A 114545-nucleotide genomic window follows, 5' to 3' on the forward strand; every position below is an offset into this window, starting at 1 on the left:
AGGCCCAGCGGCTCGGCCCGGGCACGCTGTCCCGCTGCGCCGACCTTGTGCACAACGGGCTGGTGGAGATGCGCGGCACCACCGCGCCCCGGCTGCTGCTCGAGCTGATCTGCGCCCGGATGCTGCTGCCCGGCGTCGACGACTCGACCGGCGGCCTGCTCCAGCGCCTGGAGCGGATGGAGCGCCGGTTCACCCTGGGCGGCGCCGACCTGCCGCCGGTCGCCGCCGGCCCCGCGCCGGTCGCCGACGCCCCGGCCGTACGCCCGGCGGCGCCCGCCCCGGCGGCGGCTGTCGCCGCGCCACAGCCGGAGACCGCCGGCCCGCCGGCGGCTGCCGCACCCGCCCCGACGAGCGCCCTCCGCGCGGTGGAGGCGGGTGCCCGGGCGGAGCAGGGGCCGGCGCCCGACGCCGCCCCGGCGCCCCGGCGGGCGGTACGCCCGGAGGCGGTGATGCCCGATCCGGCCACCCCCGCCCCGCCCCGCCCCGGCGCGTCGGCGCCCGGCGCGCTCGACGCGGTCGCGGTACGCCGGGTCTGGCCCGAGGTGGTCGGCAAGGTCAACCGGACCAACAAGCGGATCGCGGCTTTGATGCGTGACGCGGTGGTCCGCGACCTCGACGGCGACACCCTGGTGCTGACCGTGAAGTCGACGGTGCTGGCCAAGATGATGTCCGACCACGCGGCGGTGCTCACCGACGGGCTCTACGAGGAGTTGGGCGGGCGCTGGCAGATCCGCTGCGAGGTGGCCGGCGAGCGGGGCGGCGTGTCGCTCGGCGGCCCGCGTGCCGCCGCGGCCGCGCCCGCGCCGACCCGGTCGGCCGCCCAGTCGAGCGGCCCGCCGCCCGCTGCCGCCCCCCGGGGCGGCGCCGGCCGGTCCGGCGGTGCGGGCGGCGCCGCCGCCGACGCGGGCGACGACGAGGACTGGCCCGAGCCGGCCCGCCTCGGCGGCTCGGCGTCGGCCCCGGCCGGCGGTGGAACGGAGCCGGAGGGGGACTGGCCCGCGGCGGCCCGCCCGGGTGGGGACGCCCCGTCCGGCGGTGCGCCCACCTCGGCGCCCGCGTCCGGTCCGGCTACCGCGACCCCGGCGGCCGCTGCCCCGAAGCAGCCCGCCCCGGCGCAGCAGCCCGCCCCGGCTGCCGGTGGCGCCCCGGTGAGCAGCGCGATCGCCGCGGCCCGGGCGGCGGCGGCCGGGCGTGGCCCGCGTACCGCCCAGGCGGCGCGGCAGACCGCGGACGCCGACTGGGCCGGCGAGCCGCCGTACGACCCGGACTTCGACGGGCCGGTCCGGCCCGGCGCGGCCCGGCCGGCGGCCCCGACCAGCCCGGTCTACGAGGGTTTCGACCCGGGTGACGAGCCGCTGGACGAGGTCATCGACGAGAAGACCGCCCGGGAGTCGAGCGAGGAGCAGGCGGTACGGCTGCTCCGCGAGGCGTTCGGCGCCGAGAAGATCAACGAGGTCGACGCCCGGTAGCGCGACCGCGTACACCTCGATGACCTGCCCGCACGGCCCGCCGGCGCGGACCCTCGCGGTGACCGTCATTCCACTCCGTCATATTCATGCCAGAGCGGAATGACGGTCGTCGACGAAATGCCCTGCCGCTGGCCTTCGTTGACGAGCCGCGATCGGACCAGCACGCGGCCGGGACGAGGGCCAGGTCGCGCGGGTAGCCCTGCCGGGCGGCGGCGTAGCGCCCGGCGGACATCGGGCCTCCCTTGATCGACCCCGTGATCGTGCGCCGGCAGCCACCGGCCGGGGAAGCGCCGCGCCGGGCGAGGCCGGTCACACCGGGCGACTAGGCTGGGCGGCGGCCGAGCAGACGAATGCGAGAAGGAGCCATCCCGTGCGCCCAGGTGGACAGCCGAACATGCAGCAGATGCTGAAGCAGGCGCAGAAGATGCAGCAGCAGATCGCCAAGGCGCAGGCCGAGCTCGCCGAGGCCGAGCTGACCGGCACCGCCGGCGGTGGGCTGGTGACCGCGACCGTCGCCGGCACCGGCGAGGTCAAGAGCATCAAGATCGATCCGAAGGCGGTCGACCCGGAGGACGTGGAGACCCTGGAGGATCTGGTCGTCGCGGCCCTGCACAACGCCGCCGAGGCGGCCCGCGAGCTGACGGAGCAGAAGATGGGGCCGGTCACCGGCGGCATGGGCGGCCTCGGCCTGCCCGGGTTCTGAGCCGGCACATGTACGAAGGTGCCATCCAGGACCTGATCGACGAGCTGGGCCGGCTGCCGGGCGTGGGCCCGAAGAGCGCCCAGCGGATCGCCTTCCACGTCCTGTCCGCCGATCCGGCCGACGTGAACCGGCTGGCCGGTGCGCTGCGCAAGGTCAAGGAGCTGGTGCGGTTCTGCACCACCTGTTACAACGTCGCCGAGAGCGAGCAGTGCCGGATCTGCCGCGACCCGCGCCGCAGCGACGAGGTGCTCTGCGTGGTCGAGGAGCCCAAGGACGTGGTGGCGATCGAGCGGACCGGTGAGTTCCGCGGCCGCTACCACGTGCTCGGCGGGGCGATCAACCCGCTGGAGGGGATCGGGCCCGACAACCTGCGCATCCGGGAGCTGATGACCCGGCTCGGCGGCGGCGCGGTGCGGGAGCTGATCCTCGCCACCGACCCGAACACCGAGGGCGAGGCGACCGCGACCTACCTCGCCCTGATGGTCAAGCCGATGGGCATCGCGGTGACCCGGCTCGCCAGCGGCCTGCCGGTCGGCGGCGACCTGGAGTACGCCGACGAGATCACCCTCGGCCGCGCGTTCGAGGGCCGCCGGGCGGTCTGAGGCCACCCGGGGCCGAGCGACGGCCGGTGCCGTTCTCCGGCGCCGGCCGTCGTCGTTCGGGGCTTCGGGAACTGGGCCCGATGTCCACTTTGAGTTCTGACATGTGGTCAACCGCGGCGACGGTCGATGTAACAAATCTGCATCGTTGAACAGGGACAAACTGCCCCTTTGGCGGCGCCCCGACGGGCCCTTCGGCGCAGGGAGCATCGGTTAAGACACGATCCGGTACCAACCGCTTCGTCAAGAGTTTCCCGCTGGTCGCAACGGCAGCTAAGGTCACCGCCATCGGTGACCCCTGTCACCACGTTGTCCGTACCCCCAAGGACGAGGTGAAGCACCATGCGTGCATCCAGGCCGAAGGCCGCGATCGCGGCCGTCGCGGTCGCGGCCCTCGCGGTAGCAGGCTGCGCCGAGAGCAACCGCGATGACAGTTCCGGCGGTAGCAAGAAGGACACCCTCGTCTTCGGCGTAGCCGGAGACCCGAAGGTGCTCGACCCGAGCATGGCCAGCGACGGCGAGTCGCTGCGCGTGGCGCGTCAGGTCTTCGAGACGCTGGTCCGTCCCGAGGAGGGGGGCACCAAGGTCTCTCCCGGGCTCGCCGAGTCCTGGACCCCGGACGCCGCCGGCACGACGTGGACCTTCAAGCTCCGTTCCGGGGTGAAGTTCCACGACGGCACCGACTTCAACGCCGAGGCGGTCTGCAAGAACTTCGACCGCTGGTACAACGCCAAGGGCCTCATGCAGAGCCCGGACGTGACGGCGTACTGGCAGGACGTCATGGGCGGCTTCGCCAAGAACGAGGACCCGGAGCTGCCGCCGAGCCTCTTCAAGTCCTGCACCGCCAAGGACGCCACCACGGTCGACCTGGCCTTCACCCGGGTCTCCAGCAAGATCCCGGCCGCGCTGATGCTGCCGTCGTTCTCCATCCACAGCCCGGCGGCGCTGGAGAAGTACGACGCGAGCAACGTCACCGGCACCGCCGAGGACATCAAGTACCCGTCGTACGCGATGGAGCACCCGACCGGCACCGGTCCGTTCAAGTTCAAGTCCTGGGACGTCGCCAACAAGACGCTGACCCTGGAGCGGAACGACGACTACGCCGGCTCCAAGGCCAAGCTGAAGACCCTGATCTTCAAGACCATCTCCGACGAGAACGCGCGCAAGCAGGCGCTGCGCTCCGGCGACATCCAGGGGTACGACCTGGTCGGCCCGGCCGACGTCGAGCCGCTGAAGGGTGAGGGCTTCAACGTCCTGACCCGCCCGGCGTTCAACATCCTCTACCTGGCGATCAACCAGAAGGGGAACCCGAAGCTCGCCGAACCCAAGGTCCGGCAGGCCATCGCCCACGCGCTGAACCGCCAGGCGCTGGTCGACTCTAAGCTGCCCCCGGGCGCCAAGGTCGCCGAGAACTTCATGCCGGACACCGTCGAGGGCTGGAACGGCGACGTCACTAAGTACGACTACAACCCGGAGAAGGCCAAGCAGCTGCTGGCCGAGGCCGGCGCGACGAACCTGACGCTGCGGTTCCACTACCCGACCGAGGTCACCCGGCCGTACATGCCGAACCCGAAGGACATCTTCGAGCTGCTCTCGGCGGACCTCAAGGCGGTCGGCATCAACGTCCAGGCCATCCCGCTGAAGTGGAGCCCGGACTACCTGAACGCCACCACCTCCGGCAACAAGCACGACCTGCACTTCCTCGGCTGGACCGGTGACTACGGCGACGGCTACAACTTCATCGGCACCTTCTTCGACCGGCCGAAGGACGAGTGGGGCTTCAACAACAAGGCCCTGTTCGACCAGTTCAAGGACGCCGACACCACGGCCGACATCGCGGCCCGGACCGAGAAGTACAAGGCCCTGAACAAGGCCATCATGGACTTCCTGCCGGGTGTCCCGGTGTCGCACTCGCCGCCGGCGATCGTGTTCGGCAAGGACGTGACCGGGGTCAAGGCGAGCCCGCTCACCGACGAGCGGTACGCCAACGCCGAGTTCAAGTCCTGACCTGACGCAAGGAACGCGGGCGGGCGCTGGAACCTTCAGCGCCCGCCCGCGACCCTCCGCACACCCCTTTCGAGGCCACCGTGTTCCGGTTCATCGTCAGACGCCTGCTCCAGCTGATACCGACGCTGTTCGGGCTCTCCCTCCTGCTCTTCATCTGGCTGCGCCGACTGCCCGGCGGTCCCGAGACCGCCATCCTCGGTGAGCGCGGAACGCCCGAGATGCGCGCCGCGATCCGCCGCAACATGGGCCTCGACGAGCCGATCCTGGTGCAGTACGGCCGGTTCGTCCGGCGGCTGATCCGCCTGGACCTGGGCACCTCGACCTCCACCAAGCGCGCGGTGGTCACCGAGTTCGTTGAGCGCTTCCCCGGCACCGTCGAGCTGACCATCACCGCCATGGTGATCGCGATCGGGCTTGGCATCCCGCTGGGCTACCTGGCCGCCCGCCGTCGCGGCCGGTTCCTCGACCACGCCTCGGTCGGCGGGTCGCTGATCGGCATCTGCATCCCGGTCTTCTTCCTGGCGTACGTGCTGAAGGCGATCTTCGCGGAGAACCTCGGCTGGTTCCCGTCCAGCGGCCGGCAGGACCCGACCCTCGGGGCCACCCGGGTCACCAACTTCTTCGTCCTCGACGGGCTGATGACCCGGGAGTGGGACGCCGCCGCCGACGCGCTCTGGCACCTGGTGCTCCCGGCCGTCGCGCTGGCCAGCATCCCGTTGGCGATCATCGTCCGGATCACCCGGGCCAGCGTGCTCGAGGTGCTCAACGAGGACTTCGTCCGCACCGCCGAGGCGAAGGGCCTCACCGAGCGGGTCGTCCGGCGCCGGCACGTGCTGCGCAACTCGATGCTGCCGGTGGTCACCTCGATCGGCCTGCTCACCGGCGGCCTGCTCTCCGGCGCGGTGCTGACCGAGACGGTCTTCGCCTTCAGCGGCATCGGAGCCTTCATCTACGACGCGATCAGCCAACGGGACTACCCGGTGCTGATGGGCTTCATCCTGATCATCGCGGTGGTGTACGTGCTGGTGAACCTCCTGGTCGATCTCTCCTACAGCCTGATCGACCCGAGGGTGAGGGTCCGATGACGATCACCAGCGGCAAGAAGCGCGAGAAGATCGACCGGCTCGCCGAGCTGGCCGCCCGGGACGACGAGCGGGGCGTCAGCCTCTGGCGCGAGGCGTTCCGCCGGCTGCGGCGCAACCCGGCGGCGATCGTCGGCGCGGTGATCCTGAGCCTGTTCCTGCTGGTCGCCATCTTCGGGCCGTTCTTCGTCCCGTACGCCCCGGACGCCCAGCTCTGGAAGGGCGAGATCCGCCTCGGCGAATTCCCCGGCTTCCGAGGGGAGAACTGGTTCGGCGTCGACCACATCGGTCGCGACGAGTTCAGCCGCATGATCGTCGGCGCCCGGCAGACCCTGCTGGTCGGCGTGATCTCCACCCTGATCGGCCTCGCCGTCGGCTCGCTGATCGGCGGGGTCGCCGGAGCCGCTGCCGGCCTCGGCGGCCGGTGGGGCCGGGCGGTCGACAACGTGCTGATGCGTTTCGTCGACATGCTGCTGGCCATGCCGAGCCTGCTGCTGGCGATCAGCATCGCCGCCCTGCTCGGCGCCGGCCTGACCACGGTCATGATCGCCGTCGGCGTGGTGTCGGTGCCGGTCTTCGCCCGGCTGCTGCGCGGCTCGATGATCTCCCAGGCGAACAGCGACTACGTGCTGGCCGCCGTCTCGCTGGGCGTCAAGAAGCCGAAGATCGCCCTGACCCACGTGGTGCCGAACTCGCTCGCCCCGGTCATCGTGCAGGCCACCCTCACCCTGGCCACCGCGATCATCGAGGCCGCGGCGCTCTCCTTCCTCGGTCTCGGCAACAACGACGCCTCCATCCCCGAGTGGGGGGTGATGCTCGCCGACGCGCAGCAGTACCTCGACTCCGCGCCCCGGCTGGCGATCCTGCCCGCCCTCGGCATCATCGTCACCGCGCTGGGCTTCACGCTGCTCGGTGAGGCGATGCGCGAGGCCCTCGACCCGAAGCTGCGGAAGTAGGTCAGCATGTCTCTGCTCGAAGTGGACGACCTCTCCGTCACCTTCGCCCGGCGCGGCCAGCGGGCCGTGCACGCCGTCGACGGGGTCTCCTTCTCGGTCGACGCCGGCGAGGTGGTCGGCCTGGTCGGCGAGTCCGGCTGCGGCAAGAGCGTCACCTCGTTGGCCATCATGGGCCTGCTGCCCAAGCAGCCCGGCCTGCGCGTCGGCGGCAAGGCGGTCTTCGACGGCACCGACCTGCTCCAGCTCGACGACCGGTCCCGGCGGGACATCCGCGGCCGGGACATCGCGATGATCTTCCAGGACCCGCTCAGCTCGCTGAACCCGGTCGTCCCGATCGGGTTGCAGGTGACCGAGGTGCTCACCCGGCACCGGGGGATGAAGGGCGAGGCGGCGGCCAAGGAGGCGGCGGCGCTGCTGGACCGGGTCGGCATCCCCGACCCGAAGCGGCGGCTCAAGGAATACCCGCACCAGCTCTCCGGCGGCATGCGGCAGCGCGCCCTGATCGCCATGGCGGTGGCCTGCAAGCCCCGGCTGCTGATCGCCGACGAGCCGACCACCGCGCTGGACGTGACCATCCAGGCGCAGATCCTGGAGCTGCTCAAGGAACTGGTCCGGGAATCCGGCACCGCGCTGATGATGATCACGCACGACCTGGGCGTGGTCGCCGGCATGTGCGACACCGTCAACGTCCTCTACGCCGGCCGGGTGGTGGAGACGGCCCGCCGCCGTCCGCTGTTCCGCGAGCCGCGGCACCCGTACACCGTGGGGCTGCTCGGCTCGGTGCCCCGGCTGGACGCCGGGCGCGGCGAGCGGCTGAACCCGATCCCCGGCTCGGTCCGCGACGTGCTGCCCTGGCCGGACGGCTGCGCCTTCGCCCCGCGCTGCACCCGGCGGGTCGACGCCTGCGTCGGCGAGCCGCCGGAGCTGGTGCTCGCCCACGACGGCCGCAGCTACCGGTGCGTCAACCCGGCGCCGGTGCCGGGAACGACGCCGGCCGAGGGGGTCCGGGGCGCGGTTCCGACCGACGCCGAGCCCGGCTCGGTGCCGGCGCAGGCCGTCCCGAACGACCCGCCGACGGTGCCGGGCATCGGTCCCGCCCCGCGCGAGGAGGAGACAGCGTGACCGACAACGACATCCTCGTCGAGGTACGCGACCTGAAGGTGCACTTCCCGATCAAGCGGGGCGTGCTCTTCGACCGGACGATCGGCCACGTGAAGGCGGTCGACGGCGTCGACCTGCGGATCCCCCGGGGCAAGACGTACGGGCTGGTCGGCGAGTCCGGCTGCGGCAAGTCCACGCTCGGCCGGGCGCTGCTCCAGCTCACCCCGCCCACCAGCGGCGAGGTCCTCTTCGACGGGGTCGAGCTGACCACGCTCCCGGCAGGCAAGCTGCGGTCGACGCGCCGCCGGATGCAGATGATCTTCCAGGACCCGATGTCGAGCCTGGACCCGCGGCAGAACGTCGAGTCGATCCTGACCGAGGGCCTGCAGACGCACGGGATCGGTGCCAACCGGGACGAACGCCGGCAGATCATCGGCGAGACGCTGGACAAGGTCGGGCTACCCCGCTGGGCGCTCTCCCGCTACCCGCACGAGTTCTCCGGCGGGCAGCGGCAGCGGATCGGCATCGCCCGGGCCCTGGTGCTCGGTCCCGAGCTGATCGTCGCCGACGAGCCGGTCTCCGCGCTCGACGTCTCGATCCAGGCCCAGGTGGTGAACCTGCTCGACGAACTGCAGGAGAGCCTCGGCCTGACCTACCTGGTGATCGCGCACGACCTGGCGGTGGTGCGGCACATCTCCGACACCGTCGGCGTGATGTACCTGGGCGCGCTGGTCGAGGAGGCGCCGAGCGAGCGGCTCTACACCGAGCCGCTGCACCCGTACACCCGGGCGCTGATGTCGGCGGTGCCGGTGCCGGACCCGGACGTGGAGGACCGGCGGGAGCGGATCCTGCTCGCCGGCGACCTGCCCTCGCCGGCCAACCCGCCGTCCGGCTGCCGGTTCCACACCCGGTGCCCGTGGGCGCAGCCGACCCGCTGCGCCGACGAGCGACCGGCGCTGCGCGAGATCGGCGGCAGCCGGGTGGCCTGCCACTGGGCCGAGCAGATCGCCAGCGGGCAGCTGCGCCCGCACAAGGTGGAGGTCCAGATCGTCCGTCCCGAGGACGAGGGCGAGGCGCCGGGCGTGGTCTCCGCCCCCAGCGAGCCCGGCTCGTACGTCTGACCCCGCCCGCCCCGCTCAACCCCGACGAGCGTGCCACTGCGGTGGCACGCTCGTCGTGTTCCGGTGACCGGGTGGCGCGCCCGGAGCGGTCAGCCCTCGGGGCGGTTGAGCAGGGCGACCGCGATCGCGTGCACGGCGTCCAGCCCGGCCGGGTCGGCAAGCGGCGTCCGGCCGCCGGTCACCACGTACCACTCGTCGGCGTCCTTGTACTGCACCCGCAGCGTCACCTGACCGTCGGCGTACTCGGTGCGCAGCGTCAGCTCGCCGGTGACCACGCCGACCTCGTCGGTCATCACCCCGCCCGGGCCGGGCACGACGTCGGCCGTGCGCTGCTGCGGGCCGGTGCTCGCCCCGCCCGCGTCGGCGGACATGCCCGCCCCCGGCGCGGCGGCGGACGGCGCGTCCGGGCTGTCCGCGCTCATCCCGGCCCCCGGCACCGCCGCGGCGGTGGTGCCGTCGGCGGTCATACCGGCCGTGGTCGCCCGGTCTCCGGTCACGGGTTGCTCGCCCATGTGCAGCCCTCCAACATGTCCGTCAGGGCGGTCTTCTCGGCGCTGGTCACCGTGAGCCGCCAGTGGTGCTTGACCGTCACCCAGTTCGCGGCGTACTGGCACCAGTACGACCGGTTCGCCGGCTTCCACTGCGACGGGTCCTGGTCACCCTTTGCCCGGTTGGAGGTCGCGGAAACCGCGATCAGCTGCGGCCGGTCCAGGTCGTTGGCGAAGTCGCCGCGTTTCGCGTCGTCCCACTCGTCGGCCCCGGACCGCCACGCGTTGGCCAACGGCACCATGTGGTCGATGTCCACGTCGGACGGATCGGTCAGGGCCCGGCCGTCGTAGACGCTCTCCCACCGGCCGCCGACCACGTTGCAACCGGAGAGCTTGATGTTCTCGCCGTCCCGCTTGAGCACGTTGTCCCGCACGTCGCAGTTCGTGCCGGTGTCCCGCCAGTGCGGGAAGCGGTTGCGGCTGTAGCCCTTCATCGAGCCGGCGCCGGCCACCGTCAGCTGCCCCAGCAGCTGCACCGGGTCGCCCCCGGCGGTCGGCGACGGAGCCTGCGTCGGCTCGTCGAGCGGAACGCAGCCGGTCGCGCCGAGCGCCAGCGCCGCGGCGAGCGCGGCCGTCACCGCGGCGCGCGGTCCTGATCTGGTACGCACAGACGACACCTCTCCAGCTTGCGGGCTTTCGGCGATCCCGCACAGTACCCGGACCAGGTTTCGGCGTTTCGTGGCGTCTGGAGAATGGTGCGAGGCAGATTGGTCGGATGACCACAACCGGCCCCGCGCTCCGCCTCGGCACCGCCGCCGGCCGAGGCACCCTGCTCGCGGCGGTGCTCGCCTCCGGCATGGTCTTCCTCGACAGCACGGTGGTCAACGTTGCGCTGCCCCGGCTCGGCATGGACCTCGACGCCACCGTGGCGGGTCTCCAGTGGACGGTCAACGGCTACCTGCTGACGCTCGCCGCGTTCGTGCTGCTCGGCGGGGCGCTCGGCGACCGGTTCGGGCGGCGGCGGGTCTTCCTGCTCGGGGTGGTCTGGTTCACCCTGGCCTCGGTGCTGTGCGGCCTGGCGCAGGAGACGGCCTGGCTGGTGGCGGCCCGGTTCCTCCAGGGCACGGGCGGCGCCCTGCTCACCCCGGGCTCGCTCTCGGTGCTCCAGGCCAGCTTCCACCCGGACGAGCGGGGCCGCGCGATCGGCGCCTGGTCCGGGCTCGCCGGCGTCTCGACGGCATTCGGTCCGTTCGTCGGTGGCTGGCTGATCGACACGCTCTCCTGGCGGTGGATCTTCTTCCTCAACGCGCCGCTGGCCGTGCTGGTGGTGCTGGCCGCGCTGCGCTGGGTGCCGGAGAGCCGGGACGAGGACGTCTCCCGCACCCGGGGACCGGGCCGACGGCACCGGCACTTCGACGTGCTGGGCGCGTTGCTCGGCGCGCTCGCCCTGGCCGGCGTCACGTACGCCCTGATCGACGCCCCGGCGCGCGGCCCGGACTCGCCGCCGGTGCTAGTCGCGACGTTGCTCGGGGTGGCCGGCACGGTGGTCTTCGTGCTGGTCGAGCGGCGGCGCGGGGACACCGCCATGCTGCCCACCGGGCTGTTCGGCAGCCGGCTCTTCTCGGCCCTGAACATCTTCACCGTGGTGGTCTACGCCGCGCTCGGCGGCTTCATGTTCTTCTTCTCCGTCTTCCTGCAGAACGTGGTCGGCTGGTCGGCGTTCCGCACCGGGATCGCACTGCTGCCGATGACCCTGCTGCTGCTGGTGGGCAGCGCCCGGGCGGGAGCGCTGTCGGCGCGGATCGGCCCGCGGCTGCCGCTGCTCGTCGGGCCGGTGGTCGCCGCCGCCGGTCTGCTGCTGCTGCGCGGGGTAGGTCCGGGCGCGTCGTACTGGCGGGACGTGCTGCCCGGGGTGGTGCTGTTCGGGGTGGGGCTGACCCTGGTGGTGGCGCCGTTGACGGCGTCGGTGCTGGCCGCCGTGGCGGACCGGTTCGCCGGGGTGGCCAGCGGCTTCAACAACGCCGCCGCCCGCGCTGGTGGGCTGCTCGCGGTCGCCGCGCTGCCGCTGCTGGTCGGGCTCTCCGGCAGCGGCTACGAGCAGCGCGCCGAGTTGACCGGCGCGTACCGCGACGCGCTGCTCTGGTGCGCCGGGCTGCTGCTGGCCGGAGGGCTCCTGGCCGGCCTGCTGGTCCACCGGCCGCCCCGGAAGGCGCCGCCGGCCCAGCCCTGCCACACCCTGCCGGTCTCCACCCCGCCGGAGCGGCGGGCCGGGGAAGGCGCCCCGGACGCCCGACCCGGCTGAGCCGGGCGGGCCCCCGGTAAACCGGAGACCCGCCGCGGGCTCAGCCGCGGGCGCGGTTGACGGCGCTGGTGACGGCCTTGATCGAGGCGGTGACGATGTTGGCGTCGGTGCCGACGCCCCACACCGTCCGCCCGTCCACCTCGCACTCGACGTACGCGGCGGCCTGCGCGTCCCCGCCGGAGGAGAGCGCGTGCTCGTGGTAGTCGAGCACCCGTACCGCCACGTCCACCGACTGGAGCGCGTTGACGTACGCGTCGATGGGGCCGTTGCCGACCGCGGTCAGCGACCGCTGCTGCCCGCCGAGCCCCACCTGGGCCTCGATCTCGACCTTGCCCTCGGCGGTGCCGATGGCGTAGCCGGTCAGGGTGACCGCCGGGTCGCGCTGGTGGTCGAGAAGGTATTGCCCGGCGAAGATCTCCCACATGGTGCCCGGGTCGACCTCGCCACCGGAGTGGTCGGTGACCTGCTGGACCACGCCGGAGAACTCGATCTGGAGCCGGCGCGGCAGGTCGAGCTGGTGCTCGGTCTTCATGACGTACGCGACGCCGCCCTTGCCGGACTGCGAGTTGACCCGGATGACCGCCTCGTAGGTGCGGCCCAGGTCCTTCGGGTCGATCGGCAGGTAGGGCACCGCCCACTGGTGCTCGTCGACCGGCACCCCGGCCGCTGCGGCGTCCGTGGCCAGCGCGTCGAAGCCCTTCTTGATCGCGTCCTGGTGCGAGCCGGAGAAGGCGGTGTAGACCAGGTCGCCCGCGTACGGGTGCCGCTCGTGCACCGGCAGCTGGTTGCAGTACTCGACGGCCCGCTTGACCTCGTCGATGTCGGAGAAGTCAATCATCGGGTCGATGCCCTGGGAGAACAGGTTCAGCCCCAGGGTGACCAGGTCGACGTTGCCGGTGCGCTCGCCGTTGCCGAACAGGCAGCCCTCGATCCGGTCGGCGCCGGCCAGCAGCCCCAGCTCGGCGGCGGCCACCCCGGTGCCCCGGTCGTTGTGCGGGTGCAGGCTCAGCACCAGGCTGTTCCGCCGGGGCAGGTGCCGGTTCATCCACTCGATCGAGTCGGCGTAGATGTTCGGCATCGCCATCTCGACGGTGGCCGGCAGGTTGACGATCAGCTTGCGGTCCGGGGTGGGGTCGACCACCTCGATGACCTTCGCGCAGACCTCCAGCGCGTACTCCAGCTCGGTGCCCGTGTACGACTCCGGCGAGTACTCGTAGTGGATGTCGGTGTCCGGGGTGTGGATCTCGGCGTACTTCTGGCACAGCCGGGCGCCGGAGGTGGCGATGTCGGTGATGCCGTCCCGGTCCAGCCCGAAGACCACCCGGCGCTGCAGCGTCGAGGTCGAGTTGTAGAAGTGCACGATCGCCCGGCGCGCGCCGCGCAGGGACTCGAAGGTCCGCTCGATCAGGTGCTCCCGGCACTGGGTGAGCACCTGGATGGTGACGTCCTCGGGGATCAGGTCCTGCTCGATCAGCTGCCGGACGAAGTCGTAGTCGGTCTGGCTGGCCGAGGGGAAGCCGACCTCGATCTCCTTGTAGCCCATCTGCACCAGGAGCTGGAACATCCGGCGCTTGCGCTCGGGCGACATCGGGTCGATCAGGGCCTGGTTGCCGTCCCGCAGGTCGACGGCGCACCAGCGCGGCGCGGCCTCGACGTGCCGGGTCGGCCAGCGCCGGTCCGGCAGGTCGATCCGGAACTGCTGCTGGTACGGCTGGTAACGGTGGTACGGCATCCGGCTGGGGCGCTGCCGGGCGATCGGATCGGTCTCAGCGTCGGTGACGGGTTGAGCCATCAGGAATGCTCCCTGGCGAACATGTGGCGTCAGCAATCGGAAGGTGTCGGCGAGGTGCCGGGCGACGATGCCCGTGCGGTGCCGATAGGAAGTTCGGATCTGCTGGACGGCGCGGTTCGACTCCGCGACGAGGTGCCGGCCTTCAGGCCTCGTCGCGGCGACCAAGGAGGAGGTACGCCCGCCACATGACAGGGTGACCCTACGTGATGAGTGGTGGGGTGGGAAGGAAGGTCCGGACTATGAGATCGACGTCGCACCCGCCAACGCCGGCTCAGCTCAGCAGCAGGTCGGCGAGCGGGCGGCGGCGGCGCAGCGCGGTCTCCTCCGGCAGCAGGTCGGCGGGGAGGCTCAGCGGGTCACCCAGCTGACCGACGGCCGCCGCCGCGTACGGGCGGACGTCGGGCGGCAGGTCGAGGTCGGCGGCCAGGCCGGCCCGGTCCAGGTCGAGCACCTGGCGGACGTGCAGGCCGAGCGCGGTGGCCTGGACGGTGAGGTGCGCGACGGCCTGCCCCAGGTCGTACGCGGCGTGCCCGGTGGCCTCGTACGCGGCGTGCCCGGTCGGCTCGGCCAGGTGTGCGGCGAGCAGCAGCGCCGACGCCCGCCCCGCCCAGCGCTGGTCCCGCGCGGGGAGGTTGACCAGGATCCGCTTGAAGGTCTCGTCGTCGCGGTGCCCCAGGACGAACCGCCAGGGTTCACGGTTGCCCACCGACGGCGCCCACCGGGCGGCCTCCAGCAGCGAGGACGCCTCGGCCGGGGTCAACTCCGCGGCCGGATCGAACGAGCGGGGACTCCAACGGATCGCGAGCAGCGGGGTCAGGTCGGCCATGGGTAGAGCGTCCCCTATGGGCGTTTCACCCTCCGAGAGAGGGGGGCCGAATGTGGGCAATCGCACCCGTAACGGAACGACGGTCAGAACGTTCCCGCGCTCGGACTCTCGGACGGGTCGGGCGGTGGCGGGGCGGCGGTGCCGAGCGGCTCCTCGCCCTCCACCACCGGCCCGGCGAGCTGCACGGTGGCCGGGGCCGGGGCGGGCGTCCCGGCCAGGGTCAGCGTCCCGGACGCCGTCCGCACCGCGGTGGGCGTGCCGTCGGCGTCGTAGCAGTAGATGCCGACGTCGAGCGGTGGGTTGATCGAGGCCGAGGTGGTCTCCACCGCGTAGCAGGTGCCGGTGGCGCCGGCCGGCGGGGTCGCCGGGGAGACGGCCAGCGGGGCGCGCCGGTCCGTGAGCACGTCCAGCCAGTCGGTGAACGGGTGCTGCACCCGCGGGTCCAGCCGGCGGGGCAGCCCGTCGTCCGGGTCGCCGAGGCGTACGCAGCCCGGCGGCTCGGGCCGGATGGCCGACGGCAGCGCGCACTGGAAGAGCCCGTCGGCGGTGGCGGCGAGCGAGACGTCGGCGGTGCCACCGAGCGCCCCGCCCGGCACGTCCACCCGCCAGGTGCCGTCGTTCGCGCTGGTCACCACGATCGTTCGGTCCGGGGCGTCCGGCGCGCGCAGGGTGTAGCTGGCGACCAGGTGCCGGTCCTGGGCCGCCGCGGCCAGCGCGGCCAACTCGTCCCGGGCCGCGTCCAGCCCGGCGGGGGCGGGCGCGGTGGACGGGGTGGGCGGCGGCGTCGCGGGCGGGTCGGCGGTGCAGGCGGCGAGGGCGGCCGGCAGGGCCAGCGCGAGCGGGCCGGCCAGGCGTCGGGCGGGACGGAGATGGGCGTGCACCCGGTCATTCTCGGCTGCCCGGCCAACGCGCGGTGACCCGTACGTCGGTCCCCCGCCCGGCGTGTCGCGCGCCACGCCGTCGGGCCCGGGTCGGCCGGATCGTGGGATCACCCGACCCGACGGCGCGAGCCGCCCGATAGGCTGAGGGCGTTTGACACGCGCCGCCGGCCCCGGTGCCGGCGGCGTCGGCACGCTCAGGGTCACTGGGAGGGAGCGCACCGTCGTGGCACTCGTGGTGCAGAAGTACGGCGGGTCCTCCGTCGCCAACGCCGAGCGGATCAAGCGGGTGGCCGAGCGCATCGTCGCCGCCCGCAAGGCCGGCGACGACGTGGTGGTGGTGGTCTCCGCCATGGGGGACACCACCGACGAGCTGCTCGACCTGGCCAACCAGGTCAGCCCGCTGCCGCCGGGCCGCGAGCTGGACATGCTGCTCACCGCAGGGGAGCGCATCTCGATGGCGCTGCTCGCCATGGCGATCCACAACCTGGGCTACGAGGCCCGCTCGTTCACCGGTTCGCAGGCCGGGGTGATCACCACCTCGGTGCACGGCAGGGCCCGCATCATCGACGTCACCCCCGGCCGGCTCAAGGGCGCGCTCGACGAGGGTGCGGTGGTCATCGTCGCCGGCTTCCAGGGCGTCTCGCAGGACACCAAGGACGTCACCACCCTCGGCCGGGGCGGCTCGGACACCACCGCCGTGGCGCTCGCCGCCGCGCTGAACGCGGACGTCTGCGAGATCTACACCGACGTCGACGGCGTGTTCAGCGCCGACCCGCGGATCGTCCCGAACGCCCGGCACATCAGGCAGATCACCTATGAGGAGATGCTCGAGCTGGCCGCCTGCGGCGCCAAGGTGCTGCACCTGCGTAGCGTGGAGTACGCCCGCCGGGCGGGCTTGCCGATCCATGTCCGTTCGTCATACTCGACCAACACCGGCACCATGGTCACCGGATCGATGGAGGACCTTCCTGTGGAGCAAGCACTGATCACCGGGGTCGCCCACGACCGCAGCGAGGCCAAGATCACGATCGTCGGGGTGCCGGACGAGCCGGGCGCCGCCGCGCGGATCTTCGACACGGTGGCCGGCGCCGAGATCAACATCGACATGATCGTGCAGAACGTCTCCACCGAGGGCACCGGGCGCACCGACATCTCCTTCACGCTGCCCAAGACCGACGGCCCGACCGCGATGGCCGCGCTCAGCAAGATCCAGGAGTCGGTCAAGTTCAAGGGCCTGCTCTACGACGACCACGTGGGCAAGGTGTCGCTGATCGGCGCCGGGATGCGCTCGCACCCGGGTGTGGCGGCCGGTTTCTTCGCCGCCCTCGGCCAGGCCGGCGTGAACATCGAGATGATCTCCACCTCGGAGATCCGGGTCTCCGTGGTCTGCCGGGACACCGACCTCGACGCCGCGGTGCGTGCCATCCACGACGCCTTCGAGCTCGGCGGCGACACCGAGGCCGTCGTCTACGCGGGGACGGGGCGGTAGCGCCCGTGGCGCGGCTGCCCACTCTCGCCGTGGTCGGCGCGACCGGGGCCGTCGGCACGGTGATGTGCGAACTGCTCACCGGGCGCAAGAACGTCTGGGGCGAGATCCGGCTGCTCGCCTCCGAACGTTCCGCCGGCAAGGTCGTCCGCTGCCGCGGCGAGGACCTCACCGTCCAGGCGGTCACCCCGGAGGCGTTCGACGGGGTCGACGTGGCGATGTTCGACGTGCCGGACGACGTCTCGGCGCACTGGGCCCCGATCGCGGTGAGCCGCGGCGCGGTCGCCGTGGACAACTCCGGTGCCTTCCGGATGGACCGCGACGTCCCGCTGGTGGTGCCCGAGATCAACCCGGAGCAGGTGCGCAACCGGCCCAAGGGGATCATCGCCAACGCCAACTGCACCACCCTCACGATGATCGTCGCGGTCGCTCCGCTGCACCGCGAGTACGGCCTGCGCGAGCTGGTGCTCGCCTCGTACCAGGCGGTCTCCGGCGCCGGTCAGGCCGGCGTGGACACGCTGCACGCCCAGCTCGGCAAGATCGCCGGCGACCGGGGGCTCGGCTCCCGCCCCGGCGACGTACGCCAGGCGGTCGGCGACGAGCTCGGCCCGTTCCCGGCGCCGCTGGCGCTCAACGTGGTGCCCTGGGCCGGCTCGCCAGCCGACGCCGGCTGGTCGTCCGAGGAGCTGAAGCTGCGCAACGAGTCGCGCAAGATCCTCGGGCTGCCCGACCTGAAGGTCTCCGCCACCTGCGTCCGGGTGCCGGTGGTCACCGGCCACTCGGTGGCGGTGCACGCGGTCTTCGCCACCGAGGTCGACGCCGAGGGCGCCCGCGAGGTGCTGCGCAACGCGCCCGGGGTGATCCTGGTCGACGACCCGGCCGCGGGGGAGTTCCCGATGCCGATCGACGCGGTGGGCACCGACCCGTCCTGGGTCGGCCGGATCCGCCGCGCCGTCGACGACCCCCGCGCCCTGGACTTCTTCGTCACCGGCGACAACCTCCGCAAGGGCGCCGCCCTGAACACCGCCCAGATCGCCGAACTCCTCGCCGCCGAACTCACCCGCTGACCCGTGCGCATCACGCGCACTCCCGCACGGTCACGGAACGGCGCTCGTTCAGAGAACGAGTGCCTATCCGACGCCGCTTGGGCACTCGTTCTCTGTACGTGCGCGGGCCACGGGGTCAGGCGGCGGCGAGGTGGACGCCGTCGCGGCCGTGCCGTTTGACGGCGTAGAGGGCCTGGTCGGCGCGGCGGAGGGTGAGCTCCGGCGACTCGCCGGGGCGGGGCAGGGCGACGCCGACGCTGATCGTCCGGCCGGTGCGCCGGGCCGCCTCGGTCAGCCGCTCGGCGATCCGGACCGCCTCCTCGGGCCGGTTCACCTCGATCACCGCAACGAACTCGTCGCCGCCGATCCGGTAGAGCTCGTCGCCCTGGCGCAACGCCCCCTCCAGCGCCCGGGCCAGACTGACCAGCACCCGGTCGCCCGCCTGGTGCCCGTACGTGTCGTTGACCGTCTTGAAGCCGTCCACGTCGATGGCGAGCAGGGCGGTACGCCCCGGGGTGGCCGACGCGATCCGCTGGCCGAACGGCCCGGTGTGCCGCAGCCCGGTCAGTGGGTCCGAGCTGGCCTGCTCGCGCAGCCGGGCCAGGGTGCCCAGCCGGTCCAGGCAGCTCCACGCCTGCCCGGCGAGGAGCTCCACCAGGTTCACCGTGGTCGGGTCGGGACGGAGCAGCCGCTCGTCGGCGACCAGCAGCGCGCCACCCTCGCCGGGTGGGCCGACCGGCACCACGATCAGGGTGCGCACGCCCGCCCGGACCAATGGTTCGTGGTCGGCGACCGGCGGGTGCCCCGGCTCGCCGAGGGTGTATCCGGCCCCGTAACGGTGGGCGCGGCTGATCACCCGGCCCAGCGCCGCCGGCCCGGCCTCGGCGAGTTCGGCCCGGATCCGCGTCTCCAGCTCGCCCGGGGCGCCGGTCGGCGGGTCGAGCCGGGGCCCGGTGGGGCCGGCCAGCAGCAGCACGGCGGCGGGGAGCGTCGACACGTCGCGGGCCGCGGTGACCGCGGCGGCCAGCACGTCCCACTCGGTCGGCGCCGAGGTCAGCGCGGCGGCGTGCCGGAGCAGCTTCTCGCTGCGGCTCTCCGCCGGCGGCCCGCCGAGCGCCACGATCCGGGCACCGAGCCGGGCGGCCAGCCGCTCGGCGGTCTCCTGCCACGGGGTGAGGTCCACCGGGCCGGTCCACTGCAGGTCCAGCACGCCGATTGGCCGGCCCGCCGGGTCCAGCACCGGTACGCACACCTCGGCGGTGACGTCCGGGCGTACCGGAAGGTAGTCGGGGTCCGCGGTGACGTCCGGGACGACGGCGGTCACGCCGGAGTCGTAGACCCGGCCGACGATCCCGGTCCGCGGCGGAACGGTCGAGAAGACCTGCCAGGAGCCGGTCGCCGCGACGCAGCGGAGCCGGTCGTGCACCTGGAGCAGCACCGAGATGGTGGCCGGCGCGTAGCGGGCGAGCGCGGTGACGGTCCACTGGCACGCCTCGACGGCGGTCGACGCCATGGGGAGGCGGACCGTGACGTCACGGATGACTCGCTGGTGATCCATTCGCACGTCGTTCCAGGTAGGGGTGCTTGGCCCGGGGCCGGGAGGCGCGATCAAGGGTACTCAGCGCGGGACCGGTCCGCCCTTGCCCGAGCGTGGCCGGCAGCTTCGTACACATGTGCTATCCACAGGCTGTGGACGCGGGCTGTGGGTCCGGGGGGCCCGCGCGGCGCCGGCCGCGACGATAGCGTGGGGGTTACCGGTCGAGTGGAGGCACGATGCTCATCGCCCAGCTCAGTGATCCGCACCTGACCGCCGGCGTGCTCGGCGCCGAGCCGGCGGCCGGGCTGCACCGCGCCCTGGGCCGGGTGCTGGCGCTGCGCCCCCGGCCGGACTGCGTGGTCATCACCGGCGACCTCGTCGACCACGGTCGCACCGACGAGTACGTCACGCTGCGCGAGGTGATCGGCCGGTTCCCGCTGCCGGTGCACCTGGTGGCCGGCAACCACGACGACCGGGAGTCGCTGCTCGACACCTTCGGCGGTACGCCCTGGCTGGGCGGCGGCTTCTCCGCCTACTACCACGTCGACCACCCGGACGTCACGATCGTGGTGCTGGACTCGCTGGTGCCCGGGTCGGGCGGTGGGCGGCTGGGCGAGGAGCAGCTCGGCTGGCTGGACGGGGTGCTCGCCGGCCGGCCCGAGGCGCCCGCCCTGGTCTGCCTGCACCACCCGCCGATCGACGTCGGCCTCCCCGCCGCCGACGCCGTCCGGCTCGCCGACGGTGACGCGCTCGCCGAGGTGATCGGCCGGCACCCGCACGTGGTCCGGGTCCTCACCGGCCACCTGCACCGGCCGGTCACGTCGGCCTTCGCCGGCACCGTGCTCACCACCGCGCCCAGCACCTGGCGGCAGGCGTCACTCACCATGAGCCCGGACGAGCCGATCGGCTGGGTCGCCGAGCCGACCAGCTTCCTGCTGCACATGGTGACCGGCGGCGGCTGCGTGACGCACACCGTCGAGGTCAGCCACGCCGCCGGCCTGACCTGCACCTTCTGACGTTCGGGCGGGCAGCGGCAGCCCGGCACGTCGCCCCATCGGCCGGGCGCGGCGGCGGTGGGCGCCGGATGCTCAGGCCCAGCCGCCAACGCCGCCGCTGCCGCTGCCCGCGCTGCCGTCGGTCGGGTTGCGATGATCGTCCAGCCGCTTCCGGGCCGCCGCCGACTCCCGCAGGTCGCGGACCTGCCCGTCATCCAGCCGGGCCGGGCGACCTCGGCGCCGGCCCGGCTCACCGGGGCGAGCGCGGCGGCCGGGGGCGCCCGTCGCCCGGCGTGGTCGGTAACCGCCCTCCGGAACTGGTCGGGTACGTCGCGTGCGGGCCCACCATGCCCGCCGCTACGGTCAGCCGAGCAGGAAGCGGCGCATCTCGGCGGCCAGCGTGTCGGCCGGCACCTCGTGGAAGCCACCCGGCAGGCTGACGTGCCGGGCGCCGGGGATCGCCTCCGCCGCGGCCCGGGCACCGTCGCGCAGCCACTGTGGACTGGCCGCGCTGTCCACCAGCAGCGTCGGGACACCGATGCCGGCCAGCCGGTCGACCGGGAGGGCGCCGTCGCCGCTGATCAGCCCGTCGTACGGGAGGGTGTGCGCCATCGACTCCAGGAACGGCCACATCGGCTCGCCGCGCATCCCGGCCACCGCCTCGGTGGGCACGCCCACGGCGGTGACCAGGAAGTGCTCGACCGCCCCGGCGCGGTCACCGGCCGCGATCAGCTCGGCCGTGCGGGCCGAGATGTCCGGCCGGGAGCCGGCGTGCGGCCCGACCTGGAACGGCGGCTCGAACATGACCAGCCCGGTCACCGGCAGCCCGTGCGACGTGGCGTACGCGGCGAGGATGGCGCCCGAGGAGAGCCCGTAGAGGTGTGCCTTGCCGCCGGCCGCCTCGATCAGTGCCGCGACGTCCTCGACCTCCCGGCGCACCTCGTAGGGCGGGGTATCGCCACTCGCGCCGCGGCCACGCCGGTCGTAGCTGACGGCGGTGAAACCGGACGACGCCAGCGCCTCGGCCAGCGCGCGGGTGGTCGACCGGTCGTTGAAGGCGCCGCCGGTCAGGATGATCGGTGGACCGTCGCCCGACCGTTCGTACGCAATCGGGGTGCCGTCGGCCGACCGCACCGTTTCCACCGCCGGGCTGGTCCCGCTCATCCGATCATCCTCTGCTCGCACGCCGTCTGGTTTCTCCTTTCTAGACCAACCCACCGACAACGGGGGACGGTCGGCCGTCACCTGCCGGCCATGTCGGAATCGTCCCTTCGTCCGGTCCCGGTCACCGGCGATGTTCCCAGCTCTGCTGTGCTGTCCAGGTCGACCGTTCGGGGCGCGGATGAGAGGCTGTCCCCCGGCGGGGCGGCGGCCCCCACCGCTGCCACCCGCGATCGAACCCTGCCGACGGCGGGGCCGGAGCCCGGCGCGAACCACCGACCGGGCGCCCGCCGCGCCGGAAATCCCATGAGGAGTTCCATGTCCATCCCCGGGATGCGTCGGGCCGCCATCGGCCTGACCGCGCTCGCCGTGACCGCGTTCGGCGCGGTCGCCACGACCCCCGACCAGGCGGACGCCGAACCGAAGCCGGTCGACGTCACCCTGCTCGCCCTCAACGACTTCCACGGCAACCTCGAACCGCCGACCGGCTCCAGCGGCTCCATCGCTGGCCAGCCGGCGGGCGGCGTCGAGTACCTCGCCACCCACCTGGCCGAGCTGCGCGAGACGGTCGAGAAGAAGAACACCATCACGGTCGCCGCCGGTGACCTGATCGGCGCGTCCCCGCTGCTCTCCGCCGCGTTCCACGACGAGCCGACCATCGAGGCGCTGTCGATGGCCGGGCTCGACTACGCCAGCGTCGGCAACCACGAGTTCGACGAGGGCGCCGACGAACTGCTGCGCATCCAGAACGGCGGCTGCCACCCGGTCGACGGCTGCGCCGACGGCACCCCGTACGAGGGCGCCGGCTTCCAGTACCTGTCGGCGAACGCCTTCAAGACCGCCACCGGCGAGCCGCTGCTCGCCCCGTACGCCATCCACAAGGTGGACGGCGTACGGATCGGCTTCATCGGCATGACGCTGGAGGGCACCCCGCAGATCGTCAGCCAGCAGGGCGTCGCCGGTCTGACCTTCTCCGACGAGGCGGACACCGCCAACCGGTACGCCGCCGAGCTGCGCGCCCAGGGCGTCGAGACCATCGTCGTGCTGCTGCACGAGGGCGGCAGTCAGGCCGCCACCGGCGGCATCAACGACTGCGTCGGGATGACCGGGCCGATCGTCGACATCACCAACCGGATGGACCCGTCGATCGACGTGGTGGTCAGCGGGCACACCCACCAGGCGTACAACTGCAACATCAACAACAAGCTGGTCACCAGCGCCAGCTCGTTCGGCCGCCTGGTCACCGACATCGACCTGAAGATCAACCGGCAGACCGGTGACGTGCTCACCGCCACCGCCGAGAACGTCGTGGTCACCCGGGACGTCGCCAAGGACCCGGACCAGACCGAGCTGATCAACCGCTACAAGACGGTCCTCGGCCCGGTCGCCGGCCGCGTGGTCGGCCAGACCAGCACGGCAATCACCAAGACCCAGGAGAACCTGCTCGCCACCTGCAGCCGGGACGTTCGCGGCAGCTGCGGTGAGTCTGCGCTGGGCAACCTGATCGCGGACGCGCAGCTCGCGGCCACCGACGACGAGCAGGGCGCGGTCGCCGCGTTCATGAACCCGGGCGGCGTCCGCGCCGACCTGGACGCAGGCCCGGTCACCTACGAGGAGGCGTTCACGGTGCAGCCGTTCGCCAACAACCTGGTGACCCTCGACCTCACCGGCGCGCAGCTGTACTGCCTGCTGGAGCAGCAGTTCGTCGCCGGCCCGGTGCTCTACCCGTCGTCGACCGTGCGCTACGTCGTCGACCCGAACGGCACGTCCGGCACCACGGCGGACCCGTGCGCCGGCACCCGGGTGGTCCGGGGCAGCCTGAGCTTCGGCGGGGTGGCGGTCGACACCGCCGCCACCTACCGGGTCACGGTGAACAACTTCCTGGCCGGCGGCGGTGACGGGTTCAGCGTCCTCACCGGCGGCAAGAACCTGGTCACCGGCATGATCGACCTGGACGCCTTCGTGGCCTACCTGACCGCGGAGTCCCCGGTCTCGGCCCCGACGCTGGACCGCATCCGCACCACCGCCGAGGTCGCCGCCGCCTGACGGCAGCGCCCCACGCAGGTCGGGCCCCGGAGCATCCCGCTCCGGGGCCCGACGCATTGCCGCAAGCCGCGCCGGGGGCCCGGCGCGCCGCCCGGGTGGCCGGGTGGGGTTAGGCGGGGGCGGGCGCCGGCTCGGGCGCGGACGGGACGGCCGGCAGGCGGCCGTCCTGGGCCGGGGTGAGCAGCCGGCGCAGGGAGAGCGCGACCAGCGAGGCGACCAGGCAGCCGCCGACCACGGTGGCGACCCAGATCCGGCCGTCGGCCGCGCCGATCAACGGTCCGGCGGTCACCGGGCCGATCACCCCGCTGATGCCGAAGATCATCGAGCTCATCGCGTTGTACCGGCCGCGCAGCTCGTCGGTGGCCAGCGCGTTGGTCAACGCGGGCATCACCGGCGAGAGCATGGTCTCGCCGAAGCCGAAGATCGCCGAACAGGCCACCACGCCGAGCGCCGCGAGCAGCGCGTTGCCCGTACCGACGACCCCGGCGGCGCCGAGGACCAGCCAGGCGGCCGCGAAGACCGCGCCGACCACGGCCAGCGCGCCGGTGCGGCTGCGCCCCTCCAGCCGGCGGAGCATCACGAGCTGGGCGAGCACGATCATCACCGTGTTGCCGGCCAGCGCCCACGCCACCACCCGGGGGCTCACCTCGACCACCCGGACGGCGTACGCGGCGAAGCCGACCTCGATCTGGGCGTACCCGCAGGTGGTGAGGACCAGCCCGAAGATCACCAGGCGGCGGAACGGGCGGTCGCGGAGCACGGTCAGGTAGCCACCGGTCGACGGCTTGTCCCCGGCCGTCCGGCCGGCGAGCCGGTGCCCGACGCCCGGCAGGGTCAGCAGGATCAGCGCGGGCATCAGGTAGGTCACCGCGTCCAGCAGGTAGATCAGCTGGAAGGTGACCGGGCGACCGGTGTCGACGATCGCGCCGGAGGTCAGGCCGCCCATGCCGATACCGAGGTTGAGCAGGGCGAAGTTGAGCCCGAAGACCCGCTGACGCTCGCCGTCGTCGGTGAGCGAGGCGAGGATGGTGTTCTGCCCGGACCAGATGGCGGAGCTGCCGATGGCGATCACCGTCATCACCAGGAAGGCCGAGGCGGTCGAGTCGACCAGCGCCAGCGAGCCGGTGCCCAGCGCCTCGACCACCAGGCAGGGCAGCACCACCCGGCGGGCGCCGAACCGGTCGATCAACGTGCCGCCGATCGGCGACAGCGCCAGGGTCACCGCGCCGTACCAGCCGATGACCAGGCCGGCTCGGGCGTCGGTGAGCCCTCGCACGTCGGTCAGGTAGATGAACAGGAACGGCAGGGTGAGGCCGCGCCCGATCGCCGAGAGCAGGGTGCCGACGAGGATCCGGCGGGCTTCCGGGCGGCGGGGTAGGGCGCGACGCAGCATGGCCGCGATTCTGTTAGCCGGGTGTGACAGGTGGCGAACCGTTTACCGCGGCCCGCGCGGGCGTCCGTCCGGCCAGGTGACCAACGCCACAGCGGCAAGGTTGCCGTCGACCGCTCGCCAGACGGTCCCGCCCTGGACCGTCGGCCGTGTCGGTGCGCTCTGCCATGCTGGTCCGGTGACCGTGACCTGGCGACACCTGCCCGCGTCCGCCCGTGAGATCGCCGTCGCGGCCGCCGAGGCCGTCGCCGCCGCGCAGGCCCGCGACCCGGAGGCGTACGAGACGTCCGCCGCGCGGCTGGCGGGGACCGAGCGGTCCGGCCTCGTGCTCGGTGCGGTGGTCCGGCTGCTGCTGGAGGAGACCCACCCGGACGGGCTGGCCGGCGACGACGTCCGGCAGGTGCTGGAGCGCTGCGTCCGATCGGCCGCCGGCTGGCGGCCGGAGGTCGATCCGCACGTGATGCTGGTGCTGCTCGCCGGTGCGCTCGGCGTGTACGACCCGGGCGACGACGACAACCCGCCCGACCCGGCGGCGGTCGCCCGCCACGCGCCGCTGCTCGTCGCGGACCTGCTGACGATCACCGGCCGCCCGCTCGACGGCTACCTGGCCGCCGCGTTCGCCGAGATCGAGCGCACCGAGCGGCACGACTGATCGCCGTCGCGCGGGAGGGCCGGGCGTGGCCAGGTGGCGGGTTCCCGGGCGGCGTCGGGCGGATCGCTGGCCGGCTACGAGCGGGCCGGCCGACCGTGACCGTGGCGGGTCAGTAGGCGGGCCGGCCGAGCGTCGCGGTCACCGCAGGATCGGGGTCGAGGCCAGGTCGTCGTCGCTCGCCGGCTCGCCGCCCCGGCCGACCGACTTCACGAAAGCCCCCAGCTGCCGCACCTTGTACGAGGTGCGCCCCGAGCCCAGCCAGTACTTCCACGGGTAGTCGGTCATCTTGTTGCGCAGCGCCGCGAAGTGCCGGGCGGCCCGGCGACGGTCCCCCGCCAACGTCCACGCGTACGCGAAGGTGCTGTGTGCCTGTACCCAGCCGTGCACCGGGCGGTAGGCCGGGTGCTCCACCGAGCGCTCGACGGCCCGGCTCAACTCGGCCCGGACCCAGGGCTGCCGCATCCATCCGGTGGCCGACTTCTCGGCGCGGGCCTGCTCGATGTGCGCCTCCGCCACCACCGCCGCGTTCAGCGCGCCCGGTGGCGACTGCGCCGCGCACTCGGCGGCGAACGCGTGCAGCTGCGCGAACGAGCCGCCCCACTTCGGACAGAGCTGCTGGGCGAGATCCAGCTGCGCGATGAACGGGTGTGGCCGCGACTTCGCCGCCTGCTCGTAGCGCCGGCGCGCCTCGGCCAGCCCGACGCTGAGCCCCCGGGCGATCCGCACCCGGGTGGTCCAGGCCGAGACGTTGCCCGGTTCGTCGGCGGTGACCTGCCCGAGCAGCTCGTCGGCACGGCCCAGGTAGGCGTGGAACTGCTCGAACTGCTCGGCGCTGGTGAACTTGGCCGCCCGACCGCCGCGTGCCTCCCAGCCCATGGTGACCCAGCGGGCGCCGAGCAGCGTTCCGGCCAGTTCCGGTGCCAGCGGGCCGTGCAGGGCGGGTTCCAGGATCTTCTCGGCGCCCTTGAGGTTCGCCACCAGGTTGGTGGCGACCGACGGGTCGTGCTCGGCCGGCAACCCGGCGAAGAAGTCGACCACGGCGGGCCAGTCCCGGCGGACGACGGCCCGGCGCAGCGGGCGCAGGTCCGGGTAGTGGCTGGTGATGCTCAGCGTCGGCACGCCGAACGTGGTGACGATCCTCGGAGTGGACACGGCGCAGAGCATAGGCACCGGCCGTTCCGGCCGCCGCCCCGCCACTTGGGATCGACAGGATGGACCGGCCACATCGGCCGGTCGGCGGGCCCAGGTATCGGTACCCGTCGGGGTAAGCTGCCGCCGCACACACCATCGATGCGTCACGGGGGCGTTTGATGAGAACACCAAGGTGGGCCCAACTCGCGGTGGTACCGCTGATCGGGGGTGCCGGCCTGGTCGGGCCGGCGGCGCCCGCGGTCGCGGCGGCCCAGCCCGCCGCGGCGCAGGCCGCGGCACCGGGCTCCGAGTTGTACGTCAACAAGAAGACCTGCGTACCCGGGGGCAACGGCAGTGCCGACTCGCCGTTCTGCACCATCGCCGCCGCACTGGCCGTGGTGGAGCCCGGTCAGACCGTGCTGGTGCAGCCGGGCAGCTACCCGGAGAAGGTGACTTTGACCCGCTCCGGTACCGAGTCGGCGCCGATCACCCTGCGCGCGGTCAACAACGCCCTCGGCCTGGTACGCGTCGGCAGCACCGTCACCGGCACCATCGTCACCCTCGCCGGCGTGCACGACGTGGTGGTCGAGGGGTTCACCGTCCTCGGGCGCTCGGACGCGGTGCCGGTCCTGGTCGACGGGTCGGCCCGGGTGACCGTGGACGGCATCGCCACCAACACGAACGGCAAGCCCGCTGTCCGGGTGACCGGCGCGTCGACTGACGTCACGGTCAGCCGCGGCTGGTTCCCCGGCACCGGTACCGGCGGGGTGGCGATCGAGGCCGGCGTGACGGGCGCGGTGGTCACCGCCAGCACGTTCCGCAACAGCGGGATCGCCGTCACCGACGCCCCGGGCACCGTGGTCACCGGCAACACCGTGGTCACCGACTGTACGTCGGGCATCGAGGTCGCCGGCGTCTCGCCGGGCGTGGCGCTTCGGAACAACGTCGTCCGGACCGGCGCCGGTCCGGTGCCGCAGCCCACGGCGTGCGCCGACCCGGCCAGGGCCACCGCGATCTCGGTCTCCGCGGCGTCCACGCCGCAGACGGTCGCCGACCACAATCTGATCGACCCCGCCGCCGGCGGCGCGCTCTACCACTGGGGTGGCACCGACCACACGGGCCTCGACTCGTTCCGGGCGGCGAGCGGTCAGGGTGCCCACGACATCGCCGCTCCGGCGCTCCTCGCCGAGCAGCGCGGCAGCGAGCGGGGTTGGTTCCCGCTCACCGCGGACTCGCCGGCGGTCGACTCGGCCGACGGTACGGCGACCGGAGCCACCCGCACCGACCTGCTCGACAACGCGCACGCCGACGCGCCGACCGTGGCCAACACGGGTACCGGCGGCAGTTACCAGGACCGGGGCGCGGTGGAGTTGCAGGGCAAGGTCAGCGTCACCGGCGACGAGATCCGGCGCAAGGTGGGCGGCAACCCGCTGGACGTGGTGGTGCCGCTGGCGGCGACGCCGGCCTGGGCGACGGACGGGCCGGTGGGCAAGGTCGCCCGGCGGTTCGGCGACGAGCGTTTCGCCCGGGTCGGCCCGATCACCCCGACCGAGCGGCGGTTCCGCCGCGCCGGCGCGGCCTGCGTGCTGCACCACGTCAGACTCGACAACTTCCGGGTGCCGTCCGACTTCGTCCCCCAGACGCCGGTGTGCACCGTGGTGGGTGCCAACTACACCGCCGTGACGCCGACCCGGCTGCTGGACACCCGGGCTGCCATCGGCATCGGCAGCACCGTGCCGGTCGGCCCGAACTCCGAGATCGTGCTGCCGATCATGAGCGTGAACGGCATCCCCGCGGCCGACGTCACCGCCGTCGTGCTGAACATGACGGTGACCCAACCGACCGCCGGCGGCTTCCTCACCGTCTACCCGGACGGCACCCCGCCGCCGACCGTGTCGAACCTGAACTTCGTCGCCGGCGAGACGGTGCCCAACCTGGTCACCGTGCCGATGTCGAACGGCAACCTGCGAATCCGCAACGGCAGCAGCGGCACCGTGCACGTGGTCGCCGACCTGCAGGGCTTCTACTCGGGCGTCGGCCACGGCTTCAAGCCGATGTCGCCGGTACGGGTGCTGGACAGCCGGGCCAACGGGGGTGCGCCGTTCGCCGCCAACGGCTACCGGGTCCTGGACCTGTCCGGGCGGGTGCCGGCGGGCGCGACCGCGGCCGTCCTGAACGTCACGGTGACGAAGCCGACCGCGTACGGGGTGCTCAAGGTCTACCCGTACAACCAGGCGGTGCCGGCGACGTCGAATCTGAACTTCGTGCCCGGACAGACCATCCCGAACCTGGTGACGGTGCCGGTGGTGAACCGCAAGCTGGTGATCCAGAACGTCAGCTCGGGCACCACGCACGTGCTGGCGGACCTGGCCGGTTGGTACGGCGCCGGGGCCACCGACGTCTTCGTCCCGTACGGCCCCCGGCGGGTGCTGGACACCCGGTCGGGCGGGGGCGCGCCGCAGGCGCCGTTCACCTCGCTCGCGTTCCCGGTGCCCTATCTCGACCCGAGTGGGGACGGCAGCACCCCGGAGCCGACCGCGATCGTGGCGAACCTGACGGTCACCGCGCCCACCGCGGCGGGAGTCCTCTCCGCCGAGCCGGATGGGGACAACCAGCAGGCCACGTCGAACGTCAACTTCGTGGCCGGGGAGACGGCGTCGAACCACGCCATCGTCCGGGTGGGCAGCTACGGGCGGGTGGTGCTGTTCAACAACAGCCCGGGCAGCACGCATTTCGTGGTCGACCAGGCGGGGCACTTCATCGCCGGCACGTCCTGACCCACGCCGCCGGAGCCGGCGCCGTCCCCGCGGGCGGCGCCGGCACCGGCGTTTCCGGGGCCACCACGGTTCGGCCGTTCGGTCACGGAGCCGGCCCGGGCGGTGCTGTCGACGCCGTCGAAGTCCCAATAGGCTGCCGCCACCACATGGGTCTGGCCGTCAGGGCTCCCACCCCTAGCTGACCGGTACGCGGGCACCGCGCGGCGATCGAGAAGGTCACGGTCGGCAGGTACCCGGACGAACGCCCGGCATGCCCCGCCCAGGCGCCGCTACGGCGCACTCGACCCGCGACCGGGATCGCAGGGTGCTGGCGTCGTTCGCTGCCTTCTCGCTGCCTCCGGCTGACCGGTGATCGCCGGAAACGAATCAAGGCCCCTCTGCGGAGGGGCCTTGACCTGCTCTTACCTCTGGTCGGGGTGGCCGGATTCGAACCGACGACCTCTTCGTCCCGAACGAAGCGCGCTACCAAGCTGCGCCACACCCCGAGGCGTGCCGACAAATAGTAGCCCACCCGCTCCGATGGTCAAACTCGGTACCCCCGCCGCCCGGCGGCCGGCCTCGGTGGTGCCAAGATCCGCGCAACTTCCCTGATGTAGTGCCCTCGTTGAGCCGAGGAGGCCACTACTTCCCGGAAGCTGCGCGGATCTTGAGCGTGCCCGCGGGCGGATCTTGAGCGTGTTCGCGGGCGCCCGCAACGTCAGCGGGGGATGAGGGTGAGGATGCTGGCCTCGGGTGGGCAGGCGAACCGGACCGGGGCGGTGGGGTGCGTCCCGAGGCCCGCTGAGACGTGCAGCCAGGAGTCCGAGCCGGGCCAGCGGTGCAGGCCGCGGGCCATCGACCGGGGCAGGCCGCAGTTGGTGACCAGCGCGCCGAAGCCCGGTACGCAGACCTGGCCGCCGTGGGTGTGCCCGGCGAGCAGCAGCCCGAACCCGTCGGCGGCCATCTGGTCGAGCACCCTCGGCTCGGGGGAGTGGGTGAGTGCGATCGACAGGTCGGCCGAGGGGGATACCGCCCCGGCCACCGCGGCGTAGTCGTCCCGCTCGATGTGCGGGTCGTCGACGCCGGCCAGCTCGACCACCCGGCCGCCGGCCTTGATCGTCGTCCGGGCGTTGTTCAGGTTCACCCAGCCCGCGCCGGCCAGCACCTCGCGCAGTTCCTCGTGCGGCAGCTCGGCGCCCTCGGTGTACTCCCGGTCGGGCAGGAAGTAGGTGAACGGGTTCTTCCAGACCGGACCGGTGTAGTCGTTGGACCCGAAGACGAAGGCGCCCGGGTAGTCGAGCAGCGGCTGGAGGGCCCGGAGCACCCCCGGCACGGCGCCGGGGTGCGCCATGTTGTCCCCGGTGACCACGACGAGGTCCGGGTCGAGGGCGGCCAGCGAGGCCACCCAGCGCTGCTTGCGCGCCTGGTCGGGCATCATGTGCAGGTCCGACAGGTGCAGCACGCGCAGCGGCTCGGCGTCGGCCGGCAGCACCGGCACGTCGTACCGCCGCAGGGTGAACATGTTGCGCTCGACGAGCGACGCGTAGGCCAGGGCGGCCCCGCCCACCGCGGCGGTTCCGGCCGCGAGCCGGAATAGTGTGCGCTTTCGCATGGCGTTCAGGGTAGTTTGACCGTCCATGAGCACGCTGAAGGACCGTCTCACCGCCGACATGCGCGCCGCTCTCAAGGCGCGCGACGAGCTGACCACCTCCACGCTGCGGATGGCCCTGGCGGCCGTCGGCACCGCCGAGGTCGCCGGCAAGGCCAAGCGGGACCTCACCGACGACGAGGTGCTCGCGGTGCTGACCAAGGAGGCGAAGAAGCGGCGCGAGGCCGCGACCGCCTTCGCCGACGCGGGCCGCACCGACCAGGCCGCGAAGGAGACCGCCGAGGGCGAGGTGCTGGAGCGGTACCTGCCGAAGCAGCTCTCCGACGACGAGCTGACCGAGCTGGTCGCGGGGGCGCTCGCCGCGGGCGGGTTCACCGGCAAGGCACAAATGGGCCCGGCCATGAAGGCGGCCCAGGCCGCGGTGGCCGGCCGGGCCGAGGGGGGCCGGGTGGCCGCGGAGGTACGCCGGCAGCTCGGCCTCTGACCCCGCCGGCATCTGCCGGCGTACGCGAAACGGGCGGGCACCCTCAAGGGCGCCCGCCCGTCGGCGTGCTGGCGGCGATCAGCCGCGGGGGCGGCCCGGTGGACGGCCCGGGTTGGTCGGCTGGCCGCCGGTGCTGCCCGGCGTGGCGCCTCCGCCGCCGCTGCTGATCTGGATGGTGACCACGCCACCCTTGATGGTCCGGCCGTCCGGGCTGGTGCCGGCGGCGGTCCCCGCCGGGCAGCTGGACGCCACCCTGATGTCGGAGACGACCGCGTCGAAGCCGGCCCCCTCGATCCGGTTCTTCGCCGTGTCGAGCGACTGGCACTTCACGTTCGGGATGGGGCGCTGGTCACCCTCGGAGATCTTCTTGCCCGGGGGCTCGAAGTTGACCCGGGGCTTGCCCTTCATTGCCGCCTTCAACGTCTCGTAGACCGGCGGGTTGATGCCGTTGGGCACGTTGTGCCCCATCTTGACGTTGGTCTGCGGCCAGTCCGGGTCGGCCATGATGCCGGCCACCGCGTACTGCTTGGTCATCGCGACCAGGGCGGCGCTCTTCTCCGAGTCGGTGGTGCCGGACTTGCCGGCCACCGGCGCGTCGACGATGCCCTTCACGTTGGCGGCCGTCCGGCTGCCACCGCACTTGCTGGTCGAGGAGTTGTCACCGACCGGGCAACGGGCGGCGTCCACCGCGGCCCGGGCCACGTCCGTGCTGACCCGCTTCTCGCAGCGCGTGTTCGCGACGTCCAGCTTCTTGCCCTCCGGGTCGCGGATCTCCTGCACCGGGATCGGCTCGCAGTACTTGCCGTCCGCGGCGAGGGTGGCGTACGCGTTGGCCAGTTCCAGCGGGGTGGTCTGCGAGACGCCGAGCGTGAAGGCGCCCCACTGGTGGGCGGCCTCCTTGTTGCTGGCGAACTTCGCGTCCTCGCTCTGCCGGAACTGGATGCCGAGCCGCTTGGCCACGTCGACCACGTTCTCGGCGCCGACCTGCTGCTGCAGCGGCACGAAGTAGGTGTTGATCGAGGCGGAGAAGGCGCTCCACATGTTCTGCACGCCGCCGGCCTTCTTGCCTGAGTTGGTCGGGCAGTAGAAGTGGGTGCCCGGGCAGGCGGCCGGACTGCTGCTGCTGATGATGTATTCCGACTTGAACTGCTGCGGCGCGTTGATGGTGTAGCTGAGCGGGATGCCCTTCTCCAGCGCCGCCACGATCGTGAAGATCTTGAAGGTCGAGCCGGCCTGGTAGCCGGTGATGCCGTCACCGCCGGTCAGCAGCGGGTTGACCGTTTTCGGGTAGTTACCCCGCTTGCCCTTGTTGCGCTGCTTCGGATTGCTGTGCGCCTTGTTCGTGGGCTTCTTCGGGTCGTCCAGCTTGAAGGTGCGGTTCACCGCCAGCGCGCGGACCCGGCCGGTGCCCGGCTCGACGACCGCGACCATCGCCGCTTCCTTGGCGGTCTCGCTCTTGGCCTTGCGGACCGCCTTGTCGGCGCCCCGCTGGGCCTGCACGTCGAGCGTGGTGGTGATCTGGTAGCCGCCGCTCTTGAGTCGCCGCTCCCGGTCGTACGAGGTCGAGCCGAACGTCTCCTGCTGCATCCACCAGCGGTAGAGGTAGTCGCAGAAGAAGCCCCAGCCCTTCTCGGTGGTGTCGACGCAGCCGTTCGGGGTGCGCTTGTCCTTCACCACCAGGTCGGTCGCCTTGGCGGCGTCCGCCTCCTGGCGGGTGATCGCGCCGATCTCGAACATGTTCTCGATGACGTAGTCGCGCCGGTCCTTGGCGAGCGGATGGCCGCTCTTGGTGGTCGGGTCGAACGAGCTGGGGGCCTTCACCATGCCGGCCAGCATCGCCGCTTCCTCGATCTTCAGGTTCTTCGGCGGCTTGCCGAAGTAGACCTGGCTGGCGGCGTAGACGCCGTACGCGCCGTTGCCGAACGCCGCGATGTTGAGGTAGCGCTCCAGGATCTCGTCCTTGGAGAGCTCCTTGTCGATCTGCAGGGCGTAGCGCATCTCGCGCAGCTTGCGGGCGCTGGTGTCCTCGGTCGCGGCGACCACGTCGGCCGGGTGGGTGGCCGAGTACGCGATGGCCAGCCGGACGTACTGCATGGTCAGCGTGGAGGCGCCCTGCCGGTCGGCGCCGGAGTTCTGGTTGTTGACGAAGGCGCGGGCCACGCCGTTGATGTCCACGCCGTTGTGCTTGTAGAAGTCGTGGTCCTCGGCCGCGATGATGGCCTTCTGCATCACCGGCGAGATGTCGGCGAGCTTCACGTCGCGCCGGTTCTCGTCGTACATGGTCGCCAGCGGGGTCTTGCCGTCCGAGGCGTAGAGGTAGCTGATCTGCGGCGCGCGGGCCACCGTCAGCTCCTTGGGCAGGGCGCCGAAGGTCTCGGCGCCGGCCTTTGCGGCCAGCCCGGACATCGCCACCGCGGGGAAGGCCGCCGCCGCGACGACCACGCCGGCCAACAGGCCGCAGATCAGCAGCGATGCGGCGTTGGTCAGCACATTGTGGTCACGTTTCCGCATCCAGGTCACCTCGTCAGGGTACGCGAACAGGTAACGAGGGGCGCTGGGGCATTCTTTCCCCATTTCCTGCGCGCGCCGACCTCGTTGTGCTAAACGCACGACCCCTGGTGCGTGGTTGCGTGAACCCGGCGCCGAGTCTCCTCCATCTACGGAGACGGCCGCAGCGTTTTCACGTACTGGGGCGGGGTAAGCGGCGGTCGAGAGCCCGGGAAGCCGGGAGTGTCCGGAATGATGGATTTCGCCGACAACGTTGCGTAATCGGGCGACTACAGAGCATGATGGGGGCGGCGACAGCGCCACATGCCGTCCGTGCCGCCTTGGGGAAGGCAGGCCGGGCGATCGGGGGGAATTGCCGGCTGGTCCGCACGACGTCGGTAGGTACTGCAAGGGGGGACGTGTACACATGGGCATGATCACTGACTGGCCGTCGCTGGCGGCATGTCAGAACGGGGACCCGGACGCGTTGTTCGTACAGGGCGCCGAACAGAACGTGGCGAAGCGGATCTGCCGGAGCTGCCCAGTTCGGTACGAGTGCCTGGCCGACGCGCTGGACAACCGGATCGAGTTCGGTGTGTGGGGTGGCATGACCGAACGCGAACGCCGTGCGCTGCTGCGCCGTCACCCCCAGGTGACGAGCTGGCGCAAGATGTTCGAGGCCGCGATGAAGAAGAACAGCAAGGACAAGGCCGGCAAGGACAAGATCCTGGTGAGCGCCGCCGGCTGACCGCCGCGGCCCCGGCCGGACCGGCCGCCACGGCTCAGTCCTGGCTGATCGCCGCGCCGATCGTCCGCAGCCCGTCGACGTCGTGCACGTCGGCGGGCTGCGCCGTCACCGACACCGCCGGCACCGCCGGGAACTCCGCGGTGAACCGCTCCGCTACCCGCTGCTCGCGGAGCGCCTGCTGGACCAGCGCGGCGTGCGCCCGGAGCACGTCGACGGTGCCCTCGTGCCCGCCGAGGTCGGCCAGCCGTTCCGCGGCGGCCAGGCTCTCCGTCGCGTCGAGGTCGGGCGCCGTCGGGCGGTGCACCCGGTTGAGCACCAGGCCGGCCAGCGGCATCTTCTCCTCGCGCAGCCGGCCGGCGAAGTAGGCGGCCTCCCGGACCGCGTCCGGCTCCGGCGCCGCGACCAGCAGGAACGCCGTCTCCCGCGCCTGCAGGATGCGGTACGTCTGCTCGGCGCGCTGCCGGAAGCCGCCGAACATCGAGTCGAGCGCGGCGACGAAGCCGGAGAGGTCGGTCAGCAACTGGGCGCCGAGCACCTTCTGCACGACCTTGGAGAACATCCCGAATGACGCGGTGACCAGGCTGAACATGCTCCGCCCGCCGGTACGCGCCGGCGCCAGCAGCAGCCGCAGCATCCGCCCGTCGAGGAAGCGGGACAGTCGGGCCGGGGCGTCGAGGAAGTCCAGCGCCGACCGGGACGGCGGGGTGTCCACCACGATGAGGTCCCACTCGCCCCGGGCGTGCAGTTGGCCGAGCTTCTCCATCGCCATGTACTCCTGCGTACCGGCGAAGGTGGAGCTCATCGCCTGGTAGAAGGGGTTGCCGAAGATCTCCGCCGCCTTCGCCGGGTCGGTGTGCTGGAGCACCACGTCGTCGAAGGTGCGCTTCATGTCGAGCATCATGGCGTGCAGCTCGCCGCCGCTGGCCTCGACGTCGATCCCCTTCACCTGGCGCGGGGTGTTGTCCAGCTCGGTCAGCCCGAGCGACTGGGCCAGCCGGCGGGCCGGGTCGATGGTGAGCACCACCGTACGCCGGCCGTGCTGCTCGGCGGCCCGGAGCGCGAGCGCGGCGGCCGTGGTCGTCTTACCCACCCCACCCGCCCCGCAGCAGACCACGATCCGCACGCCGGGGTCGGCGAGGATCTGGTCGACGTCCAGCTGCGGCGCCGCGTCTTCGGAAGGCACCAATCGAGCGTATCGGGCCGACTGGGTCCGCGCGCCGGTGCCGACGGCAGGTGTGAGTCAATCGGCCCGGACGAGCGCCTGCGCGAGGGTGTCCAACCCGGCCCGGTCCACGCCCTCGGGCAGCAGCGGCAGCTCGGTCAACGGCAGGCCCAGCTCCACCAGGTCGGCCCGGAGCGAATCCTCCAGCTCGCGGCGGACGGCCTGGTCGCGCGCCTCGGCGTGCAGCCCGGCCACGGTGTCCCGGTCGGTCGGCAGCCCGGCGGCGAGCAGCCCCCGGCGCAGCTCGGCCTGGCTGACCACCTGGCCCGCCGGCAGCGGCGGCCGGGCGGCGTTGACGATCACCCGGCCCACCGGGAAGCCGAACGAGGTCAGCTCGGCGATCGCGTCGACCGTCTCCTGGACCGGCATCTCCTCGAGCAGCGTGACCACGTGCACCGCGGTGATCGGCGAGCGCAGCAGGGCGGAGACCCCCTCGCTCTGCGTCTTGATCGGGCCGACCTTGGCCAGCCGGGCGGTCTCGGCGGTGACGTTGAGGAAGCGGCCGATGCGGCCGGTCGGCGGGGCGTCCAGCACCACCGCGTCGTACACCCGGCGCTGCCCGGCGGTGCGGGTGGTCGCCTCCTTCACCTTGCCGGTGAGCAGCACGTCGCGCAGGCCGGGGGCGATGGTGGTGGCGAAGTCGATGGCCCCGAGCTTGCGCAGCGCCCGGCCGGCCGCGCCGAGCCGGTAGAACATGTCGAGGTACTCCAGGAGCGCCTCCTCGGCGTCCACCGCCAGCGCCCGTACCTCACCGCCGCCGGGGGCGTCGGTGAGGTGCCGCTCCTCGTAGGGCAGCGGCTCGGTGCCGAAGAGCTGGGCGATGCCCTGCCGCCCCTCGACCTCGACCAGCAGGGTGCGCCGGCCGCCGGCGGCCAGCCCGAGGGCCAGCGCCGCCGCCACGCTGGTCTTGCCGGTGCCGCCCTTGCCGGTCACCACGTGGAGGCGGCCCGGCCATCCCTCGGCCGGGTCGGCCGGTCGCTCAGCTGCTCGCACCCGTCGAGCCTATCCAGCGGCGGCGCTCAGGCGACCTCGCAGACCCACCAACCGGTCTTCCGTACCACCGTGAAGCGCAGCTCCTGGTCGGCGACCTTCTCGTCGGCGGTGGTCATGGTCACCTTGGTGCTGACCGTGGCCCGGTCGCCGGTCTGGTTGTCCACCTTCGGCTTGGTCCACCGGAAGCGGGGGTTCTGGTAGGTGCCGACGTACTTCTCCACCTCGGCGACCTTGGCCGCGATCCGGTCGTCGTCCCGGGCCGCCGAGCAGACCAGGGTCGCCGCCTTGGCCGCGTCCCGGTCCTTGTAGACGGCGGTGAGGAACTCGTCGACCGCGACCGCCGGCTCCTTGGCGCCCGCGCCGGTCTCCGCGTTGCGCAGGGTGAAGAAGGCAGCCACGCCACCGCCGGCGCAGAGCAGCAGGACCACCGCCAGCGCGATCGAGGCGATCAGCAGGCCACGCTTCTTCTTCGGCGCGGCCGGGCCCTGGTACGGCGGGTAGCCGGCCGGGGGCGGCGGGACGGTCGCCGGGTCGGGGGTGGGCAGGGCGCCGGGCGGGGTGGCCGCGGCCGGGCCGGGCGACGTCGGGGCGTCGGGCGGGCCGGCCGGCGATCCGGTCGGCTCGCCGCTGGGTGGCTGGGTCATCTCTTCCCTCGGGGGTGCGACGTCGTCACCACCGGAGGCGACGAGCGGGTACGAGCGGGCGAGCCCTGCGCGGCCGCCGACCGGAAGGGTAACGGTCGGCGCCGCACTGCGGGGGAGGGCGGTCGGCTGGACTCGAACTCGGACACTGTGTCGTATATGTGACTTTCGGTCACTCGGCGTGCGCGTCCTGTTTACGGGACTCGGGCCGCCGACCTACCTTCTGACCTGCGCGGGGGGACCGGTGCGGGGCGGGTCCGGACCGGATGGCGATGACGTGACCCAGGTACGACGCCCGGAGGCAGCGATGCGCGACGCGGACAACAACCCCCGAGCCCAGTCCTCGACGGGGCGACGGACCGGTCCCGCCGCCGTGGGCGAGGCCGAGGGGGCCGCCGCCGGACTGCCGATCAACGAGCGGTCGTACCGGCGGATCGCCGAGCCCGTCGAGGTGCTGCGGACGCTGCCCCGGCCCGCCGACCGGGCCCGCGGGGAGGACGAGCCGGGCTACGTCATCCACCTGCCGATCCGGGTCGCCGACCTGGCCGCGGCGACCGCGCTGGCGGGCACGGTCGCCACCTCGCTCGGGTTCCTCACCGAACTCGACGCCGGCGAGACCACCGTCTCCACCGCCGACGACCAGAACAACCGGCACCGGGTCTTCTGCGACCTGCTGCTGCCGGACCGGACCCGGTGCCCGCAGCGGTACGAGCACAGCGGGCCGTGCGGCGAACTGCCGGGCGCCCCGGAGCAGCGTCCCGCACCCCGGCCGGCCGGCGGACCGTAGGCTGTCCCTCGAAGTGTCAACGCCACCGAGGGAGCCCTCCGCCGATGCAGAAGTGGGAATACGCCACGGTCCCGCTGCTGGTCCACGCGACCAAGCAGATCCTCGACAACTGGGGCGAGGACGGGTGGGAACTCGTCGCCGTGATCCCCGGCCCGAATCCGGACCAGCTGGTCGCCTACCTGAAGCGGCCGAAGGCGTGAGCGGGCGGAAGGCCCGGCAGGGCGAGGTGTCGGCATGAGCAACGGTCCGCACGGGAAGCTCGCGGAGCTCGGCCTCACGCTTCCCGAGGTCGTGCCCCCGGTGGCCAGCTACGTGCCGGCCGTGCAGTCCGGGCAGCACGTGTACGTGTCCGGCCAGTTGCCGATGGCCGAGGGGAAGCTGCTGGCGACCGGCAAGGTCGGCGCCGGGGTCTCCGCCGACCAGGCCAAGGACCTGGCCCAGCGCTGCGCGTTGAACGCGCTCGCCGCGATCGACTCGCTGGTCGGCCTGGAGAACGTGGTCAAGATCGTGAAGCTCACCGGCTTCGTCGCCTCCGCCCCGGGCTTCACCGGCCAGCCGGCCGTGATCAACGGCGCCTCCGACCTCTTCGGCGCGGTCTTCGGTGAGGCCGGCCGGCACGCCCGCAGCGCGGTCGGCGTCGCCGAGCTGCCGCTCGACGCCCCGGTCGAGATCGAGGTCATCGTCGAGGTCGCCTGACCCGGCACGCTCCCCGCGATCCGCGCCGCTCGGCCGGGCAAAAGCCCTGAAGCGGCACGTATCCCGAGCCGATTGCGCAAGATCGCGGGGAGTGGCCGGCGGGGCCGTACGATCGCAGCCATGACCGGGCACTTCACGGCGCCGGCGGCCGCGCTCGCCGACGAGCTGCCGGGCTGGGCGACGCTGCTGCGCGCCCCGAACCCGGGGCCGATGACGCTCGACGGCACCAACACCTGGCTGCTGCGCGCGCCCGGCGCGGAGCGGGCGGTGGTGGTCGACCCGGGCCCGGCCGACGAGGAGCACCTGTCCCGCATCGCGGCGCACGGCCCGGTCGACTTCGTGCTGATCACGCACGGGCACGGCGACCACACCGACGGCGCCCGCCGGCTCGCCGAGCTGCTCGGCGGGGTGCCGGTACGCGCCGCCGACCCGGCGCACACCCTCGGCGGCCCGCCGCTCTCCGGGCCGGGCGACCAGCTCGACGGCGCCGGCCTGGGCATCCGGCTGCTGCCCACCCCGGGGCACACCGGCGACTCGGTCTGCTTCCTGGTCGAGCACGCCGAGCAGCGGGTGGTGCTCACCGGCGACACCATCCTGGGCCGGGGCACCACCGTGGTGGCCCACCCGGACGGGCACCTCGGGGACTACCTGACCAGCCTGGAGCTGCTCAGCACGTACCGGGGGATCCCGGCGCTGCCGGGGCACGGCCCGGCGCTGGCCGACTGCGGCGCCGCCGCCGAGTTCTACCTCGCCCACCGCCGCGCCCGACTGGACCAGGTCCGGGCCGCGCTCGCCGCGGGCGCGCGCACCCCCGCCGAGGTGGTCGCCGCGGTCTACGCGGACGTGGACCGGTCGCTGTGGTGGGCCGCCGAGTGGTCGGTCCGCGCCCAGTTGGAGCACCTCGGGGTCGACACCGGGGAATCGGACCCCGGGGTGAGCGGGTTGGAGCAAGCGTGACCTGCCCGGTGTGCGGAACCGTAGCCGTACCCGGCGCCCGGTTCTGCCACAACTGCGGGGCGGCCCTGCCGGCCGCCGCGACGCTGCCGGCGGCCGAGCGCCGGGTGGTCACCGTGCTCTTCGGTGACCTGTCCGACTTCACCTCCTGGTCGGAGGACCTCGACCCGGAACGGGTCGGCGCGGTCACCGACCGGGTGCTGGCCGCGCTGGCCGGCGCGGTGAAGACCTTCGGCGGGCACGTCGACAAGCTGACCGGCGACGGGATCATGGCGGTCTTCGGCGCGCCGGTGGCCCACGAGGACGACGCCGAGCGGGCGGTCCGCGCCGCGCTCTCCATGCAGCGCGCGGTGCGCCGGGTGCTCGACGACGAGCGCGGCGGCGGCGCCCCGCTCGGCCTGCGGGTCGGGCTCAACACCGGCGACGTGATCGCCGGCATCCAGGCCGCCATCGAGTACACGGTCATCGGCGACACCGTGAACACCGCCGCCCGGCTGGCCGACGCCGCCGCCGTGGGCGCGGTCTACGCCGGCGCGCGCACCTCCGCCGCCACCCGGCACGTCGCCTCCTGGCGGGCGCTGCGGCCGCTGCGGCTCAAGGGCAAGCGGGAGCCGGTCGAGGCGTACGAGCTGCTCGGTCTCCTGGACGCCCCGGGCACCCGGTCCGGCCTCGGCGACGAGGCGCCGTTCGTGGGCCGGGAGACCGAGATCGGCCGGGTCGCCGGCCGGCTCGCCGAGGTGGTCGACCGGGGCGAGCCCCGGGTGCTGCTGATGACCGCCGAGGCGGGGATCGGCAAGTCCCGGTTCGCCGCCGAGGTGGAACGCCTCGCCGCCGGCTACGACGTGGGCGCCGGCCGGTTCGCCGCGCACACCGGCGCCCGGGTGCTCTCGGTGCGCTGCGCCGCGTTCGGCGAACGGCGCCGGCTCGCCCCGCTGGCCGACCTGGTCCGGGCCGCGGTCGGCCTGCCCGGCGACGCCGCCACCGCGGTCACCCGGCCGGCGGTGGAGGAGCGGCTGCGCCGGCTCGGGCAGCGGCTCGGCCGGACCGGCGAGCCGGTCCCGATCGCCACCGACCAGCTGCTGGCCCTGCTCGGCTACGCCGAACTGCCCGTCGGCGGGCCGACCGACCAGGGCGAGTGGGGCGCCGCGCAGGCGCCCGCCGACGCCGACGCGGTGCCGAACGCGGTGGCCGACCTGCTCAGCGCGCTCGCCGTGGAGGCGCCGCTGGTGGTCGTCGTGGACGACCTGCACGACGCCACCGCCGAGACGATCCGGGCCCTCGGGGTGACGCTGTCCCGGCTCAGCGGGCCGGTGCTGGTGCTGCTGCTGGGGCGGCCGGAGCTGGTGCGGACCGCCGGGGCGCTGACCCGGGTGGCCGACGCCGAGGTGTACGTGCTGCCGCCGCTGCGCGGCGCCGACGCGGCCCGGCTGCTCACCAGCTACCTGACCGGCGGCAGGCTGCCGCAGGCCGACACCGACCGGCTGCTCGCCACCGCCCAGGGCAACCCGTTCTACCTGGCCGAGCTGGTCACCCTGTTGATGGAGCGCGGGGCGCTGACCGCGGTGGCCGACCGGAGCGCGCCGAACCCGGGCGGCTGGCGGCTGGTGCCCGGCTCGCTGGGCAGCCGGCTGCTCTCCCGCGACCTGGCCGCCGTGCTCGCCGCCCGCATCGACGCGCTGCCGGCCGAGGCGCGCTCGGTGCTCCGGGATGCCGCCGTGGTGGGCGACACCGTGCCGGAGGGCGCCCTGGAGGCGCTGCGCGAGCAGCGCGCCGGGCTGGCCGGCCGGCCGGCGGCCGTGGCCGCGGTCGAGCTGGAGCGGGCCGTCGAGGAACTGCTGCAACGCCGGATGCTGCACCGCACCCGCACCGGGTACGCCTTCGCCACCCCGCTGATGCGGGAGGCCGCCTACGCCGGGGTGAGCAAGGCCGAGCTGGCCGACCGGCACGCCGCGCTGGCCCGGTGGGCCAGTCTCGACCCGGTGGACGGCGGGTCGACGCCGCCGGGCGGGTTCACCGAATCGGCCCGGGACGACTTCGTGGCCGAACACGTGGAGCGGGCCGCCGCGCTGGCCGACGCCGTCGGGCTGCGACCGGACGCGCCGGCCCGCGCGGTGGTGCCGCTCGGCGTCGCCGCGCTCGCCCGGGCCGCCCGCCGCGCGCTGCACGTGGGCGAGCCCGCGCTGGCCGTGGAGTACGCCGACCGCGCCGCGGAACTGGGCCGGGACGGGGTGCCGGCGGCCGACCGGGTGGTGCACGCCCGCGCGCTGCTCCAGGTCGGCCGGCCGGCCGACGCGCTCGCCTACGCCGAGAAGATCGCCGCGAACGCCGGCGATGAGGCCGGGGTCCGGGCCAGCGCGCTGCTCCTCGCCGGCCAGGCCCACCAGACTATGGGCGACCAGGCTCGGGCGGTGTCCTGCTGGCAGGAGGCGTTGCAGGTGGCCACCGCCGCCGAGCTGCCCACCCTGCGGGCCTCCGCGATGCGCCGGCTGGGGATGGCCGACTTCATCGCCGGCCGGCTGGGGCAGGCGAGCAGCCGGCTCGCCGCCTCGTACCAGGTCAGCCTCTCGGTGGCCGACCGCCGGGGGCAGGCCTGGTCGTTGCAGAACCTGGCCTGGGTGACCACCACCCGGGGCGACTTCGCCGGCGCGGACGCCGTGCTCGGCCGGGCCGCCCGGCTCTTCGCCGAGCTGAAGGACCCGTACGGGCGGGCCTGGCTGCGCGGCACCACCGCGTTCGCCCGGCTGCTCGCCGGCCGGCTGCGCGAGGCGAGCCGGCTGGCCCGGGTCTTCCTGCCCTTCGGTGAGCGGGTTGGCGAGGCGTGGGCGGTCGGCACGCTCCGCGCGGTCGAGGCGTTCGCCACCGCGGAACTCGGCGAACTGGCCGACGCGGACCGCGAGGCGCGCCGGGCGTACCGGGACTTCGCCGCCGCCTCCGACGACTGGGGGCGCGGGTTCGCGCTGGTCGTCCGGGGGGTGGTGGCCCGCGGGCTGGGCGAACCGGAGCACGCCGCCGACCTGTTCACCGACGCGCTGTCGTACGCCCACCGGACGTCGCACCCGCTGCTCACCGGGATGGCCGGCACGCTGCGCGGGTTCGTGGCGCTGGACATGGGCGACGGGGCCGCCGCCGAGCGGGACGCCCGGGCGGTGCTGACCGCCGTCGAGCCGCACAACCCGCAGGCGCCCGCCCAGGTGGCGCCCCGGGTGCTGCTCGCGATGGCCCGGCTGGCGGCCGGCGACTCGGCCACCGCCGTCGGGCTGCTCGCCCCGGTGGCCACCACCGCCGCGAACGCCCCGTCGCTGCTCTTCTCCCGCCGCCAGACGATGGCCCGGTACGCCTCCGCGCTGCTCGCCCACGGGCAGCGCGAGCAGGCGCTGGACTGGGCCCGGCGGGCGGTCGCCGCCCCGGCGGAGGACGTGCGCAGCCAGGTGATCGCGGCGAGCGTGCTGGCCGAGGCGCTGGCCGCCTGCGGCCGGCCGGTGGAGGCGATGGCCTGCGCCGACGAGGCGGTGCGGCTGGCGTACGCCACGGAACAGCGCAGCGAGCGGGCCGCCGCGGACGCCCTGCGCGCCCGCCTCGCCGGCAGCTGAACCCCTCCCGGTCGCCGGCCGGACCGGTCCTGCCCCGGGCCGCTGCGCACCGGGATCGACACGGAGCGAACGCGGTCCGGTGGGGTGGGGGATCGTGGCGGTTCCGCCGATGTGCCCGGCGGAGGTGGCCGCTAGCCTGTCACTCCACGCGGCGTCCACAGTGGCGGCCGTACCGGGGGTCAGGGGAGGGCCGTCATGAGGCTGCCGCGTTCGGGCGCCGGCTGGACGATCGCGGTCTTCGGCGTGCTGGCGCTGCTCATGGGCGCGGTCGGGCTGCTCTGGCCGGAGGCGCTGCTGCGGATGCTCGGCTTCGAGGTGCCGGAGCGGCGGGCGGTCGGCGACCACACCGGCACCTTCCTGATGGCCTCGTCGATGGCCTCGTTCAACATGGGGGTCTACTACCTGCTCGCCACGGCCACCGAGTGGCGCGCGTTCTACCGGTTCACCGTCGTCTTCCGGCTGGTCACCTTCACCATCTTCAGCATCGCGGTGCTGGCCGACATCGCCCCGGGGCGGTTCTTCGGGGTGGCCGCGTGGGAGGGCGTGGGGGCGGTGGCGACCGCCGTCGGGCTCTGGTGGGACGCCCGGCGGGCGGGCTCCGCCGAGCCGTCCGCCCGGGCCGGGACCGCGCCCGCCGCGGACGCGGTGCACTGAGCGTCCGGCCCGGTTGGGTATTTTCGAGACCGTGACCGACACCCCGCCCGGCGCCCTGCCGATGCCCATCGTGCCTGGTCTGACTGATTTGCGGGTCTTTGCCCGGGGTGGCTACGCCACCGTCTACCGGGCGACGCAGATCTCGGTCGGGCGCGAGGTGGCGGTCAAGGTGGAGAACCGCACGCTGGACAGCGAGCGGGACCAGGCGCGGTTCCTGCGCGAGGCGCGGGCCGCCGGCCGGATGTCGTCGCACCCGCACGTGGTCGACCTCTTCGACGTCGGGGTAACCGTCGACCAGCACCCGTACCTGATCATGGAACTCTGCGACGGGTCGTACGCGGAACGAATGCGGAACTCACCGCTCGGGCCGGTGGAGGCCCGCGACCTCGGGGTCAAGATCGCCGACGCGATCGCCCACTCGCACGCGGCCGGTGTGCTGCACCGCGACGTGAAGCCGGCGAACATCCTCTACTCGCACTTCAACTCGGCGGTGCTGGCCGACTTCGGGCTGGCCGTGCTCGCCGAGATGCGGGACGCCTCGGTCGCCCTGGAGGTGCTCACCCCGGCGTACGCGCCGCCGGAGATGTTCAACCACAGCCCGCCGTCGCCGGCGGTCGACGTCTACGCCCTCTGCGCCACCCTCTACGCGGTGATGCACGGCCGGCCGCCCCGCTGGCAGTCCGAGCGGAACCCGAGCCTGGTCACCGTGCTGGAGTTGTTCCACCAGCCGATCCCCGGCCTGCCGGGTGTGCCCGACGAACTGGTCGACGTGCTCCGCGCGGGGATGGCGAACGACCCGGCCGATCGGCCCTCCGCCGCGGAACTGCGCGGCCTGCTCGCCGGCCTGCCGCTGGGGTCGGGCGGCGCGGCGACCGGTGGCTCGCCGGCCGCCGGTCTCCCGCTCGGCGCCGGCCCCACCAACCCGCACACCGCCGGCCGGTTCGGCGGGCCCGCCCCGCGCGGGCCGGTGGAGGACACCCATCCCACCGTGCCCACCACCGGCCGGCGCTGGCGGCGGCGCTGGTTCCTCGGCGGTGCCGGGGTGCTCGCCCTGGCCGGCTCGGCCACGGCCGGAGCGTGGGTCGCCGGGGGCGCGCCCGCGCCGACCCCGTCCCCGACCGTCGACGCGGTGGCGGCCACCCCCGCGGCGCTGCCCGGCTGCGCGAGCGGCACGGCCGCACTGCCCGACGGCGCGCGGTGCGGCGCCGAACTGGAGTGCTTCGGCCCGGTGCGGGTCCGCGGCAAGCGCGCCGAGGCCGCCCGGGTGCCCTGCGACGGGCAGCACACCTGGGAGAGCTACGCCGAGGGTGACCTGCCCGCCACCCTGGTCGGCGCCGGTCACGCCGAGATCAGCGCGGACCCGGCCGTCCGCCGGGTCTGCAACGAGACCACCTTCCGGCTCACCAGCGGGATCGCCCAGCCGGCGGGGTGGAACCTGGAGGTGCTGCCGCCGGCCGGGGCGGGGGCCGACCGCACCTACCGCTGCCTGGCCGGGCGTGGGCTGGACGCGCTGGCCGCGCCCACCCTCACCGGTCGCTGAACCGGTCCCGGTGCCGCTCCCGCATCGCGCGCACCGCCTCCAGATTGTCCAGCGTCTCCAGGGTGTCCGCGTCGATGCCGTACAGGCCGTCCGCCGGCTGCCCCGCCGTCGCCGCGGCGTCCGGCCCGCCGTCGTCGCGCTGCCGGGCGGCGGCCACCGAGACCCCGGCGATGGTCGCGGACAGGACGCAGAGCAGCGCCAGGACCACCCCGAGGAGATCCTGGCGGCGCCATACGAGCAGCGTCACCAGTAGCGCGACCGCGACCGCCGCCGCGACCGCCGCCACCGTCCGCGCGTCGGGGGGACCGGGCGACCTCACCCGTCCAGCATGTCTCCGCCGCGCTGGCTGTCAACCGGCACCGCCTACCATCTCCTGACGAACCGATCCCTCCGACCACAGGGGAGTGCCGTGGCGCGCCTTTCCCGGATCGTCGCCGCCCTGCTGGTGTCGGGCGCGCTGGTGGCCTGCGACGACGGGTCGTCGCCACCGACGGGAGCCCCGTCGCCGACCCCGTCCGCCGCCCCGCCGTCGAGCGCCGCGCCGCTCACTCTCGAGCATGCGCTCGCCCGGTTCGTCGCCGACACGTACGGCCCGGACGTCCGGTACGTGGGCCGCTGCGCGGACGCCAGCCCGGGCGCGCAGGGGGTTTGCGCGCTGCACAAGGCCACCGTGGACGGTGCCGAGGTGTACGGGGTCGGCCCGCCGTTCAGCGAGATCGACGCCTTCCTGCTGCTCGACGAGGAGGCCGGCGGCTGGCGGGTGGTCGACTCGTACGTGCCGGACCTCCCGGCGGAAGGGTCGTCGGCCCGGCCGGCGCCCGCCTGGTTCGCCGGCATCGGCTGACCGGCCCGCGGCCGGCCACATCGCCCGGTCCCGGCACCCTGGCGGGCAACAACAGCGTCGATCGCGAAGAAATCATTACATCGGCCGGCGCAATGTCGGCTTTGTTGCCGTTTCGCGGACCACATTCATTGCTCGACGTCTCTAGAGTGACGGGGTCGAGCCTGGGCTCGACCTGTCCCGTCGTCCACCGGAAGGCGTCCACATGCCACGACGAACGCGGTCTCTGGCCGTAGCAGGAATCGCCGGCGTCCTCCTCGCCGGCTCGGCGGTCGCGCCGGCCGCCGCCGCACCGTCCCGCACCGGCTGGGGGCGTCCGGCAGTCACCGACCGGACCAGCCCCGCCGAGGCGCGCCGGGTCGACCGGGTGCCCACCCCCGACCTGGACTGGTACGCCTGCTACGACTACGCCGAGTGCGCCACGGTCCGGCTGCCGGTCGACTACGACAAGCCCAGGGGCGCGACGACCGAGATCGCCCTGCTGCGGGTGAAGGCCCGCGACCAGCAGCATAAGATCGGCAGCCTCTTCCTCAACCCGGGCGGCCCCGGCGGCTCGGGCACCGACATCGCGCTCGCCGCGCCGTACTTCCTCAGCGACTCCGTGCTGGACCGGTTCGACGTGGTCGGCGTCGACCCGCGCGGCGTGGCCGCCAGCGACCAGGTGCGGTGCTTCCCGTCGGTGAAGGACCAGACCCGCGCGTACGCCGGGCTGAACGTGGCCTTCCCCTGGACGAGGGCCGAGGAGCAGGCGTACGTCGCCTCCTCGGCGGCGGTCGGCCGGGGCTGCTCCACCACCGGCCGCCCGCTCAGCGGGGCGATGTCCACCGCCGAGGTCGCCCGCGACATGGACGTGCTCCGCCGCGCGGTCGGCGACCGGAAGCTGACCTTCCTCGGCTTCAGCTACGGCAGCGCCCTCGGGCAGTACTACGCCAACATGTTCCCCGACCGGTTCCGCGCCCTGGTGGTGGACGGGGTGCTCGACCCGGAGGCGTGGGTCGGCCGGGGCAGGGCCCGCGACCTGGTCCAGGAGGACCGGCTGCGCAGCGCGCAGGGCGCGTACCGGGCGCTGCGCGAGATCCTGGCACGCTGCGACGTGGCCGGCGAGGCGGCCTGCCCGCTGGCGGCCGGCGACCCGGTCGCCTCGTTCGACCTGGTGGCCCAGCGGCTGCGGGCCAAGCCGCTGGTGATCGACGCCCCCGACCTCGGCTCGTTCACGGTGAGCTACGCCGACTTCGTCGGCGCCACCCTCGGTGCGCTCTACGACCCGGCCGGCTACGCCCAGGTCGTCGGGCTCACCGCCGAACTGCTGGTGCTCACCGACCCGCAGGCCGCCGCGGCCGCCCGGGAGCGGGCCCGCGCCGCCGTGGTGCGGCTCGCCGCCCAGGCGCGGCAGCAGCGCGCGTTCGACTTCCCGTACGACAACGGGCTGGAGACCTTCCTCGGGGTGGACTGCACCGACGGGTACCACCCGGCGGACGCCGGCTCGTGGCCGGCCCGGGCAGCGCAGGCCGACCGGCGTGACCCGTACTTCGGCCGGGCCTGGGCCTGGGCCACCTCGCCCTGTGCCCGGGACAACTGGACGGTGCGGGACGAGGACGCCTACACCGGGCCGTTCAACCGGCGCACCGGCGCGCCGGTGCTGGTGGTCGGCAACTACTGGGACCCGGCGACCAACTACCAGGGCGCGGTGAGCTCGGCCCGGCTACTGCCGAACAGCCGCCTGCTCAGCAGCGACAGCTGGGGCCACACCGCGTACGGCACGTCGGCCTGCGCCACCGGGGCGATCGACGCGTACCTGATCTCCGGGGTGCTGCCGGCCAGGGGCACGGTCTGCACCGGTGACGTGCAGCCGTTCGCCGACCCGCCGGTGGCGCCCGAGGCGACCGAGCGGGCGGACGCCACGAAGAGCGCCCTGGCCGGCCGGGACGCGCCGCGCCGCGGCGAGCCCAAGCGGCTTCCGCCGGTGGTCGCGCCGCTGCCCGCGGTCGGCACGCTCACCGTCCGCTGAGACCCGGGGTACGGCGGGCGATCGGGCGCCCGCCGTACCCCGGCCCCACCCGCGATCCCGACCGCGCCGTGACTGTGGAATGTGGACGGATGCCGCTACGCTCGGTGTCCCGCAGGCTCCGCTCGGCAGCGAGGTCCCGATGAACGCACACTGGACCGGATCCCGGGTCCGTTCGATCGCCACCACGCTGGCCGTGGCGCTGACCCTGACCCTGGCGGCGGCGGCCGGATGCGACAGCCGGCAGGAGCCGGAGCTGCCCTCGGTCCAGGAGAAGCTGCGCGAGACCCACATCTACGGCCAGCCCAAGCTGCGGATCGGGGTGGCCACCAACGAGCCGCTGATGGGCGAGCTGCGCAACGGCGTGCACACCGGCTTCGACGTCGAGATCGCCCGCTACATCGCCGCCTCGCTCGGCTACGAGGGCGACCAGCGGCTGGAGTTCGTGTCGGTCTCCACCGAGGACCGCATTCCGGCCCTGCAGGGCGGCGTGGTCGACCTGGTGGTCTCCAGCTTCTCCATCACCGAGGAGCGCAAGAAGCTGGTCAGCTTCGCCGGGCCCTACTTCGTCACCACGCAGGAGGTGATGGTCCCGACCCGGCTGAAGGACCGCGTCCGCACCATCGAGGACCTCCGCGACCCGAAGTACAAGATCTGCACCAGCGGCGGCTCCACCACCGAGGCGGAGCTGGAGAAGCACCAGATCAAGGCGCTGGTGGTGAAGGACGTGGGCGACTGCGTCGAGGGCATCCGGGCCGGGCGGTACGACGCGGTCAGCTCCGACGAGGCCATCCTCGCCGGCTTCCTGGCCACCTTCCCCACCGAGTTCGAGATCGTCGACATGCCCTTCGGCACCAGCGAGCTGCTCGGCATCGGCGTGCCGATCGGCGACCCGGCCCTGCGCGACCTGGTCGCCTTCTTCCTGCAGAAGAGCTACCAGCAGGGGCGGGACGGGCAGACCAGCCCCTGGCTGACCGCGTACAACCGGACGCTGGGCCCGTGGTTGCGGGCGGAGAAGCGGCAACCGCAGCCGCTCGACGTGCCGAAGCTGGTGGACTTCGACGACAAGGCGCCGCGGCGATGAGCACGGCGCCGGCCACCGCCACCGGCGGCCCGGCCGCCGAGGGTCCGGCCGCCGAGAGTGCGGTCCGCACGCCCCGGGATCCCATCCCGCCGGACGCCCTGCCGGCCGGGCGACCGGTCAAGGAACCCGTCCCGATCGACGCGCACGACCAGGTGGAGCGGCGGGCCCGGGCCAGCCAGTCGTTCTGGACGGCGGTGGTCGGCGTGCCGGCGGTCTTCTCCGTGCTCCGGCTCGGGGTGGAGGCCGGCGGCGAGTTGCAGACCACCCTGCTGCTGGTGGCGAACGTAGGCCCGGTCAACCTGCTGGCCGGGTTCGTCACCACCGCGGCCCGGCTGCTCTCCACCGCCCTGGTCGCCGTCTTCGCGCTCGGCGCCGTGCTGGGCGCCAGCGTGGATCGGCTGCCGCCGGGGAGCCGGCGGCGCCCGCTCTTCGCCCGCTGGTCGGAGATCACCCCGGCCTGGTTCGTCGCGGCGAGCTTCCTGCTCGCCCTGGTCACCTGGCCGCTGCTCTACCTGCCGCTGCTGGTGCCGGCGGCCGCCGCCGCCTTCCAGTTCACCCCCGAGCGGCTGCACGAGCGGCCCGGCCCGCGGGTGCTGATCATCGCGGCCCTGCTCGGCGGCTACCTCTGGCTGCTGCTGCCGACGCTGCGGGACGCCTGGCGCCAGGGCGAGCCGCTGCCCGTGCTGCTGCTCGTCGTACCGCCGCTGCTCGCCCTCGCCATCGCCGGGCCGCTGCCCGGCGCGGTGATCCGGCCGCTCGCCTCGGTCACCCAGGCCGCCGTGCTCGCCATGCTGGTCTGGGCGGCGCTACCGGTGATCAGCACGCCGGTGCTGCCGCTCACCGTCACCACCGTCGGGCACGACTCCGGCGCCACCGAGGACGTCCGCGGGCACGTGGTGACCACCGACGACGTGAACATGGTGATCCTCCAGGAGCAGGGCGGCGTCCGGTACGTGCCCGTGGACCAGGTACGCGCGCAGGTGCTCTGCCCGAGCGAGGAGGAACTGCCCCGGCACCGGCTGCGGATCCACGACTTCCACGTGGAGGACTCGCTGCTGGAGGGGCTGGGCCGGCGGGTCCGCCCGGTGCACCGGATCGACGCCGCCTGCCGGGCGGTCGGCTGAGCGCCGGGGTCACCTCGCCGGCTCCCAGCCGACCCCTCAGTACGACTTGTCCTGGCCGAGGACGTGCTGGGCGACGAAGTTGAGGATCATCTCCCGGCTGACCGGGGCGATCCGGCCGGCCCGGACCGCGCCGAGCAGGGTGGCCACGCCGTACTCGGTGGTCATGCCGGCGCCGCCGAGCACCTGGACGGCGGTGTCCACGGCGAGCGCGGCGGCCTCGCCGGTCGCGTACTTGGCCATGTTGCCGGCCACCCCGGCCTCCAGGTCGCGGCCGGCGTCGTAGAGGGTGGCCGCCTTGTAGATCATCAGGCGGGCCAGTTCCACCTGCACCGCCGCGTGCGCGAGCGGGTGGGACACCCCCTGGTGCGAGCCGATGCTCCGGCCACCCCAGACCTTGCGGGTGGCGGTGTATTCCGACGCCCGCTCGATGGCGTACCGGCCGGTGCCGGCGCCCATCGCGGCGACCGTGATCCGCTCTGGGTTGAGCCCGGAGAAGAGCGCCGGCAGGCCGGCGTCCAGCGACTCGCCGACCAGCGCGTCGGCGGGCAGCCGCACGTCGTCGAGGTAGAGCAGGAACTGGTTCTCCGGGGAGAGGATCTCCATGTCCAGCTTGGACCGGGTCAACCCGGGGGCGTCGGTCGGCACCACGAAGAGCGCCGGCTTGAGCTTGCCGGTGGTCGCGTCCTCGGTCCGGGCCACGACCAGCACGTACTGCGCCTCGTCGACCCCGGAGATGTAGCACTTGCGGCCGGAGAGCAGCCAACCGTCGCCGTCGCGCCGGGCCACCGTGCCGAGCCGGTGGAAGTTCGAGCCGGCCTCGGGCTCGGTGATCGCGAAGACCACCTTCAGCGAGCCGTCGGCGAACCCGGGCAGGAAGCGTTTGCGCTGCTCGTCGGTGCCGTGCTTGGTGATCACCGTGGCCGCGATGGCGGGCGAGACCACCAGCAGCAGCAGCGGGCAGCCGGCCGCGGCCAACTCCTCGCAGACGATGGCCAGCTCGGTGATGCCGCCGCCGCCACCGCCGTACTCGGTGGGGATGTTCACCCCGAGGTAGCCGAGCCGGCCGGCCTCGTTCCACAGCTCCGTGGTGTGTTCCCCCGATTTCGCTTTCGCTACGAAATAGGAGTGACCGTACCTGCGGCCCAGCGCGCGGACGGCGTCGCGCAGCTGCTCCTGCTCCGGGGTGAGGTCGAAGTTCATCGCGGGGCCTCCAGATCGGGGTTGACCACGGCCAGCACGGCGCCGGTGTCGACCTGGCCGCCGGCCGGCACCGGCAGTTCGGCCACCACGCCGTCGGTCGGGGCGAGCACGGGGTGTTCGAGCTTCATCGCTTCCAGGGTGAGCAGCAGGTCGCCGACGGCGACCCGCCGGCCGACCTCGACGTGCAGCCGGGTCACCGTGCCGGGCAGCGGGGCCAGCAGCGAGCCGGCGGCCAGCTCCGCGGTGGGCAGCGGGAAACGGGGCAGCTCGGCCAGGCTCGCCGCCCCGTCCGGGCCGTCCACGAAGACCGCCGGCCCCACCCGGTGTACGCGGAACACGCGGCGCACCCCGTCCACGTCGAGCACGACGCGATCGGGGGCGACCTCGACCAGGCTCACCGTCCGGTCGCTGGCTGGATCGGTGGACCACTCGGCGAGCGCGCCGGTGCGGTCCAACCGGTACCGGACCTCGAGCTCTCCGCCGTCGGTGCCGGTGAAGCGGGTGACCTGGGGGAACGCCGGGACGTTCCGCCAGCCGGAGGGGAGCCCGGCGAGCACCGCAGCGGCGGCGCGGCGTTCGGCGGCGCCGGCGAGCGCAGCCGCCAGCGCCGCCAGCGGAAGCTGGTCGGCCGGCAGCAGCGGGGCGAAGACCTCGGGGTGCCGGTCGAGGAAGCCGGTGTCGATCTCGGCGGCGCCGAACTCGGGGCTGCGTAGCACCCGGACCAGCAGGTCCCGGTTGGTGGGCACGCCGTGCAGTTCGGCGCGGCCCAGCGCGCCGGCCAGCGCCCGGACCGCCTCCGACCGGCTGGGTGCCCAGGCGATCACCTTGGCGAGCATGGAGTCGTAGTGGACCGAGACCACCGAGCCGTCGGTGACGCCGGAGTCGAGCCGCAGGCCGGCCTGCTGGAGGTTGCCGAACTGGCGGTCCACGCCGGGGACGGCGAACCGGTGCAGGGTCCCGGTGGCCGGGCGGAAACCCTGCGCCGGGTCCTCCGCGCAGAGCCGCGCCTCGATCGCGTAGCCACGCACCTCGACCCGGTCGCGGAGGGGCTCGGGCAGCGGCTCGCCCTCGGCGATCAGCAGTTGCAACCAGACCAGGTCCAGCCCGGTGACCAGCTCGGTGACCGGGTGCTCGACCTGGAGCCGGGTGTTCATCTCCAGGAAGAAGACCTCGCCCTCCGGGGCGAGGAGGAACTCCACCGTGCCGGCGCCGACGTAGTCGACCGCCCGGCCGGCGGCGACCGCCGCCTCGTGCAGCCGCTCGCGCACCTGTGGGGGGAGCACCCCCGGCGCCTCCTCGAGGAGCTTCTGGTGCCGGCGCTGGATCGAACACTCCCGGACGCCGAGCGCGGCGACCGTCCCATGGGTGTCGCCGAGGATCTGCACCTCGACGTGCCGGCCGCGTTCGACGTACCGCTCGATGAAGACCGTGCCGTCGCCGAACGCGCCGGCCGCCTCGCGGCGGGCGGAGGCGACCGCCTCGGCCAGCCCGGCCGCGTCCCGGACGATCCGCATGCCCCGCCCGCCGCCGCCGGCCGCCGCCTTGACCAGCACCGGGAAGTCGGTGATCTCGGCGGGTTCGGTCCAGGTCGGCAGCATCGGCACGCCGGCCTCGGCGAGCAGCGCCTTCGCCTCGATCTTGTCGCCCATCGCGGCGATCGCCTTGGCCGGTGGGCCGACCCAGGTCAGACCGGCGTCGGTGACCGCGGCGGCGAAGTCGGCGTTCTCGGCGAGGAAGCCGTAGCCGGGGTGGACGGCGTCCGCGCCGGTCCGCCGGGCCGCGTCGAGCACCAGGTCGATCCGCAGGTACGTCTCGGCCGGGGCGTTCCCGGGCAGCCGGACCGCCTCGTCGGCCTCCGCCACGTACGGCGCGTCGGCGTCGGCGTCGGCGTGCACCGCCACCGTCTCGATACCGAGCGCCCGGCAGGTGGCGAAGACCCGGCGGGCGATCTCGCCCCGGTTGGCGACGAGCAGTTTCCGGATCACTGGTCCTGCCTTTCGGGCGCGGGCTTCGCGTTCATCGGGCGCATCACCTCACATCCGGAAGACGCCGAAACCGTCGGCGCCCTTCACCGGTGCGTTGTGGATCGCGGAGAGGCAGAGCCCGAGCACGGTGCGGGTGTCCCGGGGGTCGATCACCCCGTCGTCGTAGAGCCGGCCGGAGAGGAAGAGCGCCCCGGACTGGGACTCGATCTGCTGCTCGACCATCATCCGCATGGCGGCGTCGGACTCCTCGTCGTACTCCCGGCCCCGCGCGTTGGCGGCCTGCCGGGCCACGATCGACAGCACCCCGGCCAGCTGCGCCGGCCCCATCACCGCCGACTTCGCGTTCGGCCAGGTGAACAGGAACCTCGGCTCGTACGCCCGCCCGCACATGCCGTAGTTGCCGGCCCCGTACGAGGCGCCGAGGTTGACCGTCAGGTGCGGCACGGTCGAGTTCGACACCGCGTTGATCATGAGCGCGCCGTGCTTGATGATGCCGCGCTGCTCGTACTCGGTGCCGACCATGTAGCCGGTGGTGTTCTGCAGGAAGAGCAGCGGGGTGTCCGCGGCGTTGGCGAGCTGGATGAACTGCGCCGCCTTCTGCGCCTCCGCGCTGAACAGCACGCCCCGCGCGTTGGCCAGCACGCCGACCGGGTAGCCGTGCAGCTCGCCCCAGCCGGTGACCAGGGCGGTGCCGTACGCCGGTTTGAACTCGTCGAACTCGCTGCCGTCCAGGATCCGGGCCAGCACCTCGCGCGGGTCGAACGGCACCTTGAGGTCGGCGCTCGTGATGCCGAGCAGTTCCTCCGGGTCGTACTTCGGTGGCTGTGGCGCAGAGTTGCGTGGCGGCGGGCCCTGCTTGCGCCAGTTCAACCGGCGTACGCACTGCCGGGCCAGCCGGATGCCGTCCCGCTCGTCGGAGGCCAGGAAGTCGGCCAGCCCGGACGTGGTGGCGTGCATCGCCGCCCCGCCCAGCGACTCGTCGTCGGTGACCTCGCCGGTGGCCATCTTCACCAGCGGCGGCCCGGCCAGGTAGACCTGCGACCGGTCCCGGATCATGATCACGTGGTCGGACATCCCCGGCACGTACGCGCCGCCGGCGGTGGCGTTGCCGAAGACCACGCTGACCGTGGGGATCTTCGCCGCGGAGAGCCGGGTCAGGTCGCGGAACACCCGCCCGCCCGGGATGAAGATCTCCGCCTGGGTGGGCAGGTCGGCGCCGGCCGACTCGACCAGGTTCACCATCGGCAGCCGGTTGGCCAGCGCGATCTCGCCGGCCCGCCGGGTCTTCGCCAGCGACCAGGGGTTCACCGCGCCGCCGCGTACCGTCGGGTCGTTCGCGACGACCAGGCACTCGACCCCCTCGACCACGCCGATGCCGGTCACCACGCTCGCCCCGACCGGGAAGTCGGTGCCGTACGCCGCCACCGGCGACAGCTCCAGGAACGGGCTGTCCGGGTCGAGCAGCAACTCGATCCGTTCCCGGGGCAGCAGCTTGCCCCGGGCGTGGTGCCGGGTCACGTACTTCTCGCCGCCCCCGGCGCGGGCCTGGTCGAGCGCCGCGTCCAGCTCGGCGAGGCGTTCCAGCAGCGCCGCCCGGTTGGCCGCGAACCCGGGCGCGGACGGGTCGACCGAGCTGTCCAGTGTGGTCACAGCCCCATCCCCTTCGCGATGATCTCGTTCATGATCTCGGTGGTGCCGCCGCCGATGCCGAGGATCCGGGCGTCCCGGTAGTGCCGCTCCACCTCGGCGTCGCGCAGGTAGCCGAAGCCGCCGTGCAGCTGGAGCGCCTGGTCGACGACGTGGTCGCAGGCGGCCACCGCGACGTTCTTGGCCATCGCCACCTCGGTCACCACCGGCTCGCCGGCCGCGACCCGGGCGGCCACCTCGTGCACGTACGCCCGGGCCGCCTCGGCGCGGGTGTGCATCTCGGCCAGCCGGTGCCGGACCAGTTGCCGGCTGGCCAGCGGTCGGCCGAAGGTGGACCGGTCCCGGCACCAGCGGGTGGCCAGCTCGACGCAGCGCTGCGCGGTCGCGTACGCCTGGGTGGCGAGGGAGAGCCGCTCGGTGGCGAAGTGCTGCATGATCGCGAGGAAGCCGGTGTTTTCCTCGCCGATCCGGTTGGTCACCGGCACCCGGACGTCGACGAAGGAGAGTTCGGCCGTGTCCGAGCAGTGCCAGCCCAGCTTCTCCAGCCGGCGCCCCACCGTGAAGCCGGGCGTGCCCTTGTCGATCACCAGCAGGCTGAGCTCGCCGCTGCCGGGGAAGTCGGTGCAGACCGCGGTGGTCACGAAGTCGGCCCGGACCCCGCTGGTGATGTAGGTCTTCGAGCCGTTCACCACGTAGTGGTCGCCGTCCCGCCGGGCGGTGGTGCGGATGGCGGCGACGTCCGAGCCGCCGTCCGGCTCGGTGATCGCCAGCGCGCCGATCATCGTCCCGGCCAGGGTGGGACGGACGTACCGGTCGACCAGGTCGTCGTCGCCCCGGAGTTGGCCACCGCCGAGCCGGCCGCGGAGCAGGCCGTCGCTCCGGCCGCCGGCGGCGGCGACCATGTGCGGCAGGGCGATGCCGTGCGTGAAGAGCGCCGCGACCAGCCCGGACGACCCTCCGGCCCGGATGATCTCCTCGGTGACCACGATCGAGTCGAGTAGGTCCCCGCCGCTGCCGCCGACCGACTCGGGGAAGCCGATGCCGAGCAGGCCGATCTTCGCGGCGGTCTCGTGCAAGGACCGGGGCACCTCGCCGGCGCGCTCCCAGTCGTCCAGGTGCGGCAGCACCTCGCGGGTGACGAACGACCGGGTCAGCTCGCGCAGCTGCCGGCGCTCCGGCGTGTCGACGATGGTCACGAGTCCTCCCCGGTGGTGGTGGCCGGCCCGGCCGCGAGGTCGACGGGCAGGTCGACGATCCGGGCCCGGAGCAGCTCGCCGAGCGCCTTGGCCTGCGGGTCGAACCGGGTGGACGCGGCCACCCCCTGACCGAGCAGGCCCCGGATCACGAAGTTCACCGCGCGCAGGTTCGGCAGTTCGTACCGCTCGACGGCCAGCGGCGCGGTCTCCGGCAGCAGCACGGCCAGGCGGGGGACGGTGAGCCAGCCGCGGAGCCACTCGTACGCCCGGTCGGTGCGGGCCCAGACGCCGAGGTTGGCGTCGCCGCCCTTGTCGCCGGAGCGCGCGCCGACCAGCTCGCCGAGCGGACCGCGCCGGGTGGGCCCGCCGGCGACCGGCGGCGGCTCGACCGGTGCGAGATCCGGAGCCTCGGGGGCCGTGCGGGTCGGCGGCGCGATCGGCACCCGCTCGCCGGAGGGGAGCACCGCGACGTGCGCCACCGCGTCCTGCGGCACGGTGTCGGCGGTGAACACCCCGTAGGGCGTCGCGTCGCCGGGCAACGTGGTCAGTGTGCAGCCCGGGTAGGAGGCCAGGGCCAGCTCCACCGCGGCCGCCGAGAAGGCCCGCCCGGCCCGTGCCCGGTCGCCGTCGCGCAGGTGTACGTACAGCAGCGCGCTGGCCGCCTCGGTGTCGGCGGCGTCCGGGTGGTCGGTGCGGGCCAGGGTGAACTCCAGCCCCTCCTTGCCGACCGCCTCCTCGATCTGGCCGCGGACCAGGGCCGCCTTCGCCGGGATGTCGAGTCCGCAGAGGACGAACGTCATCGAGTTGCGGAAGCCGCCGAGGTTGTTGACGCCGACCTTGAGGGTCTCCGGCGGGGGTGTGCCCCGCACCCCGCCGACCCGGACCCGGTCCGGGCCGTCGGCGCGCAGGGTCACCGTGTCCAGCCGGGTCACCACGTCCGGCCCGGGGTAGGCGGGCCCACCCACCTCGTAGAGCAGCTGGGCGGTGACCGTCTCGACGGTGACCGCGCCGCCGGTGCCCGGGTGCTTGGTGATCACGCAGGAGCCGTCCGGGTGCAGCTCGGCGATCGGGAAGCCGGGGCGGTGCCCGCCGTCGGGCAGTTCGGTGAAGAAGCTGAAGTTGCCCCCGGTCACCTGGGCGCCGCACTCCACCAGGTGGCCGGCGACGGTCGCCCCGGCCAGCGCGTCGAGGTCGTCGCGGCCCCAGCCGAACCGGGCGATCGCCGGGCCCACCACCAGGGACGCGTCGGTGACCCGCCCGGTGACCACCACGTCCGCGCCGCCGTCCAGGCAGGTCGCGATGCCGAACGCCCCGAGGTAGGCGTTCGCGGTGAGCGCGTCGGGCCGGGACAGCGCGTCGCCCTCGACGTACCCGACCCGGACCGGCAGGCCGAGCCGGTCGGCGAGCGCGCCGATCGCGGCGGCCAGGCCGGCCGGGTTCAGCCCGCCGGCGTTCGTCACGATCCGCACGCCCCGGTCCAGCGCGGTGCCGAGGCAGTCCTCCAGTTGGCGGAGGAAGGTCTTCGCGTAGCCCAGGGTAGGGTCGCGCAGCCGGTCCCGGCCGAGGATCAGCATGGTCAGCTCGGCGAGGTAGTCGCCGGTCAGCACGTCCAGGTCGCCGCCGTCGAGCATCTCCCGCCAAGCGGTGAACCGGTCGCCGTAGAAGCCGGAGGCGTTGCCCACCCTGAGCACGTCGCTCATGCCGGCACCTCGCTCCCGGCGGTGGCGGGCGGGCGGCCCGTACCCGGCGGGCCGGCGAACGCCTGGGCCACGTCGAGCCACTCGTCGGCCACCGGGCCGGTGGCCGTCAGGGCCAGGTCGGCACGGTGCCGGCGCTGGGTGACCAGCAGGCAGAAGTCGAGCGCCGGGCCGGTGACCCGGTCGGTGGCGTCGGCCGGGCCGTGGCTCCAGGTCGTCCCGTCGGGTGCCGCGAGCTCGACCCGTACCGGCGCGGTCGGCACCGGCCGGCCGTGGGCGGCGAAGCTGTGCCCCAGGGTACGGAAGCCGAGGTACGCGACGTGTCGGAGCCGGTCGGTGGCGGGCCGGGTGACGCCGAGCGCGTCGGCCACGTCCTCGCCGTGCGCCCAGGTCTCCATGATCCGGGCGGTGGCCATCGAGGCGGGTGACATCCGGGTGCCGTACCAGGGCAGCTTGTCGCCCGGCGGGGCGGCGGCGAGGGCGGCGGCGAGCGCCCTCCGCCCGGCGCGCCAGCGGGTCAGCAGTTCGGCGGGCGGGGCGAGGAACTCCTCGGCGCCGTGGTCGACCAGCCGGGCCGGATCCGGTGCGGCGCTGACCGAGGCGAAGAAGGCGACGGCGTCGGTGGCGGCGAGCAGCGCCACATGGTCGGTCCAGGCGAGGTGGGCGATCTGGTGCCCGACCGTCCAGCCCGGCGCCGGGGTCGGCCGGGCCCAGTCGGCCGGCCCCAGCGGGCTGACCAGGGCGTCCAGCTGCTCGGACTCGGTGGTCAGATCCGCGAGCAGGTCTGCGAGGTCGACCATGGTGCCTCCGGTCGGGACGGGCCGTCAGGGCGTGAGCAGGGTGGCGAGCTGGCGCTTCCAGGTGGCGAGCAGGGCGGCGCGGCGGGTCGAGTCGTCGTTGAGCAGGTTGGCCACGCCGAGCCCGCGGAGCAGGTCGAGGGTGGCCTGGACGGCCTCGCGTACGCCGGGGCGGCGCTCGTCGACGCCGAGCAGGGCGACGGTGAGGCGGTGCATCTCCCGGCCGACCCGGGCCTCCAGTGGCACCAGGGCCTCGCGCAGCTCCCGGTCGGTGCGCGCGGCGACCCAGAGTTCCAGGGCGGCGACGAAGAGCGGCCCGGTGAAGGCGGCGCCGAGCAGGTCGACCACCCGGTCGAGTCGCTGCGGGCCGGCCGGCAGGGCCTCCGCCTCGGTGCGCAGCTCGGCCGCCCGGCGCTCGGCGAGGTGGTCGACGGCCGCGATGACCAGGGCCGCCTTGGTGGGGTAGTGGTGCAGCTGGGCGCCCCGGGAGACGCCGGCCCGGGCCGCGACGAGCGTGGTGGTGGTGCCGGACCAGCCGTGCTCGATCAGGCACTCGACGGTCGCCTCCAGCAGCCGGGTGCGGGTGGCGCGGCTGCGTTCCTGTTGAGGGACGCGGGTCGATGCGGCGGGCACGGGGACAGCGTGCCGCCCCCGAAACAAACAGTCAAGCCTGACTTTTTTGGGGGCGCCTGCGACGACGACGGGCTGCTTCGGGCGCGGGCACTGTGGAGCTGATGTCACAAACGATTCACAGGACTGCGACCGGTCGGGGCCCGACGGCGACCGCGGACGCTGCCATCGGGGTGCGGGTGATGCCGCAGACGATTCAGCTCCACAGCGGCCGGGCTGACAAGGATGGGCCCTTCCCGGCAGTCGGGCACCTGACCGGTGTTCCTCGTCGGGCTCGCGCGGGCCGACGGCGGAGCGCGACCACGGGCGGGTGGCGGCCCTGTCGGCCGGACCGAGGCGGCGTCCCCGCCGGCCGGGCCGCCGGATGGGCTCGGTCGGGAGTCAGCGACCGTCGCGCGGAGCGAACACGGCCAGCGCGTCGGCGTCGCTGTGCCGGGAGCGCAGGTACTCGTCGGCCCACTCCGCGGCGTCCGGGAAGGACGACTCGGCGGCCACCCGGACGCAGGCGGCGTCGACGTCGAAGTCCGTCCGGCGCAGGTGCACGCCCGGCCCGAGCAGTGCCCAGTACGCGCCCGGGCCGCCGTACGGCATGCCGACGCTGCCGGGGTTGACCACCAGGCGGCGGTCGACCAGCCGGGTGAACGGCATGTGGGTGTGCCCGCAGACCACCGTCCGCACCTCGGCCGGCACGTCGGCGAACACCTCGGCCCAGCGGGCCATCCGGGTGTCGACCAGCACGACCTCCTCGTCGTCGCGCGGGGTGGCGTGGCAGAACAGCACCGGCCCGAGGCCGGCGACCTCGAGGGTCACCGTCAACGGCAGCGCCGCCAGCCGGGCCACCTGGTCGTCGCGGAGCTGCCCGGCGGCCCAGTTCGACACCTCGATCGGGGAGGCGCGGCCGGCGCGCGCCTCGACCAGCTCCCGGTCGGCGTTGCCGCGTACCCAGCAGACCCGGTCGCCGAGGCCGGCGAGCAGGTCGAGCACCTCGACCGGCTGCGGGCCGGCCGCGATGTCGCCGGAGAGCACGATCAGGTCGGCCGCGGCGACGTCCGGCTCGGCCAGCACGGCCTCCAGCGCGGGCAGCGCCCCGTGGATGTCGGAGAGCACGGCGACCCGGTTCAGCATCGCTCCAGCCTGCGCGAGGAACGGCCGTCGGGTCCAGGAATTCTGCGCCGGGCAGACGGAGCAGCCGAACGGCCCGGACCGACGACGCGGTCCGGGCCGGGTTGCTCGGCGACCGGGGCGGGCCCGGCCGGGTCAGACGCGGGCGCGGCGGGCCAGGCGCTCCGGGTCGAGGATGATGATGCTCTTGCCGTCCAGCCGCAGCCAGCCCCGGGAGGCGAAGTCGGCCAGCGCCTTGTTCACGGTCTCCCGGGAGGCGCCGACCAGCTGGGCGATCTCCTCCTGGGTGAGGTCGTGGGTCACCCGCAGCACGCCGCCGTCGCGGGTGCCGAACCGGCCGGCCATCTGGAGCAGGTTCTTCGCGACCCGCCCGGGCACGTCGGTGAAGATCAGGTCGGCCAGCGAGTCGTTGGTCCGGCGCAGCCTCCGGGCCAGCACGCGGAGCAGCTGCTCGGCGATCTCCGGCCGGTTGTTCAGCCACGGCCGCAGCGCCTGCTTGCGCAGCCGCACCAGCCGGGTGTCGGTCACCGCGGTGGCGGTCGCCGTACGCGGACCCGGATCGAAGAGCGACAGCTCGCCGACCATGTCCGACGGACCCATCACCGCGATCAGGTTCTGCCGGCCGTCCGCCGCCCGGCGGCCGACCTTGATCTTGCCAGACAGCAGGATGTAGAGACTGTCGCCGGGCTCGCCCTCGTTGAAGACGACCTCGCCCTTGCGGACCTCGATCGTCTCCATCTCCTTGGCAAGCGCCTCGGCAGCCTCCGGGTCGACTCCCTGGAAGATCCCGCTGCGGGCCAGTACCTCGTCCATCGCGCACCTCCGGTTGCGCGTGCCGTCTTCTCGGCCGGGTCCGCCGTCCGCTGATCCCTCGCGCGCCGCCAAGTCTAGGCACAGTTGAGCGCGAATCAGAGGCGCACCCCTGGAATCTTGATCCCCGGGCGTAACCCCGCCGACCCGCCCGACCAGTAGGATCGGGCGATTTCCGGGCCCTGACGGCCCGGCCACGCCCCGGGTCGTAGGGTCACGGCGTGCTGAGCGACCCCCTGCTGACCACCCGCCGCGAGGGCGGGCGCGATGTGCCGCTGCTGGTCTGGCGCGCCGACCGCCCGCTGCGGGCGGTCAGCTCCGCGCCGCTGGGCGGCGGCATCGGGGAGCGGCGGTGGGTGGTCAACGCGACCGTGCCGATGTCGTACGACCGGGACGACCCTGCCGACCACCTGGCCGGCCTGGCCGGCCAGCTCGGCCTGGACGGGGTCGGAGTGGGCCTGCTGACCGGCGTCGACGTGGCGGAGGTGGTGGCCCGGACCGACACCGGCGTGCGGGCCTGGGCGACGGTCGGGCTCGGCACCCCGGTCTGGGCCGCCGCGCCCGCGCCGGCGGCGCCCGGGCAGCGGGTCGGCACGGTCAACATCGTGCTGTACGTCCCGGCGCGCCTCGGCGACGCCGCCCTGGTCAACGCGGTCGCCACGGCCACCGAGGCGAAGGCGCAGGCGATCGGTGAGCTGGGGATGCCGGGCACCGGCACCCCCACCGACGCGGTCACCGTGCTCTGCCCGGCCGACGGGCCGGTCGCCGAGTACGGCGGCCCCCGCTCAGCCTGGGGGGCGCCGCTGGCCCGGGCCGTGCACGCCGCCGTGCTGAGCGGCGGGGCCGGCGCCGTGGTCCCCTGGTCCGATCGGCTGGCCGGCTGAATCTCTGGCCGATCGGCCCTCGTCCGCCCGTTTTCCGACCGGTAGGGTCGCGGGCGATGTACGCAGCCGCCCGCACTCCGCCCCGCCCGCGCCGCCGCCCGGCGCTGGCGCTCGTCGCGCTGCTCGCCGCCCTGCTCGCGGCCGGCTGCGGCGGCGACCCGGCGGGCGACCCGGTCTGGCAGCCCGGCGCGGGCGGTGGCGCCACCGGCGCCCCGGTCGGCTCGGCCCCCGCGGAGCAGCCGGCCGAGAAGTCGATCTCGCTCTCTGCCACTGGCGACATCATCATGGGCAACGCGCCCAACCGGCTGCCCGCCAACGGCGGGAAGGGCTTCTTCGACTCGGTCGAGAAGGCGCTCGCGGCCGACCTGGTGATGGGCAACCTGGAGGAGCCGCTCACGGTCGACACCGGCACCGGCAAGTGCGGCGCCAACTCGACCCGCTGCTTCCAGTTCCGGGCCCCGCCGGAGTACGCCGCACACCTGCGCGACGCCGGCTTCGAGCTGCTCAACCAGGCCAACAACCACGGCTACGACTACGGCCCAAAGGGCTACGAGAACACCCAGAAGGCCCTGGAGCGCTACGACCTGGCGCACACCGGCGCCCCCGACCAGATCACCGTGGTCGAGGTGGAGGGGGTCAAGGTCGCGGTCGCCGGCTTCTCCTCGTACGTCTGGTCGAACAGCCTGGTCGACATCGCCGAGGCGAAGCAGGTGATCACCAAGGCGGCCGGCAAGGCCGACCTGGTGGTGGTCCAGGTGCACATGGGCGCCGAGGGGTCGGACAAGACCCGGGTGCGGCCCGGCACCGAGCTGTTCCTCGGCGAGAACCGGGGCGACCCGGTGAAGTTCTCCAAGGCGATGATCGACGCGGGCGCCGACCTGATCGTCGGGCACGGCCCGCACGTGCTGCGCGGCATGGAGTTCTACAAGGGCCGCCTGATCGCCTACAGCCTCGGCAACTTCGCAGGCGGCGGCAACTCGCTGAGCAACGCCGGCCGGCTCGGCTGGGGCGGGGTGCTCAAGGTGTCGCTGAAGCCGGACGGCAGCTGGGCCGGCGGCTCGTTCGTCTCGACGTACATGAACTCCGCCGGCAAGCCGACCATGGACGGCGACGACCGGGGCCTGGGCCTGGTGCGGCAGCTGACCCGCAGCGACTTCCCGAAGACCGGCGCCCGGTTCGACGACGCCGGCAAGATCAGCCCCCCGGCGGAGGGCTGAGCCGGCGGCTCGGCGCGTGGGTCCCGGCGGTTCGTCGGACCGGCGACGTAGGCTGGCCGGCGTGACCACCAGCTCTCCCGGGGCCACCGAGACCGACCTGGGCCGCAAGCGCCGCGCCCGGAAGATCGGCCGGGTGCTGACCGAGACCCACCCCGACGCGCACTGTGAGCTCGACCACTCCAACCCGCTGGAGCTGGCCGTGGCCACGATCCTCTCCGCCCAGTGCACGGACAAGAAGGTCAACGAGGTCACGCCGAAGCTCTTCGCCCGCTACCCGACCGCCGCCGACTACGCGGGCGCGCAGCGGGCCGAGCTGGAGGAGCTGATCCGGCCCACCGGGTTCTACCGCAACAAGACCGACTCGCTGATCAAGCTCGGCCAGGCCCTGGTCGAGCGCTACGACGGCCGGGTGCCCGGCAAGCTGGCCGACCTGGTGACGCTGCCCGGGATCGGTCGCAAGACGGCCAACGTCATCCTCGGCAACGCCTTCGACGTGCCCGGCATCACCGTCGACACCCACTTCCACCGGCTGGTCGGCCGCTGGCGGCTGAGCGGCGAGACCGACCCGGTCAAGGTCGAGCACGCCATCGGGGCGCTCATCGAGCGGCGCGACTGGACGATGTTCTCGCACCGGGTGATCTTCCACGGCCGGCGGGTCTGCCACGCCCGCAAGCCGGCCTGCGGCGCCTGCACGCTGGCCAAGCTCTGCCCGTCCTACGGCACCGGCCCGACCGAGCCGGCCGCGGCCGCCAAGCTGCTCAAGGGTCCCCGCGCGCGGGACCTCGCGGTGGCCGCCGGGGTCGACCCGGAGCTGGTGCCGGCCCAGGCGGTCGTCGCGGAGGCGCCGTGAGCGCGAGGAGTGAGCCGGTCCGGCGAGCCCCGCAGTCGCGAACCACGGTGAGCCGATGAACCGGCGGTTCGCTGCCCTGCTCGTCCCGCTGCTGCTGGCCGCCGCGGGCTGCACCGGCACCGGGCAGGAGGCCGCGCCGACCCGGCAGGGCGCCGCCGCCGGCCGGCCGTCCCCGTTCCAGGACTGCGCCGCGCTGACCGCCGCGCCGGACGCCACCCCGGCGAACGCCGCGCCGGCCGGGTCCGGCGCGGGCGACCCGCTGCCCGAGCTGACCTTGAACTGCTTCACCGGCGGGGCGCCGGTCGCCCTCCGGGACGTCCGCGGCCCGGCCGTGGTCAACGTCTGGGCCTCCTGGTGCGCGCCCTGCCGCAAGGAACTGCCCGCGTTCCAGCGGCTCAGCGAGCGCACCACCGGCCAGCTCCAGGTGCTCGGAGTGAACAGCCGTGACAGCCGCGCCGGCGCGCAGTCCATCGGGGAGGACTTCGGCGTCCGCTTCCCGGTCCTGATCGACCAGGGTGAGGCGCTGCAACGGGCGCTGGGCCGCAACGCCATCCCGCTCACCCTCTTCGTCGACGGGCAGGGCCGGGTGCGGCACGTCGACGCGTCCGGCGCGCTGGACGACGCTCGCCTCGCCGCGCTGGTCCGGCAGCACCTGGGCCTGGCGGTGCCGGCGTGACCCGGCAGCCACCGCCCTGGATCGGGCCACTGCTGAACCGGCTCGGCGACGCCCGTACGGAGGACTTCACCCGACTGGCCACGCCGGACAACGGCGGCCGGGAGAGCGCCGTGCTGGTGCTGCTCGGCGAGGAACCCGGCGTCGGCCCGGACGTGCTGATCCTGCAGCGGGCCGCCACCCTGCGCAACCACGCCGGTCAGCCGGCCTTCCCGGGCGGCGCGGCCGACCCGGACGACGCCGACGCCTCGGCGACCGCGCTGCGCGAGGCGAACGAGGAGGTCGGCCTCGACCCGACCAGCGTCACCGTGCTGGCCGAGCTGCCCCGGCTCTGGATCCCGGTCAGCGACTTCGTGGTGACCCCGGTGCTCGCCTGGTGGCACGCACCGCACCCGGTGCACCCCCGGGAACCCGCCGAGGTGGCGCACGTGGCCCGGCTGCCGATCGCCGAGCTGGTCGACCCGGCGAACCGGATGCGGGTGCGGCACCCGAGCGGCTGGATCGGCCCGGCCTTCTCCGCCCGCGGGATGCTGGTGTGGGGCTTCACCGCGGGGGTGCTGGCCGCCCTGCTGGAGATGGGCGGCTGGGCGCGACCGTGGCCGCGCGGCCGGGTGGTCGAGCTGCCGCCGACCGCCGCCACCCCGGCGCCGTCGGCCGGCACCGACGAGGTCGACGAGAGCGCCCTCCGCTGACCTGACGGTCACCTTGGGCAAGCGATGGTCATCCCGCGAGCGCGCTGCCCGTACGCTTGACCCGTGTCCGCCGTGGATCTCGTCCTGCTGCTGCTCATGCTCGTGTTCGCGATCAGCGGATACCGCCAGGGGTTCGTCATCGGGCTGCTGTCCTTCTCGGGCTTCTTCCTGGGCGCCCTCGCCGGCCTCCAGATCGGGCCGCTGCTGGCCCAGCAGTTCGTCGACAGCGGCACCCGGGTGCTGATCTCCCTGGTGGCGGTCTTCGGGCTGGCCGTGGTCGGCCAGGCGCTCGCCGGTTGGCTCGGCTCCCACCTGCGCAAGACGATCACCAGCGACGTGGGCAAGCAGGTCGACGACATCGGCGGGGCGTTCGTTTCGATCTTCGCGGTGCTGCTGGTCGCCTGGCTGGTCGCGGTGCCGCTCGGGTCGTCCTCGCTGCCCTGGCTGGCCGCGTCGGTGAAGAACAGCGCGCTGCTCACCGTGGTCGACCGGGTGCTTCCGGACCGGGCGCAGCAGCTCTCCACCGCGCTGCGCGACACGGTGGACACCAACGGCTTCCCGGACGTCTTCGACGGGTTGGGCCGTACCTCCGCCCGGCAGGTCTCGCCGCCCGACCCGGCGCTCGCCGGCTCCCAGGTGGTGGTCAACGGCCAGCGCTCGGTGGTCAAGGTGCTCGGCTCCGCGCCGAGCTGCTCGCGCCGGATCGAGGGCTCCGGCTTCGTCTACGCCGACGACCGGGTGATGACCAACGCGCACGTGGTGGCGGGCACCCGCACGGTGGCGGTGGAGCTGAACGGCGACCGGTACGACGGCGAGGTGGTCGTCTACGACCCGGACCGGGACCTGGCCGTGCTCTACGTGCCGGGGCTGCCCGGCCCGTCGATGCGGTTCGCCGCCGGCAACGCGGGCAGCGGCGCGGACGCGATCGTGCTCGGCTTCCCGCTCGACGGCCCGTACGACGCGCAGTCGGCCCGGGTACGCGACGTGGACCGGATCACCGGGCCGGACATCTACGCCTCCGGCGACGTGACCCGGGAGATCTACACCATCCGGGCGCTGGTCCGCAGCGGCAACTCCGGCGGGCCGCTGCTCTCCGCCAACGGGTTGGTGCTCGGGGTGATCTTCGCGGCGGCCGCCGACGACCCGAACACCGGCTTCGCGGTGACCGCCGGCGAGGCACGCCCGGTCGCGCTGGCCGGCGCCGAGCGCACCCGCGGCGTCGCCACCGGCAAGTGCACCTGACCCCTCGCCCACCCCCGAGGCGCCAGCCCCCGCCTGGTCCCTGACCGTGCCGCCCCGCTCGCCCCACCAAGCCTCAGTTTCGGGGTAAGTGCTGCCTCCCGCCGCGCCGAGGGCGCAGTTTCGGGGAAAGTGCGGCCTTCTCGCTGGGTGGCCCGGCGGCGTCAGGGGTGGGGAGCGGCGGACGGGGGGTGGTGGCGCCAGATGGTGAAGGCGGCGGCGGTCGCGGCGACCACGGCCGTGCCGAGCAGCCAGCCGGCCAGCACGTCGCTGGTCCAGTGCACCCCGAGCGCCAGCCGGCTGAACCCGGTCACCCCGGCCAGCAGCAGCGCGGCGGCGAGCACCGCCCAGCGGGCGGCCCGTTCCCGCGCGTACGGCAGAAAGACCACCAGCAGGATCCCGGCGGCCAGGGCGGAATTCAGCGCGTGCCCGGACGGGAAGGCGAGGCCGGCGGCCTGCGCCACCGGCTCGGGCAGGTCCGGCCGCGCCCGGCCGAAGAGCAGTTTGAGCAGCGGGCTGAGCAGCCCGCCCACCAGCATGGTGACGGCCACCCAGACCGCCAGTTGCCGGGCGCCGCGCCGGGCCAGCCACACCACCAGCGCGAGCGCGCCGATCCGTAGGGACATCGGTGCGAACACGTCGGTCCACAGGCTCATCAGCCGGACCCAGGCGGGGTGCTCGGCGGCGAAGCCGTGCAGCGCCTCGGCCACGGTGGCGTCCAGGTGGCGCAGCGGTGGCCAGCCGGCCAGGACCAGGAGCGCGAGCAGGGCGAACGGCACCAGCACCACGAACGCCGCGGCGACCGCGAGGGTGAGCCGGAGGCCGCGCGAGTCGTCCGGGTGCAGCCGGCGTCGCCGCCACGACGGCCGCGGCGGCGCGGGAAGAGTGTGCTGGCCGGGCGAGGTCATGCCATCTTTTCTACCCGGGACGGGGCGGTGTCAGGCGTTTCGCCCGCAAAGGGGTGGCTCGGGCGTCCGGCCCGTGCCGGGGTGATCCGGTCGTCCGGGTGCGGTCGGGCGTAACCGGCCCGGTGGGGCGGCGCGAGCGGGTCAGCGACTTCCCCACTGCCGGAACCGGCGCACCATCAGCGCCGCGCCGGTGAGCAGGGCGACGAAGAGCGCCGCGCCGGTCCAGAGCCGTTCGGGGGTGGAGTCGTGCTCGGCGCCCGCCGGCTGAGCCGTCCACCGGCTCTGCTGGCGCGGCGAGGTCCAGCCGCCCAGCGGGTCCGCCCCGGCGCCGGCCGCCTCGGCCGAACCCGGTGCCGGGCCGAACCCGACCACGCCGGGCGACGAGTGGTCGTCCAGCGGGTTGCGGCCCACCGGGGCCACCTCGGCGTCGAGCGCCGCGACCGGGTCGACCAGGCCGAACCCGAAGCGGTCGTCCCGGCCGGCGGGGCCGATGTCGCGTGCGGTGGCCAGCAGACGATTGACCACGTCGCCGGCGGACATCTCCGGGTATCGGGCCCGGACCAGCGCGGCCGTGGCGGCGACCAGCGGCGCCGCGAAGCTCGTGCCCTGCACCCGCCAGTAGCCGCCGGGCGGCCGGGCGCCGACCAGCCCGGTGGCCGGGGCGGTGAGCACGGTGGCGCGGCCGGTGATCGCGCCGGACCAGAGGTTCTCGCTGTCCCGGTCGAGGCCGGACACCGCGATCACACCCGGTTCCCGGGCGGGGTACCAGACCTTGGAGTTTGTCGAGGTGGCGAGGTTGCCGGTGCAGGCGACCACCACCACGTCCCGGGCGAAGGCGTAGTCGAGCGCCGCCGCCAGCGCCGGACTGTCGCCACCGCCGCCGAGGGACAGGTTGATCACCCGGGCGCCGTTGTCGACGGCCCAGCGCACGCCCTTGGCGACGATCAACGCGTCGTCGTAGCGGTTCTTGTCGTCCAGCACCCGCACCGGCAGGATCTTGGCGTCGGGCGCGAGGCCGACCACACCCCGGTTGTCGTCGTTGCGCCCGGCGATCAGCCCGGCCACCGTGGTGCCGTGGCCGACCGGGTCCGGGTCGCCGGCGCCCTCCGGGGCGACCAGATCGAGGCCGGGCAGCACCTGGCCGGCCAGGTCGGGGTGGTCGGCGTCCACACCGGAGTCGATGACCGCGACGGTGACCCCGCGCCCGGTCGAGTTGCGCCAGGCCGTCTTCGCCCTCAGCTCGTCGAGCTGCCACTGCTCGTCGCGGACCTGGTCGGCGCGGGCCTGGCTGTCCGCCGGCGCGAACGCCGCCGGTGGGCCGGCGACCGGTCGCGCGGCGGGCGCGGCGGCGGCGGGCACCGAACCGGCGAGCGACACGACCGTGGCCGCCACACCGAGCAGCGCCCGGCCGGCGACCCGTCGCGCCGTCGGCGGACGACCCTGCCGCACCCTGGTCACATCCCCAGCCATTCATCGGTTCCGGAAAGACGACGATCGGAGATTACCGGTTCCACCCCCTCTTCCGGGGCGATCCGGGGACACCCTGTCACGGTGGCGGCAGGTGGGCCAGCTGCACGAGGCGTACGCCCTCGCGCCGGGTGACCAACCGACCCCGCCCCGGCGGCAGCGGCCCGGGCCGGACCGGGCCGACCAGCGCCCCCTCGTCCGGGCTGCCGGCCATCACCAGCCCGGCCGTGGAGAGCTCCCGCAGCCGCTGCACGATCGGCTCGTACTGGGCCCGGCCGGCGCCGCCGGAGCGGCGGGCCAGCACCAGGTGCAGCCCGACGTCGCGGGCGTGCGGCAGGTGCTCCTCCAACGCCCGCAACGGGTTGGCCGGCCCGCTGGCGACCAGGTCGTAGTCGTCCACCAGCACGAACAGCTCCGGCCCGGACCACCACGACCGCTCCCGCAACTGCGCCGGGGTGACCTCCGGGCCGGCGAGCCGGGCCTGCAGGTAGCCGGCGGCCGACTCGATCAGGTCGGCGGTGTGCGCGGCGGCGGTGCCGTAGCCGATCAGGTGCGGCGACTCGATCGCGCCGAGCAGGCTGCGCCGGTAGTCGACCAGGATCACCCGGGCCTGCTCCGGGGTGAACCGGGTGATGATCGACGTGGCCAGCGCGCGCAGGAACGACGACTTGCCGCACTCGCCGTCGCCGAAGACCACGAAGTGCGGCTCGGTGGCGAAGTCCAGCACCACCGGGCGCAGGTCCGCCTCGGCCACCCCGACCGGCAGGCGCAGCCCGGTCGTCGCGGTCAGGTCGAGGTCGGCGTACGGGAGCACCGGCGGGAGCAGCCGGACCCGCGGCGCGCCCGGCCCGGGCCAGCCGGCGGCCACCTGCTTGACCAGGTCGGCGGTGTCCCCACCGGCGGCGAGCTGCGGCAGCGCGGTGAGGAAGTGCAGGCTCTCCGCGGTGATGCCCCGGCCGGCGCTCTGCTCCGGCACGTTCGCCGCGGCCCGCCGCGCCACCAGCGAGTCGGCCGGGTCGCCGAGGCGCAGCTCCAGCCGGGAACCGAAGAGGTCCCGGATGGCCGGCCGGAAGTCCAGCCAGCGCAGCGCCGTCGCCACCACGTGCACCCCGTAGGACAGGCCCCGGGTGGCGAGGTCGGTGATCAGCGGCTCCAGGTCGTCGTACTCGGCGCGCAGGGTGGCCCAGCCGTCGACCACGAGGAACACGTCGCCGAACGGGTCGGTGGCCGACGGGCCGGTGCCGGCCAGCGCGGCACGGCGCTGCCGCCAGGCGGCCATCGACTCCACGCCCAGCTCCGCGAAGCGCCGCTCCCGATCGACCAGCAGGGTGGCGATCTCGCCGACCGTACGCCGGACGGCGGTCGGGTCGGTGCGCCCGGCGACCCCGCCGACGTGCGGCAGGTCGCGCAGCCCGGCCAGCCCGCCGCCGCCGAAGTCGAGGCAGTAGACCTGCACCTCGGCCGGGGTGTGGGTGAGGGCCAGCGCGCAGATCAGCGTGCGCAGCGCGGTCGACTTCCCGCTCTGCGGCGCACCGACCACCGCCACGTGCCCGGCGGCGCCGTCCAGCGCCAGCCAGAGCAGGTCGCGGCGCTGCTCGAACGGTTTGTCGACCACGGCGACCGGCACCTGGAGCGCGCCGTGCAGCTCCGGGTTGCCGACGGTCAGCCCGCGCGCCGGGTCGACGCCGGCCGGGCCGAGCAGCTCGTCCAGCGCCGGTGGGCGGCCCAGCGGCGGCAACCAGACCTGGTGCGCCGGCGGGCCCTGCCCGGCCAGCCGGCCGACCAGCAGCTCGAGCAGGCTCTCCGTGGCGTCCTCGTCGGCGGGTGGCGCGGCCGGCCCGGCCGGCTCCGGCGGCGGCACGTAGTGGGTGGAGAAGGCGAGCAGGCGGGGGTTGCCGGCACCGCCCGCACCGGCGGCGACGGGGTGCCGGCGCACCGCCCCGGAGACGTACGCGGCCTTGAACCGGACCAGCGGCTCGGTGCCGAAGCGCAGGTAGCCGTGGCCGGGCGAGCGGGGCAGCTCGTACGCGTCCGGCACCCCGAGCACCGTCCGGGACTCCAGCGCGGAGAAGGTCCGCAACCCGATCCGGTACGACAGGTGGGTATCGAGTCCTCGTAGTCGCCCCTCTTCCAACCGCTGGCTCGCCAGCAGCAGGTGTACGCCGAGCGACCGCCCCAGCCGGCCGATCTGTACGAAGAGGTCGATGAAGTCGGGCTTGGCCGAGAGCAGCTCGGAGAACTCGTCGCAGATCAGCAGCAGCGAGGGCAGCGGGGCGAGCGGGGTGCCGGCGGCCCGGGCCCGCTCGTAGTCGCGCAGGCTGGCGAAGTTGCCGGCCCGGCGGAGCAGTTCCTGGCGGCGGACCAGCTCGCCGTTGATCGCGTCGACCATCCGGTCGACCAGCGGCAGGGCGTCGGCCAGGTTGGTGATCACCGCGGCGGTGTGCGGCAGCCGGTCGAAGGAGGCGAAGGTAGCGCCGCCCTTGAAGTCGATCAGCACGAAGTTGAGCTGCTCCGAGCTGTGCGTGGCGGCCAGCCCGAGCACCAGCGTGCGCAGCAGCTCGGACTTGCCGGAGCCGGTGGCCCCGATCAGCAGGCCGTGCGGGCCCATCCCGTCCTGGGCGGACTCCTTGAGGTCCAGTTCGATGGGGCCGCCGTCGGTGCCCACCCCGATCGGCACCCGCAACCGCTCGCGCGGCGACCGGGGCAGCCAGCCCTGCGCTCGGCGGTGAAGCTCTCCGGGTCGCCGAGCCCGAGCAGCTCGGGCAGCCCCGGTTCGGCGCCGGCCGGGGCGTCCGGGCCGCGGGGTGCGCTGGCCAGCCGCAGCGGCGCCAACCGGCGGGCGACCGCCTCGGCGTCGGCCAGCTCCAACCGGTCGGCGGTGCCCACCTCGACGTGTCCCTCGGCAGAGTGCGAGTGCAGCCGACCGTCGCGCAGCTCCAGCAGCAGCGCGAACCGGTCCAGCAGGCGCGGCGGCGCGGTGTCCAGGTCGATGACCGTCACGGCGTCGATGCCGCCGTCCCCGGTCAGGTCGGTGGCTCCGGTGAGGTCGCCGCCGTCGAGCACCACCACCACGTGTGGCCCGTCCATGGCCGGCCCGGCCGGGCTGAACCGGGACCGGCTGGCCAGCACGTCGTCGAGCAGCCGTTCCAGCTCGGCGGCGGCGCTGGTGACCAGCCGCACCGGGCCCAGCGCGTCGGTACGGCCGGGGTGGTGGGCGTGCGGCAGCCATTTCACCCACTCCCAGGCGTTCCGCCGTTCCGGCCCGGTGCAGACCGCGACGAGCAGCTCGTCGGGGGCGTGGAAGACGGCCAGCTGGGTGAGCATCGCGCGGGCCAGCGCCCGGCCGTCGCCGGCCGGCGTGGCCTTCAGGTGGACCCGGGCGAAGCTGCGCAGCGACAGCGCCACCGGCAGGTCGGGCACCACCGAGTACGCGTCCAGGAAGCGGCGCAGCGCGCCCGCGGTCATCGGCTCCAGCTCCTCGAGCGGGCGGGTGACCGGCGGGACCAGCGGCGTCGCCAGGGTCTGCGGCCCGACGGCGACCCGGACCACCGCGAAGTCCGGGTCGACCGGCCGGCGCTCCCAGACCCGGTGGCTCTCCACCGTGGACCAGAGCCGGCCCGGGTCCGGATGCCGGTAGTAGAGTCCCGCGCGCTGCTGGCCGGCGGTCTGCCGGACCCGCCGGCGCAGCGCGGTCAGGTGCCGCAGGTACTCCCGGCGGGCCGCCATCATCTCCGACTTCTTCGGCGTGCCGGAGGCGCTGCCCCACGAGGTCACCAGCATGGCCAGCGAGGAGAGGCCGAACATGCCGCCGACCACGTACGAGTAGGCCCCGCCGCCGCGGCCGAACATCATCGCCATGGCCACCGTGCCGCCGAGCATCGGCAGCACCATCAGCAGCTGCTGCCAGCGCCCGCCGGTGACCGCGGGGATCTCCGGCGGCGCCTCCACCGGCAGCTCGCCGACCGGGATCTCCGGCGCCGGGCGTCGAGGTGGCCGCTTGATGACGACAGTGGACACCCAACCTCCTGACAACGCACGGTGACCCGAGCCTGGCTCATCGTAGGTAAAGTCCTGTCGTCCGCGCAGCCACCAAAACCGCTCGATATGGAGATCGGTCGATGACAATCGGGTTGGCCCGGGTGACCATCAGCGCTCCGCAGCGGCGGGTGGACGTCGCGCTGCCGGAACAGGTCCCGCTCGCCGAGCTGCTGCCGGAGGTGCTGCGGCACGCCGGTGAGGGGCTGGCCGACGACGGCGAGCGGCACGGCGGCTGGGTGCTGCGGCGTACCGATGGGGCGGTGCTGGCCACCGCGCAGGCGCTGCTGCCGCAGGGCGTCCGGGACGGCGAGGTGTTGCACCTGGTGCCGGCCCGCGCCGAGTGGCCCGAGCTGGAGTACGACGACGTGGTGGAGGCGATCGCCGACGGCGCCCGGCGGCGGGGCGGCGCCTGGTCGCCCGCGGCCACCCGGGCCGCCGTGCTGGCCGGGGCGGCGGTGCCGCTCGGGGTGGGCCTGCTCGCCGTGCTCGCCGGCGGTCCGGGGCGCGGCGCCGGCTGGCCCGCCGCGGCGGTGGTGGCGCTGCTGCTCACCCTGGCCGGCACGGTGGCGTCCCGGGCGCACGGGGACGGGCCGGTCGGCGCCACCCTGGGCGGCTACGCGCTGCCGTACGCGGCCGCGGCCGGCGCCCTCGCGGTCGGCTCCGGCGACCCGGTCGGCCCGCTCGCCCCGCTGCGCTGGCTGGGCGCGCCGGAACTGCTGGCCGGCTCGGTGGCGCTGCTGCTGGTGTCGGTGCTCGGGCTGGCCGGCATCGCCACCCGGCTGCGGGTCTTCGTGGCCGGCGCCGTGGTCGGAGCGGCCGGCGCGCTGGCCGCCCTCGGCGGGCTGCTGCTCGACCCGGCCGGCACCGCCGCGGTGCTGCTCTGCGTCCTGGTCTTTCGCCGTCGGCGCGGTCCCGCTGCTGGCCATCCGGCTGGGCGAGGTGCCGCTGCCGCCGATCACCCTGCCCACCGGCGCCCCCGGTGACGACCGGGCCCGGGACCTGCCCGACCGGGGTCGGGTCTACGCGGCGGTGGCCCGCACCGAGGAGATGCTGACCGGGATGCTGCTCGGGCACGCGGTGCTGGCGGTCGCCGCCGCGCTGGTGCTCGGCGTCGCCGGCGGGACCGCCGGCCGGGTGCTCGTCGCGGTCGCCGGGGCCGTGCTGCTGCTGCGCTCCCGGCTGTTCGTGGCGCTGCGGCACCGGGTGCCGACGGTGGCCGCCGGGCTGGCCGGGTACGCCGTGCTGGGGGCCGTGCTCGCCGCCGGCTCCGGTCCGGCCGGCCGGCTGGTGCTGGTCGTCGGCGGGCTGGCGGTGGCCCTGCTGGCGGTGGCGGCGGGCAGCACGTACGCCTCCCGGCCGGTCTCCCCGTACCTCGGCCGGCTCGCCGACCTGACCGACACCGCGCTGGTGGTCTCCGTGGTCCCGGTCGCCTGCGCGGTGCTCGACCTGTACGAACGGGCCCGGGGGCTGCTCGGCTGAGCGGCCCCCGGGCCCGTTCGAACGTCGCTGCGGATCAGTGCCCGGTGTCGCCGCGCTCCTCGGCCTCCTTGGCGCGCTGGTACGACGCCCGGATCTCGGCCTCGGCCTCGGTCCGCCCCACCCAGGTGGCACCCTCGACCGACTTGCCCGGCTCCAGGTCCTTGTAGACCTCGAAGAAGTGCTGGATCTCCAGCCGGTCGAACTCGCCGAGGTGGTGGATGTCGCGCAGGTGCTCCTGGCGCGGGTCCTCGTAGGGGACGCAGAGCACCTTGTCGTCGCCGCCCTTCTCGTCCGTCATCCGGAACATGCCGATGGTGCGGCAGCGGATCAGGCAGCCGGGGAAGGTCGGCTCGGGGACCAGCACCAGCGCGTCCAGCGGGTCGCCGTCCTCGCCGAGGGTGCCCTCGATGAACCCGTAGTCCGCCGGGTACTGGGTGGACGTGAAGAGGGTGCGGTCCAGCCGGATCCGGCCGGTCGCGTGGTCGACCTCGTACTTGTTGCGGTGACCCTTCGGGATCTCAACCGTCACGTCGAAATCCATCTGCACGCTCCCTCGTTTGCCCACGCTGGCTAACGGAAACCACCGGCGCCGCCCGGTCCGGGTGAATGCCCACCCACCGGCTCCGGCCACCGCATAGTGTTCGGACCGAAGTAGTGTCACCCAGGCCGAATTTCGTGGGGGAGGAGGGGGTCGTGGGGAGGGAAGATTCACACTACCGCCCGGAGGCGGGTGCTGGACGTGGTACGGGTGGATCTGCTCCGGGTGCCGCCACCGGCCGGTTCCGGGTCCCCGGCGCGCACCCCCCGCAGGCCCCGCAGCCGCCCGCCGACCCGGCCGCGGCGTACGGCGCGGACCGACCCGCGCCCCCGCCCTGGCGGCCGGGCGGCGACGCGCCGACCGCCGCGCCCGGGGCACCGTACCCGGGTGTCGCCGGCACGCCCGGCGGCCGCCCGCTGAACCCCGGCGCCTCCGGTACGGCCAGCGTCCCGCCGCCGCCCGCCGGTGCCTCCGGTACGGCCAGCGTGCCGCCGTTCCACGCCGGTGCCGCCGGCCCGGTGTCGACGCCGCCCGCCGGCCCGCCGCCGTCCGCCGTGCCCCCCGCGCCGGCCCGGCGCCGGCGGCTGCTCCCGCTCGTGCTCGCCACGGTGCTGCTGCTCGCGCTGGCCGTCGGCGTGGTCGTGGTCCGTCCCGGCCCGGTGGCGGACTGGCTCGGCGACGACCGGGCCGCCGGGCCCACCGCCGAGACGGCCGATCCACCGCCGGTGCCGGTGCTGGCCGGGGCGGACGCGAACGCCCCGCTCCCCAGTCCGGAAGGGGTCTCCGCCGCGCTCGACCCGCTGGTCCGCGCGGCCGCCCTCGGTGACCGGGTCAACGTCTCGGTGGCCGACGTGGCCACCGGCCAGCCGCTCTTCGGCGCCAACGAGGACGACGGCACCGTGCCCGCCTCGGTGACCAAGCTGGTGACCGCGGTGACCGTGCTCGCCGCGCGCGGTCCCGGATACCGCATCCCGACCCGGGCGGTGGCCGGCGCCAGCCCGGGCGAGGTGGTGATCGTGGGCGGCGGCGACCCGACGCTGGCGGTCGACAAGAAGGGCTTCTACCCCGGCGCGGCCCGGCTGGACGACCTGGCCGCCCAGGTGAAGGCGGCCCTCGGCGGCACCGCGCCGACCAAGGTGATCGTCGACTCCTCGCTCTACTCCGGCCCGGTCCACGAGCCCGGCTGGGACGCCGACATCCCCACCGGCGGGTACGGCGGCGCGATCACCGCGTTGATGACCGACGGCGCGCGCGCGGACGTGCCGCAGGCCAAGCGGGACCACGACGCGGGCAGCCACGGCGCCGAGCGGGTGTCCCGGCCCGACCTGGTCGCCGGCCGCGCGTTCGCCCGGCTGCTCGGCGTGCCGACCGACAAGGTCAGCAGCGGCAGGTCCCCGGCCGCTGGCGCCGACGCCACCGCGGGCGGCCCTGGCGGCGAGCTGGGCAAGGTGGAGTCGCTGCCGATGGTCCGGCTGGTCGACATCATGATCAGCGACAGCGACAACATCGTCGCCGAGGCGCTGGCCCGCCAGGTCGCGCTGGCCCGTGACCAGCCTGCCTCGTTCACCGGCGCCGCCGCCGCGATGGACGCCGTGGCGGCCGAACTGGGCCTGCCCGCCGACGAGCTCTCTCTCGCCGACGGCAGCGGGCTGTCCCGCACCAACCGGATCAGCCCCTCGCTCCTCACCGACCTGGTCACCCTCGCCGGCAACGGCAGCCGGCCGGAGCTGGCCGCGGTCTTCGGCGGCCTGCCGGTCGCCGGCTGGTCCGGCACGCTGGGCGAACGCTTCGCGGCGAGCGGGTCCAAGGCCGGCGCCGGCGTGGTCCGGGCCAAGACCGGCACGCTGACCAGGGTGCACGCCATCGCCGGGCTGGTCACCACCGCCGACGGTCGGCTGCTCACCTTCGCCGTGCTCACCGACGCGGTGCCCCCGGACGGCATGGACGCCGCCCGGGGAGCGCTGGACCGGATCGGCGCCGCGCTGGCCGGCTGCGGCTGCCGCTGACCCCCGCCGCCCCGGCGGCGGCGGTGCCTTCGGGTGCGCGGGCCGCCGCGACCGGCGTCGATCGCCACCGCGAGCCCGGGCCGGGGTGTTCCGGCGCGGGTACGGTGGGTGCATGGCGCAGTTCGTGGACTGGGATCTGGCCGCCGCGACCGCGGGGGCGCTGGGCAAGTCGGGCCCCCGGGTGTCGTACGCGGAGGCCACCGACGTGGTCGCCGACCTGCGGCGGTTGACCGAGGAGGCGGCCGGGCACGTCGCCGACTACACCGGGCTGCGGCCGCAGCTGTCGCACCCGCCGGTGCGGGTGGTCGACCGGCGGGACTGGGCGGCGACCAACATCGCCGGGCTGCGCGAGGTGATCAGCCCCCTGGTCAGCCGGCTCTCAGGCGACAAGCAGCCCGGCCCGCTGACCGAGGCGATCGGTTCCCGGCTCACCGGCGTGCAGGCCGGCACCGTGCTGGCGTACCTCTCCGGCCGGGTGCTCGGCCAGTACGAGGTCTTCTCCGCCGATCCCGGGCAGCTGCTGCTGGTCGCGCCGAACATCGTCGAGGTGGAACGCAAGCTCGGCGCCGACCCGCGCGACTTCCGGCTCTGGGTCTGCCTGCACGAGGTGACCCACCGCACCCAGTTCACCGCCGTGCCCTGGATGCGCGGCTACTTCCTGGGCGAGGTGCAGGCCTTCGTCGACGCCTCGTCCGGCGGCGGCGAGCACCTGCTGGAGCGGCTGCGCCGCGGCGTGGCCACCCTCTCCGACGCGGTCCGCGACCCGGAGAGCCGCACCAGCGTGCTGGACCTCGTCCAGACGCCGGCGCAGCGGGCCGTGCTGGACCGGCTGACCGCGCTGATGACCCTGCTCGAGGGGCACGCGGAGTTCGTGATGGACGGGGTGGGCCCGCAGGTGATCCCGAGCGTCGAGCGGATCCGAGCGGCGTTCAACCGGCGCCGGGAGTCCGGCAACCCGCTGGAGAAGGCGATCCGCCGGCTGCTCGGCGTCGACGTCAAGATGCGCCAGTACGCCGAGGGCCGCAAGTTCGTGCACGGCGTGGTGGAGCGGGTCGGGATGCCCGGCTTCAACAAGGTCTTCGACTCGCCGCTCACCCTGCCCCGGCTGGAGGAGCTCGGCGACCCGGACGCCTGGGTGGCCCGGGTGCACGGGCCGGTGGGCCCGGTGCCGGTCGTCGGCTGACCGTCCGGCCGTGGCCGCGCTCGCCCCGCCGGTCGCCGCGATCCGGGTCGCGGTGCGCCGCGCGCTGACCGGTCTGCCGCCCGGGCCGGTGCTGGTCGCCTGCTCCGGTGGCGCCGACTCGCTCGCGCTGGCCGCGGCCACCGTCTTCGTGGCGCCCCGGCTGGGCCGGCCGGCCGGTCTGGTGACCGTCGACCACGGCCTGCAGGCCGGCTCGGCCGAGCGGGCCGAGGCGGTGGCGGCCTGGGCGGGCGAGGTCGGCTTCGCCCCCGTGGAGGCGGTCCGGGTCGAGGTGGCCGGCCGTCCCGGTGGGCCGGAGGCGGCCGCCCGGGAGGCCCGCTACCAGGCGTTGGCCGAGGTGGCCCGGCGGCACCGGGCGGCGGCGCTGCTCACCGGCCACACCCGGGACGACCAGGCCGAGACGGTGCTGCTCGCGCTCGCCCGGGGCGCCGGCCCGCGCGGGCTGGCCGGGATGCCCGCCCGCCGGGACCTGGCCGGGGTGCCGCTGCTGCGCCCACTGCTCGAGGTGAGCCGGGAGCAGACCCGCAAGGCGTGCGCGGTGCTCGGGCTGACCCCGTGGGAGGACCCGCACAACGCCGACCCCTCGTACGCCCGCGCCCGGGTCCGGGCCGACGTGCTGCCGGCGCTGGTGCGGGCGCTCGGGCCGGGCGTGCTGGAGAACCTGGCCCGGACGGCCCGGCTGGTGGCGGCCGACAACGCCGCGCTCGACGACCTGGCCGGCACCGCGCTCGCGGCGGTCCGGCACCCGGCCGGCGGGCTGTCGGTGGCGGCGCTCGCCGACCTGGCTCCCGCGGTACGCGGCCGGGTGCTGCACGCCTGGGCCCGCGAGCTGGGCGCCCCGCCGGCCGCGCTGTCGCACCGGCACGTGACCGCCCTCGACACGCTGGTCACCGGCTGGCGTGGGCAGGGGGCGGCGCACCTGCCCGGCGGCCTGCGGGTGGTCCGCCGGGACGGCCGACTGACCCGGGTCGGCGGGCCCTGAGGAGCGGCCGCCGCCGGGCCGGCGATCCCTGACGGGACGCGGGCGCCGCCGGGACGCGGTAGACATGGCGCATGGCGTACCCCCGACAGCCCCTCTACGCCCCGCACGGCGCGGTGGCGACGAGCCACCCGCTGGCCGCGGCGGCCGGCCTGGCCGTGCTGCGGCGCGGCGGCAACGCCGTCGACGCGGCGCTGGCCACCGCGATCACGCTCACCGTGGTGCAGCCTCCGTCCAACGACATCGGCGGGGACCTGTTCGCCCTGGTCTGGGACGGCGAGCGGCTGCACGGGCTGAACGCCTCCGGCCGGTCGCCGGCGGCGCTGACCCGGGAGGCGGTGCTCGCCGCGACCGGCGGGCGGGGCGCCGCGCCGGTGGACGCGCTCGGCGGCGACCAGCACACCGGACCGGCCCTGCCCGCCCGGGGCTGGCTGCCGGTGACTGTCCCCGGAGCGCCGGCCGGCTGGCGGGACCTGCACGACCGGTTCGGCCGGCTGCCCTTCGCCGACCTCTTCACCGACGCCGTCGGGTACGCCGAGCACGGCCACCCGGTCTCCACCGGAGTGGCCGCGGCCTGGGCGCGCGGGGTGGCCGCGCACGCGGAACTGACCGGCGCGGAGTACGCCGAGTTCGACCGGGTGTTCGCGCCCGGCGGCCGGGCGCCGCGGCCGGGGGAGCGGTGGCGCAACCCGGACGCGGCGCGGACCCTGCGCCGGATCGCCGACACCGGGGCCGAGGACTTCTACCGGGGTGCGACGGCCGAGGCGCTGGCCCGGCACGCCGCCCGGACCGGCGGGCTGCTCACCGGCGACGACCTGGCCCGGCACACCTCCAGCTGGGTGGAGCCGGTGCGGGTGCGCTACCGGGGACACGAGGTGTGGGAGCTGCCGCCGAACGGGCAGGGGTTGGCCGCGCTGCTCGCGCTGGGTGTGCTGGACGGGCTGGAACTGGCCGACGTCGCGCTGGCGGAACGCCTGCACCGGCAGATCGAGGCGGTGAAGCTCGGCTTCGCCGACGCGCACGCGCACGTCGCCGACCCGGATCGGGTCGAGGTGCCCACCGAGGCGCTGCTCTCGCCCGGGTACGCGGCCGCACGGCGGGCGTTGATCACCGACCGCGCCGGCACCCACACGGCCGGCGACCCGGAGCGCGGCGGCACCGTCTACCTCTGCGCCGCCGACGCCGGCGGCATGATGGTCAGTCTCATCCAGTCCACCTACCTGGCGTTCGGCTCGCACGTGGTGCTGCCCGGGCACGGGTTCGCGCTGCAGAACCGGGGCCTCGGGTTCCGCCTCGACCCTGCCCACCCGAACGTGGTGGGGCCGGGCAAGCGGCCGTTCCACACGATCATTCCCGGCTTCCTGACCCGGGACGGCGAGCCGGTGGGGCCGTTCGGCGTGATGGGCGGCCACATGCAGCCGCAGGGGCACGTCCAGCTCGTCTCGGCCACCCTCGACGCCGGGCTCGACCCGCAGGCGGCGCTGGACGCGCCGCGCTGGTACTGGCACGCCGGCCGGTCGGTGCTGGTCGAGCCGGAACTCGTCGGCACGGCGGAGGGCCGGGCGGCGGTCACCGAGCTGCGGGCCCGGGGACACGAGATCACCGTCGCCGGGGAGCCGGCGGCCTTCGGGTACGGGCAGGCGATCTGGCGGGCGGCCGACGGCGGCTACGTCGCCGGGTCCGAGTCCCGGGTCGACGGCGGGATGGGCGGCTTCTGACGGGCCGGAGACTGCTCTCTCAGCCGGCGTGGGCGCGGTCGCGGAAGGTGGTCCGGTAGCTGTGCGGGGTGGCGCCGACCCGGCGGGCGAAGTGGTGCCGTAGCGCGGCGGCGTCGCCGAACCCGGACCGGTCGGCGACGTCCTCCACGCTCAGCCGGGTCTCCTCGAGCAGCCGCCGGGCCAGCAGCACCCGCTGGTTGGTCAGCCAGTCGTGCGGGGTGGTGCCGGTCTCGGCCCGGAACCGGCGGGCGAAGGTCCGCGGCGCCATGCCGGCCCGGGCGGCGATCTCGTCGACCGTCACCGGCCGGTCCAGGTGCCCCATCAGCCACTCCAGCACCGGCTCCAGGGTGGGCGCCTCGGGCGCCTTGGGGATCGGCGCCTCGACGTACTGCGACTGCCCGCCGTCGCGGTGCGGCGGGACGACCATCCGGCGGGCCAACCGGGTGGCCGTGGCCGACCCGTGCTCCTGGCGCACCAGGTGCAGGCAGGCGTCGATGCCGGCCGCGGTGCCGGCGCTGGTGAGCAGCCGGCCGTCCTGCACGTAGAGCGAGTTGCACTGCACCCGGGCGGTCGGGTGGCGGTGCTGGAGTTCGTCGACGTACTTCCAGTGGGTGGTGCAGTCGCGGCCGTCGAGCAGGCCGGCCGCGCCGAGCAGGAACGCTCCCGAGCAGACGCTGAGCAGGTACGCCCCCCGGTCGCCGGCCCGGCACAGCGCGTCGAGCACCTCCGGCGGCACGGTCGCCGTCGTTCCCTGCTGGTGGGCGGGCACGGCGACCAGGTCGGCCTCCTCGACCGGCCCGAGGTCGGCGTGCGGGACGAGGTGGAAGCCGGAGGCGGTACGCACCGGCGCGCCGTCGGGGGTGCATACCTGGAAGCGGTAGCCGGGGAAGCCGTCGGCGGTGCGGTCGGTGCCGAAGACCTCGGCGAGGACGCCCAACTCGAACGCGGCGACCCCGTCGAGGGCGAGGACGGCAACCGTACGCAGCATGTGACGAGGGTAACCCCAGAGGTGGCAGAAAATCGAGCCTGGATGGCATTCCTGCCACTGTCCGGGGCGGACGGAGGGGCGGAAACTGGATTCAGTCCGGTGCGCACCGGCGGCGAAACCGACAGCAAACGTGCGAAAGCGAGCGCCGCCATGGAGTTCCTGTTCTTCCTTCTGTTCCTCGTCCTCCTCGCCGCGGCCTCGGCGACCGGCCTGACCGCAGACAGCCGGGACTCGGCCGACTGGAAGCCCACCGACGACGGCCGCCGGTGGCAGTCCCGTACCTGCTGAGGTGATTGGTCAACTTTGCGGGAAAAATCCTGGGCGGGACCGCGCCAAAAGGGGCGGCCCCGCCGACGGGGGCCGTCCGGCGTACGGCAGGCTAGGGGTCATGGCTGACGGCTCCTGGTACGACGCCGACATCGACCACGTGATCATCTCCGAGGCGCAGATCCGCGAGAAGACCGCGGAACTGGCCAAGCAGGTTTCCGCGGACTACGCCCACGTCGAGGACGGGCTCCTGCTCGTCTGCGTGCTCAAGGGCGCGGTCATGTTCATGGCCGACTTCGCCCGGGCGCTGGGCCGGCAGGGGCCCCCCGCCGAACTGGACTTCATGGCCATCTCCTCGTACGGCCAGGGCACCACCTCCTCCGGCGTGGTCCGCATCCTCAAGGACCTGGACCGCGACATCGCCGGCCGGCACGTCGTGGTGGTCGAGGACATCGTCGACTCCGGGCTGACCCTCTCCTGGCTGCTGCGCTACCTCGAGTCGCGCTCCGCGGCGAGCGTCGAGGTGGTCGCGCTGTTCCGCAAGCCGGACGCGGTCAAGGTGTCCGTGCCGGTGAAGTACGTCGGCTTCGACATCCCGACCGAGTTCGTCGTCGGCTACGGCCTCGACTTCGCCGAGCGTTACCGCGAGCTGCCCTACGTCGGCGTGCTCAAGCCGGAGGTCTACGCCCGGTCCTGAGCCGGCCCCGCATCGGCGCGCGTCGAGCGGACGTTCAGCGGACTCCCAGCCGATCGGACTACCGTGGACGTCGGTGGCGCGGAGGCAGCTCCGCTCCCGGCCCCTCGACCGCGTGACCGGGCGATCGGATGGCCGGGTCCGGACTCCTCGCCACGCCGGCCATCGCCCGGGCTCCGCTGGGAGCGGGAAGGCGCGCTGGCGGGCCCGGCCGCGGGGCGCTCCGTCGATCTCGATGGGGCGTGACTGCGGGGCTCGCAAGCTCACTTCTCGCGCACACGGTGTACCGTCGAATGACCGCGGCGCGGCAGATTCGCGCCTCGGGGTCGCGGCCGGCCCGCACGGCGGCCCGGCGCCGCCCCAGGCGGCGACACCATTCAGACGGTCAGGACGTCGATCAGGAGGATGCGGGCGTCTCGATGCCCGACAACAGCATGGAACGTACGCGTTTCTTCCGCCGACCGGTGGTCTGGATCATCCTGGTCATCCTCGGCGCCGTTGTGCTCAGTCAACTCTTCACGGCTGGTCCCAGCTACCACCGGGTGGACACCTCGGTGGCGCTCGACCAGCTCCACACCGCCAAGATCGACAAGGCGGTCTTCCAGGACAAGGAGCAGACGCTCCAGCTCGAACTCGCCGAGAAGGCGAAGTTCGGCGACACCACGACCGACCGGATCGAGGCCCAGTTCCCGTACGAGGTCGGCGACCAGGTCTGGAACGAGGTCCTCGACGCCAAGGCGGCGAACCGGATCACCGGCCCGGCCAACACCAAGGTCTCCTCGGACAGCATCTGGGTGAGCCTGCTGGTCAACCTCCTGCCCATCGCGCTGCTCGTGCTCCTGCTGCTCTTCTTCATGTCGCAGATGCAGGGCGGCGGCTCCCGGGTGCTCAACTTCGGCAAGTCCAAGGCCAAGATGATCACCAAGGACACGCCGAAGACCACGTTCGCGGACGTGGCCGGCGCCGAGGAGGCCGTCGAGGAGCTGCACGAGATCAAGGACTTCCTGCAGAACCCGGCGAAGTACCAGGCCCTCGGCGCGAAGATCCCCAAGGGCGTGCTGCTCTTCGGCCCGCCCGGTACCGGTAAGACGCTGCTGGCCCGGGCGGTCGCCGGCGAGGCCGGGGTGCCGTTCTACTCGATCTCCGGTTCCGACTTCGTGGAGATGTTCGTCGGTGTCGGCGCCAGCCGGGTCCGCGACCTCTTCGAGCAGGCCAAGGCGAACGCCCCGGCGATCGTCTTCGTCGACGAGATCGACGCCGTCGGCCGGCACCGCGGCGCCGGCATGGGCGGTGGCCACGACGAGCGCGAGCAGACGCTGAACCAGCTGCTCGTCGAGATGGACGGCTTCGACACCAAGGGCGGGGTCATCCTGATCGCCGCCACCAACCGGCCGGACATCCTCGACCCGGCGCTGCTGCGCCCGGGCCGGTTCGACCGGCAGATCCCGGTGGACGCCCCCGACATGGAGGGCCGCAAGGCGATCCTGCGGGTGCACGCCAAGGGCAAGCCGTTCACCCCCGACGTCGACCTCGACGCGGTGGCTCGGCGTACCCCGGGCTTCAGCGGCGCCGACCTGGCCAACGTGATCAACGAGTCCGCGCTGCTCACCGCCCGCAAGGACCAGCGGGCGATCACCAACGACTCCCTGGAGGAGTCGATCGACCGGGTGATCGCCGGTCCGCAGCGCCGGACCCGGGTGATGAGCGACCAGGAGAAGAAGATCACCGCGTACCACGAGGGTGGACACGCGCTGGTCGCCTGGGCGCTGCCGCACGCCGCGCCGGTGCACAAGGTGACGATCCTGTCCCGCGGTCGCTCGCTGGGCCACACCCTGGTGCTGCCCACGGAGGACAAGTACACCCAGACCCGCGCGGAGATGGTCGACACGCTGGCCTACGCGCTCGGCGGCCGGGCCGCCGAGGAGCTGGTCTTCCACGAGCCGACCACCGGCGCCGGCAACGACATCGAGAAGGCCACCCAGCTGGCCCGCGCGATGATCACCCAGTACGGCATGAGCTCCAAGCTCGGTGCGATCAAGTACGGCACCAGCGGCGACGAGCCGTTCCTCGGTCGCAACATGGGCCACGAGCGGGACTACTCCGACGCCGTCGCCGCCGAGATCGACGCCGAGATGCGGGCGCTGATCGAGCTGGCCCACGACGAGGCCTGGGAGATCCTGGTCGAGTACCGGGACGTGCTGGACAACATCGTCCTGGAGCTGATGGAGAAGGAGACCCTCTCCACCGCCGACATGGCCCGGATCTGCGCCCGGGTGGCCAAGCGGCCGCCGATGGCGCCGTACAACGGCTTCGGCAAGCGCCAGCCCTCCACCGAGCCGCCGGTGCTCACGCCGGCGGAGAAGGAGGCGCTCAAGGTGCAGGCCCAGGCCGACGGCGCCGAGGCGACGGTCGGCGGTGGCGCCACCTCGAACAACTCGGACGGTACGCACTGAGTACCGACCCGGCGGCCAGCCCCCACGACCGGGGGCTGGCCGCCTCCGCAACCGAGCCCGACGGCGACGACCTGGACTACGTCGCCGCCCGCCTGATCAGCGGCAAGCTCACCGGCCGGCCGATCGAGGACACCATGGACCTCGGCCGGATCGAGAAGGCGGTCCGGGAGATCCTGATCGCCGTCGGGGAGGACCCGGATCGCGACGGGCTCCAGCAGACCCCGGCCCGGGTGGCCCGCGCGTACGCGGAACTTTTCGCCGGCCTCCGGGTCGACCCGGCCCAGGTGCTCAGCACCACCTTCGAGGCCAACCACGAGGAGCTGGTGCTGGTCCGGGACATCGACGTGATGAGCCTCTGCGAGCACCACCTGCTGCCGTTCCGGGGCAGCGCGCACATCGGCTACATCCCCGGGCCGGACGGCCGGATCACCGGCCTGTCCAAGCTGGCCCGGCTGGTCGAGGTCTTCGCCCGCCGGCCCCAGGTGCAGGAGCGGCTCACCTCGCAGATCGCCGACCTGCTGATGAGCAAGCTGGCACCGCGCGGCGTGGTGGTGGTGCTGGAGTGCGAGCACATGTGCATGGCGATGCGCGGCATCCAGAAGTCCGGCGCCAAGACCATCACCTCGGCGGTACGCGGCACGCTCCAGCACGATGCCAAGTCGCGCGCCGAGGCGATGGCGCTGATCATCCCCCGCTGAGCCGCGAGCAACCACCGGCCGGCCCCGCGTCCCGCGGTGGCCGGCCGAATGCCGTCCGGAACGAACCGGCCCGGGCGCCGCGACGTCCGGGCTCTCCGGCTCAGCCGGCGAGCAGCGCGAGCAGCAGCCCGGCGGTGACCAGCACCGCCGGGACCAGGCAGACCAGCGCACCCAGCCGGGTCGTCCGGTCCGTCCGCCCGCCCGGTCGCGCCGGGAAGAGCCGCCCGGTGCCGATCCAGCCGGCCGCGAACGCCACCGCCGGCATCGGCAGCCCGCAGATCAGCGCCGCGACGCTCGCCGGGCCCGGCCCGGTCGCGACGTAGACCGCCACCTGGATCACCGGCACCAGCAGCGCCAGCGGCGCGTACACCAGCAGGTTGCGGACCCGCGCCGGCCAGGTCGCCGGGCTGACCGGACCGCGCGCGGCCAGCGCCGCGTCCGCGGCGTCCGCCCGGCCGTGGGCGGCGCGCAGCGCGGCCAGCACCGCCGAAGGACCACCCGCCATCGACCGGGCCGCCTCGGTCAGCTCCGGCGGCGTGGGCACCAGCGAGATCGGCGGTACGCCCAGCTCCCGCAGCCGCGCCTCCTGCGGCGCCAACCGGGTGCGTACCGCGGTCAGCTCCTCGCGGGCGGTCTGCACCGACCGGGCCTGCTCACCCGCGGCGGTGACCGCGTCCCGCCGTACCCCGTCCAGCTGCCTGGCCGCGGCCAGGTAGTCCGTCCAGGCGGCGGGCACCGGGTCGGCGCCCCTCGGTTGGACCGGCACCCGCCGCCCGCCGTCGCGCTGCCGACCGGGAGCGGCAGGCCCGACCCGGCCGCGCGCCTCGCCGCCGGTCATACCGCTCCTTCCTCGGCGAACGGCACCAGCACGGTGCCCCGCTCGCCCGGCCCGTCCCAGAGCACCGCCCGGCCGGGCCGGGGCCGCCAGTCGACCGGGCGACCGAAGACCGCCGCCAACTGGGCACCCGGCACGTCCACCGCCAGCACCGCGGCCAGCTTGTCCACCGCGCCGTCCGCCGGCTCCAGCAGCGCGGCGAACGGCGGCACCGTGCGCCACCAGCCGAGCACGTGCAGGCCGGCGGGCGGCCCCTCCCGCAGCAGGGCCCGCAACCGGGCGGCGGGCAGCCGCTCCGGCGACGCGCCGTCCACTCCGAAGATCACCAGGTAGGCCGGCTCGCCGGCGTCCGCGACCGCGAGCAGACCGGGCACGTCGACCGTGTCGACCGGATGCCGGGCGGCCAGTTCGGCCGCCAGCGCGTCGACGGCCGGCCGGGCCGCGCCGTCCGCCGCCGTCAGCACGAAGCGGGCGCAACCGGGCGGGTGGTGGGCGGCGGCGCTGCGGGCCGCGGTGACCAGGAGCCTGGCCGCCTCCGGCCCGAGGACGGCCAGGTTCCGGCCCGCCGCCGGCCCGAGCGGCACCGCCACCGTGGTACGGGCCACGTCCACCGCCCGGCCGAGCAGAGCGGCCGGGCCGTGCGCCTGCCCGGCCAGCGCGGCCCGGTGCCGGGGATCGTTGCGCAGCAGCGGGCGCGCGTAGCCGGCGAAGACCACCGGTGGGCCCGATTTTTTCGGCCGGGCCGACCAGAGCTGGTGGCGCAGCCGCTCCACGGTCTCCGGGTCGTCCTGGGGGTCGGGGAAGCGGACCATGCGCTCGTGCCCCCGGATCGCGCCCCGGGGACCGCCCAGCCCGCCGGCGGTGTTCACCACGGCGCTGCCGACCGGCAGCCCCGCCGCCGAGTCGTTGGTCGGCTCCAGCACCGCGCCACCGCCGGGCAGCGCCACCCGCACCGGGAACTGCCCGAGCATCGAGTCGCGGTGCCCGCCGTCGGCGCGCGAGCCCAGCCCGAGGTCACCCTCGCCGGCGAGGACCAGATGGATGCCGTACGACCGGCCACCCCGGGCCAGCGCCTCCAGCCGGGCGGCGGCGTCCGCGGCCAACCGGTCCCGCTCGGCGAAGAGCCGCGGAAGATTGTCCAGCACGCAGACGATCCGGGGCAGCGGCCGGTGCTCCCGCAGCTCGGCGTAGCGCTGGCCGCCGGCCCGGCGCCCGGCCTCCTCGCGGCGGTGCAGCTCCGCGGTCAACTGTTCGAGCAGGTCGAGCACGTACTCCCGGTCGGCGGCCATCGCTGCGGCGCGGACCTGCGGGACCCAGGACCGGTCCCGCTCGGTCTGCAGGAACTCCACAAAGGACTCGCCGTGGCCCAGGTCGACCAGGTACAGGGTCAGCTCGTCCGGGCCGTACCGGGCGGCGAGGCCGAGCAGCGCGGTGGTGAGGAAGGTGGAGCGGCCCGTCCCGGACCGGCCGCTGACCAGCCAGTGCGGGGTCAGTTCGGTGAAGCCGAGCGACACCGGACGCCCGCCCGCGTCGCCCACCGTGGTGGAGATCCCGTCGACCGAAGCGGCGGTCCACAGCTCGGCGTCGTCCGGCGGCAGCAGGTCTCCCAACGCCAGCCGGGAACCCGCCTCCACCTGCGCGGCGAGCCGCCGGCAGACCGCGTCGACGAGTTCGGCGGGCGGGTTCGCCTCGACGAAGACCGGCGAGTTCAACCCACCCGGCGGCTCCGCGCCGGGACCGGCGAAGGTGGCCCCGGGCGGGTCGCCGAGCAGCGCGTACGCGGTGCGTATCGCCAGCGCGGTGGCCTGGGGCAGCGGCCCGCGGCCGGGCCGGGGCCAGCCGGCGACCACCAGGTGCAGCCCGGCCGAGCGGCCCTGCTCGGCCAGGGCCTCGATCCGGGCCAGGTCGGTCGGGCCGGTCGGATCCGGCAGCGCGGCGATCACCAGCAGCAGCGTCCGATCGTGCCGGCGGCGGCCGCTCGCGCCCGGTGCGACCCACTGCTCCGCCTCGGCCAGCACCGCCCGCAGCCCGGCCACGTCCGCCACCGGCGGTGGCAGCAGGCCGGCGTCGGCGAGCGCCGCGAAGGGCGCCAACGTGCCACCCGCCGCGTCCACCGCGCGGACCAGCAGCGCTCCGGCCGGGGTCGCCGCCAGCAGTCGCAGCAGTACGGCCCGGATCAGCCCGGCCACCCGAGGATCATGTGCGTCGGCGTCCACCGTGAGGTGACCGGTGCCGAGCAGCGGCACCAGCGCCGGGAAGCGGGCGTCGTCCAGCGGGGCGGCGGTGCCGACCCGGACGAACGGCGGGGGGCCCTCGTCGGCCGGTGTGGTCGGGGCGAGCGTCTCCAGTGGAGCCCCGGACCAACCCGGGGCCAGCAGCGCCGCCGCCGTACGCAGCCGCTCGGCCAGCTCGTACTGGCGGCGCTGGTCGGCCGGGGCGGGACGGGTCTCGTCGAGGATCACCGCGGCGGCGGCCGCGGTGGCGGCGGCCCGCCGGTGCAGGGCGGCGGCGCGGTTGGTACGTGCCTTCGGACCGGCCACCCGTCCACCCCCTCTGCCCGAGGCTGGCAACCCCGCCAGTGACGGTATCCCAGGTCGAGCCGCTCCTGGCGGATGCGCGGCGGCGCTGCGCCGGTGTTGTCGTGGATCTCACCGGTGCAGAGGGGTCCGTCACGATCCCGCTGGATCTGGGCATTGGGTCCGGGGCGGCCAGCGGCTAGCCTCAGGGAGTGGAATCAGTGCAGCCCCCCGCCGGTTCCCAGGTCTCCCGCGTACCGGCGCAGCGGACGCCGCCCGACCAGTTGGCGCCGCCTCCGGCCACCCCGGCGCCGGAGCGGCCACGGCGGCGGCTGCGCACGGTCCTCACGGTGGTTGCGGGGGTGCTCGCGGTGCTCTGCCTCGGCGGGGTGGTGGCGGGGTTCGTGCTGTACAACCGGGCGGCCACCCCCGACCGGAGCGCACCGGACGTGGCGGTGGTGAGCTATCTGCAGGCCGCCCTGGTTTCGCGTGACCAGGGTCGAGCTGCGCTCTTCACCTGCGACGGGTCACTGCCCTCCATCGACAACTTTCGCTCTGAGGTGGAGCGGCGCGAACAGGAGCTGAGCGTCGGCTTTTCCATCAACATCGAGAACGTCGTGGTTTCGACGAGCGGGCCGGCGAAAGCGACCGTCATGGCGACGATCCGGCGGAGTGCCTCCGTCGACGGTGTGCAGCAGAGCCTGACCGATGCGTGGCAATTCGAGGTGGAGGATCGGGATGGCTGGCAGGTCTGCGCCGGCGCGCCCGTCAGCTGACCTCATTCAATCCATAACAGGTGGACCGGAACCTCCAGGGTGGTCGGTGACTGGCCGCGCCAGGCCCAGCGGTACCACTCCACCTCCGGGGTCACCCGGACGCAGATGTCGCCGTCGGCGCCGGAGTAGGTCTCGGTGACCCCCCGCAGGTCGCGGTGCTCGACGGAATCGACCACGTGCACCACCCGGCGGCCGCTGACCGAGTCCGCCTCGACGACCGGCGTCGGCGGACGGTGCGTCGGGGTGTCCAGGGAGACCAGCCGGATCCCGCTCTCGTGCCGCCCGGCGGTGGCCGCCGGCCGGGTGCCCACGGTCTCCACCCAGACCCGCTCCACCGGCACCAGTGGGGCGAAGACCTCCACCTGGTCGGCCTCCGCGCGGTACCACTCGTGCTCCGGAATGACCGGGACGTAGGTCCGGCTGCCCTGCACCACGCGCTCGTCGGCACGCAGGTCGCCACGCCAGCCCAGCCCCGGCAGGCCGACCAGCACGCGTCGGCCCCGCAGCTCGACCCGGCCGGTCGCCGGCACGACCTCGATCGGTCGCGGTGGTGCCGGCGCCCAGTCCGGTTGGTCCGCGAACGGGTCGGGCAGTGGGTCCTTCATGACAGCGAGCGTCTCATCCCGCGTGCTTGAGCGGCGCGCCCCGCGACCGCATGAACGGCGCCGGGTCGATGGCGCTGCGGCTGCTCCTGTCGCCGTCGGTGTGCACCTCGAAGTGCAGGTGGGGGCCGGAGGAGTTGCCGCTGCTGCCCACCTCGCCGATCACCTCGCCGGCCTGCACCGTCTGGCCGACCCGGACGCGGGGCTTCGAGACCAGGTGGCAGTAGCGGGTGACCGTGCCGCCGGCGTGCAGCACGTCGACGAACCAGCCGCAGCCGCCCTTGCCCGGCCAGCCGTCCACATCGCAGTTCAGCCGGCCGGCGTTGTCCGGGTCGCACTGCGACACCAGCACCCGGCCGCTGGCCGCGACGTGGATCGGGGTGCCCTTCCGGGCGGCGATGTCGACCCCGTTGTGGCCGGGCCGACTCGCGGTACGGAAGCCGGAACCGACACCGCCCGGAATCGGAGCCGTCCACCCGGAGGCGGCGATCTCCGCGCCGGAGGCCGCGTCGCACACCTGCCGGTCGCCGATCTGCGCCGTGCGGGCCGCGCCGCCGGCCAGCGCGTCGACGATCCGTGAGGCCAGCGTCTCGTGCTTGGCGTACGCGTCCGGGAAGGCGCTGATCTGTACCTTCTGCGCCGCCCGGGTCAGCGGCATCCGCTGCCATCCGGGTACGTCGAGCAGCTTCTCGTAGAACTTGCGGGCGGCGTACTCGGGGGTCATCCGCTGCGCGACGCTGCCCCAGTTGGCTCGCTGCTGGAACAGGCCGACGGAGTCGTGGTCGGCGCCGACCCCCTCGTTCGGGAGGTCACGCGACTGCCCGACCGTCCGGTTGGCCAGGTTCCGCAGGCCGGACTCCTGCATCGCGGTCGCCACCGCGATCACCCAGCCGCGCGGCGGCACCTTCATCTCCTGCCCGACCTTGATGATCCGTGCCGCGTTGCGCAGCTGGATGTCGCCGTACTCCGACATGCGGGGCATCTTCCCGGTCGCGTTGACCTGGAAGTCCTCCGTGCATTCCTGGCCGGCCAGGGTCAGCTGCTCGCCGGCGTCGCCGCCCAGTTCGGTGAGGAAGAAGGCGGCGGTTCCACCGGCGCAGCAGAGCAGGGCCAGGGCCCCGGTGAGGAAGGCGGCCAGCGCGCCGAGCCGGAGCCGTCGCCGGGGCGGTCGCATCTCGTCGCTCATGCCTGCTCCCAGTCCACCGCGTCGACCAGCCACTGCCCGTCGGGGGCCACCAGTTCCAGCCTGAGGCGCCCGGTGTCCAGCGGCACCAGGGCCTCGACGAAGGTCTCGGTGCGGGGCCGGAGCGTGACCTCACCGGTCACCTGCTCGGCCGGCACTCCCGCCGGCTCGGCGCCGGCGAGCTTCTCGGTCAGTCCCGGAGTGGAGAGCGGCCGCAGACCCTCGTGCCACTGATCGGCGGTCAGGCCGGGCCTACCCAGCCATGCGGCGACGAAGCGCTCCGCCGTCTGCTCGGGGGTGCGGGCACCCGGGCGGGTGACCGGCGAGGCCGGCGCGCCGGTGGCGATCGCGCCGTCGTCGCGCACGTGCGGTTCGACGGTGGTGACCGGCTGGCTCGGCCGGTTGGCCAGGCCACTCGTCGGGTCACCGGGGCCGGCGACCAGCCGGGCCGCGCCGATGATGCCGAACACCACCACGGCGATCGCGAGCGCGATCCCCAGCCGGGACCGCAGCGCCCGGGTGACCAGGAACTCCAGGGCCCGCCGCACCGCACTCACCGTGCCTCGGAGCGGATCCGGGGAACGGGCCGGTCGGGCGGGCTGTCGGCCGTGCCCGGGCGGTAGATGACGTAGGACGGGCTCTCCTCGGGCACGTCCGGCTCGGTCCAGGTGGCCCGGCGGCGGGGCCGGGGCGCGATCGGCCGGCCGCCGCCGCCCTGGTCCTCCGGTGCGGTCTCCTCGCCCGCCGTGTCCCGGCCGTCCGGCCGCTGCCGGTCGGCACCGCCGGCGGCGTGCGCCGGATCCTCGTGCCGCGCCTCGGGGCGCAGGCGGGTCTGCTCCGCCACGACGGTGCGGCGCTTGCCCATCGCGGGCTCGACGGTGCCGCCCGGCTCCGCCACGTCCAGCCGGGCGGCGGTGCGCATGTCCCGGAAGAAGCGTCGGTGCCAGGAACCGGCCGAGCTGACCGCCTCGCTGCTGTCCTTGCCGCCGAGTTGGGTGATCCGGCGGTAGGGACGCAGCAGCAGCCAGCCGACCACGCCGCAGAGCCAGACCAGCACCACCTGGAGCCAACCGGGCAGCGTGGTCGTGCTCATGATGAGGTCGACCGCGAAGAGGTAGATGGCGGCCCCGGTGCCGAAGATGGCGATGTTGAAGACCGCGGCGACCACCGCGTTCGCCAGCCGACGTAGCCCCGCGCTGGCCGGGCGCAGCAGGCCGACCGTGCCCAGGATCGGTGCCGCGATTACCGCCCATCGGAAGATCAGGAAGCCCAGCAGGACCAGCAGCGACGCGGTCAGGTCGAACATCGCGAACAGCACCGAGGCGAGGACGGCGATGAACCCGGCGCCGACCCGATCCATGTCCCGCACGCCCTGGAGGTATTCGTACGCCTCCGGATCCTCCATCCGGATCTGCTCCGCCACCTTCATCCACTGCTGCTGTTTCGCGGAGATGGTCGCCTGGCGGGTCGCGGGATTGGCGCGCATGGAGCGCGCCTCACCCCAGGTCAAGGATCGTGCGTCGTACAGGGCCGGGCCGTACTTCTTGGCGGTCTCGCTGTCCGCGGAACCCAGTACGCCGCGCAGCCAGTTCCGGTAGAGCATGGATTCGGTGGCAGTGTCGCTCGCCCGGACGGCGGGAGGGCGATGGTCCTTGCACCGGTCCGGATTCGGATCGATGCATCGGCCCGGCGCCACGTCCCTGGCCTGTGGGCCGACCGCGTCGTGGACCACGCCGAGGGTGGTGACGAGGGTGCCGTCGGCGACGTTCGCCGACTTGACCGGCCAGGCCGCCAGGGCGGTGACCGCGACCATCACCAGCAGCGCCCAGCCCGCCGTGGTCATCGCGTTGCTCATGTCCGACTGGCGGGAGCGCCAGAGCAGGTAGAGCCCGACCACGCAGAGGGTGATGATGCCGAAGACGCTGAACACCTTCTGGTAGACGGCCTTGGTGGCCTGCTCCACCAGCGGGTCGGCCCAGCCCCACATCGAACGCGGATCCCAGGCCCGCTCGCGCAACGCGTTCGAGGCTCCGATCACCGCCGTGGCGATCATGAATTCGCCGTTCGCGATGGTGGTGGTGAACTTGTAGTCGGGATGCAGCACGGGCGCTGCGCAACCGACGTCGTATGTCGTGTAGCTGTAGCCCGCGTATCCATAGAGGCTGTACCGACCGGTCACCCCGCCGGTCGCAGCCTCCGGGGGCGCGCTCGCGAACCAGCCGGCGAGCCCCGCGTCAGGGGTTCCCGGCGTGGGTGCCTCGAGGCAGTCGGCCCGAGCTGCGGATACGTCCTTCAGCTTGGCCACACAGGCGCGGAAGTCGGCCTGCCACTCCGGCGTGGTGCAGAGGTCGGCGGATGCCTGGGTGGCGACGACCGGGGCTGCCGACGCCGCGCCGACCGCCGGCCAGCCGATGGTGGCCCCGGCGAGGATGCCGAGGGCGAGGAGGAGCGAGGCTGTCCGTGCCCGGGCCCTCGCCATGTCACGCCTCCAGGTCCGGCACGGTCGGCAGCACGCCGGTCGCGGCGGCGACCGCGGCGGGTGTGGTGTCGAGGTGGTCCAGCAGCCCCTCGACGTACGAGACGTCGACCCGGACCTTCTGCACCCGCCCGTCGACGTCGCGCATCACGAACTCGCGGAAGCCGAGCCGGTTGGCCGAGGTGGCGTCCGCGGTCGACAGCGAGGCGAGGGTGGCCTCGTAGCCGTCGTTGACCGGCACCCGGAGCAGGCGCAGCGCCTCGGAGGCGATCTCGGTGTCCTCGGCGATCCGGCCGACGAAGACAGTGGAGACGAGGTTCTGCACGTCGAGGCCGAGGATGTCGCGCGGGTTCTGCGAGGCCACCAGCGCGGCGAGGTTCCACTTGCGGGAGTCCCGGGCGAGCCGGACCAGGAAGGAGCGCCCGGAGCGCCAGCCCTCCATGAAGTGCGCCTCGTCCAGACCGACCAGCTTCCGCGACGACATCGACCCGCCGTAGCAGCGGCGGACGGCGAGCCGGTGCGCGGTGTGCAGCATCGGCAGGGCGAGCGCCTCCTCGGCCGACCAGTACTCCCGCTCGATCTTCAGGTCGGGCAGCCGGAGGCCGGCCATGGTGATCACGGTGAGCGCCGCGTCCGGACCGAGCAGTCCCTCCGGCGGCCGGCCGAAGAAGAGCATGGCCAGCGGCATCTCGGCGGTGTCCAGCAGCAGGTTGGCCAGTTCCTTGCCGGCGTCGTCGTCCACCTGCCCCAGCATGGTGACCACGTCGTCCAGGGTGGAGGTCTCCTCCGCCGGCACCTGACGTACGGCGTGCCGGAAGAGGGTGGCGGTGCTGGCCTCCCGGGCCACCTGGGGCGGCACCAGCATCATGCAGATGTCCTGCACCAGCATCCGCCGCTCGGCCCGGGCGTTGGAGACGGCGATCTCGAACTCCCGGTCGCCGGCCGCGCCGGGGCCGAACTCGCTGCGCAGCGGGGTGGGGATGAGGGAGTACGGCGCCAGGGTGCCCTGCTCCGAGCCGGTCAGGTTGAGCACCCGCGAGTACGGACGCAGTTCCGGCATCGCGCAGAGCCGGGCCAGCGGGCCGGACGGGTCGAGCAGGGTCACCTGCACGCCGCGCCGGGCGGCCAGGTAGCCGAGCGCGCCGAGCAGGGTGGACTTGCCGCCGCCCGGCTCGGCCACGAAGACGGCGAGCCCGGACCGCTCGCGTACCTCCATGGGGTAGTGCAGGTCGAGGAAGACCGGCCGGCGGCAGGTGCCGGCCGTCCGGCCGATCAGGTCGCCACGCCGGTCGCCGACGGTGGACGCGGCCTGCGGCAGCGCGGCGGCGAGCAGGTTGACCGGCATCCGCCGGACGTAGCCGGTGTTGGCGATCGGTTCGCCGGGGATGAACTCGCGGGCCAGCCAGTCCTGGTTCTTCGGGTGTTGCAGCGAGATGCGCAGCTCGCGGGAGTAGAGCTGGACCAGCCGCCGGGCCCGTTCCAGGCACTCCTCGCGGGTGCGGCCGCCGACCGCGATGCGGTGCCAGCCGTGCGCGCGGGCGGAGTCGACGGGCAGCCCGGTGGTCATCTCGTCGCCGATCACCAGCGCCCGCTTGGCCAGCCGCTCCAGCTCGGGCGGGGCGTCGATGCCGTGCTCGGCGTAGTCGAGCTGCTGCGAGCGGATCATCCGCAGCCGGTGTTCGAGGTTACGGAAGGAGTCGCCGGGACCGAGGATGTCGACCCGGGTGGAGAGCTCCATCGGCCAGGGCAGCCGCTCGTGGAAGTGCAGCCAGGGCTCGTGCCGCTCGGGGATCTCCAGCGGCTCCATCCGGCCCACTGCCAGCACCGCGACGTGCCGTTCCTCGCCGGTCACCCGGTTGACCAGCTTGACCGTCGAGCCGTACGGCGTGCGGTAGCGCTCCACCTGCTCGGTGAGGGCCAACAGGTCGCCGCGTTCCCACCGGCCGTCGGTGACCGGGGAGAGCGAGCCGGGCGGCGCCATGCAGAGCGCCACCGAGCGGTAGAGCAGCCACTCCAGCTCCTGCGCGGTGACCCGCCGTCCGCGCATGCCGAACGCGCCCAGCACCTCGTCGAACTGCTCGACGGTCCGGCCCAGTCGGCGGCGTTCGCCCTCGGCCACGCCCCGGCCGAAGGTGCGCAGCAGTCGTTCGGTGAGCGAGTCGCCGAGCGACCGCCGGGCGAAGGTGACCCCGAGGTAGGTCTGGCCCTCGGCGTGGTTGACCGAGAGCAGGTGCCGTTGGGCGGCCACCAGATGGTCGGCCCAGCCCGGCGTGCCGGGCACGTCGGGCAGCGGTGCGCGGGTGTGCGCGTCGATGGTGCGGGCCCACTCGTCGGCCGGGAAGGGCCGGGTGGTGCGCCGCAGGTGCAGCCGGAAGCCGGCGAGGCCCGCGTACTGCTCGGAGATCGCCGACAGCAGCGCCTCCCGCTCGGCGTCCGGCCGGAACGCCCAGCGCACCTCGGGCAGCCAGTACCAGGCGGTGACGGTGTTCGGGGTGAAGGTGAGGTGCCCGGCGATCTCGGTGATGGCCAGCTCCACGGCCGGGTCCCGGTCACCGAACTTGATCTTCGGTGGCTTGACCCGGACCGGCTTGGCCGGCTGGTCGCGGCGTGCGGCGGCGCGCTGCCGCGGCGGGCTGACCTCTCGGGTGGCGGACCGCTCGGGCAGTTGCTTCGCCGCCCGCCGGGCCGGGCGGCCGGGCAGCTCGGGCGCGCCGGTGGCCGGGCGGGCCGGCGCGGGCTCCGGCTCCGCCGGCGGGCGCACTACGGGCAGCCGGTCGCCGGGCTGCTGCGGCACCCGGGGGCGGGCCGGCGGCTGGTACGTCGGGGCGGCGTCCTCGACGGGTGCGGGTGGCGCCGGGGCGGCCTCGGCCGCCGCCGGCCCCGCGGGCAGGGGCGCGGGGGCCGGCTGCTGCGGGAGCGCCGGCTGTTCGCGCTCGGCGCCGGGGCGGGGCGGCGCCGGGCGGGCCGCCCCCGGGTGGGCTGCGCCGAAGAGGTCGAGGAAGGGGGAGTCGATGTCGGCGCTGTCGCTGGTGGACGGTGCCGGCGCGGGCTCGGCGGCGGCCCGGCGCGGCACCGGGCGGGGCGCCTGGAAGACGCCCACCCCGCCGTGCCCGGGGGTGGGCACCAGCGCCGGGTCGAGGGTGGCCTCGTCCAGCTCCGGATCGTCGGCGTAGTCGAATGATCGCGCACGGTTACCGGGCGGGGCGGCCGGACGCCCGGCCGGGGAGCCCGGCGTGGAAGAGCGGTTCATGCGATCGCCTCACCCGCGTCGTACGACTGCCCGGTCATGCCAGTTCCTCCCGGATCCTGATCCGGCTGCCGACCAGGCGCGGATCGCGCTGCTCGGCGGCCGGCTCCCGGGTGCGCCGCCAGTCGGTCAGCGCGGTGCGGATCACCATCCGCGCCGGCCGGTCCGGGTCGACGTACCGGAAGACGAACGAGGTGGTCACGATGGCGAGCGCGATCTCCCAGGCCGGGAAGAGCTCCACCTTCAGCGTGAACAGCCAGTGGATGAACATGTAGAGGGGGACGAGCAGCATGAACAGCCCGTACTGGGCGTACGGCAGGTGGACCGGAAGGGTGTAACCGGGCGGCCCGAGGTAGACCAGGCGAGCCCGGTAGATGTCGTCGTCGGTGCGCAGCCGCATGTCGAGCCCGGCGCCTATTCGAAGATCAGGTCGATCAGGTAGTCGCCGATGAAGAAGAGCGTGGCCGCTCCGGCGATGAACGCGAGCCCGACGATGGCGATGGCGGAGCTCGTCAGCACCTTGGAGATCTCGCCCCGGCTGGCCCGCCCGATGAAGATGACGCCCAGGACGGCGAGCAGGATCGGCGCGATCTTGCTGGCGAAGAAGGTGACGACGCCCTCGGTGTCGATGCCCTTCGGCGCCGGCTCGGCGAGTGGAGTCGACGCCAGGGTGGAGAGCAGGTGGGCGGCGGTGGACGACGCCGTCTCCATCAGCTCGATGGCGATCACTGGAACCTCCCCAAATCGCGGCCGGCGGCGCCGCGGCGGTGCAGTAGGCATGCCTGGCGGGAACGGTGCTCACTGTGCGCAGCGTGCGGGACCCTGCGTTCGTTACCCACCACGCTGAGTGGTGAGCTTTGGGCGGTATTTCCCGCTTCGGCCCTCCCTCCAGGCTTCGCCATCTCGATGCTGGGCAATTCCAAAGCGTACGGGCCGGCCCTGTTTGCGACAAGCCGCGAAGAGACTGCCCGATCCGACCCGGACGACCGATCGTACACCTGTTCCAATGCCCTTGTCAGGGGTGCCGTACGGGCGGCCACCCGGGCCCCTCCGGGCCGTCCGGCGACCGGTACCGTCTAGCCGTGACCGATCTGGTACGGGCCCCGGCCCCGGTGGTGATGGGCGTCCTCAACGTCACGCCCGACTCGTTCTCCGACGGCGGACGGTACGCCGACCTGGACGCCGCCGTCGGACACGGCGTGCGGCTGCGGGCCGAGGGCGCCCACCTGGTGGACGTCGGCGGCGAGTCGACCCGGCCCGGCGCCGACCGGGTGGACGCGGAGACCGAGGTGGCCCGGGTGGTCCCGGTGATCCGGGAGCTGGCCGCCGCGGGCGTGCCGACCAGCATCGACACCAGCCGGGCGCGGGTGGCCGAGGCCGCGCTCGCGGCCGGGGCGGCGGTGGTCAACGACGTCTCCGGCGGCCTCGCCGACCCGGACATGGTCCGGGTGGTGCGCGACGCCGGCTGTCCCTGGGTGCTGATGCACTGGCGCGGCCACTCCCGGGGGATGCGGGAGCTGGCCAGCTACACCGACGTGGTCGCCGACGTCCGCGCCGAGCTGGGCCAGCGGGTCGACGAGGCGCTGCGCGCCGGGGTCGCCGCCGACCGGATCGTGGTCGACCCGGGGCTGGGCTTCGCCAAGACCGCCACCCACAACTGGGAGCTCAGCGCCCGGCTGCCCGAGCTGCTCGACCTCGGCTTCCCGCTGCTGTTCGGGGCCAGCCGGAAGTCGTACCTGGGCCGGCTGCTGGCCGGCCCGGACGGCACCCCGCGCCCGACCGGCGGCCGGGAGGCGGCCACGGTCGCGACCAGCGTGCTCGCGGTGGCGGCCGGCGCCTGGGGCGTACGCGTGCACGACGTCCGGGCCACCGTGGACGCGCTGGCGGTCTGGCAGGCCACCGGCCGCCCCCGCCTCGTCGCCACCGGGCCCGTGCCGACCCGAGGAGGAGACCGGTGACGGACCGGATCGAGCTGACCGGCCTGCGGGCCCACGGCCGGCACGGGGTCTACGACTTCGAGCGCGAGCAGGGCCAGGACTTCGTCGTCGACGCCGTGCTGGAGCTGGACCTGGCCCCGGCCGCGCGCTCCGACGACGTGGCCGACACCGTCCACTACGGCGAACTGGCCGAGCGGCTGGTCGCGGTGGTGACCGGCGAGCCGGTCAACCTGATCGAGACGCTGGCCGACCGGCTGCTGGCGGTCTGCCTGGCCGATCCCCGGGTGGTCACCGCGACGGTGACCGTGCACAAGCCCGAGGCGCCGGTCCCGCACGCCTTCACCGACGTGGCCGTCACCATGACCCGGTCGCGTGCCCGGTGACCCGGGCGGTCCTCTCGCTGGGCAGCAACCTCGGCGACCGGCTCGACCACCTGCGCACGGCGGTCCGCGCGCTCGGCGACACCGTGCTGGTGGTGTCCGGGGTGTACGAGACGCCGCCGTGGGGCGACGTCGACCAGCCCGCGTACCTCAACGCGGTGCTGCTGGCCGCGGATCCGGCGGCGACCCCGCGGGACTGGCTGGAGCGGGCCCGCGCGGCCGAGCGGGCCGCCGGCCGCACCCGTGACCCGGCCCGCCGGTTCGGCCCGCGCACCCTCGACGTCGACGTCATCGCCGTCTGGACCGACGACGACGAGCCGGTGCTCAGCGACGACCCCGAGCTGACCCTGCCGCACCCCCGGGCGCACCTGCGGGCGTTCGTGCTGCGGCCGTGGATCGACATCCAGCCGTACGGCCGGCTGCCCGGCCACGGCTGGCTGACCGACCTGCTCACCACCGGGCCGGCCGCCGCCGACGCCCTGGATCTGCGCCCCCGGCCGGAACTGGCGATAGAGTCGACGGCATGAGCGAGCGCCAGCGAGCGAATCATCAGCTCAGCGCGGTGGTGCCTCATGGCGGCACGCAGCGGAGCGGAGTGCCGGCATGAGCCAGTGGAGCCGGCCGGCATGACCCAGGCGCAGTCCCGACCCCCCGGCCGGCCGGGTCCCGGCCGGATGGGCCCGACCCGGATCTCCACCCTCGTGGTGGCCGCCCTCGCCGCAGCGGCGGCGGCCTGGCTGCTGATCAGCGGCCTCTACTACAGTGGCCTGCCCCGGCTGCCCTGGCTGCCCGTGGTCACCCTGGCCGGGCTCGCCGTGCTCGAGGCGTACGCCGCGATCAACACCCGGGGCCGGATCGAGCGCCGCCCGGGCCGCGACCCGGTCAACCCGCTGATGGTCGCCCGGTTCGTGGTGCTGGCCAAGGCGTCCTCGCTGGCCGGCGCCATCTTCACCGGTGGCTACGCCGGCCTGACCGGCTGGCTCTTCGTGGAGAACACCCGCGCCGCGACGGAGGACCGGCCGGCCGCCGGCGCGGGGCTGCTCGCCTCGCTCGCCCTGGTCGCCGCCGCGCTCTGGCTGGAGCGCTCCTGCCGGGTTCCCGAGCAACAGGACGACGAGGACCGCGAACCGGGCGACCGGGACAGCCGCCCCGGCCCGCGCTGATCCGGGGGTTACGCACGGCTGCCTGCGCCGGTTACCGTGCCTGGCGACCGGAGAGCAACGGCCGCCCCGGTCCGCCCGTGCGTCGGACCTGGACGACCGGCCAGGGTGGGAGGCGTTGATGGCGTACGACGAACCGGGGCGCGACGGGTCGGATGAACCCTCGTCCGGGGTACCGGCCGCCGTCCTGGAGAACGTCTTCGACGACCCCGCGCACGGCGAGCCCGGCCGGGACCGGATGGCCGTGCACCTGATCTGGGAGTCGCTGCTGCTGGTCGCGGTGGGCGTGCTGGGTTTCCTGCTCTGGCGGGAGAGCCCGGAGGCCCTGCGCGGCGACGACCTGCGCTCCCTGCTCATCGAGGTGACCACCCTCGGCCTGCTGGCGCTGGCCGCCGGGCTGAGCCTGCGTACCGCCGCGGTCAACCTGGCCATCGGCCCGGTCGCGGTGGCCGCCGCGCTGCACGTGGCCGAGCAGGGCGACCGGGGTGTGCTGGACGCCGTCGCCCCGGCCGCCGCGGTGGCCGCCGTCGGCGGGCTCGCGGTGGCGCTGGCCGTGGTGGTGCTGCACGTCCCGGCCTGGGCGGCGAGCCTCGCCGGCGCGGCCGGGGTGGTCGTGTACATCGAGCAGCGCTCCGCGCCGGTGCTGGTACAGGGCGGGTACGACCCGCGCAGCGGGGCCGCCCAGCTCTTCGCCGGGTTCGCGGCAGTCGCCGTGCTCGGCGGCCTGCTCGGGGCGGTGCGGCCGGTCCGCCGGTTGCTCGGCCGGTTCCGCCCGGTCGCCGATCCGGCCCGGCGCCGGGGCGCGGCGGCGGCGTTCGTCGCCGTCGGGGCGATGGTCGGCTCGACCGTGCTGGCCTTGCTGGCCGGCGTTCTGGTGGCCAGCGGCGGCGGCGGTCCGGTGGCGCCCACGCCCGGGCTGGACTGGACGGTGCTCGCGGTGGGCGCGGCGCTGCTCGCCGGGACCAGCGCGTACGGCCGGCGGGGCGGCGTCTTCGGCACCCTGCTGGCGGTCTGCCTGGTGGCGCTCTTCCTGGCCTACGCGCAGGCGCGGGGCTGGACGTTGAGCCGCTGGGCGGTCGGCGGCGTGGCCCTGGGCGTCGGGCTGGTGGTCACCCGGCTGGTCGAGGCGTTGGGGCGGCCCGGGGCCGGAACGGCGGCGGAGTCCTCCCTGGGCGGGGACGGCCGGATCAGCACCGGCTGGACGGTGCCCCGGTCGGGCCCGGCCGACAGTTGGCCGCCCACGCTGCCCACGCAGCCCATCGAGAGCCCGGCGGACCCGTGGAACGGGCCGCAGTGGGAGACCGGGCCGCGCCGGTGGGACGATGCCGGCCGGTGAGCCGCTGCGGCGTCCACCGGGCCCCGGGTGATCTCGGCGGTTAGGCTCGGCGGCATGACCGACACACCATCGACCCCCGGGGCCGGCCCGTCGTTCTCCGCACTCGACGCCCTGTCCACTGAGGAGCTGCGGGAGCGCGCGTTCGCGGTCGCCCGGGAACGCCGTGACGCGGGCTTCTTCTGGTCGGTGCTGCGGCACCTGCCGAACGCGGACGAGGCCGCCGTGCTGGACGGGGCGCCGAACTCGGTCGGACCGATCATCGACGAGGCCAACGCGCTGTGGCGGGAGCTGACCGGTCACGGCTACGAGGAGTCGGAGCCGCTGCTGCGCGCCGCCTTCATCGACTACCTCATGAAGCACCCGAAGTGACCCCGGCCGGCGTCGAGCGGGCCGCCGGGAGCTGACCCGGCATGGCCCTCACCAACCGGCCGCGACGCATCGGCCGCTACGGCACGGCGGCGGGCACCGGTGCGCTGGCGGCGTTCGTCCTGGTCGCGGTCGGCGGCAGCCCGGCGTACGTCGGCTGGGCCCAGGGCCACACCGACCCGAACTCCGCCGGCGGCTGGTTCCTGCGGCTGCTCGGCTGGCCGGCCTGGCGGCTCACCGGCTCCGACGGCGGGCTGCTGGCCGGCAACCTGCGCGCGGTGCTGGTGGTGGCGCTCGCGGCCACCTTCCTCTACCTGCTGCCCGCGGCCCAGGTGGCCCGGGTGCAGGGTTCGGTCAGCCAGTTCTGCTCCGGCTGGGCCGCGTACGTCCTGGCCGGCGGCCTGGCGTCGCTGCTCGCGGCGTTCCTCGGGCCGGACCCGACGCTGCTCGCGGCGTTCCAGGCCGCCGGCACCGGCGCCTCGTACGGCTTCTTCGCCGGCTGGATCGTGGGCACGGCCAGCCTGGGCGGGCGGGCCTGAGCCCGGCCGGTCGTCCGCGCCCCGACGCTCGCAGCGGCCGGCGCGGTCTCAGCGCTCGGGCCGGCCGATGTCGAGCAGCCCGGCCCGGGTGAGCACGCCGACCGGCCGCCCCCCGTCGGTGACCAGCACCCGGTCGGCGGCCGCGGTCAGCAGCACCGCGAGCGCGTCGTACGCCGGCCCGCCGAGCGGGACGGCCGGCAGGTCGGGCGGCGCGTCGGCCAGCGGCGCCAGCATCTCCCGGGTGACCGGGGTGACCACCAGCCGCCGGATCCCCCGGTCGGCGCCGACGAACTCCCGGACGAACGGCGTGGCGGGCGACCCGAGCAGGGCCGCCGGAGTGTCGTACTGCTCCAGGTGGCCACCCTGGGACAGCACCGCGATCCGGTCGCCGAGCCGCACCGCCTCGTCCAGGTCGTGGGTGACCAGCACGATCGTCTTGCGCACCTCGGCCTGCAGCCGCAGGAACTCCTCCTGCAACCGGCTGCGCACGATCGGGTCGACGGCCGAGAACGGCTCGTCCATCAGCAGCACCACCGGATCGGCGGCCAGTGCCCGGGCCACCCCGACCCGCTGCCGCTGCCCGCCGGAGAGCTCGTGCGGGTACCGCCGGCCGAACTGTGCCGGGTCCAACCCGACCAGTTCCAGCAGCTCGTCGACCCGGCGCCGGCTGCGCTCGCCGGGCCAGCCGAGCAGCCGGGGCACGGTGGCGACGTTGGCGCTGACCGTCTGGTGTGGAAAGAGCCCGACGTTCTGGATCACGTAGCCGATCCGGCGGCGCAGCCGGACCGGGTCCGTCCGGGTCACGTCCTCGTCGCCGAGCAGGATCCGGCCTCCGGTCGGCTCGACCAGTCGGTTGATCATCCGGAGCACGGTGGACTTGCCGCAGCCGGACGGCCCGATCAGCACCACCAGTTCGCCGGCCTTGATGTCGAGGCTGAGCTCGCGGACCGCCTCGGTGCCGTCGGGGTAGCGCTTGCGGATGCCCTCCAGGCTGATCGACGCCGCGCGCGGCCCGCCGCCGGTCTCCGGGGTAACGTCCACCTGTGTCCTTCCGCCTGAGCTACCGAGCCGACCCGGGTAACCCGTGGTTCTCCTGGCAGTACGTGCGGGACAACTCTGACACGATCCTCGCCGCGGTGCGGGAGCACGCCTCGCTGACCGCCCGCGCGGTGCTGATCGCCGCCCTGGTCGCGTTGCCGCTCGCCGTGGCGGCGTACTGGTTCCGCCGGCTCGCCGGCCCGATTCTCGCACTCACCGGCGTGCTCTACACGGTCCCGTCGCTGGCGCTCTTCGCCTTCCTCGCTCCCTACCTGGGCATCGGCGCGGTGACCGTGCTCAGCGTGGTGGTGCTGTACGCGCTGCTGGTGATCGTGCGCAACGCGATCGCCGGGCTCAACCAGGTGCCGCCCGAGGTCCGGGAGGCGGCCGAGGGGATGGGCTACGGCCGGTGGGGACGGCTGTTCCGGATCGAGCTGCCGCTGGCCCTGCCCGGCATCCTCACCGGGCTGCGGCTGGCCACGGTCTCCACGGTCGCCCTGGTCACCGTCGGGGTGGTGATCGGGCGCGGCGGTCTCGGGCAGCTCATCTTCGCCGGCTTCCAGAACAACTTCTACAAGGCGCAGATCATGACCGGGACCCTGCTCTGCGTCCTGCTCGCCCTGGTGCTGGACCTGCTCCTCGCCGGGGTGGGCCGGCTGCTCACCCCCTGGCTGCGGCGCGGGCGGGCCGCGTGAGCGCCCGGCCTGCCCGACGACCCGGAAGGCGGCGGCGGTGAACCCGGTCGAGGCGGCCGTGGTCTGGCTCAACGACCCGCTGAACTGGACGAACCCCGGCGGCATCCTGGACCGGCTCGGCGAGCACCTGTCGATGTCCGCCGCCGCGGTGGCGCTGGGCTGCCTGGTCGCCTGGCCGATCGGGCTCTGGCTGGGGCACAACGGCCGCGGGGGCGGCCTCGTCGTGCTGGTGGCCAACCTCACGCTCGCCGTGCCGACGCTCGCCCTGCTGACCATCCTGCCGCTGACCTTCCTCGGCTTCGGCCGCCCGGCCGTGGTGGTGGCGCTGGCCGTCTTCGCGGTGCCGCCGCTGCTGGCCAACGCGTACACCGGGGTGCGGCAGGCCGACCCGGAGGCCCGGGACGCGGCGCGCGGCATGGGCTTCTCCGGTTGGCAGCTGCTGCGCCGGGTCGAGCTGCCGCTCGCGGTGCCCTACCTCGCGGCCGGCTTCCGAACGGCCGCGGTGCAGGTGGTGGCCACCGCGGCGCTGGCCTCCTTCGTCAACGGAGGTGGGCTGGGTCAGATCATCCGCGCCGGGTTCGGGCTCGACATCGCCGCCGGCGGCGGGCAGATCCTGGCCGGGGGTGTCCTGGTGGCCGGGCTGGCGGTGCTGGTGGAGCTGGTGCTGGCGGTGGTCGAGCGGCTGGTCACCCCCCGGCCGCTGCGTCCGGTCCGCCGCCGGGCGAACCGGCGCGCGGCGGACGCGGTCGCCGGGGGCTGATCCGCCACCGCTGACCGGCGGACCCAGCCGGCGGGCCGGCCGGGCACGGATCGGCGGTGCCGACCCCGGCGTGACGATCCGGTGACGAACCTCGCTCAAGGTTGTCGGACCCCCGCGGAAGATGTTGGGTGGAAACGCGGGCGATCGACAAGCAGTCGCCCGTCGGACACGCGGCCGGCCCGACACGGGTCGCGCCGGGACACGGAAGGCGGGCATCATGCGCGCACGTACACGCCTGGCGGTGGGGGCGGTCGGCGCCCTCGCGGCGGCCGGGCTCCTGACCGGATGCGGCGACGCCGGCTCCTCCGGCACCGACGCGCCCCAGCAGGGCGCCAGCGGGGTCGGCTGCGCCCCCGTCGCCGGCGACCAGCTCGTCGTCCTCGACGACGACAAGAAGCTCCAGAACACCGACAACATCATCCCGGCGGTCAACGTCGACGTGGCCACCCCGCCGCTGGTCGCGGCGCTCGACAAGGTCTCCACCGCGCTCGACACGCCGAAGCTGATCCAGCTCAACAAGGCCGTCGACGTGGACCGCAAGACGCCCGAGGTGGCCGCGAAGGACTTCGCCACCGCCAACAACCTCACCGTCGGCATCGCCAAGGGCCCGGGCGGGCAGATCGTGGTCGGCGCCGGCAACTTCAGCGAGAGCCAGACCCTGGCCGAGCTCTACAAGATCACGCTGACCGCCGCCGGTTACCAGGTCCGGGTGCAGCAGATCGGCAGCCGCGAGCTCTACGAGCCGGCCCTGGAGAAGGGCGAGATCCAGGTCGTCCCGGAGTACGCGGCGACCATGGCCGAGTTCCTCAACACCAAGGCCAACGGGCAGAACGCCCAGCCGGTCTCCTCGCCCGACCTGGACAAGACGGTCACCGCGCTGAAGGCGGCCGGCGACAAGGTGGGCATCGCCTTCGGCGCGCCCTCCGCCGCACAGGACCAGAACGCCTTCGCGGTCACCAAGGCGTTCGCCGACAAGTACGCCGTCAGCACCCTCTCCGACCTCGCCGCGAAGTGCTCCGGCCAGGCCACCGTGCTGGCCGGCCCGCCGGAGTGCCCGCAGCGGCCGAAGTGCCAGGCCGGGCTGGTCGAGGTCTACGACTTCAAGGCCGGCTCGTTCAGCTCGCTTGACGCGGGCGGTCCGCAGACCAAGAACGCGTTGAAGACGGGCGCGGCCAGCGTCGGGCTGGTCTTCTCCTCCGACGGGGCGCTGGCCACCGGCTGAGCCACCCGTCCGGCGTGCCGGCCACCCCCGGCCGGCACGCCGGGCACCCGCCGAACCGAGGTGCGGGTCGCCCCTTGTCAACCATCGGTTAACTCGCGGTGAAGCCCGGCCGCGGACGCTTCCGACCGTTCCCAGGCACGGCAACTCTCGGTAGGCTGCACACCCATGCCAGCCCCGGTCGCCCCCGCCGACAAGCGCAATCCGCCACTGCTCACCGCGCTCTTCTGGATCGGTGTGGCACTGGCCCCGGTGGCGGCGCTGATCCTGCTGGTGGCCGACGGCAACGGGCCGCTGCGGTTCGCCGCCGTGCTGGCCATCCTGGCCGTGGTGCTGATCGGCCTGTCGATCGCGCTGCGCGCCGACGGCGGCGGCCAGCACGGCACCGAGGAGTTGCTGAAGGAGATCGAGCAGCTCCGGCGGGAACTGCGGGGCGAGATCGTCGCCGCGGCCCAGCGCGGCAACCAGGCACTCGACCAGGCCCAGCGGGCCCAGGAGGCCGTCACCGGGCTGCGCCGGCGGCTCGACGCCAGCGTCGCCGCGTTGGCCGGCGACGAGCCGGCCGACGCCGGCCGGGCCCGGGTGCCGGCCGCGGAGGCACCGGACGAGATGCCCGCCGCCCGGGGCCGCGTCCCGGACGAGACGGCGCCCCGGTGGGGGCGGCCGGAACGCGACGACGAGGAGCCCGCCCGCCGGCCGCAGTCGACCCCCCGGTACGCGTCCGACGGCCCGGCCCCGGGCCCCGGCGGGGTGTACGGCGGCGAACGGACCAGCGCCGGTTCGGCCGGTGTCTACGGCGCGGCCCGGCCCGCGGAGCACGACAACCGGTCCGATGCCGCGCCCCGCCCGCTCGGGGTGGTCCGGCACACCGAGACCGTGCACGTCACCACCCGGCACACCATCGTGGACGGCGCCGCCCCCGGCGAGTCGGGCACCCGCTACGGCGGCGGGTACGCCGGCCGGTGGGCGCCGGACGCCGAGGAGCGGTCGTGGGGCACCGCAGAGCCGGACGACCGCCCCTGGTCCGGGTACGGCGACGCGGACGGCCGCAACGACGACCGCGGCTGGTCCACGCCGGCCGCGGCACGGGACGAGCGGGACCGGCCCGGCCAGCGCGACGAGCGGGGCTGGTCCGGCCGACGGGACGAGCCGGGTTGGTCCGAGCAGCGCGACGACCGCGGCTGGGCCGGCACCGGGGACACCGGCTGGCGCGAGCCGGCCGGGCGGGACTGGTCGTACCAGCCGGACGAGGCGGACCCCGACAGCGGCGATTACTGGTCGCAGTTGCGCGCCGGTGACCGCTGGGCGGCGGTGCGCGACGACGAGCACGGCCGGGAGGTCCGGGTCGGGGAACGGCGCGCCGAGGTGCTCGCCGACGCGGGGGGCACCGAGTACCGGGTGGCGGACCGCTGGGCGACGGCCCGGCGGGGCCCCGACCGGGACGGCGAGGAGGGGCGGCGCGACGCCTGGGCCGAGCCGGAGGACCGGCCGGCGTTGCCGGTCGGCGGGGTGCCGGTGCCGCAGGAGTGGCGCCCGCCCCGGCAACGGGGGCACCAGTCCGACCCGCCGCGCGGCTACCAGCCCGAGCCCGAGCCAGAGCCGGAGCGCTGGCGGCCGCGCGGCGAGGAGCAGCGCTACGGCTACCCGCCGCAGGAAGACGCGCCCCGCGCCGGCGGCGCCCGTTCCGCCGACCGCTGGCGCTGACCGCCAGGTCGCCGGCCGGTCACTTGTCGATGTCGCCGACCACGAAGAACATCGAGCCGAGGATGGCGATCAGGTCCGGCACCAGGCAGCCGGGGAGCAGGGTGGCCAGTGCCTGCACGTTCGCGTACGACGCGGTGCGCAGCTTGAGCCGCCACGGCGTCTTCTCGCCCCGGGACACCAGGTAGTAGCCGTTGATCCCGAGCGGGTTCTCCGTCCAGGCGTAGGTGTGCCCCTCGGGGGCCTTGAGCACCTTGGGCAGTCGGGTGTTCACCGGCCCGGTCAGCCGGTCCACCCGGTCCAGGCACTGCTCGGCGAGGTCGAGTGAGGCGTACACCTGGTCGAGCAGCACCTCGAAGCGGGCGTGGCAGTCGCCGGCGGTCTTCGTCACCACCGGCACGTCGAGCTGGTCGTAGGCCAGGTAGGGCTCGTCGCGGCGCAGGTCCAGGTCGAGCCCGGAGGCGCGGGCGACCGGACCGGACGCGCCGAACGCGGCGGCGTCCGCGGCCGACAGCACCCCGACGCCGACGGTACGGGCCAGGAAGATGTCGTTGCGCCGGATCAGGTTGTCCAGGTCGGGCAGGCGCCGGCGTACCTCGCCGATCGCGGCCCGCGCCCGGCCGGTCCAGCCGGACGGCACCTCCTCCTTCAGCCCACCGACCCGGTTGAACATGTAGTGGATCCGGCCGCCGGAGACCTCCTCCATCACCGCCTGGAGGGTCTCCCGTTCCCGGAAGGCGTAGAACATCGGCGTGATCGCGCCGATCTCCAGCGGGTACGAGCCGAGGAACATCAAATGGTTGAGCACCCGGTTCAGCTCGGCGAGGGCCATCCGCAGCCAGGTCGCCCGCTCCGGCACCTCCATGCCCATCAGCCGCTCGACCGCGAGCACCACGCCCAGCTCGTTGGCGAACGCCGACAGCCAGTCGTGCCGGTTGGCCAGCACGATGATCTGCCGGTAGTCGCGTACCTCGAAGAGCTTCTCCGCCCCCCGGTGCATGTAGCCGACGATCGGCTCGGCGGCGACCACCCGCTCGCCGTCGAGCACCAACCGCAGCCGCAGCACGCCGTGCGTGGAGGGGTGCTGCGGCCCGATGTTGAGCACCATGTCGGTGCCGAGCTGCTCCCCGCCGGTGCCCGCCACCAGGCCGGCCCCGGTGCCGACGGTCAGTTCGCGAAGGTCGCCGGCGTCCGTGGTCATGCCCGTCATCGTGCCACGAACGGCTCCGGATCGATGCCGACCGGTTGCCGCAGCCACCAGTGCCCACCGAGCCCGGCCGGGTCGGTCAGCTCGGCCACCGTCGACGCGGCGGCCAGCGCCCGCACGTACCCGGCCGGGTCGCGGGCGGCCAGGCTCAGCGGCGGTCGGCCGCCGTCCGCCCCGAGCGCCCGCAGCCCCTCCCGCTGCGGCACCAGGGCGTACGCACACCGGGCGACCCGCTCACCGGCGGAGGCGGCGGAGTCCATGGCGACGTGTGCGGTGACGTCACACGACCCGTCCGGCACCGGCGGCACCTGCCGCCCGCCCCGGTACCCGGTCAACGTCCCGTCTACGGGTCGGCTATCTCGCAGGTGCCCGTAGTCCACGGCCAGCGCCAGCCCTCGGTCGATCTTCCTGACCGCGTCGGCCCAAGCCTCGTCGCGGGTCCTTCCGATCTCGGCGCGCATTGCCGTGGGGGAGGACCGCTCTGCGCCGGGAACCGGCCACCAGGTCGCCAGCCACTCGGCGTCCTCCGGGCTGACCGGGTCACCCAGGCTCTCCGCACCGGTTGCCGGGTCGACCAGCAAATGGCGCCAGCTGTCGCCGGTGTGCACCGCCACGTCCAGCGGCACGTTGTCGAGCCACTCGGTGGCCAGGAGCAGCCCGACGATCCCGGCCGGGATCTCATCAGACCAGGCGATCTCCGCGGGAAGGTCCTCGGGTCGGGGGGCGAGTTCGACGGCGGTGAGCCGCAGCCGCCGCGCGAGCGGCGCCGGGCGGACGGCGGCCGTGGAGGTCGGGGTTTCCGGGGAGCCCGCCCGCGGAGGGATCAAGCCTGACCGCCCGGAGCGGGTGGGCTCCCCGGAAACCCCCACCGCGAACCCGCCGGCGTCCTCGAAAGTCGCGGAGCTCGCCAAGGTCGCCAGGGTCCGCAACAGTTCGCCCCGGCCAGCGCCCACGTCCACCACGTCGAGCCGGTCCGGGTGGCCGAGGGCGGCGTCGACCTGCGAGACGAGGCCGAGCAGCGCGCCGGCGAACGCGGGTGAGGCGTGCACGCTGGTGCGGAAGTGGTCGGCCGGCCCGGCGCCGGAGACGAAGAACCCGCCCGGCCCGTAGAGCGCCCGGCTCATCGCGTCCCGCCACCGCATCGACATCAGTTCATCCCACGTTCAGGGTGCGTCACCGTGCCGACCCTACGGTCACCGGCATGAGAAACGGGTCCCAGGAGTGTGACGGCGCGGCCGTGGTCGCCACCCCGCTGCCCGGGATCCCCGGCGGCCTGCTGGTGGTGCACGACGGCCGGAACACCCCGGAGGCCCCGGGCGAGGACGGCGAGGCCCGGACGGACACCAACTTCAAGTTCCTGGACGCCGGTTTCCCGCGCCCGACCCACTGATCCGCGCGCACACCGGGCCGCTCCGCGCCACCGGGGCGGCCCGGTCGCCCGGTCGGTGAAGGTTTTCACACATCCTTGTTTCAATATCGTGGCCCCGGCGCATACTTGCGGTCGACCGGTACCCCTTCTCGAGGACTGGATCGTCTGCCATGAGCGCACCGCTGCGCCCGCGTCCGGCGGCCCCACGTGGAGCCGCCGCACCGTCGGGCGGCGCCCTTCCCGGCGCCTCGGTCACCACCCCCCGCTTCCTCACCGTCGGCGTCATCGGCGCCGGTCGGGTCGGTGCCGTGCTGGGCGCCGCGCTCACCGCCGCCGGTCACCGGGTGGTCGCCGCCGCCGGGGTCTCCGGCGCCAGCCGTGCCCGGTTGGCCCTGCTGCTGCCCGGCGTCCCCCGCCGCTCCGCCACCTCGGTGGCCCGGGCGGCCACCGACCTGCTGCTGCTCGCCGTCCCGGACGACGCGCTCGCCGGGGTGGTCGCCGGCCTGGCCGACAGCGGCGCGCTCCGCCCCGGCCAGGTGGTCGCGCACACCTCCGGCGCGCACGGGCTGGCCGTGCTCGCCCCGGCCGCGGCCGTCGGCGCCCGGCCGCTGGCCCTGCACCCCGCGATGACCTTCACCGGTACGCCGGACGACCTCGGCCGGCTCGCCGGCATCTCGTACGGGGTGACCGCCCCGGCCGAGCTGCGCCCGCTGGCCGCCCGGCTGGTCGCCGACCTCGGCGGCGTGCCCGAGTGGGTGGGCGAGGCCGACCGGCCGCTCTACCACGCGGCGCTGGCGCACGGCGCCAACCACCTGGTGACCCTGGTCAACGAGGCGGCCGACCGGCTGCGCGACGCCGGGGTGGCCCAGCCGGAGAAGGTGCTCGCCCCGCTGCTGCGGGCCGCCCTGGAGAACGCGCTGCGGCTCGGCGACGACGCGCTGACCGGCCCGGTGTCCCGGGGCGACGCCGGCACGGTGGAACGGCACCTGGCCCGGCTCGCCGCCACCGCGCCGGAGTCGGTCGCGCCCTACCTGGCGCTGGCCCGGCGCACCGCGGACCGCGCCATCGCCGCCGGCCGGCTGCGCCCGGTCGACGCGGAGTCGCTGCTCGGCGTGCTGGCCGGGACGGCGCGGGAGGTGGCCGCGTGAGCGCGAGGAGTGAGTCGGGTTCGCAGTCGCGAACGAAGGCGGCACGGTGATCGAGCAGGTGACGACCGGCGGAGGTGCCGCGTGACAGAACTGGTGCACACCCGCGCCGACCTGGCCGCGGCGCGTGACGGGGGCAAGGGCACCATGGGCGTGGTGATGACCATGGGCGCCCTGCACTCGGGGCACGAGACGCTGCTGCGCGCCGCCCGCGAGCGGGCCGACCACGTGCTGGTCACCATCTTCGTGAACCCGCTGCAGTTCGGCCCGAACGAGGACTTCGACCGCTATCCGCGCACCCTCGACGCCGACCTGGAGGTCTGCCGGCGGGCCGGCGCCGACCTGGTCTTCGCCCCGTCGGTGGCGGAGATGTACCCGGACGGCGAGCCCCGCGTCCGGGTGAATCCGGGCCCGCTCGGCGAGGACCTGGAGGGGCACAGCCGGCCCGGCTTCTTCCACGGGGTGCTCACCGTGGTGCTGAAGCTGCTCCAGCTCACCCGCCCGGATCTGGCGTTCTTCGGGGAGAAGGACTACCAGCAGCTGACCCTGGTGCGGCGGATGGCCCGGGACTTCGACGTGCCGGTCGAGGTGGTCGGCGTGCCGACCGTGCGGGAGCCGGACGGGTTGGCGCTGTCCAGCCGCAACCGCTACCTCTCGCCCGCCGACCGGCAGGCCGCGCTGAGCCTCTCGGCGGCGCTGCGGGCCGGCGCGGAGGCCGCCGACCGGGGCCGGGACGCGGGCGCCGTGCTGGCCGCCGCGCACGCCGGATTCGGCGCCGGCACGCCCGGCGCGCGGCTGGACTACCTGGTGCTCACCGACCCGGACCTGGAGCCGGGGCCGGTCACCGGCCCGGCCCGGCTGCTCATCGCGGCCTGGGTCGGCGAGACCCGGCTCATCGACAACGCGGCGATCCGGCTCGCCCCCCGATCCTGAACCCCACCACGCTCGCGCGAAAGGCACCCCGATGCTGCGGACCATGCTCAAGTCGAAGATCCACCG

At 74.3% G+C, this 114545-nt stretch carries 98 protein-coding genes, 1 tRNA gene and 2 pseudogenes (2 of these 101 running past the window's edge); 59 read left to right on the plus strand and 42 right to left on the minus strand.

The window, feature by feature from the left end; all coding sequences use genetic code 11:
- The 8 genes from ACVCAH_RS00260 to ACVCAH_RS00295 all read left to right on the plus strand — a co-directional run.
- Positions 1–1469 carry the 3' portion of a DNA polymerase III subunit gamma and tau gene (locus tag ACVCAH_RS00260; RefSeq protein ID WP_447133981.1) on the plus strand. It extends 964 nt beyond the left edge of the window, so the window shows 1469 of its 2433 coding nt (coding positions 965–2433); the start codon falls outside the window, past its left edge; it ends in the stop codon at positions 1467–1469.
- Between the two features lie 394 nt (positions 1470–1863).
- Positions 1864–2172 (plus strand): YbaB/EbfC family nucleoid-associated protein, encoded by a 309-nt coding sequence (locus ACVCAH_RS00265; protein WP_447134344.1) that lies wholly within the window; start codon positions 1864–1866, stop codon positions 2170–2172.
- An 8-nt stretch (positions 2173–2180) separates the two neighbouring features.
- On the plus strand, positions 2181–2774 hold the full coding sequence (gene recR / locus ACVCAH_RS00270) for a recombination mediator RecR (RefSeq protein ID WP_088996491.1): 594 nt from the start codon (positions 2181–2183) through the stop codon (positions 2772–2774).
- Between the two features lie 339 nt (positions 2775–3113).
- Positions 3114–4778, plus strand: a complete 1665-nt coding sequence (locus tag ACVCAH_RS00275; protein WP_447133982.1) for an ABC transporter substrate-binding protein — start codon at positions 3114–3116, stop codon at positions 4776–4778.
- 80 nt (positions 4779–4858) lie between these two features.
- Complete coding sequence (locus ACVCAH_RS00280) at positions 4859–5863, plus strand: ABC transporter permease (protein WP_447133983.1); 1005 nt, start codon at positions 4859–4861, stop codon at positions 5861–5863.
- A complete protein-coding gene (locus ACVCAH_RS00285; protein ID WP_447133984.1) occupies positions 5860–6816 on the plus strand; it encodes an ABC transporter permease in 957 nt (318 codons plus the stop codon). Before ACVCAH_RS00280 ends, ACVCAH_RS00285 begins: the two co-directional genes overlap by 4 nt.
- Before the next feature lie 6 nt (positions 6817–6822).
- Positions 6823–7938, plus strand: coding sequence for an ABC transporter ATP-binding protein (locus ACVCAH_RS00290; RefSeq protein WP_447133985.1), 1116 nt, complete (start codon positions 6823–6825; stop codon positions 7936–7938).
- Entirely contained in the window at positions 7935–9038 is a 1104-nt protein-coding gene (locus ACVCAH_RS00295; protein WP_447133986.1) for an ABC transporter ATP-binding protein, read from the plus strand. The genes ACVCAH_RS00290 and ACVCAH_RS00295 overlap by 4 nt, the downstream gene beginning before the upstream one ends.
- Positions 9039–9127: 89 nt before the next feature.
- Here ACVCAH_RS00295 and ACVCAH_RS00300 read toward each other — a convergent pair whose 3' ends face one another.
- The gene (locus ACVCAH_RS00300; protein WP_447133987.1) at positions 9128–9550 is read right to left on the minus strand and encodes a hypothetical protein; all 423 of its coding nucleotides are present in this window, start codon (positions 9548–9550) and stop codon (positions 9128–9130) included.
- Positions 9532–10194 (minus strand): HNH endonuclease family protein, encoded by a 663-nt coding sequence (locus ACVCAH_RS00305; RefSeq protein WP_447133988.1) that lies wholly within the window; start codon positions 10192–10194, stop codon positions 9532–9534. The genes ACVCAH_RS00300 and ACVCAH_RS00305 overlap by 19 nt, the downstream gene beginning before the upstream one ends.
- A gap of 107 nt (positions 10195–10301) precedes the next feature.
- On the opposite strand from ACVCAH_RS00305, the gene ACVCAH_RS00310 reads away from it, so the two are divergent.
- Entirely contained in the window at positions 10302–11828 is a 1527-nt protein-coding gene (locus ACVCAH_RS00310; protein ID WP_447133989.1) for an MFS transporter, read from the plus strand.
- Positions 11829–11868: 40 nt separating this feature from the next.
- On the opposite strand, the gene leuA is transcribed toward ACVCAH_RS00310, so the two are convergent.
- The 3 genes from leuA to ACVCAH_RS00325 all read right to left on the minus strand — a co-directional run bounded on the left by leuA (position 11869) and on the right by ACVCAH_RS00325 (position 15327).
- Positions 11869–13620: a 2-isopropylmalate synthase gene (gene leuA, locus ACVCAH_RS00315; RefSeq protein WP_447133990.1), complete on the minus strand. Its 1752-nt coding sequence runs from the start codon at positions 13618–13620 to the stop codon at positions 11869–11871.
- A gap of 271 nt (positions 13621–13891) precedes the next feature.
- Entirely contained in the window at positions 13892–14446 is a 555-nt protein-coding gene (locus tag ACVCAH_RS00320) for a nitroreductase family protein (RefSeq protein ID WP_447133991.1), read from the minus strand.
- An 83-nt stretch (positions 14447–14529) separates the two neighbouring features.
- Entirely contained in the window at positions 14530–15327 is a 798-nt protein-coding gene (locus tag ACVCAH_RS00325) for a hypothetical protein (RefSeq protein WP_447133992.1), read from the minus strand.
- A 223-nt stretch (positions 15328–15550) separates the two neighbouring features.
- Here ACVCAH_RS00325 and ACVCAH_RS00330 point away from each other — a divergent pair, with 223 nt between their 5' ends.
- Both ACVCAH_RS00330 and ACVCAH_RS00335 read left to right on the plus strand, forming a co-directional pair.
- Entirely contained in the window at positions 15551–16816 is a 1266-nt protein-coding gene (locus ACVCAH_RS00330) for an aspartate kinase (protein WP_447133993.1), read from the plus strand.
- A gap of 5 nt (positions 16817–16821) precedes the next feature.
- The gene (locus ACVCAH_RS00335; protein WP_447133994.1) at positions 16822–17880 is read left to right on the plus strand and encodes an aspartate-semialdehyde dehydrogenase; all 1059 of its coding nucleotides are present in this window, start codon (positions 16822–16824) and stop codon (positions 17878–17880) included.
- Between the two features lie 115 nt (positions 17881–17995).
- Here ACVCAH_RS00335 and ACVCAH_RS00340 read toward each other — a convergent pair whose 3' ends face one another.
- Complete coding sequence (locus ACVCAH_RS00340) at positions 17996–19417, minus strand: diguanylate cyclase (RefSeq protein WP_447133995.1); 1422 nt, start codon at positions 19415–19417, stop codon at positions 17996–17998.
- Between the two features lie 215 nt (positions 19418–19632).
- On the opposite strand from ACVCAH_RS00340, the gene ACVCAH_RS00345 reads away from it, so the two are divergent.
- Positions 19633–20412: a phosphodiesterase gene (locus ACVCAH_RS00345; protein ID WP_447133996.1), complete on the plus strand. Its 780-nt coding sequence runs from the start codon at positions 19633–19635 to the stop codon at positions 20410–20412.
- Positions 20413–20754: 342 nt separating this feature from the next.
- On the opposite strand, the gene ACVCAH_RS00350 is transcribed toward ACVCAH_RS00345, so the two are convergent.
- A complete protein-coding gene (locus ACVCAH_RS00350) occupies positions 20755–21555 on the minus strand; it encodes an alpha/beta fold hydrolase (protein ID WP_447133997.1) in 801 nt (266 codons plus the stop codon).
- Positions 21556–21870: 315 nt separating this feature from the next.
- Here ACVCAH_RS00350 and ACVCAH_RS00355 point away from each other — a divergent pair, with 315 nt between their 5' ends.
- Positions 21871–23598, plus strand: coding sequence for a bifunctional metallophosphatase/5'-nucleotidase (locus tag ACVCAH_RS00355; protein ID WP_447133998.1), 1728 nt, complete (start codon positions 21871–21873; stop codon positions 23596–23598).
- Positions 23599–23707: 109 nt separating this feature from the next.
- Here ACVCAH_RS00355 and ACVCAH_RS00360 read toward each other — a convergent pair whose 3' ends face one another.
- Positions 23708–24991, minus strand: a complete 1284-nt coding sequence (locus ACVCAH_RS00360; protein WP_447133999.1) for an MFS transporter — start codon at positions 24989–24991, stop codon at positions 23708–23710.
- A gap of 175 nt (positions 24992–25166) precedes the next feature.
- On the opposite strand from ACVCAH_RS00360, the gene ACVCAH_RS00365 reads away from it, so the two are divergent.
- The gene (locus tag ACVCAH_RS00365; protein WP_447134000.1) at positions 25167–25640 is read left to right on the plus strand and encodes a hypothetical protein; all 474 of its coding nucleotides are present in this window, start codon (positions 25167–25169) and stop codon (positions 25638–25640) included.
- A 138-nt stretch (positions 25641–25778) separates the two neighbouring features.
- On the opposite strand, the gene ACVCAH_RS00370 is transcribed toward ACVCAH_RS00365, so the two are convergent.
- Positions 25779–26792 carry a hypothetical protein gene (locus tag ACVCAH_RS00370; RefSeq protein ID WP_447134001.1) on the minus strand — a complete coding sequence of 338 codons (1014 nt, stop codon included), beginning with the start codon at positions 26790–26792 and terminating at the stop codon, positions 25779–25781.
- Between the two features lie 158 nt (positions 26793–26950).
- Here ACVCAH_RS00370 and ACVCAH_RS00375 point away from each other — a divergent pair, with 158 nt between their 5' ends.
- Positions 26951–29548 carry a right-handed parallel beta-helix repeat-containing protein gene (locus ACVCAH_RS00375; RefSeq protein ID WP_447134002.1) on the plus strand — a complete coding sequence of 866 codons (2598 nt, stop codon included), beginning with the start codon at positions 26951–26953 and terminating at the stop codon, positions 29546–29548.
- Positions 29549–29956: 408 nt separating this feature from the next.
- Here the strand turns inward: ACVCAH_RS00375 and ACVCAH_RS00380 are convergent.
- Together ACVCAH_RS00380 and ACVCAH_RS00385 are read right to left on the minus strand one after the other, a co-directional pair.
- Positions 29957–30033, minus strand: a tRNA-Pro gene (locus ACVCAH_RS00380).
- Between the two features lie 212 nt (positions 30034–30245).
- On the minus strand, positions 30246–31139 hold the full coding sequence (locus ACVCAH_RS00385; RefSeq protein ID WP_447134003.1) for a metallophosphoesterase: 894 nt from the start codon (positions 31137–31139) through the stop codon (positions 30246–30248).
- A gap of 25 nt (positions 31140–31164) precedes the next feature.
- Here ACVCAH_RS00385 and ACVCAH_RS00390 point away from each other — a divergent pair, with 25 nt between their 5' ends.
- Positions 31165–31620: a GatB/YqeY domain-containing protein gene (locus ACVCAH_RS00390; RefSeq protein WP_447134004.1), complete on the plus strand. Its 456-nt coding sequence runs from the start codon at positions 31165–31167 to the stop codon at positions 31618–31620.
- 78 nt (positions 31621–31698) lie between these two features.
- Here ACVCAH_RS00390 and ACVCAH_RS00395 read toward each other — a convergent pair whose 3' ends face one another.
- Positions 31699–34131 carry a penicillin-binding protein gene (locus tag ACVCAH_RS00395; protein WP_447134005.1) on the minus strand — a complete coding sequence of 811 codons (2433 nt, stop codon included), beginning with the start codon at positions 34129–34131 and terminating at the stop codon, positions 31699–31701.
- 403 nt (positions 34132–34534) lie between these two features.
- Here ACVCAH_RS00395 and ACVCAH_RS00400 point away from each other — a divergent pair, with 403 nt between their 5' ends.
- Complete coding sequence (locus tag ACVCAH_RS00400; protein ID WP_447134006.1) at positions 34535–34855, plus strand: WhiB family transcriptional regulator; 321 nt, start codon at positions 34535–34537, stop codon at positions 34853–34855.
- A 34-nt stretch (positions 34856–34889) separates the two neighbouring features.
- Here the strand turns inward: ACVCAH_RS00400 and ACVCAH_RS00405 are convergent, their stop codons facing one another.
- Genes ACVCAH_RS00405 through ACVCAH_RS00415 form a run of 3 tightly spaced genes read right to left on the minus strand, consistent with a single transcriptional unit; the run spans position 34890 to position 37714 of the window.
- A complete protein-coding gene (locus tag ACVCAH_RS00405; protein WP_447134007.1) occupies positions 34890–36038 on the minus strand; it encodes an ArsA family ATPase in 1149 nt (382 codons plus the stop codon).
- Between the two features lie 57 nt (positions 36039–36095).
- Positions 36096–37070: an ArsA-related P-loop ATPase gene (locus ACVCAH_RS00410; protein WP_447134008.1), complete on the minus strand. Its 975-nt coding sequence runs from the start codon at positions 37068–37070 to the stop codon at positions 36096–36098.
- 26 nt (positions 37071–37096) lie between these two features.
- Positions 37097–37714, minus strand: coding sequence for an Rv0361 family membrane protein (locus tag ACVCAH_RS00415; RefSeq protein ID WP_447134009.1), 618 nt, complete (start codon positions 37712–37714; stop codon positions 37097–37099).
- A gap of 304 nt (positions 37715–38018) precedes the next feature.
- Between ACVCAH_RS00415 and ACVCAH_RS00420 the strand changes: the two genes are divergently transcribed.
- From ACVCAH_RS00420 to ACVCAH_RS00450, 7 genes are all read left to right on the plus strand, one after another.
- On the plus strand, positions 38019–38498 hold the full coding sequence (locus tag ACVCAH_RS00420; protein WP_447134345.1) for a hypothetical protein: 480 nt from the start codon (positions 38019–38021) through the stop codon (positions 38496–38498).
- Positions 38499–38542: 44 nt separating this feature from the next.
- Positions 38543–38698 carry a DUF4177 domain-containing protein gene (locus ACVCAH_RS00425; protein WP_088996459.1) on the plus strand — a complete coding sequence of 52 codons (156 nt, stop codon included), beginning with the start codon at positions 38543–38545 and terminating at the stop codon, positions 38696–38698.
- A gap of 34 nt (positions 38699–38732) precedes the next feature.
- On the plus strand, positions 38733–39194 hold the full coding sequence (locus tag ACVCAH_RS00430) for a RidA family protein (protein ID WP_447134010.1): 462 nt from the start codon (positions 38733–38735) through the stop codon (positions 39192–39194).
- Positions 39195–39314: 120 nt separating this feature from the next.
- Positions 39315–40151, plus strand: coding sequence for an MBL fold metallo-hydrolase (locus ACVCAH_RS00435; RefSeq protein WP_447134011.1), 837 nt, complete (start codon positions 39315–39317; stop codon positions 40149–40151).
- Positions 40148–43738: an adenylate/guanylate cyclase domain-containing protein gene (locus ACVCAH_RS00440; protein WP_447134012.1), complete on the plus strand. Its 3591-nt coding sequence runs from the start codon at positions 40148–40150 to the stop codon at positions 43736–43738. The genes ACVCAH_RS00435 and ACVCAH_RS00440 overlap by 4 nt, the downstream gene beginning before the upstream one ends.
- A 195-nt stretch (positions 43739–43933) precedes the next feature.
- On the plus strand, positions 43934–44392 hold the full coding sequence (locus ACVCAH_RS00445; protein ID WP_447134013.1) for a hypothetical protein: 459 nt from the start codon (positions 43934–43936) through the stop codon (positions 44390–44392).
- 31 nt (positions 44393–44423) lie between these two features.
- Positions 44424–45932 (plus strand): serine/threonine-protein kinase, encoded by a 1509-nt coding sequence (locus tag ACVCAH_RS00450; RefSeq protein ID WP_447134014.1) that lies wholly within the window; start codon positions 44424–44426, stop codon positions 45930–45932.
- Here ACVCAH_RS00450 and ACVCAH_RS00455 read toward each other — a convergent pair.
- Complete coding sequence (locus ACVCAH_RS00455; protein ID WP_447134015.1) at positions 45919–46251, minus strand: hypothetical protein; 333 nt, start codon at positions 46249–46251, stop codon at positions 45919–45921. The two genes, ACVCAH_RS00450 and ACVCAH_RS00455, sit on opposite strands and share 14 nt — an antisense overlap.
- Before the next feature lie 90 nt (positions 46252–46341).
- Here ACVCAH_RS00455 and ACVCAH_RS00460 point away from each other — a divergent pair, with 90 nt between their 5' ends.
- The 4 genes from ACVCAH_RS00460 (at position 46342) to ACVCAH_RS00475 (ending at position 50986) form a co-directional block, all read left to right on the plus strand.
- Entirely contained in the window at positions 46342–46776 is a 435-nt protein-coding gene (locus ACVCAH_RS00460) for a hypothetical protein (RefSeq protein WP_447134016.1), read from the plus strand.
- Positions 46777–46978: 202 nt separating this feature from the next.
- Positions 46979–48781, plus strand: coding sequence for an alpha/beta hydrolase (locus tag ACVCAH_RS00465; protein ID WP_447134017.1), 1803 nt, complete (start codon positions 46979–46981; stop codon positions 48779–48781).
- A gap of 139 nt (positions 48782–48920) precedes the next feature.
- Entirely contained in the window at positions 48921–49862 is a 942-nt protein-coding gene (locus ACVCAH_RS00470; protein WP_447134018.1) for a transporter substrate-binding domain-containing protein, read from the plus strand.
- Complete coding sequence (locus ACVCAH_RS00475) at positions 49859–50986, plus strand: hypothetical protein (RefSeq protein ID WP_447134019.1); 1128 nt, start codon at positions 49859–49861, stop codon at positions 50984–50986. Before ACVCAH_RS00470 ends, ACVCAH_RS00475 begins: the two co-directional genes overlap by 4 nt.
- Positions 50987–51022: 36 nt before the next feature.
- Here ACVCAH_RS00475 and ACVCAH_RS00480 read toward each other — a convergent pair whose 3' ends face one another.
- The 9 genes from ACVCAH_RS00480 to ACVCAH_RS00520 all read right to left on the minus strand — a co-directional run bounded on the left by ACVCAH_RS00480 (position 51023) and on the right by ACVCAH_RS00520 (position 62073).
- A complete protein-coding gene (locus ACVCAH_RS00480) occupies positions 51023–52186 on the minus strand; it encodes an acyl-CoA dehydrogenase family protein (protein WP_447134020.1) in 1164 nt (387 codons plus the stop codon).
- Positions 52183–54171, minus strand: coding sequence for an ATP-binding protein (locus ACVCAH_RS00485; RefSeq protein WP_447134021.1), 1989 nt, complete (start codon positions 54169–54171; stop codon positions 52183–52185). The genes ACVCAH_RS00480 and ACVCAH_RS00485 overlap by 4 nt, the downstream gene beginning before the upstream one ends.
- Before the next feature lie 48 nt (positions 54172–54219).
- Positions 54220–55821 (minus strand): acyl-CoA carboxylase subunit beta, encoded by a 1602-nt coding sequence (locus ACVCAH_RS00490; RefSeq protein WP_447134022.1) that lies wholly within the window; start codon positions 55819–55821, stop codon positions 54220–54222.
- Complete coding sequence (locus tag ACVCAH_RS00495) at positions 55818–57014, minus strand: acyl-CoA dehydrogenase family protein (RefSeq protein WP_447134023.1); 1197 nt, start codon at positions 57012–57014, stop codon at positions 55818–55820. The genes ACVCAH_RS00490 and ACVCAH_RS00495 overlap by 4 nt, the downstream gene beginning before the upstream one ends.
- Entirely contained in the window at positions 57011–58714 is a 1704-nt protein-coding gene (locus ACVCAH_RS00500; RefSeq protein WP_447134024.1) for an acyclic terpene utilization AtuA family protein, read from the minus strand. Before ACVCAH_RS00500 ends, ACVCAH_RS00495 begins: the two co-directional genes overlap by 4 nt.
- Positions 58711–59511 carry a TIGR03084 family metal-binding protein gene (locus ACVCAH_RS00505; RefSeq protein WP_447134025.1) on the minus strand — a complete coding sequence of 267 codons (801 nt, stop codon included), beginning with the start codon at positions 59509–59511 and terminating at the stop codon, positions 58711–58713. The genes ACVCAH_RS00500 and ACVCAH_RS00505 overlap by 4 nt, the downstream gene beginning before the upstream one ends.
- 24 nt (positions 59512–59535) lie before the next feature.
- A complete protein-coding gene (locus ACVCAH_RS00510; RefSeq protein ID WP_447134026.1) occupies positions 59536–60141 on the minus strand; it encodes a TetR/AcrR family transcriptional regulator in 606 nt (201 codons plus the stop codon).
- A gap of 378 nt (positions 60142–60519) precedes the next feature.
- Positions 60520–61263, minus strand: coding sequence for a metallophosphoesterase family protein (locus tag ACVCAH_RS00515; protein WP_447134027.1), 744 nt, complete (start codon positions 61261–61263; stop codon positions 60520–60522).
- 132 nt (positions 61264–61395) lie between these two features.
- Positions 61396–62073 (minus strand): Crp/Fnr family transcriptional regulator, encoded by a 678-nt coding sequence (locus tag ACVCAH_RS00520; protein WP_007073398.1) that lies wholly within the window; start codon positions 62071–62073, stop codon positions 61396–61398.
- Between the two features lie 218 nt (positions 62074–62291).
- Between ACVCAH_RS00520 and ACVCAH_RS00525 the strand changes: the two genes are divergently transcribed.
- The 6 genes from ACVCAH_RS00525 (at position 62292) to ACVCAH_RS00550 (ending at position 67628) form a co-directional block, all read left to right on the plus strand.
- Positions 62292–62954: an adenosylcobinamide amidohydrolase gene (locus tag ACVCAH_RS00525; RefSeq protein ID WP_447134028.1), complete on the plus strand. Its 663-nt coding sequence runs from the start codon at positions 62292–62294 to the stop codon at positions 62952–62954.
- A 56-nt stretch (positions 62955–63010) separates the two neighbouring features.
- The gene (locus ACVCAH_RS00530; RefSeq protein WP_447134029.1) at positions 63011–64171 is read left to right on the plus strand and encodes a CapA family protein; all 1161 of its coding nucleotides are present in this window, start codon (positions 63011–63013) and stop codon (positions 64169–64171) included.
- A 61-nt stretch (positions 64172–64232) separates the two neighbouring features.
- Positions 64233–65021, plus strand: coding sequence for an endonuclease III (gene nth, locus ACVCAH_RS00535; protein WP_447134030.1), 789 nt, complete (start codon positions 64233–64235; stop codon positions 65019–65021).
- Between the two features lie 55 nt (positions 65022–65076).
- Entirely contained in the window at positions 65077–65697 is a 621-nt protein-coding gene (locus ACVCAH_RS00540; protein WP_447134031.1) for a TlpA family protein disulfide reductase, read from the plus strand.
- Positions 65694–66386, plus strand: coding sequence for an NUDIX hydrolase (locus ACVCAH_RS00545; protein ID WP_447134032.1), 693 nt, complete (start codon positions 65694–65696; stop codon positions 66384–66386). The genes ACVCAH_RS00540 and ACVCAH_RS00545 overlap by 4 nt, the downstream gene beginning before the upstream one ends.
- A 63-nt stretch (positions 66387–66449) precedes the next feature.
- Positions 66450–67628: a MarP family serine protease gene (locus ACVCAH_RS00550; RefSeq protein ID WP_447134033.1), complete on the plus strand. Its 1179-nt coding sequence runs from the start codon at positions 66450–66452 to the stop codon at positions 67626–67628.
- 161 nt (positions 67629–67789) lie between these two features.
- On the opposite strand, the gene ACVCAH_RS00555 is transcribed toward ACVCAH_RS00550, so the two are convergent.
- From ACVCAH_RS00555 to eccCa, 3 genes and pseudogenes are all read right to left on the minus strand, one after another.
- On the minus strand, positions 67790–68533 hold the full coding sequence (locus ACVCAH_RS00555; RefSeq protein ID WP_447134034.1) for a phosphatase PAP2 family protein: 744 nt from the start codon (positions 68531–68533) through the stop codon (positions 67790–67792).
- Between the two features lie 141 nt (positions 68534–68674).
- Entirely contained in the window at positions 68675–70003 is a 1329-nt protein-coding gene (gene mycP / locus ACVCAH_RS00560) for a type VII secretion-associated serine protease mycosin (protein WP_447134035.1), read from the minus strand.
- Between the two features lie 76 nt (positions 70004–70079).
- Positions 70080–74017, minus strand: a pseudogene (eccCa, locus tag ACVCAH_RS00565) (type VII secretion protein EccCa).
- A gap of 101 nt (positions 74018–74118) precedes the next feature.
- On the opposite strand from eccCa, the pseudogene eccD reads away from it, so the two are divergent.
- Positions 74119–75517, plus strand: a pseudogene (gene eccD / locus ACVCAH_RS00570) (type VII secretion integral membrane protein EccD).
- Positions 75518–75551: 34 nt separating this feature from the next.
- Here eccD and ACVCAH_RS00575 read toward each other — a convergent pair.
- The gene (locus tag ACVCAH_RS00575) at positions 75552–76058 is read right to left on the minus strand and encodes an inorganic diphosphatase (RefSeq protein ID WP_447134036.1); all 507 of its coding nucleotides are present in this window, start codon (positions 76056–76058) and stop codon (positions 75552–75554) included.
- 551 nt (positions 76059–76609) lie between these two features.
- Between ACVCAH_RS00575 and dacB the strand changes: the two genes are divergently transcribed.
- From dacB to ACVCAH_RS00595, 4 genes are all read left to right on the plus strand, one after another.
- Entirely contained in the window at positions 76610–78061 is a 1452-nt protein-coding gene (dacB, locus tag ACVCAH_RS00580) for a D-alanyl-D-alanine carboxypeptidase/D-alanyl-D-alanine endopeptidase (protein ID WP_447134346.1), read from the plus strand.
- A 112-nt stretch (positions 78062–78173) separates the two neighbouring features.
- Positions 78174–79244, plus strand: coding sequence for a zinc-dependent metalloprotease (locus ACVCAH_RS00585; protein WP_447134037.1), 1071 nt, complete (start codon positions 78174–78176; stop codon positions 79242–79244).
- 10 nt (positions 79245–79254) lie between these two features.
- Positions 79255–80244 carry a tRNA lysidine(34) synthetase TilS gene (gene tilS, locus ACVCAH_RS00590; protein WP_447134038.1) on the plus strand — a complete coding sequence of 330 codons (990 nt, stop codon included), beginning with the start codon at positions 79255–79257 and terminating at the stop codon, positions 80242–80244.
- 71 nt (positions 80245–80315) lie between these two features.
- Positions 80316–81959 carry a gamma-glutamyltransferase family protein gene (locus ACVCAH_RS00595; RefSeq protein WP_447134039.1) on the plus strand — a complete coding sequence of 548 codons (1644 nt, stop codon included), beginning with the start codon at positions 80316–80318 and terminating at the stop codon, positions 81957–81959.
- Positions 81960–81978: 19 nt separating this feature from the next.
- On the opposite strand, the gene ACVCAH_RS00600 is transcribed toward ACVCAH_RS00595, so the two are convergent.
- Positions 81979–82947 carry a GlxA family transcriptional regulator gene (locus ACVCAH_RS00600; RefSeq protein ID WP_447134040.1) on the minus strand — a complete coding sequence of 323 codons (969 nt, stop codon included), beginning with the start codon at positions 82945–82947 and terminating at the stop codon, positions 81979–81981.
- Between the two features lie 42 nt (positions 82948–82989).
- Between ACVCAH_RS00600 and ACVCAH_RS00605 the strand changes: the two genes are divergently transcribed.
- The 4 genes from ACVCAH_RS00605 (at position 82990) to folE (ending at position 87059) form a co-directional block, all read left to right on the plus strand.
- Positions 82990–83235 (plus strand): hypothetical protein, encoded by a 246-nt coding sequence (locus ACVCAH_RS00605; RefSeq protein WP_447134371.1) that lies wholly within the window; start codon positions 82990–82992, stop codon positions 83233–83235.
- 100 nt (positions 83236–83335) lie between these two features.
- Positions 83336–83911, plus strand: coding sequence for a hypoxanthine phosphoribosyltransferase (gene hpt, locus ACVCAH_RS00610; protein WP_447134041.1), 576 nt, complete (start codon positions 83336–83338; stop codon positions 83909–83911).
- Positions 83912–84342: 431 nt separating this feature from the next.
- Positions 84343–86361: an ATP-dependent zinc metalloprotease FtsH gene (gene ftsH / locus ACVCAH_RS00615; protein ID WP_447134042.1), complete on the plus strand. Its 2019-nt coding sequence runs from the start codon at positions 84343–84345 to the stop codon at positions 86359–86361.
- Positions 86362–86396: 35 nt separating this feature from the next.
- Positions 86397–87059: a GTP cyclohydrolase I FolE gene (folE, locus tag ACVCAH_RS00620; RefSeq protein WP_447134347.1), complete on the plus strand. Its 663-nt coding sequence runs from the start codon at positions 86397–86399 to the stop codon at positions 87057–87059.
- A gap of 100 nt (positions 87060–87159) precedes the next feature.
- Here folE and ACVCAH_RS00625 read toward each other — a convergent pair whose 3' ends face one another.
- Positions 87160–87897 carry a hypothetical protein gene (locus ACVCAH_RS00625; protein WP_447134043.1) on the minus strand — a complete coding sequence of 246 codons (738 nt, stop codon included), beginning with the start codon at positions 87895–87897 and terminating at the stop codon, positions 87160–87162.
- Positions 87894–90434 (minus strand): FtsK/SpoIIIE domain-containing protein, encoded by a 2541-nt coding sequence (locus ACVCAH_RS00630; RefSeq protein ID WP_447134044.1) that lies wholly within the window; start codon positions 90432–90434, stop codon positions 87894–87896. The genes ACVCAH_RS00625 and ACVCAH_RS00630 overlap by 4 nt, the downstream gene beginning before the upstream one ends.
- Before the next feature lie 197 nt (positions 90435–90631).
- Here ACVCAH_RS00630 and ACVCAH_RS00635 point away from each other — a divergent pair, with 197 nt between their 5' ends.
- Positions 90632–91186, plus strand: coding sequence for an Rv0361 family membrane protein (locus tag ACVCAH_RS00635; protein WP_447134348.1), 555 nt, complete (start codon positions 90632–90634; stop codon positions 91184–91186).
- Positions 91187–91188: 2 nt separating this feature from the next.
- Here ACVCAH_RS00635 and ACVCAH_RS00640 read toward each other — a convergent pair whose 3' ends face one another.
- Genes ACVCAH_RS00640 through ACVCAH_RS00670 form a run of 7 tightly spaced genes read right to left on the minus strand, consistent with a single transcriptional unit; the run spans position 91189 to position 99423 of the window.
- Positions 91189–91791 (minus strand): hypothetical protein, encoded by a 603-nt coding sequence (locus ACVCAH_RS00640; RefSeq protein ID WP_447134045.1) that lies wholly within the window; start codon positions 91789–91791, stop codon positions 91189–91191.
- A 13-nt stretch (positions 91792–91804) separates the two neighbouring features.
- Positions 91805–92974, minus strand: coding sequence for a M23 family metallopeptidase (locus tag ACVCAH_RS00645; RefSeq protein ID WP_447134046.1), 1170 nt, complete (start codon positions 92972–92974; stop codon positions 91805–91807).
- The gene (locus tag ACVCAH_RS00650) at positions 92971–93528 is read right to left on the minus strand and encodes a hypothetical protein (protein WP_447134047.1); all 558 of its coding nucleotides are present in this window, start codon (positions 93526–93528) and stop codon (positions 92971–92973) included. The genes ACVCAH_RS00645 and ACVCAH_RS00650 overlap by 4 nt, the downstream gene beginning before the upstream one ends.
- Positions 93525–95450, minus strand: a complete 1926-nt coding sequence (locus ACVCAH_RS00655; RefSeq protein WP_447134048.1) for an MFS transporter — start codon at positions 95448–95450, stop codon at positions 93525–93527. Before ACVCAH_RS00655 ends, ACVCAH_RS00650 begins: the two co-directional genes overlap by 4 nt.
- 1 nt (position 95451) lies before the next feature.
- The gene (locus tag ACVCAH_RS00660; RefSeq protein ID WP_447134049.1) at positions 95452–98697 is read right to left on the minus strand and encodes an ATP-binding protein; all 3246 of its coding nucleotides are present in this window, start codon (positions 98695–98697) and stop codon (positions 95452–95454) included.
- Positions 98698–98731: 34 nt separating this feature from the next.
- Positions 98732–99094 (minus strand): hypothetical protein, encoded by a 363-nt coding sequence (locus ACVCAH_RS00665; RefSeq protein WP_447134050.1) that lies wholly within the window; start codon positions 99092–99094, stop codon positions 98732–98734.
- 14 nt (positions 99095–99108) lie between these two features.
- Positions 99109–99423: a hypothetical protein gene (locus tag ACVCAH_RS00670; RefSeq protein ID WP_088996416.1), complete on the minus strand. Its 315-nt coding sequence runs from the start codon at positions 99421–99423 to the stop codon at positions 99109–99111.
- Positions 99424–99776: 353 nt separating this feature from the next.
- Here ACVCAH_RS00670 and folP point away from each other — a divergent pair, with 353 nt between their 5' ends.
- The 7 genes from folP to ACVCAH_RS00705 all read left to right on the plus strand — a co-directional run bounded on the left by folP (position 99777) and on the right by ACVCAH_RS00705 (position 104412).
- A complete protein-coding gene (gene folP / locus ACVCAH_RS00675) occupies positions 99777–100652 on the plus strand; it encodes a dihydropteroate synthase (protein WP_447134051.1) in 876 nt (291 codons plus the stop codon).
- A complete protein-coding gene (folB, locus tag ACVCAH_RS00680; protein WP_447134052.1) occupies positions 100649–101014 on the plus strand; it encodes a dihydroneopterin aldolase in 366 nt (121 codons plus the stop codon). The genes folP and folB overlap by 4 nt, the downstream gene beginning before the upstream one ends.
- Complete coding sequence (gene folK / locus ACVCAH_RS00685) at positions 101011–101538, plus strand: 2-amino-4-hydroxy-6-hydroxymethyldihydropteridine diphosphokinase (RefSeq protein ID WP_447134053.1); 528 nt, start codon at positions 101011–101013, stop codon at positions 101536–101538. The genes folB and folK overlap by 4 nt, the downstream gene beginning before the upstream one ends.
- A 99-nt stretch (positions 101539–101637) precedes the next feature.
- Complete coding sequence (locus tag ACVCAH_RS00690; RefSeq protein WP_447134054.1) at positions 101638–102174, plus strand: DUF3180 domain-containing protein; 537 nt, start codon at positions 101638–101640, stop codon at positions 102172–102174.
- A 118-nt stretch (positions 102175–102292) separates the two neighbouring features.
- Positions 102293–103507: an ABC transporter permease gene (locus tag ACVCAH_RS00695; RefSeq protein WP_447134055.1), complete on the plus strand. Its 1215-nt coding sequence runs from the start codon at positions 102293–102295 to the stop codon at positions 103505–103507.
- A gap of 54 nt (positions 103508–103561) precedes the next feature.
- Entirely contained in the window at positions 103562–103876 is a 315-nt protein-coding gene (locus ACVCAH_RS00700; protein ID WP_447134056.1) for a hypothetical protein, read from the plus strand.
- A 41-nt stretch (positions 103877–103917) separates the two neighbouring features.
- Positions 103918–104412 carry a hypothetical protein gene (locus ACVCAH_RS00705; RefSeq protein ID WP_447134057.1) on the plus strand — a complete coding sequence of 165 codons (495 nt, stop codon included), beginning with the start codon at positions 103918–103920 and terminating at the stop codon, positions 104410–104412.
- Positions 104413–104460: 48 nt separating this feature from the next.
- Here ACVCAH_RS00705 and ACVCAH_RS00710 read toward each other — a convergent pair whose 3' ends face one another.
- The gene (locus ACVCAH_RS00710; protein WP_447134058.1) at positions 104461–105453 is read right to left on the minus strand and encodes an ABC transporter ATP-binding protein; all 993 of its coding nucleotides are present in this window, start codon (positions 105451–105453) and stop codon (positions 104461–104463) included.
- Between the two features lie 2 nt (positions 105454–105455).
- Between ACVCAH_RS00710 and ACVCAH_RS00715 the strand changes: the two genes are divergently transcribed.
- The 4 genes from ACVCAH_RS00715 (at position 105456) to ACVCAH_RS00730 (ending at position 109828) form a co-directional block, all read left to right on the plus strand.
- Positions 105456–106145 (plus strand): ABC transporter permease, encoded by a 690-nt coding sequence (locus ACVCAH_RS00715; RefSeq protein ID WP_447134059.1) that lies wholly within the window; start codon positions 105456–105458, stop codon positions 106143–106145.
- Positions 106146–106182: 37 nt separating this feature from the next.
- Positions 106183–106905: an ABC transporter permease gene (locus tag ACVCAH_RS00720; RefSeq protein ID WP_447134060.1), complete on the plus strand. Its 723-nt coding sequence runs from the start codon at positions 106183–106185 to the stop codon at positions 106903–106905.
- 217 nt (positions 106906–107122) lie between these two features.
- A complete protein-coding gene (locus ACVCAH_RS00725) occupies positions 107123–108127 on the plus strand; it encodes a glycine betaine ABC transporter substrate-binding protein (RefSeq protein ID WP_447134061.1) in 1005 nt (334 codons plus the stop codon).
- A gap of 165 nt (positions 108128–108292) precedes the next feature.
- Entirely contained in the window at positions 108293–109828 is a 1536-nt protein-coding gene (locus ACVCAH_RS00730) for a hypothetical protein (RefSeq protein ID WP_447134062.1), read from the plus strand.
- Between the two features lie 19 nt (positions 109829–109847).
- On the opposite strand, the gene ACVCAH_RS00735 is transcribed toward ACVCAH_RS00730, so the two are convergent.
- Positions 109848–111035, minus strand: a complete 1188-nt coding sequence (locus tag ACVCAH_RS00735; protein WP_447134063.1) for an NADH-quinone oxidoreductase subunit D — start codon at positions 111033–111035, stop codon at positions 109848–109850.
- Positions 111032–112180: an SAM-dependent methyltransferase gene (locus tag ACVCAH_RS00740; protein WP_447134064.1), complete on the minus strand. Its 1149-nt coding sequence runs from the start codon at positions 112178–112180 to the stop codon at positions 111032–111034. The genes ACVCAH_RS00735 and ACVCAH_RS00740 overlap by 4 nt, the downstream gene beginning before the upstream one ends.
- Positions 112181–112233: 53 nt before the next feature.
- On the opposite strand from ACVCAH_RS00740, the gene ACVCAH_RS00745 reads away from it, so the two are divergent.
- From ACVCAH_RS00745 to panD, 4 genes are all read left to right on the plus strand, one after another.
- Positions 112234–112422 (plus strand): hypothetical protein, encoded by a 189-nt coding sequence (locus ACVCAH_RS00745; RefSeq protein WP_447134065.1) that lies wholly within the window; start codon positions 112234–112236, stop codon positions 112420–112422.
- A gap of 149 nt (positions 112423–112571) precedes the next feature.
- A complete protein-coding gene (locus ACVCAH_RS00750; protein ID WP_447134066.1) occupies positions 112572–113549 on the plus strand; it encodes a Rossmann-like and DUF2520 domain-containing protein in 978 nt (325 codons plus the stop codon).
- Between the two features lie 81 nt (positions 113550–113630).
- Positions 113631–114479 (plus strand): pantoate--beta-alanine ligase, encoded by an 849-nt coding sequence (gene panC, locus ACVCAH_RS00755; RefSeq protein ID WP_447134067.1) that lies wholly within the window; start codon positions 113631–113633, stop codon positions 114477–114479.
- Positions 114480–114510: 31 nt separating this feature from the next.
- On the plus strand, positions 114511–114545 hold the 5' portion of the coding sequence (gene panD / locus ACVCAH_RS00760; RefSeq protein WP_447134068.1) for an aspartate 1-decarboxylase. 388 nt of this gene lie beyond the right edge of the window; the window shows 35 of its 423 coding nt (coding positions 1–35); the start codon lies at positions 114511–114513; the stop codon falls past the right edge of the window.

The sequence above is a fragment of the Micromonospora sp. LZ34 genome (genome assembly GCF_052981855.1).

Bases quoted from the DNA above. Each gene is read 5' to 3' on its own strand.
- ACVCAH_RS00375 (WP_447134002.1), top strand. From the start codon at position 26,951: ATGAGAACACCAAGGTGGGCCCAACTCGCGGTGGTACCGCTGATCGGG.
- ACVCAH_RS00350 (WP_447133997.1), bottom strand. From the start codon at position 21,555: ATGAGCGGGACCAGCCCGGCGGTGGAAACGGTGCGGTCGGCCGACGGC.
- ACVCAH_RS00480 (WP_447134020.1), bottom strand. From the start codon at position 52,186: ATGAACTTCGACCTCACCCCGGAGCAGGAGCAGCTGCGCGACGCCGTC.
- ACVCAH_RS00595 (WP_447134039.1), top strand. From the start codon at position 80,316: ATGGCGTACCCCCGACAGCCCCTCTACGCCCCGCACGGCGCGGTGGCG.
- ACVCAH_RS00740 (WP_447134064.1), bottom strand. From the start codon at position 112,180: ATGTCGATGCGGTGGCGGGACGCGATGAGCCGGGCGCTCTACGGGCCG.
- mycP (WP_447134035.1), bottom strand. From the start codon at position 70,003: ATGGCTGGGGATGTGACCAGGGTGCGGCAGGGTCGTCCGCCGACGGCG.
- ACVCAH_RS00310 (WP_447133989.1), top strand. From the start codon at position 10,302: ATGACCACAACCGGCCCCGCGCTCCGCCTCGGCACCGCCGCCGGCCGA.
- ACVCAH_RS00345 (WP_447133996.1), top strand. From the start codon at position 19,633: ATGCTCATCGCCCAGCTCAGTGATCCGCACCTGACCGCCGGCGTGCTC.
- leuA (WP_447133990.1), bottom strand. From the start codon at position 13,620: ATGGCTCAACCCGTCACCGACGCTGAGACCGATCCGATCGCCCGGCAG.
- ACVCAH_RS00340 (WP_447133995.1), bottom strand. From the start codon at position 19,417: ATGGATCACCAGCGAGTCATCCGTGACGTCACGGTCCGCCTCCCCATG.
- recR (WP_088996491.1), top strand. From the start codon at position 2,181: ATGTACGAAGGTGCCATCCAGGACCTGATCGACGAGCTGGGCCGGCTG.
- ACVCAH_RS00695 (WP_447134055.1), top strand. From the start codon at position 102,293: ATGGCGTACGACGAACCGGGGCGCGACGGGTCGGATGAACCCTCGTCC.
- hpt (WP_447134041.1), top strand. From the start codon at position 83,336: ATGGCTGACGGCTCCTGGTACGACGCCGACATCGACCACGTGATCATC.
- ACVCAH_RS00640 (WP_447134045.1), bottom strand. From the start codon at position 91,791: ATGAAGGACCCACTGCCCGACCCGTTCGCGGACCAACCGGACTGGGCG.
- ACVCAH_RS00520 (WP_007073398.1), bottom strand. From the start codon at position 62,073: ATGGACGAGGTACTGGCCCGCAGCGGGATCTTCCAGGGAGTCGACCCG.
- ACVCAH_RS00540 (WP_447134031.1), top strand. From the start codon at position 65,077: ATGAACCGGCGGTTCGCTGCCCTGCTCGTCCCGCTGCTGCTGGCCGCC.
- ACVCAH_RS00500 (WP_447134024.1), bottom strand. From the start codon at position 58,714: ATGAGCGACGTGCTCAGGGTGGGCAACGCCTCCGGCTTCTACGGCGAC.
- ACVCAH_RS00465 (WP_447134017.1), top strand. From the start codon at position 46,979: ATGCCACGACGAACGCGGTCTCTGGCCGTAGCAGGAATCGCCGGCGTC.
- ACVCAH_RS00390 (WP_447134004.1), top strand. From the start codon at position 31,165: ATGAGCACGCTGAAGGACCGTCTCACCGCCGACATGCGCGCCGCTCTC.
- ftsH (WP_447134042.1), top strand. From the start codon at position 84,343: ATGGAACGTACGCGTTTCTTCCGCCGACCGGTGGTCTGGATCATCCTG.
- ACVCAH_RS00585 (WP_447134037.1), top strand. From the start codon at position 78,174: ATGGCGCAGTTCGTGGACTGGGATCTGGCCGCCGCGACCGCGGGGGCG.
- ACVCAH_RS00425 (WP_088996459.1), top strand. From the start codon at position 38,543: ATGCAGAAGTGGGAATACGCCACGGTCCCGCTGCTGGTCCACGCGACC.
- ACVCAH_RS00665 (WP_447134050.1), bottom strand. From the start codon at position 99,094: ATGCGGCTGCGCACCGACGACGACATCTACCGGGCTCGCCTGGTCTAC.
- ACVCAH_RS00285 (WP_447133984.1), top strand. From the start codon at position 5,860: ATGACGATCACCAGCGGCAAGAAGCGCGAGAAGATCGACCGGCTCGCC.
- ACVCAH_RS00415 (WP_447134009.1), bottom strand. From the start codon at position 37,714: ATGACCCAGCCACCCAGCGGCGAGCCGACCGGATCGCCGGCCGGCCCG.
- ACVCAH_RS00320 (WP_447133991.1), bottom strand. From the start codon at position 14,446: ATGGCCGACCTGACCCCGCTGCTCGCGATCCGTTGGAGTCCCCGCTCG.
- ACVCAH_RS00505 (WP_447134025.1), bottom strand. From the start codon at position 59,511: ATGGTCGACCTCGCAGACCTGCTCGCGGATCTGACCACCGAGTCCGAG.
- ACVCAH_RS00290 (WP_447133985.1), top strand. From the start codon at position 6,823: ATGTCTCTGCTCGAAGTGGACGACCTCTCCGTCACCTTCGCCCGGCGC.
- ACVCAH_RS00355 (WP_447133998.1), top strand. From the start codon at position 21,871: ATGTCCATCCCCGGGATGCGTCGGGCCGCCATCGGCCTGACCGCGCTC.
- ACVCAH_RS00700 (WP_447134056.1), top strand. From the start codon at position 103,562: ATGACCGACACACCATCGACCCCCGGGGCCGGCCCGTCGTTCTCCGCA.
- ACVCAH_RS00445 (WP_447134013.1), top strand. From the start codon at position 43,934: ATGAGGCTGCCGCGTTCGGGCGCCGGCTGGACGATCGCGGTCTTCGGC.
- ACVCAH_RS00400 (WP_447134006.1), top strand. From the start codon at position 34,535: ATGGGCATGATCACTGACTGGCCGTCGCTGGCGGCATGTCAGAACGGG.
- ACVCAH_RS00385 (WP_447134003.1), bottom strand. From the start codon at position 31,139: ATGCGAAAGCGCACACTATTCCGGCTCGCGGCCGGAACCGCCGCGGTG.
- ACVCAH_RS00395 (WP_447134005.1), bottom strand. From the start codon at position 34,131: ATGCGGAAACGTGACCACAATGTGCTGACCAACGCCGCATCGCTGCTG.
- ACVCAH_RS00555 (WP_447134034.1), bottom strand. From the start codon at position 68,533: ATGACCTCGCCCGGCCAGCACACTCTTCCCGCGCCGCCGCGGCCGTCG.
- ACVCAH_RS00690 (WP_447134054.1), top strand. From the start codon at position 101,638: ATGACCCAGGCGCAGTCCCGACCCCCCGGCCGGCCGGGTCCCGGCCGG.
- ACVCAH_RS00745 (WP_447134065.1), top strand. From the start codon at position 112,234: ATGAGAAACGGGTCCCAGGAGTGTGACGGCGCGGCCGTGGTCGCCACC.
- ACVCAH_RS00265 (WP_447134344.1), top strand. From the start codon at position 1,864: ATGCAGCAGATGCTGAAGCAGGCGCAGAAGATGCAGCAGCAGATCGCC.
- ACVCAH_RS00275 (WP_447133982.1), top strand. From the start codon at position 3,114: ATGCGTGCATCCAGGCCGAAGGCCGCGATCGCGGCCGTCGCGGTCGCG.
- ACVCAH_RS00730 (WP_447134062.1), top strand. From the start codon at position 108,293: ATGCCAGCCCCGGTCGCCCCCGCCGACAAGCGCAATCCGCCACTGCTC.
- ACVCAH_RS00435 (WP_447134011.1), top strand. From the start codon at position 39,315: ATGACCGGGCACTTCACGGCGCCGGCGGCCGCGCTCGCCGACGAGCTG.
- ACVCAH_RS00515 (WP_447134027.1), bottom strand. From the start codon at position 61,263: ATGCTGAACCGGGTCGCCGTGCTCTCCGACATCCACGGGGCGCTGCCC.
- ACVCAH_RS00725 (WP_447134061.1), top strand. From the start codon at position 107,123: ATGCGCGCACGTACACGCCTGGCGGTGGGGGCGGTCGGCGCCCTCGCG.
- ACVCAH_RS00735 (WP_447134063.1), bottom strand. From the start codon at position 111,035: ATGACGGGCATGACCACGGACGCCGGCGACCTTCGCGAACTGACCGTC.
- ACVCAH_RS00655 (WP_447134048.1), bottom strand. From the start codon at position 95,450: ATGGCGAGGGCCCGGGCACGGACAGCCTCGCTCCTCCTCGCCCTCGGC.
- ACVCAH_RS00475 (WP_447134019.1), top strand. From the start codon at position 49,859: ATGAGCACGGCGCCGGCCACCGCCACCGGCGGCCCGGCCGCCGAGGGT.
- ACVCAH_RS00705 (WP_447134057.1), top strand. From the start codon at position 103,918: ATGGCCCTCACCAACCGGCCGCGACGCATCGGCCGCTACGGCACGGCG.
- ACVCAH_RS00660 (WP_447134049.1), bottom strand. From the start codon at position 98,697: ATGAACCGCTCTTCCACGCCGGGCTCCCCGGCCGGGCGTCCGGCCGCC.
- ACVCAH_RS00575 (WP_447134036.1), bottom strand. From the start codon at position 76,058: ATGGATTTCGACGTGACGGTTGAGATCCCGAAGGGTCACCGCAACAAG.
- ACVCAH_RS00605 (WP_447134371.1), top strand. From the start codon at position 82,990: ATGGCATTCCTGCCACTGTCCGGGGCGGACGGAGGGGCGGAAACTGGA.
- ACVCAH_RS00300 (WP_447133987.1), bottom strand. From the start codon at position 9,550: ATGGGCGAGCAACCCGTGACCGGAGACCGGGCGACCACGGCCGGTATG.
- ACVCAH_RS00530 (WP_447134029.1), top strand. From the start codon at position 63,011: ATGTACGCAGCCGCCCGCACTCCGCCCCGCCCGCGCCGCCGCCCGGCG.
- ACVCAH_RS00430 (WP_447134010.1), top strand. From the start codon at position 38,733: ATGAGCAACGGTCCGCACGGGAAGCTCGCGGAGCTCGGCCTCACGCTT.
- ACVCAH_RS00420 (WP_447134345.1), top strand. From the start codon at position 38,019: ATGCGCGACGCGGACAACAACCCCCGAGCCCAGTCCTCGACGGGGCGA.
- ACVCAH_RS00645 (WP_447134046.1), bottom strand. From the start codon at position 92,974: ATGAGCGACGAGATGCGACCGCCCCGGCGACGGCTCCGGCTCGGCGCG.
- ACVCAH_RS00600 (WP_447134040.1), bottom strand. From the start codon at position 82,947: ATGCTGCGTACGGTTGCCGTCCTCGCCCTCGACGGGGTCGCCGCGTTC.
- ACVCAH_RS00360 (WP_447133999.1), bottom strand. From the start codon at position 24,991: ATGCTGCGTCGCGCCCTACCCCGCCGCCCGGAAGCCCGCCGGATCCTC.
- ACVCAH_RS00470 (WP_447134018.1), top strand. From the start codon at position 48,921: ATGAACGCACACTGGACCGGATCCCGGGTCCGTTCGATCGCCACCACG.
- ACVCAH_RS00625 (WP_447134043.1), bottom strand. From the start codon at position 87,897: ATGACCGGCGGCGAGGCGCGCGGCCGGGTCGGGCCTGCCGCTCCCGGT.
- ACVCAH_RS00750 (WP_447134066.1), top strand. From the start codon at position 112,572: ATGAGCGCACCGCTGCGCCCGCGTCCGGCGGCCCCACGTGGAGCCGCC.